This is a genomic window from Streptomyces javensis (assembly GCF_039525925.1).
Lineage (GTDB): Bacteria > Actinomycetota > Actinomycetes > Streptomycetales > Streptomycetaceae > Streptomyces > Streptomyces asiaticus.
In genome coordinates this window covers 1-114,413 of sequence record NZ_BAAAIF010000006.1, presented here as the reverse complement: position 1 = coordinate 114,413, position 114,413 = coordinate 1, and the positions used below count along the sequence as shown (strand labels likewise).

General features: G+C 71.7%; 97 protein-coding genes, 4 pseudogenes and 1 riboswitch (1 of these 102 running past the window's edge). Of the genes and pseudogenes, 66 read left to right on the top strand and 35 right to left on the bottom strand.

The window, feature by feature from the left end; all coding sequences use genetic code 11:
* The 8 genes from ABD329_RS08545 to ABD329_RS08510 form a co-directional block, all read left to right on the top strand.
* Positions 1–705, top strand: the 3' portion of a protein-coding gene (locus tag ABD329_RS08545) for an ATP-binding protein (protein ID WP_309142886.1). It extends 429 nt beyond the left edge of the window; the window shows 705 of its 1,134 coding nt (coding positions 430–1,134); its start codon lies beyond the left edge, outside the window; it ends in the stop codon at positions 703–705.
* Positions 702–3,284: a DUF5682 family protein gene (locus ABD329_RS08540; RefSeq protein ID WP_198280615.1), complete on the top strand. Its 2,583-nt coding sequence runs from the start codon at positions 702–704 to the stop codon at positions 3,282–3,284. The genes ABD329_RS08545 and ABD329_RS08540 overlap by 4 nt, the downstream gene beginning before the upstream one ends.
* Positions 3,281–4,588 (top strand): VWA domain-containing protein, encoded by a 1,308-nt coding sequence (locus ABD329_RS08535; RefSeq protein WP_344316165.1) that lies wholly within the window; start codon positions 3,281–3,283, stop codon positions 4,586–4,588. The genes ABD329_RS08540 and ABD329_RS08535 overlap by 4 nt, the downstream gene beginning before the upstream one ends.
* Before the next feature lie 168 nt (positions 4,589–4,756).
* Positions 4,757–5,629 (top strand): hypothetical protein, encoded by an 873-nt coding sequence (locus tag ABD329_RS08530; protein ID WP_344316164.1) that lies wholly within the window; start codon positions 4,757–4,759, stop codon positions 5,627–5,629.
* Between the two features lie 98 nt (positions 5,630–5,727).
* Positions 5,728–7,158, top strand: a complete 1,431-nt coding sequence (locus tag ABD329_RS08525) for a hypothetical protein (RefSeq protein ID WP_344316163.1) — start codon at positions 5,728–5,730, stop codon at positions 7,156–7,158.
* A gap of 347 nt (positions 7,159–7,505) precedes the next feature.
* Positions 7,506–8,678, top strand: coding sequence for an ADP-forming succinate--CoA ligase subunit beta (sucC, locus tag ABD329_RS08520; RefSeq protein WP_198281213.1), 1,173 nt, complete (start codon positions 7,506–7,508; stop codon positions 8,676–8,678).
* A gap of 21 nt (positions 8,679–8,699) precedes the next feature.
* Entirely contained in the window at positions 8,700–9,584 is an 885-nt protein-coding gene (sucD, locus tag ABD329_RS08515; RefSeq protein ID WP_037953384.1) for a succinate--CoA ligase subunit alpha, read from the top strand.
* Between the two features lie 208 nt (positions 9,585–9,792).
* Entirely contained in the window at positions 9,793–11,664 is a 1,872-nt protein-coding gene (locus tag ABD329_RS08510; RefSeq protein ID WP_344316162.1) for a cell division protein PerM, read from the top strand.
* 49 nt (positions 11,665–11,713) lie between these two features.
* Here the strand turns inward: ABD329_RS08510 and ABD329_RS08505 are convergent, their stop codons facing one another.
* Complete coding sequence (locus ABD329_RS08505) at positions 11,714–12,568, bottom strand: hypothetical protein (RefSeq protein WP_344316161.1); 855 nt, start codon at positions 12,566–12,568, stop codon at positions 11,714–11,716.
* 401 nt (positions 12,569–12,969) lie between these two features.
* On the opposite strand from ABD329_RS08505, the gene purN reads away from it, so the two are divergent.
* The 15 genes from purN to ABD329_RS08430 all read left to right on the top strand — a co-directional run bounded on the left by purN (position 12,970) and on the right by ABD329_RS08430 (position 31,470).
* Entirely contained in the window at positions 12,970–13,626 is a 657-nt protein-coding gene (purN, locus tag ABD329_RS08500) for a phosphoribosylglycinamide formyltransferase (protein ID WP_198277961.1), read from the top strand.
* A complete protein-coding gene (gene purH / locus ABD329_RS08495) occupies positions 13,623–15,188 on the top strand; it encodes a bifunctional phosphoribosylaminoimidazolecarboxamide formyltransferase/IMP cyclohydrolase (protein WP_198277962.1) in 1,566 nt (521 codons plus the stop codon). Before purN ends, purH begins: the two co-directional genes overlap by 4 nt.
* A gap of 176 nt (positions 15,189–15,364) precedes the next feature.
* Positions 15,365–16,252 (top strand): bifunctional methylenetetrahydrofolate dehydrogenase/methenyltetrahydrofolate cyclohydrolase, encoded by an 888-nt coding sequence (locus tag ABD329_RS08490; RefSeq protein ID WP_037953392.1) that lies wholly within the window; start codon positions 15,365–15,367, stop codon positions 16,250–16,252.
* Positions 16,242–16,712 carry a DUF3017 domain-containing protein gene (locus tag ABD329_RS08485; protein ID WP_198277963.1) on the top strand — a complete coding sequence of 157 codons (471 nt, stop codon included), beginning with the start codon at positions 16,242–16,244 and terminating at the stop codon, positions 16,710–16,712. Before ABD329_RS08490 ends, ABD329_RS08485 begins: the two co-directional genes overlap by 11 nt.
* Before the next feature lie 399 nt (positions 16,713–17,111).
* Complete coding sequence (locus ABD329_RS08480) at positions 17,112–18,179, top strand: helix-turn-helix domain-containing protein (RefSeq protein ID WP_198277964.1); 1,068 nt, start codon at positions 17,112–17,114, stop codon at positions 18,177–18,179.
* 324 nt (positions 18,180–18,503) lie between these two features.
* Positions 18,504–19,493: a malate dehydrogenase gene (locus ABD329_RS08475; protein WP_198277965.1), complete on the top strand. Its 990-nt coding sequence runs from the start codon at positions 18,504–18,506 to the stop codon at positions 19,491–19,493.
* 145 nt (positions 19,494–19,638) lie between these two features.
* Positions 19,639–21,582, top strand: a complete 1,944-nt coding sequence (locus tag ABD329_RS08470; RefSeq protein ID WP_425574300.1) for a hypothetical protein — start codon at positions 19,639–19,641, stop codon at positions 21,580–21,582.
* Positions 21,569–22,030 carry a hypothetical protein gene (locus tag ABD329_RS08465; protein WP_198277968.1) on the top strand — a complete coding sequence of 154 codons (462 nt, stop codon included), beginning with the start codon at positions 21,569–21,571 and terminating at the stop codon, positions 22,028–22,030. Before ABD329_RS08470 ends, ABD329_RS08465 begins: the two co-directional genes overlap by 14 nt.
* Position 22,031: 1 nt before the next feature.
* Entirely contained in the window at positions 22,032–22,823 is a 792-nt protein-coding gene (locus tag ABD329_RS08460) for a hypothetical protein (RefSeq protein WP_214665015.1), read from the top strand.
* 132 nt (positions 22,824–22,955) lie between these two features.
* Positions 22,956–23,774, top strand: a complete 819-nt coding sequence (locus ABD329_RS08455; protein ID WP_246618556.1) for a serine/arginine repetitive matrix protein 2 — start codon at positions 22,956–22,958, stop codon at positions 23,772–23,774.
* Positions 23,775–24,028: 254 nt separating this feature from the next.
* Positions 24,029–25,531, top strand: coding sequence for an aldehyde dehydrogenase family protein (locus ABD329_RS08450; RefSeq protein WP_037953407.1), 1,503 nt, complete (start codon positions 24,029–24,031; stop codon positions 25,529–25,531).
* A gap of 205 nt (positions 25,532–25,736) precedes the next feature.
* A complete protein-coding gene (locus tag ABD329_RS08445) occupies positions 25,737–27,323 on the top strand; it encodes a GMC family oxidoreductase (protein WP_198277966.1) in 1,587 nt (528 codons plus the stop codon).
* Positions 27,323–28,423, top strand: coding sequence for a quaternary amine ABC transporter ATP-binding protein (locus tag ABD329_RS08440; RefSeq protein WP_198277967.1), 1,101 nt, complete (start codon positions 27,323–27,325; stop codon positions 28,421–28,423). The genes ABD329_RS08445 and ABD329_RS08440 overlap by 1 nt, the downstream gene beginning before the upstream one ends.
* 46 nt (positions 28,424–28,469) lie before the next feature.
* A complete protein-coding gene (locus ABD329_RS08435; protein ID WP_425574299.1) occupies positions 28,470–30,491 on the top strand; it encodes an ABC transporter permease in 2,022 nt (673 codons plus the stop codon).
* Between the two features lies 1 nt (position 30,492).
* Positions 30,493–31,470, top strand: a complete 978-nt coding sequence (locus ABD329_RS08430) for an ABC transporter substrate-binding protein (protein ID WP_198281496.1) — start codon at positions 30,493–30,495, stop codon at positions 31,468–31,470.
* Between the two features lie 36 nt (positions 31,471–31,506).
* Here the strand turns inward: ABD329_RS08430 and ABD329_RS08425 are convergent, their stop codons facing one another.
* Both ABD329_RS08425 and ABD329_RS08420 read right to left on the bottom strand, forming a co-directional pair.
* Positions 31,507–32,079: a Uma2 family endonuclease gene (locus tag ABD329_RS08425; RefSeq protein WP_198281495.1), complete on the bottom strand. Its 573-nt coding sequence runs from the start codon at positions 32,077–32,079 to the stop codon at positions 31,507–31,509.
* 151 nt (positions 32,080–32,230) lie between these two features.
* The gene (locus ABD329_RS08420; protein WP_198281494.1) at positions 32,231–32,710 is read right to left on the bottom strand and encodes a carboxymuconolactone decarboxylase family protein; all 480 of its coding nucleotides are present in this window, start codon (positions 32,708–32,710) and stop codon (positions 32,231–32,233) included.
* Between the two features lie 46 nt (positions 32,711–32,756).
* Between ABD329_RS08420 and pdxR the strand changes: the two genes are divergently transcribed.
* The 3 genes from pdxR to ABD329_RS08405 all read left to right on the top strand — a co-directional run bounded on the left by pdxR (position 32,757) and on the right by ABD329_RS08405 (position 35,966).
* Positions 32,757–34,286: a MocR-like pyridoxine biosynthesis transcription factor PdxR gene (pdxR, locus tag ABD329_RS08415; protein ID WP_425574298.1), complete on the top strand. Its 1,530-nt coding sequence runs from the start codon at positions 32,757–32,759 to the stop codon at positions 34,284–34,286.
* 126 nt (positions 34,287–34,412) lie between these two features.
* Positions 34,413–34,763 (top strand): hypothetical protein, encoded by a 351-nt coding sequence (locus ABD329_RS08410; RefSeq protein ID WP_198281962.1) that lies wholly within the window; start codon positions 34,413–34,415, stop codon positions 34,761–34,763.
* A 15-nt stretch (positions 34,764–34,778) separates the two neighbouring features.
* On the top strand, positions 34,779–35,966 hold the full coding sequence (locus ABD329_RS08405; protein ID WP_198281961.1) for a glutathionylspermidine synthase family protein: 1,188 nt from the start codon (positions 34,779–34,781) through the stop codon (positions 35,964–35,966).
* A gap of 119 nt (positions 35,967–36,085) precedes the next feature.
* Here ABD329_RS08405 and rocD read toward each other — a convergent pair whose 3' ends face one another.
* The gene (gene rocD, locus ABD329_RS08400; protein ID WP_344316157.1) at positions 36,086–37,306 is read right to left on the bottom strand and encodes an ornithine--oxo-acid transaminase; all 1,221 of its coding nucleotides are present in this window, start codon (positions 37,304–37,306) and stop codon (positions 36,086–36,088) included.
* 32 nt (positions 37,307–37,338) lie between these two features.
* Positions 37,339–37,436: riboswitch (ZMP/ZTP riboswitch) on the top strand.
* Between the two features lie 39 nt (positions 37,437–37,475).
* Between rocD and ABD329_RS08395 the strand changes: the two genes are divergently transcribed.
* Positions 37,476–38,747, top strand: coding sequence for a serine hydroxymethyltransferase (locus tag ABD329_RS08395; RefSeq protein WP_198282093.1), 1,272 nt, complete (start codon positions 37,476–37,478; stop codon positions 38,745–38,747).
* A gap of 416 nt (positions 38,748–39,163) precedes the next feature.
* Here ABD329_RS08395 and ABD329_RS08390 read toward each other — a convergent pair.
* Positions 39,164–39,715 (bottom strand): annotated as a pseudogene (locus tag ABD329_RS08390) (RNA polymerase sigma factor); the annotation flags it as partial.
* 46 nt (positions 39,716–39,761) lie between these two features.
* Here ABD329_RS08390 and trpS point away from each other — a divergent pair.
* Positions 39,762–40,775: a tryptophan--tRNA ligase gene (gene trpS, locus ABD329_RS08385; RefSeq protein ID WP_086881034.1), complete on the top strand. Its 1,014-nt coding sequence runs from the start codon at positions 39,762–39,764 to the stop codon at positions 40,773–40,775.
* Between the two features lie 236 nt (positions 40,776–41,011).
* Positions 41,012–41,611 carry a 2'-5' RNA ligase family protein gene (locus ABD329_RS08380; RefSeq protein WP_198280121.1) on the top strand — a complete coding sequence of 200 codons (600 nt, stop codon included), beginning with the start codon at positions 41,012–41,014 and terminating at the stop codon, positions 41,609–41,611.
* A 127-nt stretch (positions 41,612–41,738) separates the two neighbouring features.
* On the opposite strand, the pseudogene dprE2 reads toward ABD329_RS08380, so the two are convergent.
* Positions 41,739–42,488: pseudogene (dprE2, locus tag ABD329_RS08375) on the bottom strand (decaprenylphospho-beta-D-erythro-pentofuranosid-2-ulose 2-reductase); the annotation flags it as partial.
* A 170-nt stretch (positions 42,489–42,658) separates the two neighbouring features.
* Here dprE2 and ABD329_RS08370 point away from each other — a divergent pair.
* Positions 42,659–43,729 carry a YihY/virulence factor BrkB family protein gene (locus ABD329_RS08370; RefSeq protein ID WP_198280122.1) on the top strand — a complete coding sequence of 357 codons (1,071 nt, stop codon included), beginning with the start codon at positions 42,659–42,661 and terminating at the stop codon, positions 43,727–43,729.
* A 51-nt stretch (positions 43,730–43,780) separates the two neighbouring features.
* Here ABD329_RS08370 and ABD329_RS08365 read toward each other — a convergent pair whose 3' ends face one another.
* Entirely contained in the window at positions 43,781–45,058 is a 1,278-nt protein-coding gene (locus tag ABD329_RS08365; RefSeq protein ID WP_486388697.1) for a D-alanyl-D-alanine carboxypeptidase family protein, read from the bottom strand.
* Between the two features lie 106 nt (positions 45,059–45,164).
* On the opposite strand from ABD329_RS08365, the gene ABD329_RS08360 reads away from it, so the two are divergent.
* Positions 45,165–45,416 (top strand): SCO4848 family membrane protein, encoded by a 252-nt coding sequence (locus tag ABD329_RS08360; RefSeq protein WP_037953585.1) that lies wholly within the window; start codon positions 45,165–45,167, stop codon positions 45,414–45,416.
* 57 nt (positions 45,417–45,473) lie between these two features.
* Complete coding sequence (locus tag ABD329_RS08355) at positions 45,474–47,285, top strand: metallophosphoesterase (RefSeq protein WP_198280123.1); 1,812 nt, start codon at positions 45,474–45,476, stop codon at positions 47,283–47,285.
* Between the two features lie 157 nt (positions 47,286–47,442).
* On the opposite strand, the gene ABD329_RS08350 is transcribed toward ABD329_RS08355, so the two are convergent.
* The 6 genes from ABD329_RS08350 to ABD329_RS08325 form a co-directional block, all read right to left on the bottom strand.
* A complete protein-coding gene (locus ABD329_RS08350; protein WP_344316155.1) occupies positions 47,443–48,864 on the bottom strand; it encodes a VanZ family protein in 1,422 nt (473 codons plus the stop codon).
* 119 nt (positions 48,865–48,983) lie between these two features.
* Positions 48,984–49,757, bottom strand: a complete 774-nt coding sequence (locus ABD329_RS08345; protein WP_198279330.1) for a succinate dehydrogenase iron-sulfur subunit — start codon at positions 49,755–49,757, stop codon at positions 48,984–48,986.
* On the bottom strand, positions 49,757–51,511 hold the full coding sequence (sdhA, locus tag ABD329_RS08340) for a succinate dehydrogenase flavoprotein subunit (protein WP_198279331.1): 1,755 nt from the start codon (positions 51,509–51,511) through the stop codon (positions 49,757–49,759). Before sdhA ends, ABD329_RS08345 begins: the two co-directional genes overlap by 1 nt.
* A 24-nt stretch (positions 51,512–51,535) precedes the next feature.
* Positions 51,536–52,006, bottom strand: a complete 471-nt coding sequence (locus ABD329_RS08335; protein WP_037953443.1) for a succinate dehydrogenase hydrophobic membrane anchor subunit — start codon at positions 52,004–52,006, stop codon at positions 51,536–51,538.
* A gap of 5 nt (positions 52,007–52,011) precedes the next feature.
* Complete coding sequence (gene sdhC, locus ABD329_RS08330) at positions 52,012–52,392, bottom strand: succinate dehydrogenase, cytochrome b556 subunit (RefSeq protein WP_037953444.1); 381 nt, start codon at positions 52,390–52,392, stop codon at positions 52,012–52,014.
* Positions 52,393–52,548: 156 nt separating this feature from the next.
* Positions 52,549–53,106: a 2-oxo-4-hydroxy-4-carboxy-5-ureidoimidazoline decarboxylase gene (locus ABD329_RS08325; protein ID WP_198279332.1), complete on the bottom strand. Its 558-nt coding sequence runs from the start codon at positions 53,104–53,106 to the stop codon at positions 52,549–52,551.
* Between the two features lie 249 nt (positions 53,107–53,355).
* On the opposite strand from ABD329_RS08325, the gene ABD329_RS08320 reads away from it, so the two are divergent.
* The 4 genes from ABD329_RS08320 to ABD329_RS08305 all read left to right on the top strand — a co-directional run bounded on the left by ABD329_RS08320 (position 53,356) and on the right by ABD329_RS08305 (position 58,355).
* Entirely contained in the window at positions 53,356–55,002 is a 1,647-nt protein-coding gene (locus ABD329_RS08320; RefSeq protein ID WP_198279333.1) for a beta-N-acetylhexosaminidase, read from the top strand.
* A gap of 350 nt (positions 55,003–55,352) precedes the next feature.
* Entirely contained in the window at positions 55,353–56,396 is a 1,044-nt protein-coding gene (locus tag ABD329_RS08315; RefSeq protein ID WP_198279334.1) for a DUF4328 domain-containing protein, read from the top strand.
* A gap of 61 nt (positions 56,397–56,457) precedes the next feature.
* Positions 56,458–57,138 (top strand): RNA polymerase sigma factor, encoded by a 681-nt coding sequence (locus ABD329_RS08310; protein WP_198279335.1) that lies wholly within the window; start codon positions 56,458–56,460, stop codon positions 57,136–57,138.
* Positions 57,138–58,355: a hypothetical protein gene (locus ABD329_RS08305; protein WP_344316153.1), complete on the top strand. Its 1,218-nt coding sequence runs from the start codon at positions 57,138–57,140 to the stop codon at positions 58,353–58,355. Before ABD329_RS08310 ends, ABD329_RS08305 begins: the two co-directional genes overlap by 1 nt.
* 165 nt (positions 58,356–58,520) lie before the next feature.
* Here ABD329_RS08305 and ABD329_RS08300 read toward each other — a convergent pair whose 3' ends face one another.
* Positions 58,521–59,417, bottom strand: coding sequence for a L,D-transpeptidase family protein (locus ABD329_RS08300; RefSeq protein ID WP_214665432.1), 897 nt, complete (start codon positions 59,415–59,417; stop codon positions 58,521–58,523).
* Positions 59,418–59,548: 131 nt separating this feature from the next.
* Here ABD329_RS08300 and ABD329_RS08295 point away from each other — a divergent pair, with 131 nt between their 5' ends.
* Both ABD329_RS08295 and ABD329_RS08290 read left to right on the top strand, forming a co-directional pair.
* Positions 59,549–61,138, top strand: coding sequence for an acyl-CoA mutase large subunit family protein (locus ABD329_RS08295; RefSeq protein ID WP_198280285.1), 1,590 nt, complete (start codon positions 59,549–59,551; stop codon positions 61,136–61,138).
* Between the two features lie 57 nt (positions 61,139–61,195).
* Positions 61,196–61,411 carry a hypothetical protein gene (locus tag ABD329_RS08290; protein ID WP_198280286.1) on the top strand — a complete coding sequence of 72 codons (216 nt, stop codon included), beginning with the start codon at positions 61,196–61,198 and terminating at the stop codon, positions 61,409–61,411.
* Here the strand turns inward: ABD329_RS08290 and ABD329_RS08285 are convergent.
* Entirely contained in the window at positions 61,408–62,121 is a 714-nt protein-coding gene (locus tag ABD329_RS08285; protein WP_198280287.1) for a B3/B4 domain-containing protein, read from the bottom strand. The genes ABD329_RS08290 and ABD329_RS08285 overlap by 4 nt on opposite strands.
* A gap of 55 nt (positions 62,122–62,176) precedes the next feature.
* Entirely contained in the window at positions 62,177–62,323 is a 147-nt protein-coding gene (locus tag ABD329_RS08280; RefSeq protein ID WP_198280288.1) for an SCO1431 family membrane protein, read from the bottom strand.
* Positions 62,324–62,472: 149 nt separating this feature from the next.
* Here ABD329_RS08280 and ABD329_RS08275 point away from each other — a divergent pair, with 149 nt between their 5' ends.
* From ABD329_RS08275 to ABD329_RS08260, 4 genes are all read left to right on the top strand, one after another.
* Positions 62,473–63,897 carry an amidase gene (locus tag ABD329_RS08275; protein WP_344316151.1) on the top strand — a complete coding sequence of 475 codons (1,425 nt, stop codon included), beginning with the start codon at positions 62,473–62,475 and terminating at the stop codon, positions 63,895–63,897.
* Between the two features lie 142 nt (positions 63,898–64,039).
* Positions 64,040–64,213, top strand: a complete 174-nt coding sequence (locus ABD329_RS08270; protein ID WP_198280290.1) for a hypothetical protein — start codon at positions 64,040–64,042, stop codon at positions 64,211–64,213.
* Positions 64,210–66,369 carry a bifunctional polysaccharide deacetylase/glycosyltransferase family 2 protein gene (locus ABD329_RS08265; RefSeq protein ID WP_198280291.1) on the top strand — a complete coding sequence of 720 codons (2,160 nt, stop codon included), beginning with the start codon at positions 64,210–64,212 and terminating at the stop codon, positions 66,367–66,369. The genes ABD329_RS08270 and ABD329_RS08265 overlap by 4 nt, the downstream gene beginning before the upstream one ends.
* A 23-nt stretch (positions 66,370–66,392) precedes the next feature.
* On the top strand, positions 66,393–67,448 hold the full coding sequence (locus ABD329_RS08260) for an LCP family protein (protein ID WP_344316150.1): 1,056 nt from the start codon (positions 66,393–66,395) through the stop codon (positions 67,446–67,448).
* A 71-nt stretch (positions 67,449–67,519) separates the two neighbouring features.
* On the opposite strand, the gene ABD329_RS08255 is transcribed toward ABD329_RS08260, so the two are convergent.
* Positions 67,520–68,236, bottom strand: coding sequence for an SDR family NAD(P)-dependent oxidoreductase (locus ABD329_RS08255; RefSeq protein ID WP_344316149.1), 717 nt, complete (start codon positions 68,234–68,236; stop codon positions 67,520–67,522).
* Between the two features lie 171 nt (positions 68,237–68,407).
* On the opposite strand from ABD329_RS08255, the gene ABD329_RS08250 reads away from it, so the two are divergent.
* Positions 68,408–69,460, top strand: coding sequence for an Lrp/AsnC family transcriptional regulator (locus ABD329_RS08250; protein WP_344316148.1), 1,053 nt, complete (start codon positions 68,408–68,410; stop codon positions 69,458–69,460).
* A gap of 92 nt (positions 69,461–69,552) precedes the next feature.
* Here the strand turns inward: ABD329_RS08250 and ABD329_RS08245 are convergent, their stop codons facing one another.
* On the bottom strand, positions 69,553–70,164 hold the full coding sequence (locus ABD329_RS08245; RefSeq protein ID WP_344316147.1) for a TetR/AcrR family transcriptional regulator: 612 nt from the start codon (positions 70,162–70,164) through the stop codon (positions 69,553–69,555).
* 96 nt (positions 70,165–70,260) lie between these two features.
* On the opposite strand from ABD329_RS08245, the gene ABD329_RS08240 reads away from it, so the two are divergent.
* Positions 70,261–71,010: an SDR family NAD(P)-dependent oxidoreductase gene (locus ABD329_RS08240; RefSeq protein ID WP_344316146.1), complete on the top strand. Its 750-nt coding sequence runs from the start codon at positions 70,261–70,263 to the stop codon at positions 71,008–71,010.
* Between the two features lie 164 nt (positions 71,011–71,174).
* On the opposite strand, the gene ABD329_RS08235 is transcribed toward ABD329_RS08240, so the two are convergent.
* Positions 71,175–71,906, bottom strand: a complete 732-nt coding sequence (locus ABD329_RS08235; RefSeq protein ID WP_210948990.1) for a FadR/GntR family transcriptional regulator — start codon at positions 71,904–71,906, stop codon at positions 71,175–71,177.
* A 132-nt stretch (positions 71,907–72,038) separates the two neighbouring features.
* On the opposite strand from ABD329_RS08235, the gene ABD329_RS08230 reads away from it, so the two are divergent.
* Genes ABD329_RS08230 through ABD329_RS08215 form a run of 4 tightly spaced genes read left to right on the top strand, consistent with a single transcriptional unit; the run spans position 72,039 to position 75,876 of the window.
* On the top strand, positions 72,039–72,551 hold the full coding sequence (locus tag ABD329_RS08230) for a gluconokinase (protein ID WP_037953470.1): 513 nt from the start codon (positions 72,039–72,041) through the stop codon (positions 72,549–72,551).
* A gap of 20 nt (positions 72,552–72,571) precedes the next feature.
* The gene (locus tag ABD329_RS08225) at positions 72,572–73,969 is read left to right on the top strand and encodes a GntT/GntP/DsdX family permease (protein ID WP_344316145.1); all 1,398 of its coding nucleotides are present in this window, start codon (positions 72,572–72,574) and stop codon (positions 73,967–73,969) included.
* A gap of 42 nt (positions 73,970–74,011) precedes the next feature.
* Positions 74,012–74,809 carry an SDR family oxidoreductase gene (locus ABD329_RS08220; RefSeq protein ID WP_344316144.1) on the top strand — a complete coding sequence of 266 codons (798 nt, stop codon included), beginning with the start codon at positions 74,012–74,014 and terminating at the stop codon, positions 74,807–74,809.
* 38 nt (positions 74,810–74,847) lie between these two features.
* The gene (locus ABD329_RS08215; protein WP_344316143.1) at positions 74,848–75,876 is read left to right on the top strand and encodes an L-idonate 5-dehydrogenase; all 1,029 of its coding nucleotides are present in this window, start codon (positions 74,848–74,850) and stop codon (positions 75,874–75,876) included.
* Between the two features lie 123 nt (positions 75,877–75,999).
* Here the strand turns inward: ABD329_RS08215 and ABD329_RS08210 are convergent, their stop codons facing one another.
* On the bottom strand, positions 76,000–77,598 hold the full coding sequence (locus ABD329_RS08210; RefSeq protein WP_344316142.1) for an FAD-dependent monooxygenase: 1,599 nt from the start codon (positions 77,596–77,598) through the stop codon (positions 76,000–76,002).
* Between the two features lie 68 nt (positions 77,599–77,666).
* On the opposite strand from ABD329_RS08210, the gene ABD329_RS08205 reads away from it, so the two are divergent.
* Entirely contained in the window at positions 77,667–78,341 is a 675-nt protein-coding gene (locus tag ABD329_RS08205; protein WP_344316141.1) for a TetR/AcrR family transcriptional regulator C-terminal domain-containing protein, read from the top strand.
* 37 nt (positions 78,342–78,378) lie between these two features.
* Here the strand turns inward: ABD329_RS08205 and ABD329_RS08200 are convergent.
* Positions 78,379–78,516, bottom strand: a pseudogene (locus tag ABD329_RS08200) (transcriptional regulator); the annotation flags it as partial.
* Between the two features lie 320 nt (positions 78,517–78,836).
* On the opposite strand from ABD329_RS08200, the gene ABD329_RS08195 reads away from it, so the two are divergent.
* A complete protein-coding gene (locus ABD329_RS08195) occupies positions 78,837–79,838 on the top strand; it encodes a hypothetical protein (protein ID WP_344316140.1) in 1,002 nt (333 codons plus the stop codon).
* Between the two features lie 109 nt (positions 79,839–79,947).
* Positions 79,948–81,363, top strand: coding sequence for a CoA transferase (locus ABD329_RS08190; protein ID WP_198282176.1), 1,416 nt, complete (start codon positions 79,948–79,950; stop codon positions 81,361–81,363).
* Between the two features lie 424 nt (positions 81,364–81,787).
* Here ABD329_RS08190 and ABD329_RS08185 read toward each other — a convergent pair whose 3' ends face one another.
* From ABD329_RS08185 to ABD329_RS08175, 3 genes are read right to left on the bottom strand one after another with little or no spacing between them, the layout of a single operon-like run.
* A complete protein-coding gene (locus ABD329_RS08185; protein ID WP_246618711.1) occupies positions 81,788–83,062 on the bottom strand; it encodes an acyltransferase family protein in 1,275 nt (424 codons plus the stop codon).
* Entirely contained in the window at positions 83,059–84,468 is a 1,410-nt protein-coding gene (locus tag ABD329_RS08180) for a polysialyltransferase family glycosyltransferase (protein WP_198279019.1), read from the bottom strand. The genes ABD329_RS08185 and ABD329_RS08180 overlap by 4 nt, the downstream gene beginning before the upstream one ends.
* Positions 84,468–85,445: a glycosyltransferase family 2 protein gene (locus ABD329_RS08175; protein WP_198279020.1), complete on the bottom strand. Its 978-nt coding sequence runs from the start codon at positions 85,443–85,445 to the stop codon at positions 84,468–84,470. Before ABD329_RS08175 ends, ABD329_RS08180 begins: the two co-directional genes overlap by 1 nt.
* A 223-nt stretch (positions 85,446–85,668) precedes the next feature.
* On the opposite strand from ABD329_RS08175, the gene ABD329_RS08170 reads away from it, so the two are divergent.
* The 11 genes from ABD329_RS08170 (at position 85,669) to ABD329_RS08120 (ending at position 99,246) form a co-directional block, all read left to right on the top strand.
* Complete coding sequence (locus tag ABD329_RS08170) at positions 85,669–86,994, top strand: DUF6716 putative glycosyltransferase (RefSeq protein ID WP_198279026.1); 1,326 nt, start codon at positions 85,669–85,671, stop codon at positions 86,992–86,994.
* Positions 86,995–87,068: 74 nt separating this feature from the next.
* Complete coding sequence (locus tag ABD329_RS08165; RefSeq protein WP_198279021.1) at positions 87,069–88,268, top strand: acylneuraminate cytidylyltransferase; 1,200 nt, start codon at positions 87,069–87,071, stop codon at positions 88,266–88,268.
* On the top strand, positions 88,269–89,201 hold the full coding sequence (locus tag ABD329_RS08160) for an N-acetylneuraminate synthase family protein (protein ID WP_198279022.1): 933 nt from the start codon (positions 88,269–88,271) through the stop codon (positions 89,199–89,201).
* A gap of 116 nt (positions 89,202–89,317) precedes the next feature.
* On the top strand, positions 89,318–90,547 hold the full coding sequence (locus ABD329_RS08155; RefSeq protein ID WP_198279023.1) for a hypothetical protein: 1,230 nt from the start codon (positions 89,318–89,320) through the stop codon (positions 90,545–90,547).
* A gap of 228 nt (positions 90,548–90,775) precedes the next feature.
* A complete protein-coding gene (locus ABD329_RS08150; protein ID WP_198279027.1) occupies positions 90,776–91,996 on the top strand; it encodes an amidohydrolase in 1,221 nt (406 codons plus the stop codon).
* Positions 91,997–92,249: 253 nt separating this feature from the next.
* Positions 92,250–93,284 (top strand): BMP family lipoprotein, encoded by a 1,035-nt coding sequence (locus ABD329_RS08145; RefSeq protein WP_198279024.1) that lies wholly within the window; start codon positions 92,250–92,252, stop codon positions 93,282–93,284.
* A 127-nt stretch (positions 93,285–93,411) separates the two neighbouring features.
* Positions 93,412–95,070, top strand: a complete 1,659-nt coding sequence (locus ABD329_RS08140) for an ATP-binding cassette domain-containing protein (RefSeq protein ID WP_198280981.1) — start codon at positions 93,412–93,414, stop codon at positions 95,068–95,070.
* Positions 95,067–96,194, top strand: coding sequence for an ABC transporter permease (locus ABD329_RS08135; protein WP_198280977.1), 1,128 nt, complete (start codon positions 95,067–95,069; stop codon positions 96,192–96,194). The genes ABD329_RS08140 and ABD329_RS08135 overlap by 4 nt, the downstream gene beginning before the upstream one ends.
* Positions 96,191–97,486, top strand: coding sequence for an ABC transporter permease (locus tag ABD329_RS08130; protein ID WP_198280978.1), 1,296 nt, complete (start codon positions 96,191–96,193; stop codon positions 97,484–97,486). Before ABD329_RS08135 ends, ABD329_RS08130 begins: the two co-directional genes overlap by 4 nt.
* Positions 97,483–97,905, top strand: coding sequence for a cytidine deaminase (locus ABD329_RS08125; protein WP_198280979.1), 423 nt, complete (start codon positions 97,483–97,485; stop codon positions 97,903–97,905). The genes ABD329_RS08130 and ABD329_RS08125 overlap by 4 nt, the downstream gene beginning before the upstream one ends.
* 63 nt (positions 97,906–97,968) lie before the next feature.
* Entirely contained in the window at positions 97,969–99,246 is a 1,278-nt protein-coding gene (locus tag ABD329_RS08120) for a thymidine phosphorylase (protein WP_198280980.1), read from the top strand.
* Positions 99,247–99,272: 26 nt separating this feature from the next.
* Here the strand turns inward: ABD329_RS08120 and ABD329_RS08115 are convergent, their stop codons facing one another.
* Positions 99,273–100,226 carry a LysR family transcriptional regulator gene (locus tag ABD329_RS08115; RefSeq protein WP_425574297.1) on the bottom strand — a complete coding sequence of 318 codons (954 nt, stop codon included), beginning with the start codon at positions 100,224–100,226 and terminating at the stop codon, positions 99,273–99,275.
* A gap of 92 nt (positions 100,227–100,318) precedes the next feature.
* On the opposite strand from ABD329_RS08115, the gene ABD329_RS08110 reads away from it, so the two are divergent.
* Positions 100,319–101,638, top strand: a complete 1,320-nt coding sequence (locus tag ABD329_RS08110; RefSeq protein WP_198282155.1) for an MFS transporter — start codon at positions 100,319–100,321, stop codon at positions 101,636–101,638.
* 521 nt (positions 101,639–102,159) lie between these two features.
* Here ABD329_RS08110 and ABD329_RS08105 read toward each other — a convergent pair.
* Entirely contained in the window at positions 102,160–102,924 is a 765-nt protein-coding gene (locus tag ABD329_RS08105; protein ID WP_198280624.1) for an alpha/beta hydrolase, read from the bottom strand.
* Between the two features lie 104 nt (positions 102,925–103,028).
* On the opposite strand from ABD329_RS08105, the gene ABD329_RS08100 reads away from it, so the two are divergent.
* Positions 103,029–104,195 carry an adenosine deaminase gene (locus ABD329_RS08100; RefSeq protein ID WP_198280625.1) on the top strand — a complete coding sequence of 389 codons (1,167 nt, stop codon included), beginning with the start codon at positions 103,029–103,031 and terminating at the stop codon, positions 104,193–104,195.
* A 125-nt stretch (positions 104,196–104,320) separates the two neighbouring features.
* On the top strand, positions 104,321–104,563 hold the full coding sequence (locus ABD329_RS08095) for an ATP-binding protein (protein WP_198280626.1): 243 nt from the start codon (positions 104,321–104,323) through the stop codon (positions 104,561–104,563).
* A gap of 132 nt (positions 104,564–104,695) precedes the next feature.
* Here the strand turns inward: ABD329_RS08095 and ABD329_RS08090 are convergent, their stop codons facing one another.
* The 5 genes from ABD329_RS08090 to afsQ1 form a co-directional block, all read right to left on the bottom strand.
* Positions 104,696–104,899: a PspC domain-containing protein gene (locus tag ABD329_RS08090; protein ID WP_037953531.1), complete on the bottom strand. Its 204-nt coding sequence runs from the start codon at positions 104,897–104,899 to the stop codon at positions 104,696–104,698.
* Between the two features lie 60 nt (positions 104,900–104,959).
* Positions 104,960–105,535 carry a VanZ family protein gene (locus ABD329_RS08085; RefSeq protein WP_198280627.1) on the bottom strand — a complete coding sequence of 192 codons (576 nt, stop codon included), beginning with the start codon at positions 105,533–105,535 and terminating at the stop codon, positions 104,960–104,962.
* A gap of 113 nt (positions 105,536–105,648) precedes the next feature.
* A complete protein-coding gene (locus tag ABD329_RS08080) occupies positions 105,649–106,263 on the bottom strand; it encodes a hypothetical protein (protein ID WP_198280628.1) in 615 nt (204 codons plus the stop codon).
* Positions 106,260–107,837: a sensor histidine kinase gene (locus ABD329_RS08075; RefSeq protein WP_246618962.1), complete on the bottom strand. Its 1,578-nt coding sequence runs from the start codon at positions 107,835–107,837 to the stop codon at positions 106,260–106,262. The genes ABD329_RS08080 and ABD329_RS08075 overlap by 4 nt, the downstream gene beginning before the upstream one ends.
* A 253-nt stretch (positions 107,838–108,090) precedes the next feature.
* Positions 108,091–108,768, bottom strand: coding sequence for a two-component system response regulator AfsQ1 (afsQ1, locus tag ABD329_RS08070; RefSeq protein ID WP_173963281.1), 678 nt, complete (start codon positions 108,766–108,768; stop codon positions 108,091–108,093).
* A 201-nt stretch (positions 108,769–108,969) separates the two neighbouring features.
* Here afsQ1 and ABD329_RS08065 point away from each other — a divergent pair, with 201 nt between their 5' ends.
* On the top strand, positions 108,970–109,752 hold the full coding sequence (locus ABD329_RS08065; protein WP_344316136.1) for a SigE family RNA polymerase sigma factor: 783 nt from the start codon (positions 108,970–108,972) through the stop codon (positions 109,750–109,752).
* A gap of 174 nt (positions 109,753–109,926) precedes the next feature.
* On the opposite strand, the gene ABD329_RS08060 is transcribed toward ABD329_RS08065, so the two are convergent.
* The 4 genes and pseudogenes from ABD329_RS08060 to ABD329_RS08045 all read right to left on the bottom strand — a co-directional run bounded on the left by ABD329_RS08060 (position 109,927) and on the right by ABD329_RS08045 (position 114,059).
* Positions 109,927–110,562, bottom strand: coding sequence for a nucleoside/nucleotide kinase family protein (locus ABD329_RS08060; RefSeq protein ID WP_198281990.1), 636 nt, complete (start codon positions 110,560–110,562; stop codon positions 109,927–109,929).
* Positions 110,563–110,604: 42 nt separating this feature from the next.
* On the bottom strand, positions 110,605–112,233 hold the full coding sequence (locus tag ABD329_RS08055; RefSeq protein ID WP_198281991.1) for a transposase: 1,629 nt from the start codon (positions 112,231–112,233) through the stop codon (positions 110,605–110,607).
* Positions 112,234–112,401: 168 nt separating this feature from the next.
* Positions 112,402–112,884 (bottom strand): annotated as a pseudogene (locus ABD329_RS08050) (amidohydrolase family protein); the annotation flags it as partial.
* Positions 112,885–113,033: 149 nt separating this feature from the next.
* The gene (locus ABD329_RS08045; protein ID WP_344316135.1) at positions 113,034–114,059 is read right to left on the bottom strand and encodes an amidohydrolase family protein; all 1,026 of its coding nucleotides are present in this window, start codon (positions 114,057–114,059) and stop codon (positions 113,034–113,036) included.
* Positions 114,060–114,413: the final 354 nt, after the last annotated feature.

The window sequence follows — 114,413 nt, the reverse complement described above, 5'->3', positions numbered from 1 at the left end:
CTCCTTGCCCACGGCCCGAGCCGGGACGCGCTCGTGCCCAGCCCGGTGATGCGCGCGATGACGGACGGCATGACCGCGCGCGTGGAAGAGCTGACGCGCGTCCCGGCCGATGTGCAGGACACGCTGATCACCATCCTCTCCGAGAAGACGCTGCCGATCCCGGAGCTGGGGGAGGAGGTCCAGGCGGTCCGCGGCTTCAATCTGATCGCGACCGCCAACGACCGCGACCGCGGGGTCAACGAGCTCTCCAGCGCCCTGCGCCGCCGCTTCAACACGGTCGTGCTGCCGCTGCCCGCGACCCCGGAGGACGAGGTCGACATCGTCTCCCGCCGCGTCGCCCAGATCGGCCGCTCGCTGGAGCTCCCGGAGCTCCCGGAGGGCGTCGAGGAGATCCGCCGGGTGGTCACGGTCTTCCGCGAGCTGCGCGACGGAGTGACCGGTGACGGCCGTACGAAGCTCAAGTCGCCCTCGGGCACGCTGTCCACGGCCGAGGCCATCTCCGTGGTCACCGGCGGCCTCGCCCTCGCCGCCCACTTCGGCGACGGCGTGCTCAGGTCGGGCGATGTGGCCGCGGGCATCCTGGGCGCGGTCGTCCGCGACCCGGCGGCCGACCGCGTCATCTGGCAGGAGTACCTGGAGACGGTGGTCCGTGAGCGCGACGGCTGGAAGGACTTCTACCGCGCGTGCCGAGAGGTGACCGCATGACGGGCGCCCCACGGGCGTGGCCCACGGGCCCGCTGCTGCTGGGCGTGCGGCACCACGGGCCCGGGTCGGCGCGGGCGGTGCGGGCCGCGCTGGACGCGTGCCCGCCGCGCGTGGTGCTGCTCGAGGGGCCGCCGGAGGCGGACGCGATCGTGGGGCTCGCCGCCGAGAAGGACATGCGTCCGCCGGTGGCGCTGCTCGCCCACGCCGCGGACGACCCGGGGCGCGCCGGGTTCTGGCCACTGGCCGGGTTCTCCCCGGAGTGGGCGGCCATCCAGTGGGCGCTGGCCCATGAGGTTCCGGTGCGGTTCATCGATCTCCCGGCGGCCAACTCGCTGGCCATGGCGGCGAAGAAGCCCCCGGTGGCCGAGGTCGCCCCGGCCGGTCCGCCCGTTTCGGTGGCCGAGCCGACCCCGGCCGGTCCGCCCGATCCGGCCGGTCCCTCGGCCCCGGTTGGCCCGCCTGGCCTCGAGGCTGAGGCGGCCGACGAGGACGACCAGGCCGCCCCGGCCGCCGCCTCCGCCGAGCGGATGCGCGTCGATCCGCTGGCCGTCCTCTCCGAGGCGGCCGGATACGACGACCCGGAGCGCTGGTGGGAGGACGTCATCGAGCACCGCGGCAGCGGCGGCGCCGAGGCGTTCACGGCCGTGGCGGAGGCCATGGCGGCGCTGCGCGCCGAGTACGGGCACGGCGGGCACGAGGACGACACCGTGCGCGAGGCCCATATGCGGCTGCGGCTGCGCGAGGCGCGGCGGGAGTTCGGGGACGAGGTCGCGGTCGTCTGCGGGGCCTGGCACGTACCGGCGCTGGGGGAGCGGACCACCGCGACCGCCGACCGGAAGCTCCTCAAGGGGCTGCCCAAGGTCAAGACCGAGATCAGCTGGGTGCCGTGGACGCACCGCCGGCTGGCCCGGCACAGCGGATACGGGGCGGGCATCACCTCGCCCGGCTGGTACGACCATCTCTTCCACGCCCCGGACCGGCCGGTCGAGCGCTGGCTCACCAAGGTCGCCGGGCTGCTGCGGGACGAGGACTTCGCGGTCTCCTCGGCCCATGTCATCGAGGCCGTAAGGCTGGCCGAAACCCTGGCCGCCATGCGGGGACGTCCGCTCGCCGGGCTCGCCGAGACCCTCGACGCCGTAAGGGCGGTGATGTGCGACGGCTCCGATGTGCCGATCGCGCTCGTACGGGACCGGCTCGTGGTCGGCGACATCCTGGGCGAAGTCCCCGAGTCCGCTCCGGCGGTGCCGCTCCAGCGCGATCTGACGCGCACCCAGCGCTCGCTGCGGCTCAAGCCCGAGGCGCAGGAGCGCGAGCTGGAGCTGGATCTGCGCAAGGAGACCGACGCGGGACGCAGCCGTCTGCTGCACCGGCTGCGGCTGCTCGGGGTCGACTGGGGCACTCCGGCCGTCTCGCGCGGCAGCACCGGCACCTTCAGGGAGACCTGGCGGCTGCGGTGGGAGCCGGAGCTGGCGGTGCGGGTCGCCGAGGCGGGGGTGTGGGGCACCACGGTGCTGTCGGCGGCCACCGCCAAGGCGGAGACCGAGGCCCGGAGCGCCAAGGGGCTCGCCGAGGTGACCGAGCTGGCCGAGCGCTGCCTCCTCGCCGGGCTCTCCGCGGCCCTCCCCGTCGTGATGCGCTCACTCGCCGACCGGGCCGCGCTCGACGCGGACGTCGGCCATCTCGCCCAGGCCCTGCCCGCCCTGGTGCGCTCGGTGCGCTACGGGGACGTACGGGGCACCGACACGGCCTCGCTCGGCGAGGTCGCGGTGGGGCTGGCCGAGCGGATCCTGGTCGGTCTGCCGCCCGCATGCGTCGGTCTCGACGCCGACGGCGCCGCCGAGATGCGCCGCCATATGGAGGCCGTGCACCGGGCGATCGCCCTGCTGTCGGAAACAGGGACGGCCGGAACGGAAGCCGGGGCGCGGTCACACCCGCAGCCACACTCACAGACCGATATGTCGACAACAGACATGTCGACAGCGGAGACGCGGGCAGCGGAGCACCGCGCCGCCGACGGCCTGCGGCCCCGCTGGGCGGCCATGTTGCGCAACCTCGCCGGGCGGGACGGCACCCCCGCCACCCCCGGCCTCATCCGGGGCCGCGCCGCGCGGCTGCTGCTGGACGACGGCCGGCTCGCCGAGGACGAGGCGGCCCGGCTGATGGGGCTCGCGCTCTCGCCCGGCACCCAGCCGCCCGAAGCGGCCTCCTGGATCGAGGGGTTCATCGGCGGCGGCACGGGCGGCGGCATGCTGCTCGTCCACGACGAGCGGCTGCTCGGCCTGGTCGACCGCTGGCTGATCTCCGTTCCCGTCGAGGCGTTCACCGACGTCCTGCCGCTGCTGCGGCGCACCTTCTCCGCGTACGACACCGGCGTGCGCCGCACCCTGGGCGAGCTGGTCCGCCGGGGCCCAGCGGCCGACGGGCCCACCGGCGCCGGCGGCCGAGGCGCCCCCGCCGCACCCGGCTTCGGCCCCGGGCTGGACCCGGACCGCGCGGCCGCCGTCGTACCGACGGTGCGGCTGCTGCTGGGCCTCGACCCCGCCCCGCACGCCAACGACACCATGGAGGCAGCCCGATGACGCACGGCGCCCCTCACGTCGCTGCCGACCCGCACGGCGGCGCGGCCCCTCACGGCGACCCCGCTCCCGGCCACGACAGTCCCTCGAGCGCCCACCCCCGGACCGACCAGGAGCGGCTGCGGCGCTGGCGGCTGCTGCTCGGCGGCCAGGGCGCCGACGGCACCGGCTGCTCGCTCAGCGGGACCGACGCCGCCATGGACCGCACGCTGGAGGCCCTCTACGGCTCCGGAGGCGCCGACGGCGCGGGCGGCAGCGCCACGGCGGCCGGGCGCAGCGGCGGCTCCCAGGGCGCCGGGAGCGGCGCGCGCTCCGGCGGGCTCGGCGGCTCCGCGCCCCAAGTGGCCCGCTGGCTGGGTGACATCCGTACCTACTTCCCCACCTCCGTCGTCCAGGTCATGCAGCGCGACGCCATCGACCGGCTGGGGCTGTCCGCCCTGCTGCTGGAGCCGGAGATGCTGGAGGCCGTGGAGGCGGACGTCCATCTCGTGGGCACGCTGCTTTCCCTCAACAAGGCGATGCCGGAGACCACCAAGAACACCGCTCGGGCCGTCGTCCGTAAGGTCGTCGAGGACCTGGAGAAGCGGCTGGCCACCCGCACCCGTGCCACCCTCACCGGAGCACTCGACCGCTCGGCCCGGATCAGCCGCCCGCGCCACCGGGACATCGACTGGGACCGCACCATCCGGGCCAACCTCAAGAATTACCTGCCCGACCACCGGACGGTCGTCCCCGAGCGGCTCATCGGATACGGCCGGGCGGCGCGCGGGGTGAAGAAGGACGTGGTGCTGTGCGTCGACCAGTCGGGGTCCATGGCCGCGTCCGTGGTCTACGCCTCGGTCTTCGGCGCCGTGCTCGCCTCGATGCGCTCCCTCGCCACCCGGCTGGTCGTCTTCGACACCTCCGTGGTCGACCTGACCGAGGAGCTCGACGATCCGGTGGATGTCCTCTTCGGCACCCAACTCGGCGGCGGCACCGACATCAACCGCGCGCTGGCCTACTGCCAGTCGCAGATCACCCGGCCCGCCGACACCGTGGTCGTCCTCATCAGCGACCTCTACGAGGGCGGCATACGCGAGGAGATGCTGGGCCGGGTCGCCGCGATGAAGGCGTCCGGTGTGCAGTTCGTGACGCTGCTCGCGCTGTCCGACGAGGGGGCGCCGAGCTATGACCGCGAACACGCGGCGGCCCTCGCCGCGCTGGGCGCGCCCGCCTTCGCCTGCACCCCCGACCTCTTCCCGGATGTGATGGCGGCGGCCATCGAACGACGCCAACTGCCTATACCGGACATGGTGATGCATCAGTGATCCGGGGCTTGCGCCGACCCCTGTGGGTCGTGCAAGGATCATCCTCGTCGCCCAGGACATGAATCCAGCCATCCGGTTGGCGATGTCGTCCTGTTCCGGCGGCCCACAAGCCATATCGCCACGCTTACGTGCCCGTTGTACGCCTCGTACTCAGGGAAGGCCCCGCTCGTGTCTGTTACGTCCGCCATGCCTGTCGCCGTGCGCCTGCCGCGCACGGTGGCCGCGCGGCGGGCGCTGCTGGCGGCGCTCTTCCTCGGTGGCTTCCTCGCCCTGGCGTTCCTCTTCGGCGGCAGCGCTCAGGCCGCCGAGCGGAGCGACCAGGGCGCGACAGGTGAACAGGCAGGCGCCTCCGGCGTCTCCCGGCTGCTCGACCCCTCGGGCGTCGAGCGGGCGCGGCAGCAGGTGGAGCGGCACGCACCGCCGGTGGTGGGCCGCACCACGCACAAGGCCCAGGACGTCGTGCGGGAAGCCGTGCGGCCCATCCAGGAGCCGGTCGAGCGGCAGGCGCAGAAGATCACCAAGCCGATAGACGACCTGGTCGGCGGCGCCACCAGCGGTGAGCTGCCGGTGCGCCTTCCCGAGGTCGGCATCGGTGACGCGATCGGCGTGGGTCCCCAGGACTCCGCGGCGCACCACGGCCCGGCCGCCGAGCACCACGCGGCCAAGGCCCAGCCGGCGACCGTGCACAAGGCGGCGCCCGCGGCGCGGGCGCCGATGGGGCCCGGGGCCCACGCCCAGGCCGTCCTCGCACACCACGACGCGGCCGTCTCCCACGACGGGCACGGGCCCGTCGTCCGGGCGGCGGTCTCCGGCACCGGTCCGGACGGTGGCGCCCCGGCGCCGCTGCCCCTACCGCGGTCCCCGCTCGGGGCCACCTCCCAGTGCACCGGCGACAGCGGCGCCTCCCGTGGTGGAAACACCCAGGCCGCTCTTCCGCCGTCCGGCGTGCCGTCCTTCGGGCTGAAGCCCGGTACGGTCCGCGCGCAGAGCTCGGCGCCGACGCGCGAGCGGTTCAACGAAGTCCTCGAATTCCCCGGCTAGGGCAGACCTCACCCCCGTCTGTTGAGACCTGCCGCGCGGGGGCGGGTCAGGTCTGCCCGTCCGAAACCCCTCTTGACTTTCGAAGGACTTCCTCCACCATGCGCAACAACCTTCGCCGCTCCATCCTCGTAGCCGCTGCCGCCACCGGTATCTGGGCCCTCGGCTCGGCCGCCGCCTCTGCCGCCGAGAACCCGGCCGTTCCCTCCACCGACGGTGTCACCAGCACCGTGGACGGCGTGACCAAGACGGTGAACAAGACCGTGTCGACCGACAAGGTGACCAAGACGGTCGACGGTGTGACCGGCGGCGTGGCCGACACCTCCAAGGTGACCGACACCGCGAAGAAGACCGTGGACGGCGCCGCCTCCACCGTTGACGGCGTCACCGCCCCGGTGCGGGACACCGTCCCCGGCGCCGAGAACCTGCCGCGGGTCTCGGATGTCACCAAGACCGTCGAGCACACCACCGACGGCCTGACCGGCGATGTCGCCGGCAAGCCGGACAAGGTCGTCAAGAAGGCCCACAAGGCCGTCAAGGGCGTCGAGAAGACCGTCAAGAAGACCACCGACCTCGACCTGCCCACCGGCGAGGTCCCCGGCGTCGTGCCCGGCCTGCCCGGCCTCGGCTCGCTGCCGACCCTGCCCGACGCCTCCACGCTGCCCACCGGCTCGCTGCCCAACGTCGACGGCGTCACGGGCCAGCTGCCCACCGAGCTCCCCGCCACCCCGAAGCTGCCCACCGCCCCGGGTTCGGCCAATGACCTGCTCGCCTCCCTCTCCGGCGCCGGCATCCGCCCGGAGGAGCTGACCGGCAAGGTGCAGGGTGCCGTCGGCACCACCAAGCCGGTCGTCGACGGTGTGGCCTCGGACGTGCTGCCGCCCGCCGTGCACCGCCTCGTGGTCAAGGTCGTCCCGGTCGCCGAGCGGACCGTGGGTGACACCGGTGCGCTGGCCGACGACGCCGTGGCGCGCACCACCCCGTACGTGGACGTCGTGACCGGCAGCGCCGAGGGCTTTGCGCTGGGCACCGCCTCCAACGTGGTTCCGGCCGCCCAGGACACAGTCGACCGCCTGGTGCCGGTCGTGGTGAGCGTGCCGTCCACCGCCGTTCCGTTCGCGCAGGACGTGGCGGGCACCACCGTGCCGTTCGCCCACGGGCTGGCCACCGGCGTGGTCGCGAACGCCCAGACCACCGTGGGTAACGCCAAGGACGGTGCGCTGAGCCTGCTCCCGGCGGTGCCCACCGACCTGACCGACGTCGCCAACATCCCGGCCCTCCCGGTGCTCCCGGCCGACCTGCCGCAGCTCCCGGCGGACCTGCCCACCGTCCCGGCCGACCTGCCGCAGCTGCCCACCGTCCCGGCGGACCTGCCGCAGCTCCCGGCGGACCTGCCGACCGTCCCGGCCGACCTGCCGCAGCTCCCGGCGGACCTGCCGACCGTCCCGGCCGACCTCCCGCAGGTCCCCGCGGACCTGCCCTCCGTCCCGGTCCAGCTGCCGACCGTTCCGGGCACGCTCCCGACCGTCTGATCGCTCCGGCGGGCGTCAGACAGTCAGGCCGTGAAGGCCATGCAGGCTGCGAAACCGTAAAACCGTAAGGCAAGCGTCATCGACCGGGCAGTCCTCGTTGGGGAGGGGGCTGCCCGGTTGTCGTACGGAGATAGATGGAAACGGTCGCGATCTGTGACCGTAATCACCGCTCCAGTGTGATCTGCGATTTAGGGCCGCACGGTCCACGGAGATAACCTGCGAGGCGGACATGCCGCGTACCCGGCGAACGTGTGCCGCCCTCGTTACAGATCGCGTCGTCACGCTGCCCCCGCGGCACGCCCGCGCTGATAACGACCGCGAAATCCATGGAAAAGGGACGGACGCGCGTGGACCTGTTCGAATACCAGGCGAAGGACCTCTTCGCCAAGCACGGTGTACCGGTGCTGGCCGGTGAAGTCATCGACACGCCTGGGGCGGCGCGCGAGGTGGCCGAGCGACTGGGCGGCCGCGCGGTCGTCAAGGCGCAGGTCAAGACGGGCGGCCGCGGTAAGGCGGGCGGCGTCAAGCTGGCCTCCGACCCGGATGACGCCGTCGAGAAGGCCGGCCAGATCCTGGGCATGGACATCAAGGGCCACACGGTCCACAAGGTGATGCTCGCCGAGACCGCGGACATCAAGGAGGAGTACTACGTCTCCTTCCTGCTGGACCGCACCAACCGCACCTTCCTCGCCATGGCCTCCGTCGAGGGCGGCGTGGAGATCGAGGTCGTCGCGGAGCAGAACCCCGAGGCGCTCGCCAAGATCCCGGTGGACGCCATCGAGGGCGTGACCGAGGAGAAGGCCGCCGAGATCGTCGCCGCCGCGAAGTTCCCGGCCGAGATCGCGGACCAGGTCGTCGCGGTCCTCCAGAAGCTGTGGACCGTCTTCATCAAGGAAGACGCCCTGCTCGTCGAGGTCAACCCGCTGGTCAAGACCGAAGACGGCAAGGTCATCGCGCTGGACGGCAAGGTCTCCCTGGACGAGAACGCCGCCTTCCGGCAGCCGGAGCACGAGGCGCTCGAGGACAAGGCCGCGGCCAACCCGCTCGAGGCGGCCGCCAAGGCCAAGGGCCTCAACTACGTCAAGCTCGACGGCGAGGTCGGCATCATCGGCAACGGCGCGGGTCTGGTCATGTCCACCCTCGACGTCGTCGCCTACGCGGGCGAGAACCACGGCAACGTCAAGCCCGCCAACTTCCTCGACATCGGTGGTGGCGCCTCCGCCGAGGTGATGGCCAACGGTCTCGAGATCATCCTCGGCGACCCGGACGTCAAGTCGGTCTTCGTCAATGTCTTCGGCGGCATCACCGCCTGTGACGCGGTCGCCAACGGCATCGTCCAGGCCCTGGAGCTGCTGAAGTCCAAGGGCGAGGACGTCAGCAAGCCGCTGGTCGTGCGCCTGGACGGCAACAACGCGGAGCTGGGTCGCAAGATCCTCACCGACGCCAACCACCCGCTCGTTCAGCAGGTGGACACCATGGACGGCGCGGCCGAGCGTGCCGCCGAGCTGGCTGCGAAGTAAGGGACGAGGTCACCAGAAACCATGGCTATCTTCCTCACCAAGGAAAGCAAGGTCATCGTCCAGGGGATGACCGGGTCCGAAGGGCAGAAGCACACCCGCCGGATGCTTGCCTCGGGCACCAACATCGTCGGTGGCGTGAACCCGCGCAAGGCCGGCACCACCGTGGACTTCGACGGCACCGAGATCCCGGTCTTCGGCTCCGTCAAGGAGGCCATCGACGCCACCGGCGCCGATGTCACGGTCATCTTCGTCCCGGAGAAGTTCACCAAGAGTGCGGTGATCGAGGCGATCGACGCCGAGATTCCGCTCGCCGTCGTGATCACCGAGGGCATCGCGGTCCACGACTCTGCCAACTTCTGGGCCTACGCGGGCAAGAAGGGCAACAAGACGCGCATCATCGGCCCGAACTGCCCGGGTCTGATCACGCCGGGTCAGTCGAACGCGGGCATCATCCCGGCCGACATCACCAAGCCCGGCCGGATCGGTCTGGTGTCGAAGTCCGGCACGCTGACCTACCAGATGATGTACGAGCTGCGGGACATCGGCTTCTCGTCCTGTGTGGGCATCGGCGGTGACCCGATCATCGGCACCACCCACATCGACGCCCTCGCCGCCTTCCAGGCCGACCCCGACACCGACCTGATCGTGATGATCGGCGAGATCGGCGGCGACGCCGAGGAGCGGGCCGCGGACTTCATCAAGGCCAACGTCACCAAGCCGGTCGTCGGCTATGTGGCGGGCTTCACCGCCCCCGAGGGCAAGACGATGGGCCACGCGGGCGCCATCGTCTCCGGCTCCTCCGGCACCGCCCAGGCGAAGAAGGAGGCCCTCGAGGCCGCGGGTGTGAAGGTCGGCAAGACCCCGTCCGAGACCGCGCGCCTGGCGCGCGCCGCGCTGGCCGGCTGACGCCGCCACGGCTCGATGCCGCGGGCCCGTACCACCCCATGGTGGTGCGGGCCCGCGGTATTTCCGGGCGACGGATACCCGGTCGGAACGCGGCAAGCCACCTATCCGTCCCACAACTCTATAAAAGACGCATAAGCGGACTAGCCGCGACACGGCGACCAAACCCTTGATGTGGGGATGAAACGGCTGTTATTGGCAGCATGGTCATGTGACGCAAACGACCGATCGCAGCCCGTCGGTGTCCGCACGCGACCGCTCGGCGCCCCGGCGCTCCTCCGCCATCAGGGAGGCGTTCCTCGGCGGTGTGGTCGCCGCCGGGCTCGGCCTCGGCGCGCTCGCCGTGGCCGTACTGCTGCTGTGGATCACTTCCTCGTCCCCCGAGAGCAGCCCCGACGGAGCCCTGCATGTCGCCGCCGACCTGTGGCTGCTCGGCCATGGCGCCGACCTCGTGCGCACCGAGACGCTCTCCGGCCACACCGCGCCGGTCGGGCTGACCCCGCTGCTGCTCAGCGTGGTGCCGTGCTGGCTGCTGTACCGGGCCGCCCAGCACGCCGTCTACCAGGCGGAGCCCGACGAGGGCGACGGGCAGTGGGTGCCCGAGGAGTCCGTCGTCGATCCGCGCACCGCCTTCGCCTGGGTGACCGGCGGCTATCTACTGGTGGGCACCGCTGCCGCGGTGTACGCCTCGACCGGGCCGCTGAGTGTCGATCCGCTGAGCGCGCTGCTGCATCTGCCGGTCGTCGCCGGGGCCATCGCCGCCGTCGGCGTGTGGACGGCCGACGGACGGTTCCCGCTCCGCCCGCCGGGACGGGTGAGCGAGAGACTGCGGCGGCTCCCCGGCGCCGAATGGACCGTAAGGACGGCATCGTTCCTGGCCGCGCGCAGCTGGTGCCGGCGCCGTCGGCTGACCGCCGCGCTACGGGCCGGGACCAGCGGTCTCGTCGTCCTGCTCGGCAGCGGTGCGCTCCTTACGGCGACGTCGATGCTGAGCCACGCGGGCGCCGTGCAGGTGACCTTCCTCAACCTCAGCGATGTGTGGTCGGGGCGGTTCGCGGTGCTCCTGGTGAGCCTGGCACTGCTGCCGAACGCGATCGTCTGGGGCGCCGCGTACGGGGTCGGGGCCGGGTTCACGGTCGGTGGCGGCAGTGTGGTCGCGCCGCTGGGCATCACCTCCTACCCCCAGCTGCCGCACTTCCCCCTGGTCGCCGCGCTGCCCACGGACGGCTCCGGCGGGCCGCTGGTCTGGCTCACGGGGATCGCCGCCGGGGCGTCGGTGGCCTGGTTCATCGGGATCGCGGCGGTGCGGCGGCCCGGCAAGGGCGAGCCCAGGCCGCCCTGGGGCTGGGCCGAGACGCTGGTGCTCGCCGCGCTGGCGGCGGTCGGCTGCGCGGCCGCGATGGCGCTGCTGGCCGGGGTCTCGGGCGGACCGCTGGGCATCGGCATCCTCGCCGACCTCGGCCCGAGCTGGTGGCGCACGGGCATGATCACGCTGGCCTGGACGGGAGTGATCGGGGTGCCCGGCGCGATGGTGCTGCGCTGGTACCGGCTGTGCGTCCCCACCAAGGCCTCCTGGCCCGAGTGGAAGGCGGCGCGGGCGGAGCGCCGGACGTCCCGCGCACAGGCCCGCAGGGCGGCCAGGCAGGCCCGTACGGAGGCCAAGGCCGCCCGTGCGGCGCGGGCCGCGGCCGAGGCGGAGGCGCGGGCGGCGGTGCTGCCCACGGTGTCGCCCATGGAGTCCGCCGAGGTGCGGGAGGCGATGGCCGAGCCGTGGTGGCAGTGGCTGCGCCCGGGCGCGTCGGGCGCCGACCGCAAGCGGAACCGTAAGGCGGCCCCCGGCGCAGGTGCGGAGGCGGGACGGGAGACCGGGCGGGAGACGGGACGCGAAACCGGTGTGGGCACGATGGCCGGGCTCGCGACGCCCGCGGGCACCCCGGGCGCCACCGGGGCGGCCCGCCCGCGCCGATGGGCGCTGAGCCGGAAGCGCGCCCCCGAGCCGCAGCCGCCCGCCGAGTCACAGCCCGCCCCGACCCCCCTCCACACGGAGCCCTCGCCGCCGGACGACGCCCGCCGCGAACCGTAAGGCGGTCGGCAGGCGGTCGCGAGCCTTCCGCCGTACGGGCCCGGCGCCGTCAGTCCTGCGTGCTCAGCAGGGGGCGGAGCTGCTCGGGGAGCAGGGTTTCGCAGTCGTGGCGCGAGGTCTGCGTAAGGGCGTCGTCCACGCAGGTGTAGTAGTCGCTGTAGACGACCTGGAAGCTGAACGTCGCCGCGACGATCGCGAGCGCGAGCCCGCCCGTCACCAGACCGCTGATCGCCGCCGTCGACTGCGACTTCGCCGGGCCACTGCCGGGAGCGGGCAGCGCCGCCCGGGCGGCGCCCGGAGGTGGGGGCGGGGCGTTCAGGGGCGCGGCCGCGGCCGGGGGCGGCGCCGTACGGCGCGGCTTGGCCCGCAGCGAGCTGACACCCCAGTACAGGGCCAGCACCCCCAGCAGCAGCGCGATCTGCGGCAGGCTGAAGAGCGCGAAGAAGAACGCCCACATGCCCGAGAGCAGCGCGTACCGGGCGCGCCGCTGGGCCGGGTCGTTGGGGTCCCAACCCGGGCCGCCGGGCCCGCCCGGGCCGTCGGGGCGGTTGGAGCCCGGGGCGCCGCCGAAGCCGCCGCTCTGGCGGCCGGGCTGGCGGCTGCTCCACTGGCTGCCCCAGGCCGGGGGCTGCTGCGGCTGCTCACCGTTCTGGTCGCCGTCCGGCCCGTCCTGGTCGCCCTGGGCCCCGGGGCGGCGCTCGCCGCCCTCGCCGCTCTCCCCGCCGGAGCCGTCCGGTCGGTGCCGGGGCCGCCAGGGCTGATCCGGCCTGCCCTCGGGCGGCGGGGCGAACGGATTGTCCTCGTGCTGGTCCCCGTTCGGTCCGCCGGGGGCGGACGAGGACGAGGAGGACGAGGAGGAGGACGACGACTGCTGCTCCCGGAGCAGCGGCGTCGTGCGCGACATGCGGGCGCGCCTCATCGCCGCCCCCGGGCCTGGGCGGGGGGCGGAGTGAGGCGATGAGCCGCGCGGCGGCGTCGGTCCGGCATGTGGAGTGTGTCTTCCCCTTGTGTCGTCGTCCTGCACGCCGGGGCGGGTACGGCCTGGTGCCGTACGGCGCGGGTACGGCTGGTGCCGTACGGCTCGGGGCGCGGGTGCGGCGGTCGTTCCCACGGCGTCAGTGGCGTCAGTTGCGTTCGCAGTCCAGACGCTACCTCCCGTGCCCGCCCCCGTCCCCTGGGGGCCGCTTCGTGTGCCGGTATCGTTGCTGACGGTCGGCGGCTTCGTAGAGTTCCCCGGAATTGATGAGTCCGCGACCTTGTACGACCACACAAACGGCAGCACCGCCCGCGAGAAAGAGCCCCGCCGTGGCCTCCCCGCCTTCCCCCGCCAGTCCTGCGCGCCCCGGGCGCCCGGTCCGCCTCGTCGTCCTCGTCTCCGGCTCCGGTACGAATCTCCAGGCGCTGCTCGACGCCATCGCCGCCGAGGGTGTGGCCCGATACGGCGCCGAGGTGGTGGCCGTGGGCGCCGACCGCGACGGCATCGAGGGCCTGACGCGCGCCGAGCGCGCCGGGATCCCCACGTTCGTGTGCCGGGTCAAGGACCACACCGGCCGCGCCGAGTGGGACGCGGCCCTGGCGGAGGCCACCGCCGCCCACGAGCCGGACCTGGTCGTCTCGGCCGGGTTCATGAAGATCCTGGGCCAGGAGTTCCTCGCCCGGTTCGGCGGCCGCTGTGTCAACACTCATCCCGCGCTGCTCCCCAGCTTTCCCGGCGCCCATGGCGTGCGCGACGCGCTCGCGCACGGTGTGAAGGTGACCGGATGCACCGTCCACTTCGTCGACGACGGCGTCGACACCGGCCCGATCATCGCCCAGGGCGTGGTCGAGGTCCGGGACGAGGACGACGAGTCCGCTCTCCATGAGCGGATCAAGGAAGTCGAGCGTTCGCTGCTCGTCGAGGTCGTGGGGCGTCTGGCCCGTCACGGCTACCGCATAGAGGGACGAAAGGTAAGGATCCCGTGACCGCCGAAGGTACCAAGCGGCCCATCCGCCGCGCGCTGGTCAGCGTCTACGACAAGACGGGTCTCGAGGAGTTGGCCCGAGGGCTGCACGCGGCGGGTGTCCAGCTCGTCTCGACCGGCTCGACGGCCGCGAAGATCGCCGCCGCCGGGGTCCCGGTCACCAAGGTCGAGGAGCTGACCGGCTTCCCCGAGTGTCTCGACGGCCGCGTCAAGACGCTGCACCCGCGCGTCCACGCGGGCATCCTCGCCGACCAGCGGCTCGACTCGCACCAAGAGCAGCTCCGGGAGCTGGGCGTGGAGCCCTTCGAGCTGGTCGTGGTCAACCTCTACCCGTTCCGCGAGACGGTCGCCTCGGGCGCCGCGCCGGACGAGTGCGTCGAGCAGATCGACATCGGCGGCCCCTCCATGGTCCGGGCCGCCGCCAAGAATCACCCGTCCGTGGCCGTGGTCGTCAACCCCGAGCGGTACGGCGACGTCCTCGAGGCCGCCGCGGAGGGCGGTTTCGACCTGGAGCGGCGCAAGCGGCTGGCGGCCGAGGCGTTCCAGCACACCGCCGCCTACGACGTGGCGGTGGCCAACTGGTTCGCGGCCGACTACGCGGCGGCGGACGACTCCTCCTTCCCGGACTTCCTGGGCGCCACCATCACCCGCAAGAACGTGCTGCGCTACGGCGAGAACCCGCATCAGCCCGCCGCCCTCTACACCGATGGCAGCGGTAAGGGGCTCGCGGAGGCCGAGCAGCTGCACGGCAAGGAGATGTCGTTCAACAACTACACGGACACCGAGGCCGCCCGCCGGGCCGCGTACGACCACTCCGAGCCCTGCGTCGCGATCATCAAGCACGCCAACCCGTGCGGGATCGCGGTCGGGGCGGACGTCGCCGAGGCGCACCGTAAGGCGCACGCCTGCGACCCGCTGTCGGCCTTCGGCGGGGTGATCGCCGTCAACCGCCCGGTGTCGGTCGCCATGGCCGAGCAGGTCGCCGAGATCTTCACCGAGGTGATCGTCGCCCCGGCGTACGAGGACGGCGCGGTCGAGGCGCTCGCCCGTAAGAAGAACATCCGGGTGCTGCGCTGTGCGGAGTCGCCGGTGGAGGCCACCGAGCAGCGCCCCATCGAGGGCGGCACGCTCGTCCAGGTCAAGGACCGCCTCCAGGCCGAGGGCGACGACCCGGCCAACTGGACCCTCGCCACGGGCGAGGCGCTGGATGCCGACGGCCTCGCCGAGCTGGCCTTCGCCTGGCGCTCCTGCCGCGCGGTGAAGTCCAACGCGATCCTGCTCGCCAAGGGCGGCGCCACGGTCGGCGTCGGCATGGGCCAGGTCAACCGGGTGGACTCGGCGAAGCTGGCCGTCGAGCGGGCCGGTGCCGAGCGGGCCACCGGTTCGTACGCCGCCTCCGACGCCTTCTTCCCGTTCCCGGACGGCTTCGAGGTGCTGGCCGAGGCGGGCGTGAAGGCCGTGGTGCAGCCGGGCGGCTCGGTCCGTGACGAGGCCGTGGTGGAGGCCGCCCAGAAGGCGGGTGTGACCATGTACTTCACGGGCACGCGCCACTTCTTCCACTGACCGAGTACCGAGTACCGAGTACCGAGTACCGAGTGCCGGCGAGCGAGCACCGGGCGATCGCTGAGTGAGCACAGGAGGCCGCACCCCGACCGAATCACGGGGTGCGGCCTTCGCCGGTCCGGCCCCGACCGGCCCCTGATTGGATCCGATGTCCCCGCATCCGGGAGGATGAAGCCATGACCGCGCAGATTCTCGATGGCAAGGCAACCGCAGCCGCGATCAAGTCCGATCTCGTCAGCCGCGTGGAGGCGCTGAAGGCCAAGGGCATCCATCCCGGCCTCGGGACCGTGCTGGTGGGCGAGGACCCCGGCAGCAAGTGGTACGTGGCGGGCAAGCACCGTGACTGTGCCGAGGTCGGCATCGCCTCCATCCGGCGCGACCTGCCCGAGACCGCCACCCAGGAGGAGATCGAGGCGGCGGTCCGGGAGCTCAACGAGGACCCGTCCTGCACGGGCTACATCGTCCAGCTGCCGCTCCCCAAGGGCATCGACGCCAACCGGGTGCTGGAGCTGATCGACCCGGTCAAGGACGCCGACGGGCTGCACCCGATGAACCTCGGCCGCCTCGTGCTCAACGAGAGCGGCCCGCTGCCGTGCACGCCCCAGGGCGTCATCCAGCTGCTGCGCCACCACGGTGTGGAGATCAACGGCGCGCATGTGGTGGTCGTCGGCCGCGGCATCACCGTCGGCCGGTCGATCGGGCTGCTGCTGACCCGCCGTTCGGAGAACGCGACGGTCACCCTCTGCCACACCGGCACCCGCGACCTGCCCGGGATCCTGCGCCAGGCCGACATCATCGTGGCGGCCGCCGGGGTGCGGCACCTGGTCAAGCCGGAGGACGTCAAGCCGGGCGCGGCGGTGCTCGACGTGGGCGTCAGCCGGGACGAGCACGGCAAGATCGCCGGCGATGTGCACCCCGGTGTGACCGAGGTCGCGGGCTGGGTCTCGCCGAACCCGGGCGGGGTCGGCCCGATGACCCGCGCCCAGCTGCTGGTCAACGTGGTGGAGGCCGCGGAGCGGGACGCGAAGGCGGCCGCCGACGCCGGTGCCGGCCATGACGGCTGAGGCGAGCGAGCCGACGGCCGGGGAGCAGCCGCAGGAGCCGTCCGCGCCGCCCACCGGGCCCGGCCGGTTCATCCGCAGGTCACGCCGCTTCCCACTGATCACCCGGGACACCGCGCGCCCGGAGGGCGGCGGCCGGGCCGCGCCCGGTGCCGCTCCGGCGCCCGCCCGGCAGTGGCCGCTGCTCACGGTGATGGGCGGGGTGGGTCTCGGGCTGCTGATCGTCGCCCTGGACGCGTTCCGTGCGGGCACGGTGCTGATCGGGCTTTCCCTGCTGGCGGGCGCCTTCTTCCGGTGGGCGCTGCCCGAGGTGGGGATGCTCGCGGTGCGGTCGCGCTTCACCGACATGCTGACCTACGGGCTGCTGGGCGCGGCGATCGTGCTGCTCTCCCTGATGGCCCAGCCGGATCCCTGGGTGTCGATCCCGTTCCTTGACGACGTGGTGCATTTCACGGTGCGCTAGCCGACGACGTGAAACGGCGGCCCGTCCTCTCCCCCGTGGAAGGACGGGCCCCCGTCGTTGTGGCCGGATCCAAACGGTCCGGCGGCGGTCCGCCCTCTCCCCCGAAGAAGGACGGACCGCCTGGTAACCAGGGTTGTGTGTGAGCTGTGCCGGATCAATGAGCGTGGGAACCCTGTGGCGCGGAAGTGACCGTTCCAGCACGAGGTCTCCGCTGTGCAACGACGAGCCGGGTGTGAGGGAGCGCGTACCGGTGCACGAAATGCTCCGATGCGCCCCCGCCCGAAGAGCTGACACTCTGGGGCAAGGCATCCCTTGGGGTAGTCAGTTCGGGGCTCGGGGACGCCAACGGCGGCCGCGGCACGGGCGATTGACAGATACGTGCGGGGGGAGGGGGAGGCAATGCCTCGTTGGAGGGACTTACCGGAGGAACTCGATCCGCGGGTCCGGGAGTTCATCGGCCGACTGCGCACGCTCGTCGAGCGCAGCGGGCTGAGCGTCGCCGCCGTCGCCGACCGCACCGGCTACAGCAAGAGTTCCTGGAAGCGCTACCTCAACGGACGGCTGCTGCCCCCGTGGGGCGCGGTGGCGGCCCTGGCCGAGGCCACCGGCGCCGACGTCCACCACCTCGGCACGCTGTGGGAGCTGGCGGAGCGGGCCTGGAGCCGCTCCGAGACGCGGCACGACGTCACGATGGAGGCCATTGGCGTCGCGCGGGCGCGGGCCGCCATCGAGCAGTTCGACCCGGCGGCGCGGGGGGTGGACGCCCGGAGGAACGGCCGCTCCCCGGGGAACGGCCGGCCGAGGGTCGAACCGCCCGATCCGGTGCAGCCGTTGGTCGCGACGGCTCCGGTGCTCCCGGCTCGCGCGGCGTCGGCCGGACGGGCGCCGGACTCCGACGGGCCGCCTTCTCTTCCGTCGTCGTCCGCACCGCCGTCGTCGCCGCCTCCGAAGGGCCGGAAGCGCGCCGCGCTGTTCGCCGGGGGGCTCGTGGGTGCGCTGCTGCTCGTCGCCGGGGCCGTCCTTCTGCTCGACACGGGCGGCGACGGCGAGAAGCGCGGGGAGCGGCCGACCACCGCACCGGCCACCAGCGCGCGTCAGCGGCTCCCGGAGGGTGTGAAGTGCGCCGGTCAGGACTGCACCGGTCAGGATCCGCAGGCCATGGGGTGCGGCGCTTCCGCGACGACGACGGCCGACGTCACCGTCGGCACCGCGTATGTCGAGGTCCGCTACAGCAAGACCTGCGAGGCCGCCTGGGCCCGGGTCGCCCGGGCCACCCCGGGCGATGTCATCCAGGTCAGGACGCCGGGTGCGAACGGCGGCGCGGCCCGCTCGCAGAGCGGCAGGGTCGGCGCCGACGGCGATGCGTACACCAAGATGATCCCGGTGGACTCCGCCGCGCGGGCCACCGCGTGTGCCACCCTCGGCGGCGGTACGCGTGCCTGCACGGCCCCCGGCGCCCGGGGCTGAGTGGGCGGGGGCGAGGCCCGTCCGGGAACTCGTCCGGAGCCCGTCCGGAGGAATTCGAAACCGGGGGGAATGAGCCGGGGGAATCGGGGCAGGCGCTGCCCGAGCCCCCCCACGGGTGCGGCACTGGGCGGCCGCCTGCACTCCCCCTCCTGGCAGGCGGCCGCCAAAGTGCCCGGTGGTCCCATCTGCGCGGTGGTCCGGAACGCACGGTGAGCGGTTACACAATGGCCCGAGAGAACGTGGGTCAGGTGCCGTCGGATAGCCTGGCGCAAGTATCTCGACACCAAGAGATCTTGGACTGACAACACAGCGCAGGAGACCGCCATGACCCGCACTCCCGTCACCGTCACCGTCACCGGCGCGGCCGGCCAGATCGGCTACGCGCTGCTCTTCCGCATCGCCTCCGGTCAGCTCCTCGGCGCGGACGTGCCGGTCAAACTGCGCCTCCTGGAGATCCCGCAGGGGCTGAAGGCCGCCGAGGGCACCGCGATGGAGCTCGACGACTGCGCCTTCCCGCTGCTCCAGGGCATCGACATCTCCGACGACCCGAACGTGGGCTTCGACGGTGCGAACGTCGCGCTGCTGGTCGGCGCCCGCCCGCGCACCAAGGGCATGGAGCGCGGCGACCTGCTGGAGGCCAACGGCGGCATCTTCAAGCCGCAGGGCAAGGCCATCAACGACCACGCCGCGGACGACATCAAGGTCCTGGTCGTGGGCAACCCGGCCAACACCAACGCGCTCATCGCCCAGGCCGCCGCGCCGGACGTACCGGCCGAGCGCTTCACCGCGATGACCCGGCTGGACCACAACCGCGCGCTGTCGCAGCTGGCGAAGAAGACCGGCGCCCCGGTTGGCGAGATCAAGAAGCTGACGATCTGGGGCAACCACTCCGCCACCCAGTACCCGGACGTCTTCCACGCCGAGGTCGCGGGCAAGAACGCCGCCGAGGTCGTCAGCGACGAGCAGTGGCTGGCCGACACCTTCATCCCGACCGTCGCCAAGCGCGGTGCCGCGATCATCGAGGCGCGCGGCGCCTCCTCGGCCGCCTCCGCCGCCAACGCCGCCATCGACCACGTCCACACCTGGGTCAACGGCACCGACGCCGACGACTGGACCTCCGCCGGTGTGGTCTCCGACGGTTCGTACGGGGTGCCGGAGGGCCTGATCTCCTCGTTCCCGGTCACCGCCAAGAACGGGAAGTTCGAGATCGTCCAGGGCCTGGACATCAACGAGTTCTCGCGGTCCCGCATCGACGCGTCGGTGAAGGAGCTCGAGGACGAGCGCGAGGCCGTGCGGAGCCTCGGCCTGATCTGACGCGCCCCGGCCCGCCCCGACGCGGCAATTTCCGAAGGGTCACATTCCGGTATTCACTCCGGAGTGTGACCCTTCGGCCATGCACTGTAATCGCGGGCCATCTTCCCCTACCGTGGAGGCAGTTGCTACGGCCTCGGGGGGAAACATGGCCAATACGCGTGGTGATCATTTTTCCGGCGGTGCTGATCCGTCCGGTAGTGCTGATTCTTCTGGCGGTGCGGGTCCGTCTGGCGTTGCGGGTCCTTCGGTAGGGGGTCACTCCGCTCGTCTGCCGCGGTCGCGGGCGGAGCCGCCACCGCCGGTCCCTTCTTCTCGTACCGCCGCGGACGCTTCTCCCCACGCCACCAGCGAGGCCACCCGGCTGTTATGCGCGGGCGCCTATCTGGACGACGACTTCCGGGACGCGGTCGTGGACGAGCTGTATGTCCACGAGGAGCGTGCCGTGGCGCCCTCGCTGGGCATCGACGCGGTCCGGGTGCTGGCGCACGCGCTGCGCGCGCGCCGTCTGGAGGCGTGCTGGACCGCGCTGCTGGTGTCCTTATGGGTGCTGGACTTCCTGCTGGCCCAGGGCTTCTTCTATCTCTTCCTGCTCTCCTGCGCGCTGCTACTGCTGGCGGCCTGGGCCAGGGGCGGCGCCATGGGCGCCTTCCGCGCCGACTATCCCGGGGCCGACGGGGTCACCCTCACCAGGCGGCGGGCGGCCGCGGTGCTGCGGGCGCTCGGCTGTCTGTGCCTGCTGTCCTATGTGTTCTCCGCCCTGACGCAGGCGCTCACGGACGGGCAGTCCGATCCGAGCGGGTTGCAGGACCTCGCACCGATCCTGGTCACCGGGTCGGACACCACCGCCGCCTGGTTCGCGCTGGTGATCCCGGCCGCGATGGCCGCAGCGGTCGCCCTGCACCGTGAGCATGTGGCCCGGGTGCTGGCCACCGATCTGGAGCCGGAGACCTTCGCCGACCCCGCCGCGGACCCCGCGGAGCGATTCGAGGGCGGGCGCTTCCAGCGGGTGCGGGCCCTGATCCGCCGTGAGCAGTACTCACCGGTGATCCTCTACCACGATCGGCACCCCTTCCTCGGCGCGGGCACCGCCCATGACACCTGGACCCTCGCCGTGGAGCTGCGGCCGCGCGAGGGCGGCGATCCGGTGCCGCTGGACAACCGCGTGATCCTGGAGCGGATCCGGCCGCTGGTCGAGAAGTTGCGCACCCCGGCCACCCAGGGTATCGCCTCCGTCCAGGGCACCACCCCCACGCAAGGCACCACCCCCACGCAAGGCACCACCCCCGCTCAAGGCACCGCCCCCGCGCAGGGCGCAACTCGCGCCGTCGCCGAGAGCCGCGACCGGCTGCGCGGCCTGGAGCTCGACGAATGCGTCTTCCTCAAGGTCACCGGATTACGGAGCCGCTCCTTCGTGCCGTACGGCGAGGCGGACTTCGCGCGGGAGCGGGCGGAGGCCGTCGAGGAGGGCGGCGAGATCCGTCGGCACTTTCTGCGCATCCGCGTCGGCGCATGGCGGGAAGAGGTCGTCATTACCGTCTTCGTGCGGGTGCATACGCAGGGCGGCATGCTGATGCTGGAGTTCGCCCCGCATGTGCTGCGCCCGATCCGCCCGGACTTCCGGGCGGTCGACCGGCTCTCCGACTCCCACCGCCGCGGCGGGCTGCCCGGCAAGGTGATCTGGGCGCTGGGGCGGACACCCACGGCGGCGGGCCGGGCGATCATCTACGCCTTCCGCTCGGCCGCCTTCCTCTGGCGGATGTACGCGGGGGGCTATGAGGCGGCCATCCCCGACGGGCCCTGGGTCTCGGTGCGGGAGTTGGGCAGCGACGCCGGCGCATCGCTCTTCCAGGAGATGGATGTCAGCCGCTATCTGAAGAGCGTCGAGGACCGGGTGGCCAATGGCGTGCGAAGGGCGCTCGACGAAGCCGGCTGGGAGACCGGTGAGTTCGAGCAGAAGGTCATCAATGTGAGCGGCGGCGGAGTCTTCATCGAGTCCGCGGAGCACAGCGCCTTCGGCTTCGGTGACCACAACACCATCAGCAACACCACCGGAAGCAATGGAGCGGGAGGCGGCCATGGCGATGGCTGACACGGAGGACGGTAGCGACATGAGCGGCGGCGCGGACCACGCGGCGGGCGCGAGCGGTGGCGGCACGACCCCGGCGGCGGGCGGCGGGAGCACGTTCGGAAACATCCGGTTCGGCAAGGTGCAGGACAGCGCCATCGGCTTCGGCGACCACAACCACATCGTGAACGGACGTCAGGCGGAAGCCCCTTGCGACCCCGCCTATCAGGAGTTGCTGGAGGCCGTTCGCCAGCTTGCCGAGGATCTGCGACGGGTGGTCCCGAGCCCGGAGGTCGGCGCGCTCTCCGACGAGCTGGACCGGACCGAGGACGAGATCGAGCGCACCGGGCGGGCGGGGGCCGGCCGACTGGCCCGGATCCGGGTGATGTTGCAGGACGCGAGCGCCAGTGTCGGCATGCTCGCCTCGGGCGTCGCCGTCGGACAGGCGGTCGGCGCGCTGTTGGGCGGGTGAGATGAGCACGCCGGGCGGCGAGGGGGGCCGTCGATGGGACGAGGAGGCCCAGCGCTGGGTGGGAGTGGGCGCGGAGCCGCCGGCTCCGGGCCGAAGACCACCCAATCCGCATCTGGGCACGGTGCTGCTGGCGGTGCTCGCCGTAGTGCTGGTCGGCGGGATCGGTTTCGGCGCCTGGAAGCTGGTGTCGGACGGCGGGGACGACAAGCCCCGGGCGGACGGCGGTTCGCCCTCGGCCTCATCCTGGTCGCCCTCGGCCGGACAGCCGTCGGCGTCGTCGGGGCCGTACACGGAGCCGACCTCGGCACCGCCATCGGTGTCCGAGGACAGCACCCAGGGGCCGCCGGCGGACTATGTGCGCACCACCGACCCGGAGGGGTTCCGGCTGGATGTGCCCACGGGCTGGCAGCGGGTCAAGCGCGACACCGGGGTGTTCTACGAGTCGTCCGACGGAGGCAGTCTGATCCAGGTCTTCGCGCTGACCGAGCCCGACATCACTCCGTACGAGGCGCTGAGCCAAGCCGAGACGGGGCTCAAGAAGAACCCCGGCTACAAGCGGTATGACCTCAAGCGGCTCGGGCCCGGCGATGACGCGGACGCGGAGCTGGAGTACGGCTACCGGAGCGCCAAGTACGGCCCGCGCCGGATACTCGACCGGGCCTTCACCGGCCCGGACCGGGTGCAGTACGCGGTGCTGGTCGCGGGCCCGGCCGACGACTGGCCGAAGCAGCGGGAGCGGCAGGGCATCGTGCTGGCGTCCTTCTGCCCCACGGCCTACTGCCCGGTCACCTGACCGGCGGCCGGGCGACGGATAAGTATCGGTGCGGTGACAGGGGGTGGGGCGGCCCCCGAACCGGGTACATCGATGTGGGCCGACACGGCTTGTCCGCATATGGGAGCAGAGATCCATCATCGGGGGGCATAGATGAGCATGCACAACGGGGGAGCGCCGGGGCAGGACGCCAGGCGGGTGCTACGGGCGCTGGCGGTGGCGATCTTCCTGGTCGCGGGGATCGCGTTCTCCGGATGGGTGGCCTTCGGGGGCGATGGCGGCTCCCGGAATCAGGCGGGTCCGCTGCCCTGGGACCGCGAGAGCCCCACGGCCACGCCGAGCGGGGAAGCCTCCCAGCCGAGCGATCTCTACCCCTCGCCCGGCCCCGAGGCCAGCGGGCCGACCGATCTCCCGACCGATCTCCCCACGGCCCCTCCGACCGGGGCGCCCTCCGGGTCCCCGTCCGCGACGCCGTTCGGCACCCCGTCCTCACCCTCCCTGAGGGGCGCCGCCCCGCCCGCGGGCTACAGCACCCAGGCCGACCCGGCCGGGTACCACCTCGCGGTTCCGGACGGATGGCGGCGGACGACCGAGGGCCCCAGCGTCTACTACACCTCGCCCGACGACAGCACCGTGATCCAGATCTTTGAGCTGCACGGCCCCGAGTCGACGCCGTACGAGTCCGCCCAGGAGGCCGAGCGGATCGCCTCCACCCACCGTGACTACGAGCAGATCGCCCTCACCCGGTTGGGCTCGGCGGCCATGGACCCGGTCCAGCTGGAGTACACATACGAGTCCAAGAGCGACGGCCACCGCCGGATGCTCGACCGCCGCTTCGCCGCACCCGGCGGCACCATGTACGCGGTGCTGGTGAACGGCCCGTCCGGGGCCGGGGACCGGGTGGAGGAGCGGGAGGTCCACCAGGCGGCGGTGGACACCTTCTGCCCGACCGCCTACTGCACCGCGTCGTGACCGCGCCCCGTTGCGGCCGCACTGCCTGCTGATCACACTCCCCGCCCCCGTTGTGACCCGAACCACTTCTTGACCGCACGGTCTCTTGACACACAGGCCGATCATGAGCCCAGGAGCCGGTTCCGCCTTCGGATCACGTGAGCCGGCCCACTTTCTCTTGCGAATCGCGCATAGGTTCCCGCCTTCCGGTTAGGGGTCCATGTTGCTGGCTTGGACCAGTGGCACAGCACGCGGAACCGGAAGGCAGAAATCACGTGGCGGCAGTCGAGACCATTCATGTGGACGGGGTGTGGCGGGCAGCCGCATCCGGGGCGCAGCGGGAGGTCCTCGACCCCGCGGACGCCAAGACCCTCGCCGTCGTCGCGGAGGGTGGTGCCGAGGACACCGACGCGGCGATCGCGGCCGCGCGCCGCGCCTTCGACCAGGGCCCCTGGCCCGGGACGCCGGTGGCCGAGCGGGCGGCGCTGCTGCGCCGCGTCGCCGACCTGCTCCAGCGCGACCGCGAGACGATCGCGCTCATCGAGAGCCGTGACACCGGCAAGACCCTGGAGGAGGGCCGGGTCGACGTCGACGACGTGACCAACGCCTTCCGCTACTTCGCCGATCTGGTCGCGGGTGAGTCGGCCGGGCGCGTGGTCGACGCGGGCACCCCCGATGTGCACAGCGTCGTGGTCCATGAGCCGGTCGGCGTCTGCGCGATGATCACCCCCTGGAACTATCCGCTGCTCCAGGCCAGCTGGAAGGTGGCCCCGGCGCTGGCCGCCGGGAACACCTTTGTGATCAAGCCCAGCGAAGTGACCCCGCTGTCCACCGTCCATCTGGTGAAGCTGCTGGCTGAGGCCGGGCTGCCGGCCGGGGTGGCCAACGTGGTCACCGGCGCGGGCGACCCCGTGGGCGCCCGGCTGTCCGAGCACCCCGATGTGGATCTGGTCTCCTTCACCGGTGGTCTGGTCAGTGGCACCAAGGTCGCGCAGGCCGCCGCGCCGACGGTCAAGAAGGTCGCGCTGGAGCTTGGCGGCAAGAACCCCAATGTGGTCTTCGCCGATGCCTGTGCCACCGCCGAGGGCTTTGACACCGCCGTCGACCAGGCCCTGAACGCCGCCTTCATCCACAGCGGCCAGGTCTGCTCGGCCGGTGCCCGGCTGATCATCGAGGAGTCGGTGCGCGAGCGGTTCGTAGCCGAACTCGCCCGCCGGGCGGAGAAGATCAAGCTGGGCCGCGGCACCGAGGACGGTGTCGAATGCGGTCCGCTGGTCTCGGCCCAGCAACTGGACAAGACCGAGGCGTATGTGGCGTCCGCCCTCGAGGAGGGGGCGTTGCTGCGTTGCGGTGGCAAGCAGCCGGAGCCCAGCGAGGTCCGCCCGGCCACCGGGTACTTCTACCTCCCGACCGTGCTCGACCAGTGCCACCGCGAGATGCGGGTGGTGCGGGAGGAAACCTTTGGGCCGATTCTGACGGTCGAGTCCTTCCAAACCGAGGACGAGGCAGTCACACTCGCCAATGACACGGAGTACGGACTGGCCGGCGCCGTCTGGTCCGCCGACACCGCCCGGGCGCGGCGCGTCGCCGCCCGGCTGCGGCACGGCACCGTGTGGATCAACGACTACCACCCCTACCTTCCGCAGGCCGAATGGGGCGGTTTCGGCAAGTCCGGGGTCGGGCGCGAGCTCGGTCCCGCGGGCCTTGACGAATACCGCGAGACCAAGCACGTCTACGAGAACCTGCGGCCGAGCCCGGTGCGCTGGTTCGCCGGCTGACCCCCGCCGCCGGCCCCGCCCGGGGCGCGGCCGGGCCCGGACTCGTCCCCCGGGGCCCGGACCCGGCCGCGCCCGATCGCGGCGACCGGCGGCGAGAAGCCGTAGGCACGTAAGGCACCGCAACACCCCCACCCCAGGGGCGGCAGCAGCCCCCGGCCCGCACCGGCGCGAGCCGTTTGGGTAAGACCGCGAGGAGTAACCCCACATGTCCGTACCTGTCGCATACGACTACGTCGTGATCGGCGGCGGCACCGCAGGATCGGTGATCGCTTCCCGGCTCACCGAGGACCCGGACATCCGTGTCGCCGTCATCGAGGGCGGACCGTCGGATGTCGACCGGCCTGACGTGCTCACCCTGCGCCGCTGGCTCGGCCTGCTCGGCGGCGACTTGGACTACGACTACCCCACCACCGAGCAGCCACGCGGAAATTCGCATATCCGGCACAGCCGGGCGCGGGTGCTCGGAGGGTGTTCCTCGCACAACACCCTGATCTCCTTCAAGCCGCTGCCCGGTGACTGGGACGAGTGGGCCGAGGCCGGCGCCGAGGGCTGGGACGCGGAGTCCATGGACCCGTACTTCCAGCGGCTGCGCAACAACATCGTCCCGGTGGACGAGAAGGACCGGAACGCGATCGCGCGGGACTTCGTCGACGCCGCCCAGGCCGCCGCCGATGTGCCGCGGGTGGAGGGGTTCAACAAGAAGCCGTTCCACGAGGGAGTCGGCTTCTTCGACCTCGCGTACCACCCGGAGAACAACAAGCGCTCCTCGGCGTCGGTCGCCTATCTGCACCCGTTCCTGGACCGGCCCAACCTCCATCTGATGCTGGAGACCTGGGCGTACAAGCTGGAGCTGGACGACACCGGCCGGGTCACCGGCGTGCACGTCCGCACCAAGGACGGCGAGGAGATCCTGGTCCGGGCCGAGACCGAGGTCCTGGTCTGCGCGGGCGCCGTGGACACCCCGCGGCTGCTGATGCACTCCGGTATCGGGCCCAAGGCCGATCTGGAGGCGCTGGGCATTCCCGCCGTCCACGATCTGCCGGGCGTCGGCGAGAACCTGCTCGACCACCCCGAGTCGGTCATCGTATGGGAGACGGACGGCCCGATTCCGGACAACTCCGCGATGGACTCCGACGCGGGGCTGTTCATCCGGCGCGACCCCGAATCCCGGGGCCCGGACCTGATGTTCCACTTCTACCAAATTCCGTTCACCGACAATCCGGAGCGGCTGGGCTATGAGAAGCCCGAGCACGGGGTGTCGATGACCCCCAACATCCCCAAGCCGCGCAGCCGCGGCCGGCTCTACCTCACCAGCGCCGATCCGTCCGTCAAGCCCGCCCTCGACTTCCGGTACTTCACGGACGAGGAGGACTACGACGGCCGCACGCTGGTCGACGGCATCCGTGTCGCGCGTGAGATCGCCAAGACCGAACCGCTGGCGAGCTGGCTCAAGCGCGAGGTGTGCCCGGGCCCGGAGATCACCTCGGACGAGGAGATCAGCGAGTACGCCCGCAAGGTCGCGCACACCGTGTACCACCCGGCGGGCACCTGTCGTATGGGTGCCACGTCGGACGAACTCGCCGTGGTCGGCCCCGATCTGCGGATCCGGGGCCTGAGCGGCGTCCGTATCGCCGACGCGTCCGTCTTCCCGACGATGCCGGCCGTGAACCCGATGATCGGAGTCCTGATGGTGGGCGAGAAGTGCGCTGAGCTGCTGTTCGAGGAGCGCGATCGGGAACGGCACCGGCCCGATGACCGAGCCGCGACGCTGGCGCCGGGAGGTGAGGCGTGATGGCTACGACCGTGGTCCCCGAGACGCCCGACACCCCCAAGAACCCCGAGAGCGGCGAGCGCACCCCGGTGTTCTCGGTCCGCGACCTGTGGAAGGTCTTCGGCCCCAAGGCCGACCGGATCCCCGGCTCCGCCGAGGCGAAGCTGTCCGCCGGTGAGCTGCGCGCCCGCACCGGCTGCACCGCCGCCGTCCGCGAGGTCTCGTTCGACGTCCAGCCGGGCGAGGTGTTCGTGGTGATGGGGCTGTCCGGCTCCGGCAAGTCCACCCTCGTCCGCTGTCTCACCCGGCTGATAGAGCCCACCTCCGGGACCCTGAAGATCGACGGCGAGGACATCCTGGCCATGGACAAGGCCCGGCTGCGCGATCTGCGCCGGCATCGCGCCGCCATGGTCTTCCAGCACTTCGGGCTGCTGCCGCACCGCTCCGTCCTGGACAACGTCGCCTACGGCCTGGAGATCCAGGGCGTGGGCAAGACCGAGCGCCGGGCCAAGGCCGCCGAGGTGGTGGAGAAGGTCGGTCTCACCGGCTTGGAGCGCCGCCGCCCCGGTCAGCTCTCCGGCGGCCAGCAGCAGCGGGTGGGCCTGGCCAGGGCGCTCGCCGTCGACCCCGAGGTGCTGCTCTTCGACGAGCCGTTCAGCGCGCTCGACCCGCTGATCCGCCGCGATATGCAGGAGGAGGTCATCCGGCTGCACCACGAGGAGGGCCGGACGATGGTCTTCATCACCCATGACCTGAGCGAGGCGCTGCGCCTCGGTGACCGCATCATGCTGATGCGCGACGGCGGGATCGTGCAGCTGGGCACCCCGGAGGAGATCGTCGGCTCCCCGGCGGACGACTACGTACGGGACTTCGTCCGCGATGTGCCGCGCGAGCAGGTGCTGACCGTGCGCCGCGCCATGCGCCCCGCGACCTCCGACGAGCAGGACGGCGGGCCCGCGCTGGCCCCGGGCACCACGGTCGCCGACGCGATCGAGGCCGTGGCCCGCACCGGCGGCCCCGCGCGCGTCGTGGACGGCGGCCGCTGCCTGGGCGTCGTCGACCACGCCTGTCTGCTGAGCGTCGTCGCGGGCCTGGACGGCAAGGAGGTGGCCGCGGCATGAGCCCCACCTCGACCCTCTCTCCGCCAGGCCGCACCGGGGGGCGCCCGTGAGCGCCACCGCCACCCGCCCCTCCACCGACCCCGCCACCGAACCGGCGGCCACCGGGACGGCGGCGGACGAGACGCGCCCGTCCCTGCTGAGCGCCGTCGTGCGCAGCCACGCCGCGCGCAAGCTGGCGGTGCTCGTCGTGATCGCCGCCGTGCTCATACCGCTCGCGCACGCCAAGTGGGCGAGCGGCAGCTGGCCGGACGCGTTGACCGTCGATGTCTCAGGACCGCTCGGCAAGGCCAGCGACTGGATCATCGACAACCGCGACAGCCACTGGATCTTCCTCTACTTCTTCGGCCACATCAGCAACGTCATCATCATCGGCGTCCGCGCCGTCTATGTCGCGCTGCTCGCCCTCGGCTGGGCCGGGGTCACCGCCGGGCTGACCCTGCTCGCCTGGCGGGTCGCCGGGGTGCGGATCGCGGTGACGACCCTGGTGTCCTTCGCCGTCTGCGGACTGCTGGGCATGTGGGTGCCGACGATGCAGACGCTCGCGCTGATGGTCATCGCCGTCACCGCTTCCGTCGTCATCGGCGGACTGCTGGGCCTGGCCGGCGGCCTCTCGGAATGGGCGTTCCGGGTGCTGCGGCCGGTGCTCGACACCATGCAGGTGCTGCCCGCGTTCGCGTATCTGCTGCCCGTCGTGATGATCTTCGGCAACGGTGTGCCCGGCGCGGTGCTGGCCACCGTGATCTACGCGGCTCCGCCCATGGCCCGGCTCACCGCCCTCGGCCTGCGCGGTGCGGACGCCGGGGTGCTGGAGGCCGTGACCTCGCTCGGCGCGACCTGGCGGCAGCGGCTGCTGTCCGCCCGGCTGCCGCTGGCCCGCAAGGAACTGCTGCTGGGCGTCAATCAGACAATCATGATGGCGCTGTCCATGGCCGTGATCGCGTCCGTGATCGGCGGCGGTGGTCTCGGTGACCGCGTCTACCAGGCGCTGTCCAGTGTCGACGTCGGTAAGGCGCTCGCCGCGGGACTCCCGATCGTGCTCCTCGCCGTGGTGATGGACCGCACCATCGGGGCGGCGGGCGAGCGGCTCGGTGAGCCCCCCGCCGAGGGCGGGCCCCGGCTGCTGCGCGGCTGGCGCGCCTGGGCGGGCGCCGCGGTGATCACCGCGGTGGTGACCCTCGTCGGACGGCTGACCGGGTCCCAGACCTGGCCGACCGGCTGGACCGTCGCCATCGAGGAGCCCGTCAACCAGTTCAAGGAGTGGATGGTCGACCACCTCTACACCGGAGTACCGGTTGTCGGCGGCACCGCCGAATGGGCCGCGGACTACGTCAAGTGGATCCTCGACCCGCTGCGCGAGGGGCTCCAGGGCATCCCGTGGTACGGAATCCTGCTGATCGTCGCGGCGCTGGCCTGGCTGATCGGCACCTGGGGCACCGCGCTGACCGCCACCGCCGCCATGGCCGTGATCGGTGTGCTCGGAGTGTGGGAGCCGTCCATGGACACCCTCTCCCAGGTGCTGGCGGCCGTCTTCGTCACGCTGGTGCTCGGCTTCGCGATCGGCATCTGGGCCGCGCGCAGCACCCGGCTGGAGCGGATGATGCGACCGGTGCTGGACATGTTCCAGACCATGCCGCAGTTCGTGTATCTGATCCCGGTGGTCGCGCTGTTCGGCGTCGGCCGTGCCCCGGCGGCGGCCGCGGCCATCGTCTACGCGCTGCCCGCCGTCATCCGCATCACCACCCAGGGACTGCGGAACGTCGATCCGGCGGCGCTGGAGTCGGCGCGTTCGCTCGGCGCCACCCAGGGGCAGCAGCTGCGCCAGGTCCAGCTTCCGCTGGCCCGCCCGGCGCTGCTGCTCGCCGTCAACCAAGGTGTGGTGCTGGTGCTGGCCGTGGTCGTCATCGGCGGTCTGGTCGGCTCGGGCGCGCTCGGCTACGACGTGCTGTTCGGCCTGGCGCAGGGCGATCTGGCGACCGGTCTGGTGGCGGGCACGGCGATCGTCTGCCTGGGGCTGATGCTCGACCGGGTGACCCAGCCGACCTCGCGCCGCGACAGGAAGGGGGCTTGAGATGGCTCGCACCCGCACTCAGCTGCTGATGGCCGCCGTCGGGGTCGCGGCCGTGTTCACCGCGACCGGCTGCGGCGCGGCGGACATGACCAAGCAGTCCTCGCCGTACGCCAATGTGGGCGGGGCGAAGAGCGTCACGCTCTCGGTCCAGTCCTGGGTCGGCGCCCAGTCCAATGTCGCGGTCGCCCAGTATCTGCTGGAGCATGAGCTGGGCTACCGCGTCGACACCGTCCAGGTGGACGAGATTCCGGCCTGGGACGCGCTCAGCCAGGGCCGGGTGGACGCGATCCTGGAGGACTGGGGCCACCCGGAGCAGGAACAGCGCTACGTCAAGGACAAGAAGCTGATCGTGTCGGGCGGCGGCCTCGGCGTCACCGGCCATATCGGCTGGTGGGTGCCGAAGTACTTCGCCGAGAAACACCCGGACGTCCTGAACTGGAAGAACCTCAACAAGTACGCCAAGACCTTCAAGACCGCGGAGAGCGGCGGCAAGGGCCAGCTGCTGGACGGCTCACCGTCCTATGTCACCAATGACAAGGCGCTGGTGAAGAACCTGAAGCTTAACTACCAGATCGTCTTCTCGGGTTCGGAGGCGGCGCAGATCACCCAGATCAAGCAGTTCGCCAAGGCCAAGAAGCCGTTCCTGTCGTACTGGTACGAGCCCCAGTGGCTGTTCAACCAGGTACCGATGGAGGAGGTCAAGCTGCCCAAGTACACGGACAAGTGTGCTGAGGAGGGCACCAAGGACCCGGAATCCGTCGACTGCGCCTACCCGACCACACCGCTTCAGAAGTACCTGAACGCGGACTTCGCGAAGGGGGGCGGCAAGGCGGCGGCGTTCCTGAAGAAGTTCCACTGGAGCAAGAAGGACCAGAACGAGGTGTCCGAGTTGATTGCCTCGAAGGGGATGTCGGCCCAGGAAGCCGCGAAGCAGTGGGTCGAGGAGCATCCGGACGTCTGGAAGAAGTGGCTGCCCTGAGCGCGATCCGGGCTCAGGACAGCCTGGGCGATCGGATTACTTGAGGAAGCCCGCGGTGTCGAGGGTGAGGCCGAGCGGTTCGGGGAGCGTCACCGGCTCCCCGAACGTCGCTCGGTGCTTATCCCGGTAGCGGCCCTTCCCGTCCGGTACGGAGTACACGGTCGTGGAGCCCTCGTCGTCGTGTGGGTCGATCAGCAGATAGATCGGCACGTTGGAGTGCGCGTAGCCCTTGACCTTGGCCTGGAGATCGCGCGCTCGGGTTGAGGGCGATGTGATCTCGGCGACGAGCAGGACGTCATCCGCTTGGACCTGCCACTCCTCCATGCTCTTCAGCGCTTCCGACTCGCAGATGAGCAGGTCCGGGATGAACCTCTCCTCCGTCGCGGGGAGGAAGACCGTAGCGGTGTTGGTGATGATCCAGTCTTCCGGTACCTCACGGTTGAGACGACGCTGGAGTCGCCCATAGATCCAGTTGTGGAAATTCGCAGGCGTCGGTGAGATGACGATCTCCCCCCCGATGAGTTCTGCCCGCATTCCATCCGGCAGCTCCAGCTGGGCATGGATGTCGAGCAGATTTACGAACTCTTGGTCGGGCAGTGGCGCCGTCATCACGAGACCTCCCATTGGTGGGTCCCCCTTCTGGCTGTGTTGCCTTCGTGCCGTACTGCCATGCGGGGGCCTGCCACCATCATGCGTTACGTGATGGCTCCGACGTCGGACAATGGCCCCCGCCGTCAATAACGACGACGGGGGCAGATGGTCACACGTTCGGCTTGTAGGCGCCGGGGGCCATGCGGGTGGTCACACCGATGCGGTTCCAGGCGTTGATGGTGAAGATCAGGGCGATGACCTGGGCCAGCTCGCGCTCCTCGAAGTGCTTGGCGGCCCGCTCATAGACCTCGTCCGGGACGAAGCCGTCGGTCAGCACGGTGACGGCCTCGGTCAGGGCGAGGGCGGCCTGCTCCTTCTCGGTGTAGAGGTCGCCGGCCTCCTCCCAGGCGTTGAGGAGGTACAGGCGGTCCTCGGACTCGCCCGCCGCGCGGGCGTCCTTGGTGTGCATGTCGAGGCAGAAGGCGCAGTGGTTGAGCTGTGAGGCACGGACCTTGACCAGCTCGGCCAGCGTCGGGTCGACACCCTTTCTGGCGGCCGCGTCCAGGGTGACCATGGCCTTGTAGACCTCGGGGGCGGCCTTGGCGAACTGCATCCGGGGGCCGTGTGCATGAGAAGTACCGGTCGTCATGGCTCCACGCTAGAGGCCGGGCGGCCCAGGAGTATGGTCCATTTCCATGGCGGATTCATGGGCCACTCCGAGGGGCGAACCCGGACAGCGGACAGACGGCCTTGGACAGCGGACGGACGGCCCCGTGCCGCGGGCGGGTGGTCCGGCCGGGCTGGGGACGGATCTCCACCTGGATCTGCCGCGGGGCGGCGGGACCGGGGTGCGGGACGCGCTCATCCGGGCCCTGCGCGACGCCGTACGCGGCGGACGGCTCGCCCCGGGCACCCGGCTGCCCTCCTCCCGTTCCCTCGCCGCCGACCTCGGCATCGCCCGGAACACCGTGGCCGACGCCTATGGGGAGCTGGTGGCCGAGGGCTGGCTGACGGCCCGGCAGGGCTCGGGCACCCGGGTCGCCCGGCGCGTCGTGCCGCCGGAGCCCGCCCCGCCGCGCACCCCGCCGCCCGCCGCCGTGGCCGCCACCCGTCCCACCTACGATCTGCGGGCCGGCCAGCCCGATGTCTCGGCCTTTCCCCGGTCCGCCTGGCTTTCCGCGGCCCGGCGCGCCCTGACCGCCGCGCCGAACGACGCGTTCGGCTACGGCGACCCCGCCGGACGGCCCGAGCTGCGGCGGGTCCTGGCCGACTATCTGGCGCGCGCCCGCGGGGTGCGGGCCGCGCCCGAACGGATCGTGATCTGCGCCGGGTTCGTCCAGGGGCTGGCCCTGCTCAGCAGGGTGCGGGCGAAGGCCGGACACCGTGCGGTGGGCGTGGAGTCCTACGGGCTCGACGTCCACTGGAACGTGATGCGCGGGGCCGGGCTGCGCACCGTGCCGCTGCCGGTCGATCAGCAGGGCGCGCGGACGGCGGAGCTGGACCGGTCGGCCGGGCTGCGGACGGTTCTGCTCACCCCGGCGCATCAGTTCCCCACCGGGGTTTCGCTGCACCCCGACCGGCGCGCCGCCGTGGTCGACTGGGCGTCGCGGGTGGGCGGGCTGATCCTGGAGGACGACTACGACGGGGAGTTCCGCTATGACCGTCACCCGGTCGGGGCGCTCCAGGGGCTCGACCCCGAGCATGTGGTCTATCTGGGCACCGCAAGCAAGAGCCTGGCCCCCGCGCTGCGGCTCGCGTGGATGGTGGTGCCGGACCATCTGCTGGACGACGTCCTGGCGGTCAAGGGAACCGGGGAGTGGCAGTCGGGCGCGCTGGATCAGCTGACGCTCGCGGAGTTCATCGACTCCGGGGCGTACGACCGCCATGTGCGCGGTATGCGGATGCGCTATCGCCGCCGCCGCGACCAGTTGGTGGCGGCGCTCGCCGAACGCGCCCCGCGGGTGCGGGTCACGGGCATCGCGGCGGGGCTGCACGCGGTGCTCCAACTGCCGCCCGGTACCGAGCGGTCCGTGGTGCAGGGCGCGGCCTGGCAGAGCCTCGCCCTGGAGGGGCTGTCCCGCTACCGCTACCGCGAGCAGCGACAGCCGGACGAGCCAGGACCCGGTGCGGCCGGGCAGCCGGACGCGCTGGTCTTCGCCTATGGCGCCCCGCCCGACCACGCCTTCACGGGCGCTCTGGACGCGTTGTGCCGGGTGCTGCCATGAAGGCCACGCCGCCGTTGTCCTAAGGTGGGCGGTCGCGGTCCCGGGGCCGGGGAGAGGACGGCCCCGGGCGGGACGACGGCCTCGGGGGAGATGACGGCCTCGGGGGAGAGCAACGGGGAGACGGGGATGGAACGGAAGACGACGCGGCGGCTGCGGTCGAGCACGGTGATACTGGGCGGTATGGGCGCGCTGGCGGCGGCGCTCACCTCCTGTGGTTCGGAACCGGACAAGCGCTGTGTGGACCGGAACAGCTATGACGCGGTGAACGGCTATCGGGTCGTCGACTCCAGCGCCTGCAAGGGCTCTTCGGCCACCACGGGCGGCAAGGGCAAGAAGAGCCGGGGCACATCGGGCGTCGACGGCGAGTGGTACTACGACTCCGACACCAGCGGCCGCTGGGCGGACCACGGCACCTTCGACAAGAGCAAGGCGGCCGACCGGGGCGGCTTCGGCTGCTCGGGCTCCAGCGGCGGCTGAGCGGGGCGGCCCACGATGAAGCGCCACACCATCGACCCCCGCCCCGACTGGCAGTCCACGGTGGAGGAACAGGGGGTCATCTATCCCCTGACCCGCTACCCGGACGGCTCGCTGCGCCCCTACTGGGACGAGAGCGCCTACTACGCCTTCTCGCTGCCCGAGGTCGAGGCGCTGGAGGAGGTCGTCGAGGAGCTGCACCGGATGTCGCTGGCGGCGGCCGCCCATATCGTCGAGACCGGCCGCTTCGCCGACCTCGGCATCGACGATCCACGGCTGGCCGGGCTGATCGCCGAGTCCTGGCACCGCAGGGCCGAACAGCCCAGCGTCTACGGCCGGTTCGATCTGCGCCACGACGGTGAGTCGGGCCCGGCGAAGCTGCTGGAGTACAACGCCGACACACCCACCTCGCTGGTGGAGGCGGCCAGCGCCCAGTGGTTCTGGATGGAGGACCGCTTCCCGGACGCCGACCAGTGGAACTCCCTCCATGAACGGCTGGTGGACGCCTGGCGCACCCAGGCGGCGCTGCTGCCGCCGGGGACGCCCCTGTACTTCGCCCATTCGGCCGGGGACGAGCTGGGCGAGGACCTGATGACGGTGGCCTACCTCAGGGAGACGGCCGAGCAGGCCGGGCTGAGCACCGAGGCGATCTCCATGGAGGACATCGGCTGGGAACGGCTGTCCGGCCGCTTCGTGGACAAGCGGTTCCGCTTCATCCGGAGCTGCTTCAAGCTCTACCCCTGGGAGTGGCTGGCCACCGACCGGTTCGGCCCGCATGTGCTGGACACGCTGGACAACGGGGGCGGCACCGGATCCACCCTGTGGATCGAACCGGCCTGGAAGATGCTGCTGTCCAACAAGGCGCTGCTGGCCGTGTTGTGGGAGCTCTTCCCGGACCACCCCCATCTGCTGCCCGCCTACCTCGACGGCCCCCGGGAACTGGCCCGCACCACCGGCTATGTGGCCAAACCGCTGCTGGGCCGCGAGGGCGCGGGAGTCACCGTGCATCCGCCGGGCGAGGAGCCCGTCGTGCGCGACGAGCCGTGCTGCTACCAGGAACTGGCGCCGCTGCCCGACTTCGACGGCAACCGCGTGGTGCTCGGCGCCTGGGTGGTCGAGGGCGAGTCGGCGGGGCTCGGCATCCGCGAGTCGGCGGGGCTGGTGACGGATGAGTACGCGCGCTTCATTCCCCATGTGATCCTCTGAGCCGCGCGGGATCACGGAGCTGTACGGGGCTCCCGAGCCGTATGGGGCTCCCGAGCGGTACGGGGCTCCCGAGCGGTACGGGGCCGCCGAGCCGTACGGGGCCACCGAGCCGTGCGCGCTCACTCGGCCAGCACCGCCCTCAGCTGATCCAGCCCCCACTCCAGATCCTCCTCGCTGATCACCAGGGGCGGGGCGATCCGGATCGTGGCGCCATGGGTGTCCTTCACCAGCACTCCGCGGTCCATCAGCCGCTCGGAGATCTGCCGCCCGGTGCCCCGCGACGGATCGAGGTCCACCCCCGCCCACAGCCCCCGGCCGCGCACCTCCTGGACCCCCCTTCCCCGCAGCAGCCCCAGCTCCCGGTGGAGCAGCTCGCCCAGCGTGGCCGAGTGCCGCTGGAACTCTCCGGTCCGCACCATGGCGATGACCTCCAGGGCGACCGCGCAGGCGAGCGGGGAGCCGCCGAACGTCGAGCCGTGCTCCCCGGGGCGGTGCACCCCGAGGACCTCGCGGGAGGACACCACCGCCGACACCGGCACCACCCCGCCGCCCAGCGCCTTGCCCAGCACATAGACATCGGGGACCACGCCCTCGTGCTCGCAGGCGAAAGTGGTGCCGGTCCGGCCGAGGCCCGACTGGATCTCATCGGCGATGAAGAGGACATTCCGCTCCCGGGTCAGCTCCCGGACCCCGGCCAGATAGCCGGGCGGCGGTACCACCACCCCCGCCTCGCCCTGGATCGGCTCCAGCAGCACGGCGACCGTCTCCTCGGGGGCGGCGTCGAGCGTCGCCTCCATCGCCGCCAGATCCCCGTACGGCACGATCGGGAACCCGGGGGTGAAGGGGCCGTGGTCGGCACGGGCCTCGGGATCGGTGGAGAAGCTGATGAGGGTGGTCGTCCGCCCGTGGAAGTTGTTCCCGGCCGCGATGATCCTGGCCCGGCCGTACGGGACGCCCTTGATCCGATAGCCCCATTTGCGGGCGGTCTTGACGGCCGTCTCCACCGCCTCCGCGCCCGTGTTCATGGGCAGCACCATCTCCATGCCGCACAGCTCGGCCAGCTCGGAGCAGAAGGCGCCGAAGCGGTCGTGGTGGAAGGCGCGCGAGGTGAGGGTGACCCGGTCCAGCTGGGCCTTGGCGGCCCCGATCAGCCGGCGGTTGCGATGCCCGAAGTTGAGCGCCGAGTATCCGGCGAGGAGATCGAGATAGCGGCGGCCCTCGACATCGGTCATCCAGGCGCCTTCGGCGGACGCGACGACGACCGGCAGCGGATGGTAGTTGTGCGCGCCATGGGCCTCGGCGGCGGCGATGGCCCGCTCCGCGGAGCGTCCCGGTCCCATCTTGTCCTCCTTGTCTCTCTAGCTAGAGTGGGGGTGCGCATCGTGACTGGCGAGCCGAGCGTGGAACCGACCACGAGGAAGCGATGCGCGGCCACAGCGCCACGAGGTGCCGCCCGCCTGGGCACCCCGGGACACGACCGGACCGTCACCGATCGCCCCGGAGGACTCGATGAGCCTGCCCTTGTCCCATCCCGCCCTTCTCGCCGCCGACCCCGAACTCGCCTCCCTCGTCGGCTCCGAGGAGCTGTTGCAGTCCGAGACCCTGCGCCTGATCCCGAGCGAGAACTATGTCTCCGCCGCCGTCCTGGAAGCCTCCGGGACGGTGCTACAGAACAAGTACAGCGAGGGCTACGCGGGCCGCCGCTACTACGAGGGCCAGCAGGTCATCGACCAGGTGGAGACCCTGGCGATCAACCGGGCCAAGGCCGTCTTCGGCGCCGAGCACGCCAATGTCCAGCCCTACTCCGGCTCGCCCGCCAACCTCGCGGTCTATCTGGCCTTCGCCCAGCCCGGTGACACCGTGATGGGCATGTCACTGCCCATGGGCGGTCATCTCACCCATGGCTGGGGCGTCTCCGCCACCGGCGCCTGGTTCCGCGGCGTCCAGTACGGGGTGCGGCAGGACACCGGTGCGATCGACTTCGACCAGGTGCGCGAGCTGGCCCGCAAGGAGCGGCCCAAGATGATCTTCTGCGGTGGCACGGCGGTGCCCCGCACGATCGACTTCGCCGCCTTCGCGGAGATCGCCCGCGAGGTGGACGCGGTGCTCGTGGCCGATATCGCGCATATCGCCGGTCTGATCGCGGGCGGCGCCCATCCCTCGCCCGTCCCGTACGCCGATGTCATCTCCACCACCACCCATAAGACGCTCCGGGGTCCGCGCGGCGCGATGCTGATGTCGCGCGAGACCCATGCCAAGGCCATCGACAAGGCCGTCTTCCCCGGGCTCCAGGGCGGTCCGCACAACCAGACCACCGCCGCCATCGCGGTGGCCCTGCACGAGGCCGCCCAGCCCGCCTTCCGTGACTACGCCCGGGCCGTGGTCGCCAACGCCAAGGCGCTCGCCGAGGAACTGCTCGCCCGCGGCTTCGATCTGGTCTCCGGCGGCACCGACAATCATCTGATCCTGATGGACCTGACGCCCAAGGAGGTGCCGGGCAAGGTCGCGGCCAAGGCCCTGGACCAGGCCGGGATCGTGGTGAACTACAACACCGTGCCGTACGACCCGCGCAAGCCCTTCGACCCCTCCGGCATCCGGATCGGCACCCCCTCCCTCACCTCGCGCGGTCTGTCCACCGAGCACATGCCCGCCGTGGCCGACTGGATCGACCGCGGGGTGACCGCCGCGGGGAGCGGTGACGAGGGCGCCCTCACCAAGATCAGGGCCGAGGTGTCCGAGCTGATGGCGGCCTACCCGGCGCCCGGTCTGCCGACCGGCTGACCCCCGGTGCGGGGCCCTGCCCGGCCTCCAGGCCGGGCAGCGGCCGCCACCACTGCTCCTCCCGGATCCGGTCGTCGTCGGCCACCGGCACCGGCAGGCCCACGATCCGGGCGAGCACCCGCTCGACCAGCGTCTCCCCGCCCCCCGGCGGGACGCCGCCCTCCAATGCCCCCGGGGGCGCGCCGTCCGCCGGCCCCACGCCGCCCGCCCGCGACACGCCGCGCCGCGACGGTCCGCCGGACGGCGGTATCCCCGCCCCCCGGCCGAGCGCCCGCAACTCTCCGGGCAGCCCTTCCTCGGTCATCTCCTTGGCCTCCCCGCTCCATCTCATCGGCCGTCTCCCTCTCGCTCTCCGACGTCTCGCTCTCCCACGTCTCGCTCTCCCACGTCTCGCTCTCCGACGACTCCGACGGCCCCAGCAGCCGCTCCAGCCGTCTCAGGGCGCGGCTCAGCCGCGATTTCACCGTGCCGCGCGGCCAGCCCAGCGCCTCCGCGGTCTCCCCCTCGTCCAGATCCAGCAGATAGCGGTGGACCACCACCCGCCGCTGTGGCTCGCTCAGCTCATCCAGCGCGGCCAGCAGCCGCTCCCGCCGCTCGCCCGCCAGCGCCACGGCCGCCGGATCGGCCGACTCCGGTATCACCGGCTCGGCTCCGGCCAGCAGCGCCCCCGCAAGGTCCGCCGCCGTCCGTCTCCGACGAGCCGAGCGCACCGCGTTACTCGTCTCATGGGCGACGATCCGCAGCAGCCAGGGGCGGAACGCCGCCTCGCTCTGGAACCGCCCGAGCGCGAGATACGCCTTCACAAAGGCGTCCTGCACCACATCCTCGGCATCCGCGCCCGCCCCGAGCAGCCGGGCGGTGCGGTGCGCGATCGGCGCATGGGCCCGCACCAGCTCGGCATACGCCTCGGCGTCGCCGGCCCGGACCCGCGCGATGATCTGTGCTTCACCAGTCCTCACACATCTCATACACCGGCGGACGGAGTCTGGTTCCACACCTGAGAGAATGGGTGCCATGGCCCTCGATCGTCCCCGTGCGCTCTCCGGTATCCAGCCCACCGCAGGTTCCTTCCACCTCGGCAACTACCTCGGCGCGATCCGGCAGTACGTCGCGTTGCAGGAGACCCACGACGCGTTCTACACCGTGGTCGACCTGCACGCGATCACCGTGCCGCAGGATCCGGCGGAGCTGCGCGCCAACAGCCGGCTCGCCGCAGCCCAGCTGCTCGCCTCCGGTCTGGACCCGGACCGCTGCACGCTCTTCATCCAGAGCCATGTGCCCGAGCACGCCCAGCTCGGCTGGGTGATGAACTGTCTCACCGGCTTCGGCGAGGCGTCCCGGATGACGCAGTTCAAGGACAAGTCGGCCAAGCACGGCGCCGACCGGGCGACCGTCGGCCTCTTCACCTACCCGATCCTCCAGGTCGCGGACATCCTGCTCTACCAGGCCAACCACGTCCCCGTCGGCGAGGACCAGCGCCAGCACATCGAGCTCACCCGCGATCTGGCCGACCGCTTCAACGGCCGCTTCGGCGAGATCTTCACCGTCCCCGAGCCGTACATCGTCAAGGAGACCGGGAAGATCTACGACCTCCAGGACCCGACGATCAAGATGAGCAAGTCGGCGTCCACGCCGAAGGGCATCGTCAGCCTCCTCGACGAGCCCAAGGTCTCGGCGAAGAAGATCAAGAGCGCGGTGACCGACCTCGAGACGGAGATCCGCTTCGACGAGGAGAAGAAGCCGGGCGTCAGCAATCTGCTGACCATCTACTCGACCCTGACCGGCACCGCCATCGCGGAGTTGGAGCGCCGTTACGAGGGCAAGGGCTACGGCGCGCTCAAGACCGACCTCTCCGAGGTACTGGTCGAGTGGGTCACCCCGTTCCGCGAGCGGACCCAGGAATACCTGGGCGACCCCGCGACGTTGGACGGAATCCTGGCCAAGGGCGCGGACAAGGCCCGAGCCGTCGCCGCCGAAACCCTGGCCGCCACCTACGACAAGGTGGGCTTCCTGCCCGCGGCGCGCTGAGCGGCACGCCGAGCGCCGTGCGCACCACCCGGTGAGCACGGCGCGCCCCGCGCACGTATTCATACGGACCCGCGCGGACAGCGGAACACACCGGTCCGGCCCCCTGACCAGGGGGCCTTTGGACGGGTGTGCCAAAGGACCGAGGAATCTAGCCGCGAGGGCGGCGCAGCCGCCACACTGACACGGGTGCAGCGGCCAGAACCCAGCAGCCCGGGAGGGCCAGGAGGGAGAACGCAGTGGGGACCGTAACGCTCGGCGTTTCGATCGCGGTCCCGGAGCCGTACGGCAGCTTCCTCCAGGAGCGGCGCGCGGGCTTCGGGGACCCGGCCGCCCATGGCATCCCCACGCATGTGACCCTCCTGCCGCCGACCGAGGTCGACGTCTCGGCGCTGCCCGCCGTGGAGGACCATCTGGCGCGGGTCGCGGCCGAGGGGCGGCCGTTCCCGATGCGGCTGGAGGGCACCGGCACCTTCCGGCCGCTCTCGCCGGTGGTCTTCGTCAAGATCGTCGAGGGCGCGGAGGAGTGCGCGGTGCTCCAGGAGCGCATCCGGGCGGAGTCCGGGCCGTGCGCTCGTGAGCTCCAGTTCCCGTACCACCCGCATGTCACGGTCGCGCACGGCATCGACGAGGAGGCGATGGACCGGGCGTTCGCGGAGCTCAAGGAGTACGAGGCCGCCTGGACGATCACCGGCTTCGCGCTGTACGAGCAGGGGGCGGACGGGGTCTGGCGGCTGGACCGCGAATATCCCTTCGGGGCGGATGAACAGCCGGGCGGCGCACCGCCCGTGGTGCCCCGTCAGGTGGATCTCTCGCGCCCCGCGGCCCCCTCCCATTGAGCGCTCGGCCGGAACGCTCCGCCTGGGTTCCGGTGCGTCAGTCATCCGCGGGCCCGTCGTGGCTGCTCGCGCCCACGCGGCGAAGCCGCACATCAACACGGCCCCGCGCCCCTGCGGGCCCGCTCTGCGGCAGTCGGCGCGAGACGGATCGGGGCAGCAGGCGGTGTGCCGCCGTCATCAGCCGCAGCGCGCCCGGCGCCCAGACGACCGGGGCGCGCCGCCGCAGCCCCTCCTCGATGGCCTTCGCGACCGCCTGGGGCGTGGTGGCCAGCGGTGCGGGCCGCAGCCCGGCCGTGAGCTTCGTACGGACGAAGCCGGGGCGTACGACCATCACATGGACGCCCGTGCCGCGCAGCGCGTCCCCCAGTCCCCGGGCGAACGCGTCGAGCCCGGCCTTGGCGGAGGCGTGGATGAAGTCGCTGCGGCGGACCCGTCCGGCGGCGGCCGAGGTGAGCACCACCAGTGAGCCATGGCCCTGGCGGCGCATGGCGTTGGCACAGATCAGGGCCGCGGAGACGGCGCCGGTGTAGTTGGTCCGGGCGATCCGGACCGCCGCCGGGGGATCGGTCTCGTCCCGTGCCTGGACGCCCAGGACGCCGAAGGCCAGCAGCACCAGGTCGATGTCGCCCTCGGCGAAGACCTTGCCCAGGGTCACCTCGTGGGCCTCGGGGGCGAGTGCGTCGAAGGGCACCGTAAGGGTGTCGGCACCGAGGTCCCGCAGCTGCCGCGCCGCCGACTCCAGGGCGGGCGAGGGACGGCCGGCCAGCCAGACCGTACGGGCGCGCCGGGTGATCAGGCGGCGGACGGTCGCCAGGGCGATCTCGGAGGTGCCGCCCAGGACGAGCAGCGACTGGGGGGAACCGACGACGTCCTTCATGGAGGGAACTTATCCCCCTGATCCGGGGCATATGGAGTGATCGTGCGTCCGTATGTCCACCCTCACCGAAAAGAGTGATGAGGGGAGCGCCGGTCCGGGGAACCCGGATATCCGTACCGCGCGTCCGGCGCGCCGAGGAGTGACAACGCGCAGAGGGGTAGTTGCTGATCATGGAATCGTTGACCCGGCTGCCTGTCGTCGGCCCCGCCCTGGCCTGGCTGACGCACACCCACGCCTGGCGCACGTACGAACGGCTCGACCGCGTCCACTGGACCCGGCTCGCCGCCGCGATCACGTTCACCAGCTTCATCGCCTTCTTCCCGCTCATCGCGGTCGGGGCGGCGATCGGCGCGGCGACGCTCAGCCAGTCGCAGATGGCGGAGCTCCAGAGGAAACTCGCCCAGCAGATCCCCGGTATCTCCGGCCAGCTCGACCTGAACGCACTCGTCCAGAACGCCGGCACGATCGGGGTCGTCGCGGGTGCCCTGCTGCTGTTCACCGGCATCAGCTGGGTGGGCTCGCTGCGCGAGTGCCTGCGCGCCGTATGGGAGCTGGAGGAGGACCCCGGCAATCCGCTGGTGCGCAAGGTCAAGGACGCGTTCGTGCTGGTCGGGCTGGGCGGGGTGGCGCTCGTCTCGTTCGCCGTGTCCACCCTGGCCGCCACCGCCGTGGGCCGGGTCGCCCGGCTCATCGGCATCCCCGAGAACGGGGTCGGCGGCTGGCTGCTGCGGGTCGCCGCGTTCGTCATCGCCGTCGGCGCCGACTTCCTGCTGCTGTGCTACGTGCTGACCTGGCTCCCCGGCGTGGAGCCGCCCCGCCGTACGGTCGTGGTCGCCGCGCTCATCGGGGCGATCGGCTTCGAACTGCTCAAGCTGCTGCTCAGCAGCTATCTGAAGGATGTCGCCGCCAAGAGCATGTACGGGGCGTTCGGGGTGCCCATCGCCCTGCTGCTGTGGATCAACTTCACCGCGAAACTCACGCTGTACTGCGCCGCCTGGACCGCCACCCCGCCCGCCGCACAGGCCGAGCACGAGGAGGAATGGGCGGCCGAGGCGGACAAGGCGCAGCCGTCCGAGCCGGCGGAGCCGCCGGAGCCGTCCGGGTCGTCGGACCCGTCCGGGCCGCCGGAGCTGTCCCGGCCGTCGGAGCCGTCCGGGCCGCCCGAGCCGTCCGGGCCGCCCGAGCCGGAGGTCGAAAAGCACCGCGCCGGCGGGCCGGAGGGCCCGCCGGCGGCGGCGTGACAACGGACGGTGGCGACCGTAAGGCGGCCACGGCGACCGTAAGGGCTTCGCTCAGTCGCGCGAGCGGCGGCGCACCAGCTCCGGGAGCGGCCAGCGGCGGTGCACCCCGAAGGCCACCGCGCCCAGCAGCGCCAGGGAGCCGCCCGTGATGCCCATCGCGGTCCACATACCGCCGGAGCCCCCGTCGTCCGTCGAGACGGACGCCTGGGCGTGCTCATGGCCGTCCTCGCCACCGGCCGAGGGGTGCTTCGCGCCCGCCGCGCCCGGCCGTACGAGGGTGCCGACCGGGTTCACCGAGCCCGCCGCCTTGAACCCCCAGTCGAAGAGCTTCGCGGTCTCCTTGTAGACCTCGTTCGGCTGCTGTTCCTGCGGATTCATGACGGTGACCAGCAGCACCCGGTCGCCGCGCTGGGCGACCCCGGTGAAGGTGGCGCCCGCGTTCGTGGTGTTGCCGTTCTTGACCCCGGCGATGCCCTTGTAGGGCTTGACGCCGAGGCCGGTCAGCAGCCGGTTGGTGTTCTGGATGCCGAAGCTGGAACGGGTCTTCTTGCCCTTCTTGTCCTTCTCGAACACTCCGGGGAACTGCGCGGTCGCGGTCGAGCAGTACTCCCGGAAATCCGCCTTCTGAAGCCCCGAGCGGGCGAAGAGGGTCAGGTCGTACGCGCTGCTGACCTGGCCCTTCTCGTCGTAGCCGTCCGGGGTGACCACATGGGTGTCCCGGGCGTTCAGGTGCTTCGCGTGCGCCTGCATCTCCTTCACGGTCGCCGGGACCCCGCCGTTCATGGCCGACAGCACATGCACCGCGTCGTTGCCCGAGCGCAGGAAGACGCCGAGCCACAGGTCGTGGACCGAGTAGGTGTAGTTCTCCTTGACCCCGACCAGACTGCTGCCCTCACCCATCCCCGCCAGGTCGGACAGCTGCACCTTGTGGGTCTTCGTCTTCGGCATCTTCGGCAGCAGCGTGTCCGCGAACAGCATCTTCAGCGTGGACGCGGGCGGCAGCTGCCAGTGGGCGTTGTGCGAGGCGAGCACATCGCCCGACTCGGCGTCGGCCACCAGCCACGACTTCCCGCTGAGCCCCTTGGGCAGCGCGGGCGCGCCCGGCTTCGGATCCACCTGGGTGTCGGGGCGGCCGAGCCGCTTCCCGCCCACCGTGGACATGTGCGCGGGCGGCTTGACCGCGTCGGTGGAGCCGCCCGGCTGGTCGGCGGCGTGCGCCGGGGCGGCGGCGAGCGGACCGCACAGCAGGAGGGCGGCGGCGGTGGCGGCCAGCATGCTCTTACGGGTGCTGGGTCGGACGTGAGTGCTGGTGAAGGAAGGTGTGGGCACGGAGGTGAACGTACCTGGCGTCGCTGGGGAGAGCGACAGCAGCGCCGACGTATTGACGGCAGCCCCCCGCGTGGAGGTATGGGAGGCCGTGCCCATACTGGAGACCATGAAGCTCAGCCGCCCCGTGTCCTGGTTCCTGCTCGCCTTCGGGGTCTGGAGCTGGGTCATCTGGTTCACCTTTGTCAAAAATTTGTGGAAGGACGCCAGCGGACTCGCCTTCGACGACTCCGGCGACCCCACCGCGTACTTTTGGGTGCATCTGCTGCTCGCGATCACCTCGTTTCTCTTGGGGACGGCGATCGGGGTGATCGGGTTGCGTGGTGTGCGCGCCCTGCGCCGGAACGACGCCTCCGAGTAGCCGTTCCAGGCAGCCGTTGGCAGGTGGTCGCGCAGTCGCTAGGGGAGGGGACCCGGGATGGTCGTGCTCTACGTCCTGATCGCACTGGTTGTCGTCGGTCTGCTGACCGGCGTCCACTGGTACGTGTGGCGGCGGCTCGTCCGCGATACGACGGCGCGCGGGGGGTGGGCGCGCCGTACGGGCACGACGGCGGCCTTCGCACTGCCGCTGATCAGCGTCGGCGCGCTGGTCGCGGGCCGCGCGGGCGCGCCCTTCCCCCTCCAGCGCGCCCTCGCCTGGCCGGGCTACCTCTGGCTGGCGCTGCTCCTGTACCTGACGCTGGCCCTGCTGGCGGGCGAGGCGGTACGCCCCCTGTTGCGCGCCTGGCTGAGCCGTAACGAGCCCGCTGGTGTGCGGTCGACCGAGGGCCCGGAGGCGCCAGGCAGCCCGCCGGGCGGGCTGCCGACGGCGTTCGCCGATGACAGCGGCGCCGCCGCTTCCGCTCCGGCGGCCGTCGGTACGAGCGGCCGCGAGGGCGCGGCGGCCGAAGGCGGCGCGGGCTCAGCGGCCGGGGACGGCCTGGGCGCGGCCGTGGTGAGTGAAGCCGAGTCCATCGCCGACCGGGCCATCGAGACCCCGACTGGGGCGGCGGGGCCGGCCGTGGCCGGAGCGGTCAAGGTCGCCGAGGGCCACGCCGCGAAGCCCACCGCAGAGGCGGCCGTGAAGCCCACCGCAGAGGCGACTGCCGAGCCCACCGCAGAGGCGGCCGTGAAGCCCACCGCAGAGGCGACTGCCGAGCTCACCGCTCAGGCGGCCGTGAAGCCCACCGCAGAGGCGACTGCCGAGCTCACCGCTCAGGCGGCCGTGAAGCCCACCGCAGAGGCGACTGCCGAGCTCACCGCAGAGGCGGCCGTGAAGCCCACCGCAGAGGCGACTGCCGAGCCCACCGCTCAGGCGGCCGTGAAGCCCACCGCAGAGGCGACTGCCGAGCCCACCGCTCAGGCGGCCGCCGAGCCCACCGCTCAGGCGGCCGCCAAGGGCGGTGCGGCGGACGCCGCCCCCGCGTCCTCTCGCCGTCTCTTCGTCGCGCGCGCCGTCGCCGTCGGAGCCACCGCCGTGGCGGCCGGGACGGTGGGGTACGGGACGTACACCGTGTTGCGCGGGCCGCGGGTCAAGCGGATCACCGTGCCGCTCGCCAAGTTGCCGCGCCGGGCGCACGGCTTCCGGATCGCCGTCGTCAGCGATATCCACCTCGGGCCGATCCTGGGCCGTGACCACACCCGGCGGGTGGTCGAGGCGGTCAACCGCGCCAACGCCGACCTCGTCGCCGTCGTCGGCGACCTCGTGGACGGCAGCGTGGCCGACCTCGGCCCGGCCGCCGAGCCGCTGCGCGGGCTGCGCGCCCGCCACGGCAGCTATTTCGTCACCGGCAACCACGAGTACTACTCGGGCGCCGCCGAATGGGTGGACCACGTCCGCGAGCTGGGCCTGCGGCCCCTGGAGAACGAGCGCGCCGAGCTGCCCGGCTTCGACCTCGCCGGGGTGAACGACATCGCGGGCGAGAGCGAGGGCCACGGTCCCGACTTCGGCAAGGCGCTCGGCGACCGTGATCGCTCACGCGCCGCCGTGCTGCTCGCCCATCAGCCGGTGGTGATCCACGACGCGGTGAAGGCGGGTGTGGACCTCCAGCTCTCCGGCCACACCCACGGCGGCCAGCTGTGGCCCGGCAACTATGTGGCCGAGCTCGCCAACCCCACCGCCGCCGGGCTCGACCGGTACGGCGACACCCAGCTCTATGTGACCCGCGGCGCGGGCGCCTGGGGGCCGCCGGTGCGGGTCGGGGTGCCCCCGGACGTCACCGTCGTGGAGCTCGCCTCGACCCGCGCCTGAGCGACCGCCGTCACGTCAGCCCGGCCCCGCGTCGGTCCGGCGCCGCGTCAGCCCGGCCCCGCGTCGGTCCGGCGCCGCGTCAGCCCGGCCCCGCGTCGGTCCGGCGTCACGTCAGCCCGGCCCCGCGTCAGCCCACCCCGCGTCAGCCCACCCCGCGTCAGCGGGAGTTGGCGGCGGGCGGCCGCGCCTCCGCCGGCCCCGGGCCGGCGGAGACCAGGCTGGCCACGGGACCGCCGGGTGCGTCCGCCGGTGCCTGGGCGTCTGCCGGTACCTGGGCGTCTGCCGGTACCTGGGCGTCCGCCGGTACCTGGGCGTCCGCCGGTGCCTCGGCGTCCGCCCACGCCACCGCGAGCGAGGCCCGGTCGGCGGCCTGTCCCGCACCCCGCGCCGCCGCCAGCACTGCCCGCCGGTGCGGCAGCGTCGCGTTGCGGATGCCCGAGACGCGGTCGTGCGGAGCCAGCCGGTCCGGGTGTCGCAGGGTCTTCCACGCGCAGGTGGCCGTCAGCGCGAGCCCGGCCATCACCGCCAGCAGTTCGACGCTGCTGAGCGCGTAGAGGACCATTTCCGCGCCCTGGGCGCCCGAGTCGTGGACGGTGGCGAGCTGGTCGTAGCGCCACGGTTCGTTCAGCAGGGTCAGCGTGGCCAGGAAGAATCCCGACAGGAACGGCACCACCGACGCCGCGAGCAGCAGCGCTCGCAGGATCAGTCGCCAGGGCACGAGCGGGCCGCCGTCCTCCGCCACCAGCCGCAGCAGCAACAGCCGCTTTCCGGGCGTCGCACCGGTCGCCAGCGGCAGCACGACGAACCACACCACGAAGATCGCGACCGGCAGCCATGCCGGGGCCCTTCCGCGTTGCTCGGTCATCACGACGGTCGCGAACACCGACGCGACGACACATCCGGCCAGGTCGACCGCGAGCGCCGTCAGCCGCCGTCCGAACGGCACCGGGCGCGCCGCCAGCGCCCGCCCGTCCAGCATCTCCAGCGTGGGCAGCATCCGCGCGACCGGCCCGGCCAGCAGCCAGCCGATCAGCGCCCCCGAGGTGTTGACGATCAGGTCGTCCACGTCGAAGAGGCGGTACGGGCAGCTGTAGAGGCCCCACACCCCGGTCCACTGTGTCAGCTCGAAGGACAGCGAGATCGCGAAGCCGATCCCGGCGGTGGCGGCCAGCGAGCGCCGGAAGTGATAGCGCAGGAAGACGCCGAGCGGCAGAAGCAGCAGCAGGTTGAAGAGGGTTCCGGCGACGGCGGGGTTCTGGAGGACCAGCGGGTTGAGCCCGATCTTGTGGTGCGCCTCCTTCCAGATGTCGCTGAAGGTGTTCCCGGGCATCCACTGCGGATGGGCCACGGGGGCGAACCGCTCGCACATGTCGGCGGTCTGCTTCGGCAGCGGCACGATCGTCATGCAGTAGGCGGTGAGCAGGTAGTAGAGGAAGCCGTAGAGCGACAGCGTCCGCCCCGGGGACATCACGCCGTGACGGCGGTAGAGGAGGACGGCCGTCGGCAGCAGTAACACGAGTGCCAGCAGCGGGAAGAGGGCGGCGGCCGTCTTGATCGGCAGAAGGTAGGCGGTGGCCATGCGCACGACTATACGTGATGTGTATACCCGCTGTGCATAGTCCTCCAGGACCCGGCGAAACGACGAGGGCCCCGCCCCCGGAAACCCGGGAAGCGGGGCCCTGGCCCGTGGCTTCTCTCCTAGAAGCGCCGCGTGATCAGCGCGCGCTTCACCTCCTGGATGGCCTTCGTGACCTCGATCCCTCGCGGGCACGCCTCCGTGCAGTTGAAGGTCGTACGGCAGCGCCAGACGCCGTCCTTGTCGTTCAGGATCTCCAGCCGCTGCTCACCGCCCTCGTCACGCGAGTCGAAGATGAAGCGGTGCGCGTTGACGATCGCCGCCGGGCCGAAGTACTGGCCGTCGTTCCAGAACACCGGGCACGACGAGGTGCACGCGGCGCACAGGATGCACTTGGTGGTGTCGTCGAACCGCTCGCGGTCCTCGGCGGACTGGAGCCGCTCACGCGTCGGCTCGTTGCCCGTCGTGATCAGGAAGGGCATCACATCGCGGTACGCCTGGAAGAACGGCTCCATGTCCACGATCAGGTCCTTGAGGACCGTGAGCCCCTTGATCGGCTCGACCGTGATGGGCTTCTCCGGGCTGATGTCCTTGATCAGCGTCTTGCAGGCCAGCCGGTTGCGGCCGTTGATCCGCATCGCGTCGGACCCGCAGATGCCGTGGGCGCAGGAGCGGCGGAAGGTCAGGGTGCCGTCCAGCTCCCACTTGATCTTGTGGAGGCCGTCGAGGACGCGCTCCTTCGGATCCATGTCGATCTGGAAGTCCTCCCAGACCGCCTGGTCCGAGACCTCCGGGTTGAAGCGCCGGATCCGGAAGGTGACGGTGATCAGGTGCGAGGCGGTGGCGTCGGCCGCCTCGGGGGCCTGGTCGGACTTCTCAAGCGTGGGGGTGCTCATCAGTACTTACGCTCCATCGGCTGGTAGCGGGTCTGCACGACCGGCTTGTAGTCGAGGCGGATGGACTCGGAGCCGTCCGCGCCCACCTCTCGGTACGCCATGGTGTGCCGCATGAAGTTGACGTCGTCGCGGTTCGGGTAGTCCTCGCGGTAGTGACCGCCGCGCGACTCCTTGCGGGCCAGGGCGGAGATGGCCATGACCTCGGCGAGGTCGAGCAGGTTGCCCAGCTCGATGGCCTCCAGCAGATCGGTGTTGAACCGCTTGCCCTTGTCCTGGACGCTCACGTTCTTGAAGCGCTCGCGCAGGTGGCCGATCTCCTCGACGGCCTCCTTGAGCGTCTGCTCGGTGCGGAAGACCATGACGTTCTTGTCCATGGTCTCCTGGAGCGCCTTGCGGACCTCGGTGACCCGCTCGGTGCCGGTCGCGTCGCGCAGGTTCTCGACCTGTGCCTGGACGAATCCGGCCGGGTCCTCCGGGAGCTCGACGAAGTCTGCCGTGGCGGCGTACTCCGCGGCGGCGATGCCCGCCCGGCGGCCGAAGACGTTGATGTCGAGCAGCGAGTTGGTGCCCAGGCGGTTGGCGCCGTGCACCGAGACGCAGGCGACCTCGCCGGCCGCGTACAGGCCGGGCACGACGGTGTCGTTGTCCGCCAGCACCTCGCCCTCGACGTTGGTCGGGATGCCGCCCATCGTGTAGTGCGCGGTGGGCTGGATCGGGATCGGGTCCGTGTACGGCTCGATGCCGAGGTAGGTCCGCGCGAACTCGGTGATGTCGGGCAGCTTGGCGTCCAGCTGCTCCGGCGGCAGGTGGGTGAGGTCCAGGTAGACGTGGTCGCCCTCGGGACCACAGCCGCGGCCCTCGCGGATCTCCGTGTAGATCGACCGCGAGACCACGTCGCGCGAGGCGAGGTCCTTCATGACCGGCGCGTACTTCTCCATGAAGCGCTCGCCGTCCTTGTTGCGGAGGATGCCGCCCTCACCGCGGGCGCCCTCCGTCAGCAGGATGCCCATCCGCCAGATGCCGGTCGGGTGGAACTGGAAGAACTCCATGTCCTCCAGCGGCAGCCCGCGCCGGTAGGCGACCGCCTGGCCGTCACCGGTGAGGGTGTGGGCGTTGGAGGTCACCTTGAAGAACTTGCCGCAGCCGCCGGAGGCGAAGACGACCGCCTTCGCCTGGAAGACGTGCAGCTCACCGGTGGCCAGCTCGTACGCCACCACACCGGCGGTGCGCTTGACCCCGTCGACCTCGGTCATCAGGAGGTCCAGGACGTAGAACTCGTTGAAGAACTCCACGCCCTCCTTGACGCAGTTCTGGTACAGCGTCTGGAGGATCATGTGACCGGTGCGGTCCGAGGCGTAGCAGGACCGGCGGACCGGGGCCTCGCCGTGGTTGCGGCTGTGGCCGCCGAAGCGGCGCTGGTCGATGGTGCCGTTCGGGGTCCGGTTGAACGGCAGGCCCATCTTCTCGAGGTCCAGGACCGAGTCGATGGCCTCCTTCGCCAGGATCTCGGCGGCGTCCTGGTCGACCAGGTAGTCACCGCCCTTGATCGTGTCGAAGGTGTGCCACTCCCAGTTGTCCTCCTCGACGTTGGCGAGGGCGGCGGCCATGCCGCCCTGCGCGGCGCCGGTGTGGGACCGGGTCGGATAGAGCTTGGTGAGCACCGCGGTGCGGCTGCGCTTGGTCGACTCGATGGCCGCGCGCATCCCGGCCCCGCCGGCGCCGACGATGACGGTGTCGTACTTGTGGATCTTCATGAGTGGATACCTCAGCCCCGGGGCCTAGCGGATGTTCGGGTCGAAGGTGAAGATCACCAGAGTGCCGAGCACGATGGTGAATCCCGCCGCCGTGTAGAGCAGCGCCTTCAGCCACAGGCGGGTGTTGTCCCGCTCCGCGTAGTCGTTGATGATCGTGCGCAGGCCGTTCGCGCCGTGCAGCGTGGCGAGCCAGAGCATGATCAGATCCCATGCCTGCCAGAACGGCGAGGCCCAGCGGCCGGCCACGAAGGCGAAGCCGATCTTGGTGACACCGCCGTCCAGCACCAGCTGGATCAGCAGATGGCCCAGGACCAGGACGACCAGCAGGACGCCGGACAGGCGCATGAAGAGCCAGCCGTACATCTCGAAGTTCGTCCGGGTCGCCCTGGGCGTCTTACGGGTACGGGCCCGCGGCGGCTCGATGACCGGGGCCGGGTGATCCACGTCGTACGCGCTGACCGCGTCGCTCGCGGGGGTGGTGGTCTCGGCGGACATGTGCGTCAGCTCCCGAACAGTTCGCGCAGCGTGTGCTGGAGGACCGGGTAGAAGGCGCCGGCCATCAGCACGACCCAGATACCGACGACGCCCCAGAGCATCTGACGCTGGTACCTCGCGCCCTTGGACCAGAAGTCGACGGCGATGACGCGAAGGCCGTTGAGGGCGTGAAACAGGATGGCGGCCACCAGGCCGTACTCCATCAGGTTCACGACGGGATTCTTGTACGTGGCGACCACGTCGTCGTACGCCTCGGGCGAGACGCGGACCAGCGAGGTGTCCAGCACATGTACGAACAGGAAGAAGAAGATGAGGACGCCGGTGACTCGGTGAGCCACCCAGGACCACATGCCTTCCCGGCCGCGATACAGCGTTCCAGCCGGCACGGAAAAACCCTCCGGAAGCGGGATTGGGGCCTGCCGGCTTCACGGTCGGTCGGGCCCGGCCGGGTACGGTCCACCGGCCCTGGCCATCGTACCGACGTGTTGTCGGAGGGTTCCTCCGGGGGGCTCAAGTGTGATCGATCAAGCACGGACGGGCGATCACGCGATCCGGAACCCGGGCACTTCCGGCGAACGGGACCGGTGTCCGGTCAGCCGGACCAGTCTGCCGCGGGCGATGCGCCGCAGCTCTTCGGCGGTGTTGTCGCGCTCCCGCTCCCGCTCGTTGCCCAGCCGGTCCCGGATCCCGGTCAGCAGCCGGTCCAGCCGCTCCTCGGGCCGCAGACCATCCAGACAGATGACGAAAACGTGACCGAATCGACGCTCGTACGCGTCGTGGGCGGCCTGGAGCGCGGTGTGCGCGGCCAGCGCCCCCAGGCTGTCCGCGGGCGGCAGCTCATGGCCGACGACCGACTCGTCCGCGAGCGCCTCGTCCAAATCGGCGGGGGTGAGGTCATAGCTGGCCTCGTCCCCGGCGGCCAGCAGCGCCTCCAGATCCGGGTACGGGCGGTGGGCCGCGATCAGCCGGGCCCAGCGGCGGCTGCCGCAACAGGCGAGAAGCGCGGCCTCGGCCGCGTCGGCGGGGGCGGTGTTGAGCCGGTCGAGGCGGGAGGCGGCGGCGCGGGACCTGGACCTGGACAGCGTGGACTCCTCGGACACGCATGAGGCGCGCATGGGATACGGACGCCCGGGAGAGACGGACCCGGGGGAGGCGTGGGACACATGGGCTGGGCGCGTGAGCAGTACACGCTAACGACGCGGGGAGGCGGGCGTGCCGGAGGGAACGCGATATCACCCGAACGGGGAGGTTTTACTGCATGCGGTGGACGGCATTCGGGGCGCAGGGCGTTTTTCGGCCATGCGCGGCCGAACGCCTGAAGCGGGGGCTCGAGGAGGAGGTGCACCGCCATGGGATTGCCGCTCAGAGCCACCAGGGCGTTCCGCGTCCGCGGTCTCGTCGCGGGGGTCGTCGGCACCCTCGTCCTGACCGCCCTCGGCTGTCAGCAGACGGACGGCGGGCAGCACCCGCCGGGCACCCGCTCGTCCGCGCGGCCCTCGGCGCACGCCACGACCGCCACCTCGGCGCGGTCCCCCTCGGCCGTCCCGCCGCACCGCACGGCCGCCGCCGCGCCGCCCCGCACCATCCCCTCCGTCCGCGACTTCACCCCGGCCTCCGGCCCCGGCTGGCGGCCCGGCGACGACAGCCGGGTGGTGGCCGACCTCAAGGGCCCGCTCGCCGACGAGGCCCGCGTCATCGCCGCGGAGCTGGGGCTGCGCACCACCTCCGGCCCCGCCCGCCGCGGTGACCTCTCCCTGGCCCTCGCCCCGAAGGAGAGCGGCGGCGGCGAGGCGTACACCCTGAAGGTCACGGGCGGCCGCGCCCGGATCACCGGCCCCGCCGAGGCGGGCGTCTTCTACGGCACCCGCACCGTGAAGCAGGCCCTGCGCTCCGGCGGCCGGCTCCCCGAGGGCGTGATCCACGACCGGCCCGGCCGCGCCCAGCGCGGCCTCAACCTGGACATCGCGCGCAAGTTCTACTCGGTCGGGTGGATCGAGACCCGGATGCGCGAGATGGCCGATCTCAAGCTCAACCAGCTGGCCCTGCACTTCTCGGACGATCAGGGCTTCCGCATCCAGAGCACCAGCCACCCCGAGATCGTCTCGTCCCAGCACCTCACCAAGGACCAGGTCCGGCAGATCGTCGCGCTCGGGCAGCGGCTGCACATCACCGTCATCCCCGAGATCGACTCGCCGGGCCACCTCGGCGCCGTCATCCGGGCTCATCCTCAGCTCCAGCTGCGCAACGCGAGCGGCACCACCTTCCAGGGCTCGGTGGACATCTCCAAACCGGCCGCGGCCCGCATCGTCGACGACCTGATGCGCGAGTACGCCCCGCTCTTCCCCGGCCGCTGGTGGCACCTGGGCGCCGATGAGTACCTCGCGCTGACCGTCAAGGACCCCCAGGCGTCGTTTCCCCAGTTGGTGGCCGCCGCCAAGCGGAAGTACGGCCCCAGCGCCCGGGTGCAGGATCTGGTCACCGGCTGGCTGAACGACCGGGCCCGGCTCGCGCGGCAGCTCGGCAAGCAGCCGAAGGCGTGGAACGACGGCTTCTTCGCGGGCGGTGTCGTCAAGCCCGCCAAGGACATCGAGGTCGAGTACTGGACGGGACGGCTGAAGGAGACGGCACGGCAGCCGGAGGAGTATCTGAAGGAGGGCCGCAAGGTGGTCAACCTGAACGACTCCTTCCTCTATTACGTGCTCGGCCAGCCCGGCGGCTTCACCTATCCGACCGGGGAACGCATTTACGAGGACTGGTCCCCGGCGGTACTGCGCGGCTCCACGCCCATCGCCGACAAGAACCTGACCGGACCCGACCGGATCCTCGGCGCCCGCTTCGCGGTCTGGGGCGACCGGCCCGACGCCCAGACCCCGGCCCAGGTGGCCCAGGGCATCCGGCTGCCGCTCGCGGCGCTGGCGCAGCGGCTGTGGGACCCCGGGAAGCCGCCGCTGAGCTGGTCCGACTTCACCCGGCTCGCGGCGCGGCTGGGGGTCTGAGCAGGGACATCCCTCGGCCTCGGAGAGCGCTCCGGGAGGGAGACGGGAGGGAGGCGGGAGGGAGAAAAGAAGGACGGTCGGGGCCGCCACCCCCCACAGGAGAGGCCCCGACCGTCGATCAGGAGAGCCTGGATCAGGCTCGTACCCCTTACAGCGTCGCACGCCTCGATTGCGTCACACCTCCCCTTGCGCGAAACCGGGGAGTTCACCCCGCTGTCCGGGGCCCGTTTCGCTCTGGACGGGACCGGTCGGATGCCCGTAACGTGCAGGTCCGCGCTCTGGGCGCGGTCAGAGGCTCATTTTCTCGCGTGGCCCGGAGCGGTCACGTTCCCAGGGGGACTCAAAAGACCATGTATCCGTGTGGGAACTGCCGCGCTGTCGCCGTCGGCCCCGACGGGCGCTGTGCCGCATGCGGGACCTACCAGCAGCAGCTCCAGCAGCCGACCGGCCCCCCGCAGCAGCCGTCCGTCCCACCGCAGGGCCCGCCGATGCCCGGTGGCTACGGCTACCCGGCCGCCGCTCCGCCGATGGGCATGCCGACCGGCGGGGTCGATCTGCGGCGCGGGCTCTCCACCACGCTCGTGGCGCTGTTCGGGCTGGCGCTGCCCGCGCTCATCTTCCTCCTGGTGGCGCGATCCGGCCAGTACAGCGTGATCGGGGACATGCTGGACGCGGTCGAGGGCAAGTCGGTCTCCATCACCGAGGACGACCTCAACGACGCCGACGACATGTTCACCACGGCCCAGGTCATCTACTCGCTGCTCACCGTCGCGATCGCCGTGGTCTGGGCGATCTGGTTCCGGCGGCTGCGGCTGAACGCCGAGGTCTTCGCGCCCGGCCAGCACCGCTTCAGCAGCGGCTGGGCGGCCGGCTCATGGTTCACCCCGGTGGTCAACCTCTGGTTCCCCAAGCAGATCGCCAACGACATCTGGCGCGCCAGCTCCCCGCAGGGGCCGCACGCCGTCAGCCGCGGTCTGCTGAACGGCTGGTGGGTCACCTGGATCGTGGCGCTGGTGACCAACGCCGTCGGCGGGATCCGGTACAACCTGCTGCGGGGCAAGGTGGAGGGCGACGACTACAACCCTTCTCCCTCGGAGGCGAAGAGCGACATCGAGAGCCTGCACTCCATCCTGGCCTTCGACATGTTCGCCATCGTGATCTTCATGGCCGCGGCGGTCCTGGCGCTGCTGCTGGTCCGGCAGATCACCGCGATGCAGGAGCAGCGGGCCTCGCTGCCCCCGCAGATGGCCGGTCCGGCCCCGTACGGAATGCCGTCGCCGAACCCGTACGGCTCCCCGGCCCCCGGCTCCGCGCCGTATGGTGCCCCTCAGATGCCGCCGACCCCGCCGCCCGGCCAGCCCGGTCAGCAGTACCCGCCCTACGGGCAGGGCTAGCCCGCGGGTTACGCCGGAATCGACTGGACCACGGATTCTCCGAGTGGGGCAGGAAGAGAGCGTGCAGGGGGACGACGCGGAACTGACCGCCGCGGTGCTCGCGGCGCAGGAAGGGGACGAGACCGCCTTCCGGACCGTCTACCGGTCCGTGCACCCTCGCCTCCTCGGCTACGTACGCACGCTTGTCGGCGATGGCGACGCGGAGGACATCACCTCGGAGGCATGGCTGCAAATAGCCCGTGATCTGCAACGATTCACCGGAGACGCGGACCGTTTCCGGGGCTGGGCGGCCCGGATAGCCCGCAATCGCGCGCTGGACCACATACGGATGCGCGGCCGCCGCCCGGCCATCGGCGGCGATGAGTCGGAGCTGGAGTTCCGCCCCTCCGACGCGGACACGGCCGGTGAGGCGATGGAGGCCATCGGCACCGGCAAGGCGCTCGGGCTGATCTCCCAGCTGCCGCAGGACCAGGCCGAGGCGGTGGTGCTCCGGGTGGTACTCGGCCTCGACGCCAAGAGCGCGGCCTCGGTGCTGGGCAAGCGGCCCGGGGCGGTGCGCACCGCGGCCCACCGGGGTCTGCGGCGGCTCGCCGATCTGATCGGCCCGGCAACCGGGGGCGATTCGGTGCTCGACGGGGTCCCGGGGCAACGCGAGTCACACGGCGGCGGCGCAACCAAGCCGGGTGTGGCGAAGTCTGCTGGTGTGACGGATTCACGCGCGCCAACGCAGAAGGACATGTGATGGCCGAAGACCACCGCTACAGCTGGCTGGATGACAAGGCCGCGGAGCGGTTGCTTCGCGGCGAACCGGTCGAGGGGCAGCCCGGAGCTCCTGACGGCCGGAGCGACCAGTCATATGCCGATGCGGAACGGTTGGCGGCCGTGCTCAGCGCCGCCGCCGGCGCGGGCCGTACGGCGGCCCCCTCCGACGCGTCCGCGCTGCCCGGTGAGGAGGCGGCCGTGGCCGCCTTCCGGGCGGCCCGGGTCGAGGTGGACGCCGAGGCCGGGGCGGGGTCCGTGGCCGGGGCGGGGTCCGTGGCCGAGGTGGCCGAAATGGACATGGCCCGGCGGCCGCTCCGGATCCGCCGGTTCAGAGAGAGACAGCCGCGGCTGCGGCGCCCGCTGCGCGCGGGCATGGTCGCGGTCGTGGCCGGATGCGCGCTCAGCGGATTCGCGGTGGCGGCAGCCGCGGGGGTACTGCCGACACCGTTCGGGCAGAGCGACCACACTCCGGGCCCCTCGGTGAGCATGTCGGACGGCGGTCCCGGCGGGGACTCCGCCCATCCGGAGATCTCCGAGGACGGCGGTACGACGACGCCTGGTCCCAGTGGTTCGGGCGACAACGATGCCAGCGATGTGGGCTCGAACGGCGCCCAGGGCGGAACGGCCCCCGCCGACCCGGAGGACGGCGGCAAGGGCAAGAACGGCAAGTCGAAGGGCTCCTCGAAGGGGGAGCCCGGCGTGCCGAAGTGGGCCCTGCGCGTCTGCCCGCGCTATCTGGACTCGGAGACGGGTGTGGGGGCGGACCTCGACAAGAAGTCGCTGAAGAAGCTGACGAAGGCGGCGGGCGGCGCGTCCGCCATCCACGGCTACTGCACGCAGATCCTGGCCGACGACGGTACGGGCGGCAGCCCGCGCAGCGACGAGAGCACGGGCAGCGGCGGCGACGGCGGCGGCACGGACAGCGGCAACGGCAACGGCGGGAGCTCCGACGGCTCCGGGTCCGGCTCGGGCTCGGGCTCCGGTGACAGTGCCGGTTCGGACAGCGGTGGCGATTCCGGTGGCGATCCGGGAAAAGGTGGCGGGGACGGCGACACAGCCCCGCCGCCCCCTCCGCCGGACACCACCGACACGCCGACCGGCGCCACCACCCCCACGACCGCCACTGACCCCCTGAAGTCCACGGAGTCGCCCGCTTCGGACGACCCCACGACCACCGCGGAAACGGGCGCCGACTGAGACTCCGGCACCCAGGTGTGACGTTTTTTTCAGCGGTGACGCTGAAAGAAACGGGCCGACTGGTCATCGGCCGCGCGGGAGCCGAGGTTCCCCCCGTACCGACGGCTCCGCGCATTCGGCGCGGGCAGAGCACGTTCCCCCGGCTCTGCCCGCGCCGCCCCAAGGTCACTTGTAGACAACGACCTTGTCGCCCGCCTTCACTCGCTCAAAGAGCGCGGCGATCTTCTTCTTGTCCCGGACGTTCACACAGCCGTGTGAGGCCCCGCTGTAGCCGCGGGCGGCGAAGTCCGAGGAGTAGTGCACCGCCTGGCCGCCGCTGAAGAACATCGCGTAGGGCATCGGCGTGTGATAGATCGTCGAGACGTGGTCCCGGCTCTTGAAGTTGACCTGGAACAGCCCCTCCCGGGTCGGGGTGTACTCCGAGCCGAAGCGCACGTCCATCGCCGACACCACCCGGCCGCCCACCATCCAGGCAAGGGTGCGGCTGGTCTTGCTGATGCACAGCACCCGGCCGGTCAGGCACCGCGGATCGGGCTTGGCCAGCGGAAGGGTGGTGGGCGGGTAGAGCTCGTCGCGCGTGGGCGGCTTGGTCGCCGAGCGCAGTGAGGTCCAGGTGCGCCGGCTCACCGAGCCGGTGACCGCCAGGCCGTGGCCCCGCTGGTACGCGCTGACCGACGCCTGCGTGATCGTGCCGAAGTACCCGGTCGGGTTCCGGTGGAAGAGGCCCAGCGCGCGCAGCCGGGCCTGGAGCTCGCGCACCCGGTCCCCACTGGTGCCGAAGGGGATCACCGGCGGGGCCACCCTCGGCGCGGTGCGCCGCGGCACCGGAGCGGCCGTGGTGCGCGGCGGGCGCACCGCCACCCGCTTGGGCTTGGCCTTGTGGGTGTACGTGCGCTGCGGCCGGGGCGGCGTCTCGCGCGCGGGCGCGCTCGTACTGGCCCGGGCCTGGGGCCGTTCCTGCCCCCGGCCGTTCACGGTCGCCTCACCCGGCCGGCACCCGGCGACCAGTGCCGCCGCCGTGGCCGTGGCCAGCGCGGTGCCGACCACCGCTGTCCGGTGCATCCGAACCCCTCCCCTGATCTTTTTGCTCTGAATGCTTCCCGGGGCTGCCGTGGGGCGAACATCGACGCATGCTGTGGACAGGGCCCCGTACCGGGAGAACGCCCGGTATCAGCCATCGGGAGGCGTGAGCCATGGCGCGCGAGTCGGAGTCGGGATTCCCCGTCGAGCCGGTGTACGGGCCCGGCGCGCTCAGTGGCTGGGACCCGGCCGGGCGGCTGGGCGAGCCGGGGGAGTACCCCTTCACCCGCGGGGTCTATCCGACGATGTACACCGGCCGCCCCTGGACGATGCGGCAGTACGCGGGGTTCGGCACCGCCGCCGAGTCCAACGCCCGCTACCGGCAGTTGATCGAGCACGGCACCACCGGGCTCTCGGTGGCCTTCGACCTGCCGACCCAGATGGGCTACGACTCCGACGCGCCCCTCGCGCACGGCGAGGTGGGCAGGGTGGGCGTGGCCATCGACTCGGTCGAGGACATGCGGGTGCTGCTGGGCGGCATTCCGCTGGACCGGGTCTCGACCTCCATGACCATCAACGCGCCGGCGGCCCTGCTGCTGCTCCTCTACCAACTCGTGGCCGAGGAGCAGGGCGTGTCCGGGGCCCGGCTGACCGGCACCATCCAGAACGACATCCTCAAGGAGTACATCGCCCGCGGCACCTACATCTTTCCGCCCGTCCCCTCGCTGCGGCTGGTCGCGGACATCTTCAAGTACTGCAAGGCCGAGCTGCCCAAGTGGAACACCATCTCGATCTCCGGCTACCACATGGCGGAGGCCGGGGCCTCGCCCGCGCAGGAGATCGCCTTCACCCTCGCCGACGGCATCGAGTACGTCCGTACGGCCGTCGCGGCGGGGATGGACATCGACGACTTCGCGCCCCGGCTCTCCTTCTTCTTCGTCTCCCGCACCACGCTGCTGGAGGAGGTCGCCAAGTTCCGGGCCGCGCGGCGGATCTGGGCGCGGGTGATGCGGGAGGAGTTCGGCGCCCGCGATCCGAAGTCCCAGATGCTGCGCTTCCACACCCAGACCGCGGGGGTCCAGCTCACCGCCCAGCAGCCCGAGGTGAACCTCGTACGGGTGGCCGTCCAGGGCCTGGCCGCCGTCTTCGGCGGCACCCAGTCGCTGCACACCAACGCCTTCGACGAGGCCATCGCCCTCCCGACCGACACCTCGGCCCGGCTGGCCCTGCGCACCCAGCAGGTGCTGGCGCACGAGACCGATGTGACGGCCACGGTGGACCCCTTCGCGGGCTCCTACGCCGTGGAGTCGCTGACCGACGCGGTCGAGGAGGCGGCCGTCGATCTGATGCGTCGGGTCGAGGACCTGGGCGGTGCGGTGGCCGCCATCGAGCGGAACTTCCAGAAGGAGGAGATCGAGCGGAACGCCTACCGGATCGCCCGGGAGACGGACGCGGGTGAACGGGTGGTGGTGGGCCTCAACCGCTTCCAGCTGGCGGAGGAGGCGCCGTACGAACCACTGCGGGTGGACCCCGAGATCGAGGCCCGGCAGCGCGACCGGCTCGCCCGGCTGCGCGCGGAACGCGACCGGTCGGCGGTGAGCGCGGCACTGTCCTCCCTGCGGAAGGCCGCGGAGAGCGAGCCGGGTACGGCCAATGTGCTGTACCCGATGAAGGACGCGCTGGCGGCGCGGGCCACGGTTGGCGAGGTCTGTGACGCGCTGCGGGAGGTGTGGGGGGCGTACAAGCCGGTGGACGCGTTCTGAGGACGGAGACGGTGGGCGTCGGCCCGGGTTGTCAGGGGGAGGGGTGACACTGGACCCATGTCGTCGTCACCCCGCCGCACCTGCCCGGTCTGCACCCGAGAGATCGCGGTCGTCGGCGGGCGCTTCGCCCGCCATGACCCGCCGGGGCGGCGCTCCGCGTACGAGCTGATCTCCTGCCCCGGCTCGCGGCGGCTCGCGCCGCTGCTCACCACTCCGCCGAACCTCTTCGGCGAGGAGGACCCCCCGACAACGGGCCAACAGGCCCTGTTCTAGCCCGCGCCCACCAGCCGCGAGGCGATCCTCACCCCCGGACTCGCCTCCGTCAGCGCCCGCATCAGCTCATCGCCGGCCGCCTTCAGGGCCGTGTCGTCCATCGGCCCCAGCGCGTCCAGGACGAACATCGCCCGGGTGGTGTCATGCGTGAGGCGGGTGCGGGTGCACTGGCGCCAGTTCCAGCGGCGGCAGGTCGCGCCCGCGTCGTCCCGCCACACCACCTCGCCGGGCGCCGGGTGCTCGATCACGGGCTCGCCCCCGGCCGTCGTCTCGAAGGTCTCGTCGCCCTCGGCGCGCACCAGACGGGCCGCGCCCACGTAGTGGTCGAGGTCCTCACCGCCGAGCGGGATCACATGGCCGACCGAGATCGCGTTGTAGATGTCGGTCAGCCGGTCCACCCGGGGCAGCCCGGCGGGCAACCGCCGCAGCAGGGCCTCCGCGCTGGGCCGGGTGCGCTGCGGCTTCGCGCCGAACGCGCGGAACGCCTCGCGCCAGGCGGCCAGGTGCGGATGCTCCTCCACCGGCCCGTCCCCGAACCGCTCCCGCGCCGCCGACTCGGCGTCGGCCAGGAGCCGTTCGCTGAGCTCGTCGCTGGGCCCGGGGCGCAGTCCCTCGGCGGTGATGAGCAGCGCCCGGTAGTCGGGGCGGAGGGCGAGTACGGCGGGGTCGATGGTGGCGGATTCCAGCCAGGCTGCGGCGTCGAACGTCATGCGGTCCACTATGGCATACGGCGCGGTGCAGTGTGCTGGACCGTGACGTATGACCTCAGAGCAGGCCCAGTTGGGTGGTGAGCAGTGCGAGGACGACGACCAGCGACCAGCCGAGCAGCTGCTCCAGCAGGTGGTCCTCGCCGCCGGAGGGGCCTCCGGTGCGGGTATGGAGGCCGGTGCGGCGCGCCGCGATGTCGGTCATGCGGGTGTCCTCTGTGCTCAGCGATGATCGTGATGAAAGTGATGGACGTGATGGACATGATGAAAAGGGTCATCACCGTTGCCCAGGGTGCGTCGAGCGGCCACCTGGGGTAAAGGGGGAGTGGCCGAACTCACCCGAGGAGGTCCACGGTGACCAGCGTCATTCCCAAGGGTCTGGGCGAGCAGATCCGCGCCCTGGCCGGGGGCGAGGTGACCTCCCGTGCGCTGGTGGAGCAGTCGCTCCAGCGCATCGCCGAGACCCAGCCCACGCTCAACGCGTTCCGCCGCGTCCGCGCCGAGGCCGCCCTGCGCGAGGCCGCCGAGGCGGACCGGCGGCTGGCGGCGGGGGAGCGGCTGCCGCTGCTCGGCGTTCCGCTCGCGGTCAAGGACGACACGGACGTGGCGGGCGAGCCCACCGCCTTCGGCTGCTGCGGCGACTTCCCCGCCAAGGCCGCGGACGGCGAGGCGGTACGGCGGCTGAGGGCGGCCGGGGCCGTGATCGTCGGCAAGACCAACACCCCCGAGCTGGGCCAGTGGCCGTTCACCGAGGGCCCCGCCTTCGGCGACACCCGCAACCCCTGGAGCCCGGAGCACACCCCCGGCGGCTCCTCCGGCGGCGGCGCGGCCTCCGTCGCCGCCGGTCTGGTGCCCGCCGCGCTCGGCTCGGACGGCGCCGGCTCGCTCCGCATCCCCGCCGCCTGGACGCACCTCATCGGCATCAAGCCCCAGCGCGGCCGGATCTCCACCTGGCCGGACGCCGAAGCCTTCAACGGCATCACCTGCAACGGCCCGCTGGCCCGTACGGTCGCCGACGCCGCCCTGCTGCTGCATGTCGCGACCGGCAACTGCGAGGGCGATCTGCACTGCCCCGAGCCGGTGGATGTGCTGTCCGCGGTGGGCCGCGACCCGGGGCGGCTGCGGATCGCCCTGTCGTTCAAGACGGCCTTCACCGGCACCCCGAAGCGGCTGGACCCGGTGGTGCGGGCCGCCGTCGTCCGGCTCGCCGAGCGGCTGGCGGCCCTCGGCCACGAGGTGGTGGAGGCCGAGCCGCGCTACGGGCTCGTGGGCTTCTCCTTCCTGCCGCGCGCCACCGCCGGGCTCACCGAATGGTCCGGCCGGGTCCCCGATCCGCTGCTGCTGGACATCCGCACCCGCGGCGCCGTCCGCAACGGCCGCCTGCTGGGCGGCGCCGCGCTGCGGTGGGCGCGGTCGTACGAGGAGCCGCTGCGGCGCCAGGTCGGGGCGATCTTCGACCGCTTCGACGTCGTCCTCTCCCCGACGACGGCCACGCCCCCGCTGCGGATCGGCGCCATGGCCGGTCTGTCCGGGTGGCGTACGGATCGGGCCATGATCGCGGCGTGCCCGTACGCCTGGCCGTGGAACGTGCTGGGCTGGCCCGCGATGAACGTGCCCGCCGGGTTCGCCGACCCCGAGGCCCGCACGCAGCCGCTCGGCGCCCAGTTCCTCGGCCCGGCCAACAGCGAGCCCGTACTCATCTCGCTGGCGGCCCAGCTGGAGGCCGACCAGCGGTGGTACGAGCAGTGGCCCCAGGTGTCCCGCCCCGGCCGAGGGTGAGCCTTCTCTCACACCTTTCGGCCAGCCGCTCGTAAGAGGAAAAGACCAGTTCAGAGGTGCTGCGCGGGATAAGAGGGGCGTCATTTCGCGAGGTCACACGCATGCGAACCCATCGCTACACTTCCGGCACATGGTGAAGAGGGTGACCGAAAAGCGACGGCGAAGAACACAAACGAGCCAGATATTCGTCAATGCCTCGGGTGGCCGGAGACAGCTGCTGGCACTCGCGGCAATGGGCGTCGCCTGCGTCTGCGTCGGTTATCTGCTGCTGATGGCGGCCGCCCTGTCCGGAGTGGTGTGGGGCGGCCCCTGGTGAGCCCCCGGCACGCACACCGCCCCGAGCCGCGCGGCCACTGGCTGCTGCTGCTCATCGTCGTCTCGGCCGTCGCCGCCGCGCTGGTCTTCGAGGGCTGGACCACCCATGAGGTCGCCTCCCAGCCCGCGCGCCGCCCCTGCACCAGCCCCATCCCCAAGGCCGCCGACACCGGGCAGCCGATAGTCCGCCTCGACGGTTCCGGGGTGCGGACGGCCGGGATGCCGGACCGCACCGTCGCCCTCACCTTCGACGGCGGACCCGACCCCGTCTGGACCCCGCGCCTGCTGGATCTGCTGCGCGCCCACCACGCGCACGCCACCTTCTTCCTCTCCGGCGTCCAGGCGGCCCGCCACCCCGAGCTGGTGCGCCGCATCCGCGACGCGGGGCATGAGATCGGCTCGCTCACCTACACCGGCTCCGACCTGGGCTCGGCGTCCGCCGTACGCACCCGTCTGGAGCTGTCCCTCACCCGGACCGCGCTCGCTGGGAGCGCGGGGGTCACCACCCGGCTGCTGCGGCTGCCGCTCACCACCCAGGCCGACACGATGTGCGGCGGCGAGTGGACGGCCGCCCGGCGCGCCGCCGCCGAGGGGTATCTGCTGGTCGCGGCCGACCGGCCGACGCGGAAGCCGGAGCGGGGCGTCGTCCGGCAGTACAGCCAGACGGACACCGCCGTCAGCGAGGTGCGGAAGCTCTTCCGGAACCGGAAGGTCGAGCGGTACACGACGGTTTCCGAGGGGCTCGGCCACGCCTCGGTCAACGCCCCGGCCAACGGCTCGGTCGAGGCCCCGGCCAACGCCTCGGGCGACGCCCCTGCCAACGTCCCCGCCTCCACCGTCGGCCAGTTGCAGGGCAAGGCGCTGCTCCAGGTCCAGTCCGTCGGGCACGCCTTCGTCCGGGCCATGACCTGGGTGCTCGGCATCGCGGGCGGCCTGGCCCTGCTGCGGCTGCTGCTGGTCGTCCTCTTCGCGCGGGCGCATGTCCGGCGCCGGCACCGCTACCGGCCCGGCTCGCCCTGGCTGCGCGAGATCGACGAGCCGGTGACCGTGCTCATCCCCGCCTACAACGAGGAGGCGGGCATCGGGACCACCGTGCGGTCCCTGCTGGCCTCCACCCAAACCGAGCTTCAGATCATCGTGATCGACGACGGCTCGACCGACCGTACGGCCGATATCGCCGCCCGGATCGACGACCCCCGGGTGCGGGTGGTCCGCCAGCCCAACGCGGGCAAGGCGGCCGCCCTCAACACCGGCCTCGCCCACGCCCACCACGACATCGTGGTCATGGCCGACGCCGACACCGTCTTCGAACCGGAGGCCATCCACCAGCTCATCCAGCCGCTCGCCCACCCGGCCATCGGCGCGGTCAGCGGCAACACCAAGGTCGGCAACCGCCGTCGGATGCTGGGCAGATGGCAGCACCTGGAGTACGTCTTCGGCTTCAACCTCGACCGCCGGATGTACGAGGTGCTGGAGTGCATGCCCACCGTGCCCGGCGCGATCGGTGCCTTCCGGCGGGACGCGCTGCTGGGCGTCGGCGGCGTCAGCCACGCTACCCTCGCCGAGGACACCGACCTCACGATGGCGCTGTGGCGGGCCGGTTGGCGGGTGGTCTACGAGGAGTCCGCGATCGCCTGGACCGAGGTGCCCACCTCGCTGCGCCAGCTGTGGCGGCAGCGCTACCGCTGGTGCTACGGCACGCTCCAGGCCATGTGGAAGCACCGCCGCGCCCTCCGCGAGGTCGGCCCCGCCGGACGCTTCGCCCGCCGCGCGCTGCCCTACCTCTTCCTCTTCCAGGTGGCGTTGCCGCTGCTCGCCCCCGTCGTGGACGTCTTCGCCCTCTACGGCGTGGCGTTCGCCGATCCCGTGGAGTCGATCGGGGTGTGGCTCGTCTTCCTCGTGGTGCAGCTGTTCGGCGCCGGATACGCGCTGCGGCTGGACGGGGAACGGCTGCGGGTGCTGTGGGCGATGCCGTTCCAGCTCTTCGTCTACCGGCAGTTGATGTATCTCGTGATCTTCCAGTCAGTGGTCAGTGCCCTGTTCGGCACGAGGCTGCGCTGGCACCGCATCCATCGGTCCGGCTCCGCCGGGGAGCAGCGGGTCGTCGAACCGGCGGCCGGGCGTCCGGGCCTGCCGTGGGCAGGGGGCGGGTCATGAACCACGAGTCAAGGGGGCGGGTCATGAACCACGAGGCAAGGGGGCGGGGCATCAACCACGAGGCCGTCTCTCCTCGCCGGTGGCCCCGGCGGCTGCGGCGCACGGTGGTCGTGCTGCTCGCGGCGGTCCTGGTCGGGGCCGCCTCCACCTACGGCTGGGCCTGGGCCAAGCTGAACGACGGCGTCGACCTGGCCAAGGTCGAGGACCGCCCCGCGCCGGGCAAGGGCACCAACTACCTGATCGTGGGCTCCGACAGCCGTGACGGTCTCTCCCAGCAGGACAAGAAGAACCTGCACACCGGCTCGGCCGAGGGCCGCCGCACCGACTCGATGATGATCCTGCACACCGGTGCCCACGGCGCCACGATGGTGAGCCTGCCGCGTGACTCCTGGGTGACCATCCCGCCGTACACCTACCCCATGACCGGGAAGCGCCCCGGGCCCGCCAAGAACAAGCTCAACGCGGCCTTCTCGCTGGGCGGTCCCGAGTTGCTGGTGCGGACGATCGAGCACAACACCGGGCTGCGGATCGACCATTACGCGGAGATCGGCTTCGCGGGCTTCGTCAACATCGTCGATTCGGTGGGCGGTGTGCCGATGTGCCTCGACAAGCCCATCAAGGACGAGAAGTCGGGCGCCGATCTGAAGGCGGGGTGCCAGACGCTGAACGGCCGCCAGGCCCTGGCCTTCGTCCGCCAACGCCACCACGAGGCCAACGGTGACCTCGGTCGCAGCCAGAACCAGCAGAAGTTCCTCGCGGCACTGGCGAAGCGGGTCGCGCGGCCGGACCAGATCTTCGTTCCCTGGAAGTCCCTGCCGACCGTCGGCGCGGGCCTCGACACGCTCATCGTGGACAAGGGGTCCGATCTGCGGACGCTGATGTCGTTGTTCCGGGCGATGAAGCGGGTCGCGGGCGGCGACGGCAGTGGCAACCGGCTGAACGTGCCTGTGGCTGGTCGTGGGATGGCCACGGCCAAGGGCAGCGCGCTGAAGTGGGACGAGGGGCGGGCGAAGGCGCTGTTCGCGCGGCTGCGGAACGATCGGCCGGTGGGTCTTTCCCCTACCCGCCCCTCCCCGTGACCGGGGCTCCGCCCCAGACCCCGGGACACGGCCGACTTGGGATCCTCCCGCGCTGGGGCGGGCCTCGGGGTTCACCAAGGGACGGTCTGGCCGAAGCGGTCCAGATACGCCAGGCCGGGCGTGCCCAGTCGGGAGAGCAGGACATCCACCAGCAAGGGGACGGTCTCCTCGATGGTGAACGGCGCGTCCGGACCACCCAGGGCGGTGCGTATCCAGCCCGGCGCCATGAGCACGAAGGCGCGCCGCGTATCGCCTTGTCGGGCCGCGAAGCTCCGCAGGAACATGTTCAGGGCTGCTTTGCTCCCTCGGTAGACCTCGCGGCCTCCGGTCGTGTTGTTCGTGATGCTGCCCTGCCCGGAGGACATCGCCCCGATGAGTCCCGTCGGGGACACCACATCTTCGAGGGACTCGATGACGCGCATGGGGCTGAGCGCGTTGGTGACCATCACGTCGATGAAGTCGGCTGTCGCAACCGCGCCGACGGGCGTCTGCTCATTGTTGGTGGTGCCCGCGTTGACGAAGAGCACGTCGAGTCGGCGATGCGCCAGACGTTCGTGCAGCGGGGGCAGTTGGCCGGGGTCGTTGATGTCGAGACGTTCGATGGTCATCCGCCCGTCGGCGTGGTCCGCGAGATCGTGCAGCGGCGTTCGGGCAGTGGTGTCGCGAACGGTGCCGACGACGTGCCAGCCCCTGTCGAGGAACTCCGCCGCCATCGCGTGGCCGAGGCCGCGCGAGGCCCCGACGATGAGGGCCGTCGACGGGTGTTGTTCGGTGCCGGTCGATGACATCCAGCGTCAACTCCGTTCTTCGTGAGTCGTATTCGTTCGGGCAGCGTCGAGGCCCCGTGATCGGCACAGGGCGGTGCCCGCTGTGGTGGCCCCTCAGCCCGTGCGCTTCAAGCGTTTCGTCCGCACCGCGTCGCAGGCGAGCCACGAGCGCTCGTTTGTACGATTGCCGATATGACAAGGGCGCTCATGACGGAATCCGCTTCGGTAGAGCCTGATGATGTACGAATCATTCGGGCGCTACAGATCGCTCCGCGGGCGTCGTTCGCCGCGATCGCGTCCGCCCTCGGCCTGACCGAGGGCGCCGTCAACCGCCGGTATCGCCGCCTGCGCGCCGACGGCGTCATCCGCGTGGCCGGTGTGGTCAACCCGGGCGCCCTGGGGCAGAGCAGGTGGCTGGTGAGACTGCGCTGCCGGCCTGGCAGTGTCGCGGCGATCGCCGAGGCGCTCGCCAAGCGTGCTGACGTCAACTGGGTGGCCCTGAGTGCGGCGGGCTGCGAGATCACCTGCGCGACGCAATCCCGGACGCGGGAACAACGCGAGGACCTCCTGGGGCAGCGGCTTCCCCGCACAGCGGCGGTGATCGACATCAACGCCTTCGCCATGCTCCGCCAATTCCTCGGAGGCCGCGGCCACTACTGGTCCGCCCTGGAGGGCACGCTGTCCGCGGAGGAGGAATCAGCGTTGGGGAGCGGCGGGCCCCCCTTCACCGAGTTTCCGGTTGTCACTCGCGAGCCCCTGCGCCTCACCCCCGAGGACGAGAGGATGCTCGATGCGCTCGCCGCGGATGGCCGCGCCAGTCTCGTCGATCTCGCCACGGCCGCCGACCTCACTCCGGGACGGGTCTCGCGACGCCTTGCCGTTCTGCTCCAGCACCGCGTCGTCCACATCGACGTCGAGATCGCGGCAGCAGCCTTGGGCTATCACGCTCGCGCGAACCTCTGGCTTCGCGTGCACCCGTCAGCGGTGAAGGGCGCGGGGCGCACACTCGCGCAGGAACCCGAGGTCGCCTTCGTCGCAGCCATCTCCGGGCCCTGGAACATTCACGCCGTCGCACACTGCCGGGACCTCGACGAACTCTTCGAGTTCACTTCGGATCGCATCGGGTCCCTGACCGGACTTCAGAGCATGGAGGTCTCACCCGTGCTGAGGCACATCAAGCAGGCCGGCACTCGGCTCTCCGACGATGGCCTCCTCCAGCCATCCGGCGCTCGCGCGCGACGCTGAGAGGCTGGGCGGCCGCGCGGCTTCGCTCCGACCTCGCGGAGCGCGACGTCTTCGCGATTCCCCGCTGAGATCGGAACCCCCCTCGGGCGGACTCAGGGCGTGGGCGGCCAGTTGTGCAGCGCCACGTCGGCCACTTTCTGCAACTCCTCCTGCGTGGCACCGCTGGTCGCTTGGACGGCCATGCCGTGCGCTACGGCCATGAGGTAGCGGGCGAGCACTTCGGGATCGGTGTCCGGTGGCAGATCGCCTTCGTCGACGGCCCGCCGGAATCGGTCGCGGAGGCGGGCCGTGCCCTCGTTGCGCCAGGCGATGAGGGCGTCGCGGGCGCTGCGTCCGGGGTCGCCGGCGGCGAGGGAGCCCTGGACGCCGAGGCACCCGGCGGGGCAGCCGGGGCGGGTGTTGGCCCGGACGGAGCCGTGCAGGAAGGCGGTGGCCACCTGCCGGGCGGTCGGTTCCCGCATGGCCCGGTCCGCGTAGGCGGCGGGGCCCTCGGAGTAGCGCTCCAGGGCCTTGCGGAACAGCTCCTCCTTGTTGCCGAAGGCCGCGTACATGCTGGTGCGGGTGATGCCCATGGCGCTGGTCAGGTCGGTGAGGCTGGCGCCTTCGTAGCCCTGCTCCCAGAAGACCCGCATGGCGCGCTCGAGGGCCTCGTCGGCGTCGAAACCCCTCGGTCGGCCGATCGGTGCCTGCTGCCGCGTCTTCATGCCGTCGAGCATACCTCTTCAGTACCGATCGGTTCAGAAGTGCGCTACGCTCGCCTTCAGTACCGATCGGTACCGAAGTTTGTGGAGGTCATTGTCATGGGACAGCTTGAGGGCAAGACCGCCGTCATCACCGGCGGCGGCACCGGGATCGGCCTGGCCACCGCCGTACGGCTGGCGGCCGAGGGCGCGCACGTGTTCATCACCGGGCGGCGCAAGGCCGAGCTGGACGCGGCCGTCGAGGCCATCGGCCCGGCGGGGGCCACCGCGGTGGCGGGTGACGTCACCGACCCGGCCGACCTGGACCGGCTCTACGACGCGGTCCGCGCCCGGGGCCGGGGCCTGGACGTGGTCTTCGCGAACGCGGCGACCGCCGCCTTCGCGACACTGGAGGAGGTCACCGGGGAGCACCTCGACCGGACCTTCGCCGTCAATGTGCACGGCACGGTGTTCACCGTGCAGAAGGCGCTGCCGCTGCTCAACGAGGGCGCCTCGGTGATCCTCAACGCCTCCACCGCCGCCGACAACGGCACGGAGGCGTTCGGCGCGTACGCGGCGTCCAAGGCCGCGATCCGGTCCTTCGCGCGGACCTGGGCCAATGAGCTCAAGGGGCGTGGCATCCGGGTCAACGCGATCTCGCCGGGCCCGGTCGACACTCCGGCGATCACGGCCCTCGCCGGCGAGGACAACGCGGCCGACTTCAAGGCCCACCTCGCCACGACCACCGCGATCGGCCGGATGGGCCGCCCCGAGGAGGTCGCCGGGCTGGTGGCGTTCCTCGCCTCCGAGCAGAGCAGCTTCATCCTCGGCGCCAACTTCTATGTCGACGGGGGTGAGAACCAGATCTGACATCGACGCCGGGCCGGACGGGGTCGGGCTACCCCCCTCGAAATCGCTTGATGCATTAGTTGCGCCATATCAAGCATTTTTCGAAGGGGTACCCGGGCCCCGCCGCTCAAAGGCGCCCAAGGCGCGAAGCGAAACCCGTGCTCAACGGACGGCCGGTGCGGACTTCACGGCGCCAGGATGTCCAGCTCCCGCAGCGCGCCCACGGTGATCTCCCGCGTGTAGCGCTCCGCCGCCTCCGCGTCGCCCGCGCGGACCGCTTCGGCCACGCGGACGTGGAGGGTGACCGCCTCCGGGTCGGGGTCGCTGAACATGACGCGGTGCTGGGTGCGGCCGGTGAGGACCTCGGCGACGACGTCGCCGAGGCGGGCGAACATCTCGTTGCCAGAGGCGCGCAGGATCACGCGGTGGAAGGCCACGTCGTGGATCAGATACGCGGGGAGCTGCTGGCCGCGCGAGGTGGCCACCATGTTGAGGGCGTGTTCGGTGAGTTCGGCGCACTGCTCCGGCGTGGCGTGCTCGGCGGCCAGCCCGGCGGCGGCGGGCTCGATGGCCGAGCGCAGCGCGGTGAGGGAGCGGAGCTGGCGGGGGCGGTCGGGGCCGGCCAGGCGCCAGCGGATGATCTGGGGGTCGAAGACGTCCCACTCCTCGGTGGGGCGCACGGTCACCCCGACCCGGCGGCGGGACTCCACCAGGTGCATGGACTCCAGGACCCGCACCGCTTCCCGGACGACCGTGCGGGAGACGTCGTAGCGCCGCTCCAGTTCATCCGTGCGGAGCACCGTGCCGGGCGGGTAGTCGCCCGCCGTGATCGCGGGGCCGAGAGATTCCAGGACGCGGTCGTGCAGCCCCCGGCCCCTGGGCCTCTGACCACGGCCCTCGGGCCCCTGTTCGTCCATGCGCTCAGCCTACGCGGCCACTCATCCATCAAATAAGTATGACTTTTAAGTCACGGACTCTTGAATACGTCGTATCTGTGGGGTTGAGTGTCCGGCGGCGCCGAGGTCGAGGAAGACAGCGAGGTTCACACAATGCACGCCCCCCAGGTTGTCGTGGTCATGGGAGTGTCCGGTACGGGCAAGACCACGGTCGGCCCCCTGCTGGCGGAGGAGCTCGGCGTCCCGTACGCCGAGGCCGATGACTTCCACCCGCCGGCCAACATCGCCAAGATGTCGGCCGGGACCCCGCTGGACGACGACGACCGACGCCCCTGGCTGGACGCCATCGGTGCCTGGGCCCACTCCCACGCCGAGGGCGGGGGAGTGGTGAGCTGCTCCGCGCTCAAGCGGATGTACCGCGACCGGCTGCGGTCCGCCGCCCCCGACATCGTCTTCCTCCATCTGACCGGCGACCGCGAGCTGATCGCCGAGCGGATGAAGGAGCGCAAGGGCCACTTCTTCTCCGGGGATCTGCTCGACTCGCAGCTCGCCACGCTCGAACCGCTCCAGCCGGACGAATACGGCGTCGCCGTGGACGTCTCCCCCGAACCCGAGGCCATCACCGAGCGGGCCGCCGCCGAACTGCGGCGGCTCGAACATCAGTAACGCACGTTAGGAAACCCGCCGTGACCAGACTCAGCGCCGAGATGCTGGCAGCGGACACCGTCGACCCGATCACGTCGGCCGGTCACGCACAGCTCGGCATAGCCGTCCTCGTCGGCATAGCCGTTCTCGTCCTGCTCATCACCCAGACCAAGCTGCACGCGTTTCTGTCGCTGACGATCGGCTCGCTGGCGCTCGGCGCCGTCGCGGGAGCCCCGCTCGACAAGGTCATCACCAGCTTCTCGGCCGGTCTCGGATCGACCGTCGCGGGCGTCGGCGTGCTGATCGCCCTCGGCGCGATCCTCGGCAAGCTGCTCGCCGACTCCGGCGGCGCGGACCAGATCGTCGACACGATCCTCGCCAGGGCGAACAACCGGACGATGCCCTGGGCCATGGTGCTGATCGCGGGGATCATCGGGCTGCCGCTCTTCTTCGAGGTCGGCATGGTGCTGATGATCCCGGTGGTGCTGCTGGTCGCCAAGCGCGGCAACTTCTCCCTGATGCGGATCGGCATCCCGGCGCTCGCGGGCCTCTCCGTGATGCACGGCCTGGTGCCGCCGCACCCCGGCCCGCTCGCCGCGATCGACGCGGTCCACGCCGACCTGGGGATCACCCTGGCGCTCGGTGTCCTCATCGCCATCCCCACCGCGATCATCGCGGGCCCGGTCTTCTCGCGCGTCGCCGCCCGCTGGGTCGACGTCACCCCGCCGGACCGGCTGATGCCCACGCGTCCGTCGGAGGAGCTGGAGCGGCGCCCCGGGTTCGGGGTCACCGTCTTCACCGTGCTGCTGCCGGTCGTACTGATGCTGATCAAGGCACTGGTCGACATCGTGGTGGACGACCCGGAGAAGGGCGTCCAGCGGGTCGCCGATGTCATCGGCAACCCCCTGATCGCGCTGCTGGCGGCCGTGCTCGTGGGCATGTTCACGTTGGGCCGGCCGGCGGGCTTCACCCGGGACCGACTCTCCTCCACCGTCGAGCACTCGCTCGCCCCGATCGCGGGCATGCTGCTGATCGTCGCCGCGGGCGGCGGCTTCAAGCAGACGCTGATCGACATCGGCGTCGGCAAGATGATCATGGACATCTCGGAGGACTGGAGCGTCTCCGCGCTGCTCCTCGCCTGGCTGATCGCGGTGGCCATCCGGCTGGCCACCGGCTCGGCGACGGTGGCCACGATCTCGGCCGCCGGGCTGATGGCCCCGCTCGCCGCCGATATGTCCAGCACGCATGTGGCGCTGCTGGTGCTGTCCATCGGCGCCGGGTCGCTCTTCTTCAGCCATGTCAACGACGCGGGATTCTGGCTGGTCAAGGAGTACTTCGGGATGAGCGTCGGGCAGACGGTGCGGACCTGGTCGGTGATGGAGACGATCATCTCCGTCATCGGGCTCGTCTTCGTCCTGCTGCTGTCACTGGTGATCTAGCGCTGAGCAGAGGCGCTGAGCAGAGGTAGGAGTACGTACGCCATGACGACACATCCGCTCTTCGACATCGCGGGCCGCACCGCGCTGGTCACCGGCTCCAGCCGGGGCATCGGCCACGCCTTCGCGCGGGGTCTGGTGGAGGCCGGCTGCACGGTGGTGCTCAACGGGCGCGATCCGCGGGCCCTGGAGAAGGCCGCCGCCGAACTCGGCGACGTGGGCGGCATCGGCGCGGGGGCCGCGGAGGGCGCGGAGGTGCACACCGCCGCGTTCGACGTCACCGACGGCCCGGCCGTCGCCGCCGGGATCGCCGATGTCGAGGAGCGGGTAGGCCCGCTCGACATCCTGGTCAACAACGCCGGGATGCAGAACCGGGCGCCGCTGCTGGAGTTCACCGACGACGCCTGGCGGCAGATCCTGGACACCAACCTGACCAGCGCCTTCCTGGTGGGCCGCGAGGCCGCCCGGCGGATGACCGCCCGCGGCCACGGCAAGATCGTCAACATCTGCTCCCTCCAGAGCGAGGTGGTCCGCCCCGGCATCGCGCCCTACGCGGCGACCAAGGGCGCGCTGAAGATGCTCACCAAGGGCATGTGCGCGGACTGGGGCCGGTACGGAATCCAGGTCAACGGACTCGGCCCCGGCTACATCGAGACCGAGCTGACCCGGCCGCTGGTCGAGGACGAGGAGTTCAGCGCCTGGGTGCGCGGGCGGACCCCGGCCGGGCGCTGGGGCCGCACCGAGGACCTGATCGGGGCGCTGCTGTATCTCGCGTCCCCGGCGGCGGACTTCGTGAGCGGACAGGTGCTGTACGTCGACGGCGGCATGACGAGCGTGTTGTGAACGCCGGGATACCAGGTGAGCTTGAGGAGGCTGGGCGAATGGTGCTGGGCTGTGTGATCCACGGGCAGGGTGATCTGCGGGTCGAGGAACTCCCGGAGCCGGAACCGGCACCCGGGCAGGCGCTCGTGGCGATCCGCTACGGCGGGATCTGCGGATCGGATCTCCACTACCACCGGCACGGTGGGGTGGGCGACTTCCGGCTCCAGGAGCCGATGGTGCTGGGGCACGAGGTCGTGGGCACGGTGGTGGCGTACGGCGAGGGCGCGACCGGGCCCGCGGTCGGCACGCCGGTCGCCGTGCATCCGGCCACGCCGTGCGAGGTGTGCCCGGAGTGCGCCGACGGCCGCGCCAACGTCTGCCGCGACACCCGCTACCTGGGCAGCGCCGCGCGCTTCCCCCACGTCCAGGGCGGCTTCGCCTCCCGTGTCACCGTCCCGGCGGCCCAGCTGCGTGCCCTGCCCGACGGACTGGACCCGCGCCGGGCGGCGCTCGCCGAACCGCTGTCCGTCGCGCTGCACGCGGTGCGGCGGGCAGGCCCGGTGAAGGACCGTCATGTGCTGGTCACCGGCGCCGGTCCGATCGGCTGCCTCACCATCGCGGCAGCCCGCGCGGCGGGCGCGGCGACCATCACGGCGACCGATCTGCTGCCCCGTGCCCTGGAGTTCGCGGCGGCGGCCGGAGCGACCGCGTGCGTACGGGCCGACGACCCGGACGACCCCAACTGGCCCTCGGCCGAGATCGACGTCGCCATCGAGGCGTCGGGTGTGGCCGCCGGACTCGACACCTGCCTGCGGAGGGTGCGGCGCGGCGGGGTGGTGGTGCAGCTCGGCATGCTGCCGCCCGGGCAGAGCCCGTTCGCTGGGAACGTGCTGGTCAGCCGGGAGATCGAACTGCGGGGCGCGTTGCGCTTCCACGCCGAGTTCGACGACGCGTTGCGGCTGCTGGCGGCCGAGCCGTCGTTCGACGCGCTGATCAGTGGGGTGCGGCCGGTGGGGGAGGCGGTGGAGGCATTCGCCCTGGCCGCGGACCGGGCTCAGTCGTGCAAGGTCCTGCTGGACTTCGCGTAGCCGTCCGGACCACATTGCCTGCGGGCGGGTAAGGGAAAGGTCGCCGGGCGGCCGGGCCGTGCCCGGCGGCAGCTACGGCGCCGGGGCCGGTGCGGGGCCAGCCGCGGCCGCGCCTGGACTTGCTCAATGCGTGAGTAGGGGGCCTACCCGGGCGCCGACCGACGCCCAGCAGACGTAGCCGTCCGGGCGGATGAGGAAGAGGGCCGGGGCGGAGCCGTAGGCGGTGGTGAGGTGACCTTCCGGGTCCAGGAGGTCGGGGGACGGGCCGCCTGCCCGGATAGGGCGTACGCATCCCGCCGTCCCCAGCGTCGGGGCCAGGCCCCCGAAGTCGGCGTCCGGCGCGGGCGGTGCCGCGTCGCCGAGGATCAGCAGGGTGAAGTGCGGGCCGCGCAGGGCGTCGAAGAGCCGGACGGGCGTTCCGTCGGGCAGGGCGCACGGTGCGTCCGGGGCGCGGTCACCGGCACCCAACTGGCTCCGCTCCTCCCCGTCGTTCCGCTCGTCCACCGCCAGTGGGCCCTCCCGGTAGGACAGGCCCAGCTGGTGGACCTCGCTCGTGCGGCGTCGCCCCTCCGCGTCGCCCGCCCGGTGGGCGCGGTGGATACGGGTGCTGATGCCTAGGACGCCCGCCGCGATCGGCAGGCGTTCGGCCTCGTAGCTGTCCAGCAGGGCCTGGTCCGCGCCGTGCCGCAGTACCTGCCCGAGCTTCCAGCCCAGGTTGTACGCGTCCTGGACGCTGGTGTTGAGGCCCTGGCCGCCCGCCGGGGAGTGGATGTGGGCGGCGTCGCCGATCAGGAAGATCCGGTCCGCGCGGAAGCGGTCGGCCATCGCCGCGCGTGGGGTGAACATCGAGGCCCACCGCACCTCACGTACGTCGGAGGCGGCCAGATGCGTGCGGTCGGCGATCAGCCGGCGGACCGCCTCGGGGGAGGTGTCGGGGACCGGGTCCGGGTCGTCGTACTGCGCGGCGACCTGGAACTGGTCGGTCCCGGGGAGCGGGCACAGCGCGATGGCGCCGCCCTTCGCGTCCTGCCATACGTGCCAGTGGCCGCGGCCCGGGCCACGCCCCGCGCCGTCGATCAACGCCGCGCCGTCGATCAGCGCGGCGCCATCGATCACCGCGTCCGCGATCAATGTCGGCGTCGGGTCGACCGTCTCGCCCGTCATGCCGATGCCGAGCCGCTTCCGGACGGTGCTGCGGCCGCCGTCCGCTGCCACGAGGTACGCGGCGCGCGCGGTTCCGGCCGAGCCGTCGGCGTAGGCGAGCTGCGCGGTGACGCCGTCCGCGTCCTGCTCCAGGCCGGTGAGCTCGGTGCCGAACTCGACGCCGCCGCCCAGCTCGCGGAGGCGGGCGTAAAGGATCTCCACCGTCCGCCACTGCGGCAGCATCCAGATCTCGTGGTACGGCCGGTCCGGCGCCGGATCGGTCCGCTCGATCATCTGGAACGTCCCGAGCGGCTGTCCGTCCCGCCAGCCCAGCATCGGCGGGTACGGACCGCCCGCCTCCCGTACGGCGTGGCTCACGCCGAGGTCGTCGAAGACCTCCTGGGTGCGGGGCTGGAGCCCCTTGCCGCGCGAGCCCGGGAACAGCGCCTCGCCGCGTTCGACGACCCGGGCCCGCACCCCGCGCCGGGCCAGGTCGATGGCGAGGGTGAGGCCGGACGGACCGGCTCCGACGATCAGCACATCCTGCTCCAGCACGTCCTTAACGTTGTTAAGTTCCATGCTGAAGAGCGTGTCCTTAACGGTGTTAAGTTGTCAAGGGGCCCCTCGTGAGCGGGGAGAATGACCGGATGGCGACGACGCGACTCGACCAGACCCTCGTGGTGGACACCGCCCTGCGGCTGCTGAACGACGTGGGTCTCGAAGGGCTGACCCTGCGCCGTATCGCCAAGGAACTGAACGTCCAGGCCCCCGCCCTGTACTGGCACTTCAAGAACAAGCAGGCGCTGCTCGACGCGATGAGCACCGCCATGTACCGCCGCATGTTCGAGGCGTACGGCGACCTCGGCGACGGCACCTGGCAGCAGCGGCTCGTCCACGTCCACCGCGCCCTGCGCCAAGCGCTGCTCGGCTACCGCGACGGTGCGAAGGTCTTCAGCGGCAGCCGGTTCACGGGCACCGACCACGCCGGGCCGCAGGAGGACCACCTGCGCGCCTTCGTCACGGCGGGCTTCACCCCGAGCGCGGCCGCCCGCGCCTCGTTCATCGCGTACAGCTTCACGCTCGGCTTTGTGATCGAGGAGCAGTCGGTCGAGCCCCGGCCGGGGGAGCGGACCCCCGGCTACGACGTCGAGGAGCGCGAGGAGCGCATGGCCGCCGAGGGGTATCCGCTGGCGGCGGCGGTGAGTTCGGATCTGTTCCAGGACTACGGGGCGCGCTTCGAGGAGGGGTTGCGCGCCATCGTGGCGGGCATCGAGGCGACCCTGGCCCCGGCGGCCTCGACGACCCCGGCCTCGCGCCCGTAGTCAGTACCGCGACGGTACTCGCTCTGGACGGCCCGTCTCACCGCACGGACGGGCCCGCCTCCCCCGCGGGGAACTCCTCGATGCCGAGCACCCGCAGCAGGTCCAGCCGCTCGCGGCTCTCGGCGTCCGCCGGGGTGAGCACCAGCAGCTGCTGGCCCAGGTCGGGGGTGACGAGGTACCCGGCCGCGTTCATGTCCGGGCTAGGCGTGGGGAACTGAGCCCGGCGCGCCGCTGGCGTTCCTGGCGCTACTGGCGTTCCTGGCCCTTCCGGCGTTCCTGGCCTTTCGGCGCTCCCGGCGGGGCCCGGACCGGCGGCGTCCACGCAAGCGCCGTCGCGGCATCAGGGTGCGTCGTACGCGCGCTAGGGGGATCCCTAATGGTGACGTCCGGACTCATGGCAGGTCTGGACCAGTCGTGGCACCCTACCGGCGACAAAGCGTCGGACAACGTTGTCCAACGCTCTCGGGCACCTCCAACGGACTTGGAGCCGACCGCATGAGACGTGTCGCCACCTTATTCGGCGCCCTCACCCTCGCCACCCTCAGCTGGACCGCCGGAACCACCGCCCACGCCGCCACCTCCGCCCCGTCCCACCCCGCTCCCTCCGCTCGGGGAACCTCCGTCGCCACCGAGGAGCAGCGCGCCGCCGTCCGCTTCTGGACGGCGGAACGGCTGCGCACCGCCAGGGACGTCACCACCCTGCCCGCCGCCCGCACCGCGAAGCTCGCCGACCCCGCGCCGACCACGGGGGAACAGGTGACCGTGCCCCCGCTCCCGGGCCCCACCGCTCCCGTCTCCGCGCTTTCGCCCCGGGCCACGTCCCCCACCGCCTGGACCGGCGGCGGACTGATCAGCACCACGGCGGGCAAGGTCTTCTTCCAGAACGCCTCGGGCGGCACCTTCGCCTGCTCCGCCACCGTGGCCAACAGCGACAACAAGTCTGTCGTGCTCACCGCAGGGCACTGCACCGTGGACGCCGCCACCGGCACCGGCTACCGCAACTGGGTCTTCATCCCGGGCTACAACAACGGAAACCGCCCCTACGGCACCTTCGCCGCCCGCCGCCTCTTCTGGGACGCGCAGTACGTCTCCACCAGGGGCAACGCGAACTGGGACTACGCCTTCGCCGTGATGAACACGCTGAACGGCCGCAGCCTGGCCGACACCGTGGGCGCGCAGGGCATCGCCTTCAACTCGCAGACCGGCCGCCATGTCCACTCCTTCGGCTACGGAGGCTCCGCCGCCGAGGGCAACGGCGAGCGGCTGAACCACTGCGAGGGCAATGAGTTCGCCGACGCGGGCCGCCCCGGCTCCACGATGTGGGGCATCGACTGCGTCCAGACCGGAGGGTCCAGCGGCGGCGGCTTCCTCGCCGACTTCTCGGGCGGCGCGGGCTATCTGATCGGCAACATCAGCGTCAGCGCGGGCACGAACGAATACCACCCGACGCTGGGCAACGAGGCCCTCGGCCTTTACCAGCAGGCGGGCGCCGCATAGGTCCGCCACCCACCCATCTCGCACGGCCCGCCCCCTCCGTCCCCGACCAGGAGGAGGGGGCGGGGCACTCGCCGTGAGGCGGTCAAGTGCCCCGGCGCACAATGAGCGCATGACGACGAGCGACACATCACCACGGGACACAGGGGACATACGGGACGCGCAGGACACGCGGGACGCGGCCACCGCCCACGCGTGGGCCGCCCTCGGTGGCGACCCCGCGCTGCTGGAGCGGGTGACGTACCGCCCGGTGAGCGGGGGACTGCCCGCCCGGCTGCCCGTGGCCGAGCTGGCCCGCGCCACCGTGGGCGTCTGTTCGCTGGCCGCCGCCGAACTGGGCGCGCGGCGCTCCGGCGGGGCGGTCCCGGCGGTGCGGGTCGACGAGGGCGCCGTCGCCACCGCGTTCATCAGCGAACGGCACCTGCGGATCGACGGCCGGAAGCCCACCAACTTCGCCCCGCTGTCCGGCTTCTGGCGCGCGGCCGACGGGTGGGTCCGTACGCACGCCAACTACCCGCACCACCGGGCCCGGCTGCTCACCGCCCTTGGCCTGCCCGACGACGGCGAACCGGACGAACTCGCGGCGGCGCTCGCGGCCCGCCCCGCCCGCGCGATCCAGGAGACCGTCTACGCGGCGGGCGGTTTGGCCGTGGCCGTGGCGGAGCCCGGCGAGAGCGAGATCCCGCTGGGCGCGCTGCCGTTGATCGAGTCCAGGCGGGTCGGGGACGCCTCCCCGCGCCGCCTCGGGGAGGCGCCCCTGCCCGCGAGTGGTGTGCGGGTGCTCGATCTGACCCGGGTCATCGCCGGGCCGGTGGCCACCCGCACCCTGGCCCTGCTCGGCGCCGATGTGCTGCGCATCGACTCACCCCGACTGCCCGAGGACCCGGACGCCCATGCCGACACCGGTTTCGGCAAGCGCTCGGCCGCACTCGACCTCGCCGCGCCCGAGGACCGCCGGACCTTCGAGGCGCTGCTCGCCGACGCCGATGTGGTGGTCACCGGCTACCGTCCCGGTGCGCTCGACCACTTCGGGCTCGCCCCGGACACCCTGCTGGAGCGTCACCCCGGGCTGGTCGTGGCCCAGCTGTGCGCGTGGGGCTGGTCCGGGCCCTGGGCCGGACGGCGTGGTTTCGACAGCCTGGTCCAGGCGGCCACCGGTATCGCGGCGATCGAGGCGAAGGGCGATGGAGACGGCCCCCCGGGGGCGCTGCCCGCCCAGGCGCTCGACCACGGAACCGGCTATCTGCTGGCGGCGGCGGTGCTGCGGGCGCTGACCGAGCGCCACGACGCGGGTGGCGGACGCCATCTGCGGCTCTCCCTCGCGGGCACGGCGTCCTGGCTGACCCACGGCGTCGCCTCCGCCCAGGTGGACGGCCCCGCCCATGACCCGGCGCCCTGGCTCACCGAAACCGCCTCCGACCTGGGCACGCTGCACCACGCCCGCGCGCCGATCGCCACCCCGGCCGGCCCGCTCGACTGGGCCCGTCCCTCCGGCCGCTTGGGCGCCGACACCCCGCGCTGGCTCTGAGCCCAGGCGGGGCCTGCGGGGTGTCCGGCGGATCTTTCCCCAACCCCGCCCCTTCCCGATACCAAGGGTCCCGCCCCTGGACCCCGGGTCCGGCGCCAGCCGGTGTCGCCGTGGGCGCCCGCACCGGCAGCGTGCTGGGCGTGGTCGGTACGCGGGCGCGGTGGATGACCGCGTACATCCCGGTCGCCCCGGCCGGGGGCCGGGGCGGAGCCCCGGGCGCGCCCCGCCCTCGAACTCCGGGGGTCGGCGAGTCGACCGTCGGCCGGCCCCTCGACGCGGCTCTCGTACGGCGGCTGCTCGCCGCGCAGTTCCCCCGGTGGGCGGGGCTGCCCAGCGAACGGTTCGCCTCACGCAGGGGGACGCGTAGGGCTCCCCTCGCCGCGCTTGGCGAGGGGAGCCCCGAGAGCGCGAGCCCGCGCGGTCCCTACAGCCGAGCCGTGCTCAGCGACCGCTTGATCATCGGCGTGAACCGCTGCTCGATGAAGCGGTAGAGCAACCAGGCCAGGCCCAGCATCACCAGCACGGTCAGGGCGAACGTCCCGTAGGAGGGGATGCCCAGCTTCTGGTGGAGGACCCAGACGACCACCCAGCCCAGATGCTCATGGACCAGGTAGAACGGGTAGGTCAGCGCGCCCGCCACCGTCAGCCAGGGCCAGTTGGCCCAGTTCAGCTTCCCCAGCGCGATCAGTGTCACCGCCACATAGCCGAAGGCGACCACGGCGATGATGCCGGTGGCCGACCGGTAGGAGAAGGCGTCGATGTTGGCCGGGTGCCACAGCTCGCGGATCGCGTAGTGCTGGCCGATCAGGAAGCTGATCCCGATGATGCCCCAGGCCAGGGCGTCATGGCCGAAGCGGTGGAGCAGATAGATGCCCATGCCGCCGATGAAGTACGAGGAGTACTCCGGCATCAGGACCACGTCCAGCAGCGGCAGGTCCGACGCCTCGGCGAACGCCGAGCCCAGCGTCCAGACGGCGCAGAAGAGCACCACACGGTGCCGGGTCGCGCCCGGGAGCACCACGAACAGCGCGAAGAGGGCGTAGAAGCGCAGCTCTGCCCACAGCGTCCAGCACACGCCCAGCACCCGGTCCACCCCGAGCGGCTGCTGGAGCATGGTGAGGTTGACCAGCGCGTCGCTGGGCGACACCGCCTTGTAGGCGACCCAGGGCAGCGCGAAGACGCCGGTCACCAGGATGATCGCGACCCAGTAGGCGGGGTAGAGCCGGGAGACGCGGGAGGCGAAGAACGAGCGCAGCGGCCGTCCCCATCCGCTCATGCAGATGACGAAGCCGCTGATGACGAAGAAGATCTGAACGCCGAGACAGCCGTAGGCGAAGTAGCTGGAGAGGGTGGGGAACTGGGCGCGGGGCGAGGAGCCCCACGCCTGGGTTATCTCACCGTCGCGGCCGCCGTAGTGGTACGCGGCCACCATGAGCGCGGCGAGCAGGCGCAGCCCGTCCAGCGCCCGCAGCCGCACCGGATGGCCGCCGCCGCGCGCCGCCGCCTTGGCGGTGCGCTCGGCGGATCGCTCCAGGGCCGCGTCGGGGGCGCGCGGCGGCGTCGGCGTGGGAGCCGTCGCCGCCGCGCTGGATATCGGCCCGCCGTCCGCGTCGGTTATCGGCCCGGCGTCCGAGGCGGTTATCGGCCCGGCGTCCGAGGCGGATATCGGCCCGGCGTCGGGGGTCGGCGGCGCGCTCATCCGGTGACCGTCCGCTTGAGGGCGGCCCGCTTCAGGGCCCGGGCCCGGCGCGCCACCTTGCGCACCGTCTCATTGCGCGGGATGAACGCCAGCTGCGAGGGCACCGCCCCGGGCAGGGCGAGCGCGGTCAGCCGGCGCTTCTTGAAGTAGCGCCAGGTGTTGTTGTCCAGGTGGGCGGCCAGATAGCGCTCGGTCGCGGGCCGCAGATCCGGGTAGATCTTGGCCTGCATGCAGAAGCCGACCGCGGTGACAAGACCGGTCAGCCGCTTGCCCGCCCGCTCGTCCACCGGCTGGGCGGCGGCCACCGCCTTGTGGTCCTCGAGGTCGGGCAGCAGCGCGTCCACGATCGTCACCGGCACGCGGTTGCTGTTCTGGTACGGGGTGAGCCGCTCCAGCAGCGTGTCGGTGCCGATCCGGGCCACCGGGAGCCCGTAGAAGACGTCGGCGGTGAGCAGCGCGGTGGAGAAGCAGCCGATGACCAGGGCCGGGCTCATCCGCTGGTACAGCACCTCGGCGAGGACCGGGGTGTCCATGACGGTCAGCTCAGCGCCCAGCTCCGCGGCCTTCTTCTCCAGCATCCGCGACCAGCGGGCCGGGGCGGTGGGGTGCGGCTTGAAGACGACGGTGCGGTGGCCCAGGGCCACGGCGCCGCGCAGCATCCGCAGATGCAGCTCTTCCTCCTCCTGCGGGGAGAGGATGTCCAGCGCGGACAGGTACTGGCCGAGCATCAGCGCCGGGCCGTTGCCGACCGCGATCCGCTCGCTGGCGGAGGCGACACCGCGCGGGGCGGCCTCGGCCACCTCGGTGAGCACCTTGGTGAACACCTCGGTCGGCAGGACCTCCGGCTCGACGCCGAACTCGGTCAGCAGCAGCGGCCGCAGCCCCGGCACCAGGTCGAGGTGGAGCAGCCGGCGGATCCGGGTGCCGATCAGCGGGTCCAGCTTGTTGCGGGTCGGGCCGTAGCTCATCAGCCCGTCCGCGTAGACGTCGATGGGCGCGCCCTGGAACACATTGGCGACCGCCATCGCCGGGTTGACCTGGATGGACTCCAGGATCAGCTCGATCTTGTCGTCGCCGAGGTTCCACAGCAGCCGCAGATGGCGCTCCCACAGCGGGGCGTCGTCGATGCGCGGGGCCCAGCCGCCGGGGTGGAACGGCGAGATCGTCTCGTTCCAGGAGAGCACCCGGTCGAAGCGGCCGCGCAGCCGCTCGAAACCGGGCATCTCGTCCACCGGCGGGGTGGTCTCCGGTGTCGCGGCGTTGTTGCTGACCAGCAGCAGCCTCCGGTCGGCCGGGCCGACGCTGCCCGCGTCGATCGCGGCCGCGAGGGTCGCCGCCCCGTAGAGGGTCGAGGCGAGGAAGATCTGGGTGCGCTTGCGCTCCGCCAGGGGCTTGTAGGCGGACATCAGGCCGCCACCTCCGCCCCCGCGGACCGGCGCTTGACTCGCCGCAGCCGCGCGGCGCGCTCGTAGTCCATGGAATCCAGTGCGTCCTTCAATACGTCCTGGGGCATGCGTTTCATCGCCGCCGCCGACATGGAACGGAGTTTGCGGGCCACTTGCGGTTCGAATCTCTCGATGTTGCCGAGGTGGTGGGAAATGATCGCGCAATAGGTGCGGACGGCCTTCGGCAGCAGGGCGTCGGCGTCGCGGTCCCGCGCGGTTTCCTCGATCACCTGGTCGAATGCGCGAATGAAGTCCAGTTGCCGCACATCGCCGATCTGGGTGAGCGAGGAGGAGACCCCGCGCCGGTAGAACACCCCGGCCAGGCCGAGGACGGCGAAGCTGCGGGCCTCGCGGTGCAGCCGCCAGATCCAGGGCCGGTCCTCCGCGGTGCGCAGCCCGTGGGTGAAGTGCAGCAGCCCCTCGTCGACCAGGCGGCGGTGGTACATGCCCGCCCAGGCGTAGGGGTAGTCGACGGAGGTGGAGCGGTCGGCCGGGAGGATCACGTCCCGGGGGTTCATCGCCTCATTGCGGCGGCCGTGCGGCACCCGGGTGATGGAGCGCGCCCGGGCGGTGCACTGGACGTGGTCGGTGCGGACGAAGTCGCACCCCAAGTCCTCGATCGCCGCGAGCAGTTGGGCGTAGTAGCCGGGAGCCAGCCAGTCGTCGCCGTCGAGGAAGGCGATGTACTCCCCCGTGGCGTTGTCCAGGCCGGTGTTCCGCGCGGTGGCCAGCCCACCGTTCTTCTCATGCCGTACGTAGACGGCCCCCGGAAGGTCGCGTTCTGCCCGCTCCAGGATCTCCGGCGTCCCGTCGGTGGCACAGTCGTCGACGAGGATGAATTCGAAGTCCTCACGCGCGTTCGCGCGCAGACTTCTGAGCGTGTCGGGGGCATAGGTCTGCACGTTGTAGAACGGCACGATGACGGAGAGCTTAACCACGCGGGTGACGCTAGGTCGCCGGTCGGCATTCGTCTTGACCTAGGGTGTACGTAAAGGTGAACGAAGGACGTCGGAACGGTTAACCCGCCGCTCCAGCCAGCCGATTCTCCAATCGTCGACGTTCTGTTAACCCTTTGTTGCTCTTGCGTTGGGCCGTGAATCGACAACGCTTCCTAGCGTCTCCGACGTGTCCTCACGTACCAAATCCCCTGTGCGAGTCGCCGTGCTCGCCGACTCCGACACCCGGTGGAAATGGGGCGCGCTCACCGCGCATCGCCTCGTACCGGATGGGTCGGGTTCTGCCTCGGAGCGCCGCCTCGACGGCTTCCTGCTGCGCGGCCGCGCCACGCCGACCGCCCGGCAGCTCACCGAGGTCGGGGTGCGCGCCGACGCGATGCGCGAGGTCACGGGCGTGGAATTCGTACGGGCGGTGGACCGTGAGCGCTATGACGTGATCGTCCTCTCCCTGGTCGGCGGCGCCGTCCAGGCCATGCTGCACGGACTGCGCCACGCCTGGGAGGGCGCCGAGCGCCGCCCGGTGGTCGTCACCGGCTATGTCGGGGTCGTCTACGAGAAGCTGGCCGACGGGCTGCTGCTGCGCCACGGCGCCGATGTGGTGCTGGCCAACTCGCGCCATGACGCCGAGCGCTTCCGCGACGTCTACCAGGGCGTCGGCGCCGACGCGGAGAGCGTCGTGGAGTGCGCGCTGCCCTTCCTCGGCGGCGACCGCTACGACGAGAAGGCGCGGCTGGGCCGGAAGTACCCCGGCGGCACCGTCGTCTTCGCCGTCCAGCCGTCCGTCCCGGACAACCGCGCCGACCGCACCTATCTGCTGCGCCGCGCGGTGGAGCACGCGCGCCGCCACCCGGACCGCGAGGTCGTGGTCAAGCTGCGCTCCAAGCCGGGCGAGCACACCACCCATATCGAGGAGCTTCCCTACCAGAAGCTGATCGCGAAGTTCGGCGACGATCTGCCCGCCAACTTCCGGCTCGCCTACGGCAACATGGGCGAGGTCCTGGACACCGCGGACCTGCTGGTCACGGTCAGCTCCACGGCCGCCCTGGAGTCGCTGCACCGCTCCATACCGACCGCCGTGCTCACCGACCTCGGGGTGCGCGAGACGCTCGGCAACCACCACTTCCTCGGCTCCGGCTGCCTGGCCTCCTGGGACCAGCTGGACGACGGGCACCTGCCCGAGCCGGACGCCGAGTGGCTCAGCCGCCAGGGCGTGGCCGCCGACGGGCCGTACGAGACCTGGTTCGACGCCGCGCGGGAGCGGGTGGCCGAGCTGGCCGCCGCGCAGACCCTGCCGCCGCTCGACCCCTTCTACACCCCCGTCACCGCACCCGGCTATCTGCCCGGCCGGCTCGCCCGGTACGGCTTCGAGCCGGACGGCTCACCCCGCGCCGGGGCCTCCGCCGAGGACGAGGCGCAGGTCTCCGCGTTGCGGCGGGTGGTGCGCAACACGATGCGGGAGGCGGCCCGCGGCGCCTACCGCCATGGCGTCCAGCGCGTGGCTCCCGTCATCCGGCGGATGGGGGAGCTGTGAGCAGCGACGTGCGCGCGAACCAAGAGGAGGCCGGGACGGCCTCGATCACCTCTGCAACCCCTGAAGGAGCCGCCATGACCGCATCGAGCCCGTGTGTGCTCGCCGTGATCCCCGCCCGTGGCGGGTCGAAGGGCGTCCCCGCGAAGAACCTCGCCGCCGTCGGTGGCGTGCCGCTGGTCGCCCGCGCGGTCATGGAGTGCCGGGCGAGCCGCCTGGTGACGGACGTGGTCGTCTCCACCGACGACACCGGCATCGCGGCCGCGGCGCGCGGAGCCGGCGCGGTGGTCATCCAGCGGCCCACCGACATCGCGGGGGACACCGCCACCAGCGAGGCCGCGGTGATCCACGCGATGGACGCCTACGAGGCGTCGCACGGCACCACCGTGGACGTGGTGCTCCTGGTGCAGTGCACCAGCCCCTTCATCATCAGCGAGGACATCGACGGCGTGGCCGCGGCGGTCGCCGAGAAGGGCGCCGACACCGCCCTGACCGTCGCCCCCTTCCACGGTTTCGTCTGGCGCGAGGGCGAGAACCCGCAAGAGGACGGCGGCGACGGGGTCAACCACGACAAGTCGTACCGCCCGCGCCGCCAGGACCGCCCCCAGGACTTCCTGGAGACCGGCGCCGCCTACGCGATGGACGCGCGCGGCTTCCGCAAGGCCGGGCACCGCTTCTTCGGCCGCACCGACCTGGTGCGCACCGACCCCGCCCGGGTGCTGGAGATCGACGATCCGCACGATCTGGCCCGCGCCCGCGCGCTCGCCCCGCTGTTCGACGCCGAGCGGCCGGGCGCCCTCCCCACCCGCGACGACATCGACGCGGTGGTACTCGACTTCGACGGCACCCAGACCGACGACAGGGTGCTCGTCGACTCCGATGGACGCGAACTCGTGGCCGTGCACCGCGGCGACGGGCTCGGGATCGCCGCCCTGCGCCGCGCTGAGCTGGCGCTGCTGATCCTGTCCACGGAAAAGAACCCGGTCGTCGCCGCACGGGCCCGCAAACTCCAGGTCCCCGTGCTCCACGGCATCGACCGAAAAGATCTCGCACTGAAGCAGTGGTGCGAGGAGCAGGGCATCGCGCCGGAGCGCGTGCTCTACGTCGGCAACGACGTCAACGACCTCCCGTGCTTCGGCCTCGTCGGCTGGCCCGTGGCGGTCGCAGGTGCGCACGACGTCGTGCGCGGCGCCGCACGTGCGGTCACCTCCACCCCCGGAGGGGACGGCGCGATCCGCGAGATCGCCTCGTGGATTCTCGGAAAGGAACTGTCTTAAGTGAGCTCCAACTCTCGCCTCCGCACCCTCGGCGCGAAGACCGCCGGACCCGGCCACCCGGTCTATGTCACCGGTGAGATCGGCATCAACCACAACGGCGACCTGGAGAACGCGTTCAAGCTGATCGACGTCGCCGCCGAGGCCGGCTGTGACGCGGTCAAGTTCCAGAAGCGAACCCCGGAGATCTGCACCCCCCGCGACCAGTGGGACATCGAGCGTGACACCCCCTGGGGCCGGATGACCTACATCGACTACCGCCACCGCGTGGAGTTCGGCGAGGACGAGTACCGCGCCATCTCCGAGCACTGCGCGAAGCGCGGCATCGACTGGTTCGCCTCCCCGTGGGACACCGAGGCCGTCGCCTTCCTGGAGAAGTTCGACGTCCCGGCGCACAAGGTGGCCTCGGCCTCGCTGACCGACGACGAGCTGCTGCGCGCCCTGCGGGCGACCGGCCGCACGATCATCCTGTCGACGGGCATGTCCACCCCCAAGCAGATCCGCCACGCGGTGGAGGTGCTCGGCAGCGACAACATCCTGCTGTGCCACGCCACCTCCACGTACCCGGCCAAGGCCGAGGAGCTCAACCTGCGCGTGATCAACACGCTCCAGGCCGAGTACCCCAACGTGCCGATCGGCTACTCCGGCCACGAGACCGGTCTCCAGACCACCCTGGCCGCCGTGGCGCTCGGTGCCGCGTTCGTCGAGCGTCACATCACCCTCGACCGCGCCATGTGGGGCTCGGACCAGGCCGCCTCGGTCGAGCCGCAGGGCCTGACGCGGCTGGTGCGGGACATCCGCATCATCGAGGAGTCCCTCGGTGACGGCGTCAAGAAGGTCTACGAGAGCGAGCTCGGCCCGATGAAGAAGCTCCGCCGTGTCGCGGGCGTCGTCGCCGAGTCCGAGTCCGCCGACCGCGAGCCCGCCGCGGTCTGAGGCACTCTGCCGTGAATCCACCGGCCGGTGAGCCCGGCCCTTGCCCGGAAGCGGCGGGCACCCCTGACATGTCGGGGGCTGCCCGCCGCTTCCGGGCCCTGCCTTTGGACGGTGCGATGGTCTCCGCTGCTCCCCCTGCCTCTCCGGCCACGCTCGCCTTCGTCGAGAGCCCGGTTCAGCTGCTGAACGTGCTGGAGTGGGCGTACGCCGACGCCCAGCGCGCCGCGGGCCCCGAGGCCACGGCGCCCCAGGACCTCACCGTGGTGGTGCTCTCCCCGCACGATCCGATGACCCGCGGTCAGCTGCGCCGGATGGCCGAGCTGGCGCGGGACGAGGGCTTCGCCGTGCGCTGGGAGGACGCCCGCGGCGGGGCCGGTGCGCCGATCAAGACCATCGGCGGACTGCGCGGACCGCTGCGCCGGGCCGGGCGGATCGTGATAGGCGATCCGTTCTCCCGCTATGTCCAGCTGCTGCTGACCCTCACCCGGGCCAAGGACCTGGTCGTGGTGGACGACGGCACGGCCACCATGGAGTTCATCTCCCAGCTGGCCAAGGGCGAGCCCCTGGTGCGCTGGCACCGGCGCGGCAGCAAGGGGCCGCGCGACATGGTGTTCGCGCCGGTCTCCGCCACCGCGCGCCGCCGGCTCACTCCCGGCACCAAGCGCCGGGTCGAGGTCTTCAGCTCGATGCCGGTGGAGCCGCCCGCCGGGGTCACCATCACCGCCAACGACTTCGCCTGGACCCGCGCCCGGTTCGGCCCGCCCCGGCTCACCGGGGGCACCGACCTGGTGGGCACGTCCCTGGTCGAGACGGGCGTGGTGGACCTGGAGCGCTATCTGGAAGCGGTCGGCTCGCTGGCCCGCGCCCATGGCGCCACCCGCTACTTCGCCCACCGCCGGGAGAGCGCCGAGAAGCTGCACCGGGTCTCGGCCGAGGTGAGTCTGGAGATCGTACGGCCCGATCTGCCGCTCGAGCTGATAGCCCGCCGCGGCCCCATCGGCCACACGATCGTGAGCTTCCCCTCGACCGTGGTGCACACCCTGCCGCTCGCGCTCGTGGGCACCGGCGTCCAGGTCGCGGTCTGCGATGTGGACCCCGCCTGGCTGACCAGCGACGCCTCCCCGCGCGCCCAGGGCTTCCTGTCCGGGGTCACCGGGACGGCGCGCGATGTGCGCCGACTGGGCTCGGGGCCGCAGGCGGAGTCGCCCCCGCCGAAAGACGCGGCCCCGCCCAGGGACTCGGTCCCGCAGCGGGAGTCGGCTCCGCGGCGGGACGCCGCCCCGCAACGGGAGGCGGCCCCGCCCGCGAACCCGGGATCGCCCGCGGCGCCGGTCGCGGCGTCCTGAGACCGGTCGCGGCGTCCTGAGGCGTCTCACGTTCTGAGCTCGTCGCCCGTACGGCCGTGTGGCACATCTCACCCGCGGCCGACCCGGGAAACCCGCTGTTATACCCCCTGACTAGGAGGATCATGCGGCGGGGCGGGTACTTTTGCGTACCCGAACAGATTGAATTTTTGTTGATCGACATTCGGCGGACCCACCTGGCGTTCTACGCTTCTTTAGGTGAAGCAATTGATGTCCCTCGATGCGACCGATGTCACACCCGCCGACGCGCCCGCGCTGCCCGGCACGCTCCCCGACGAGCTGCGGGCCGAACTCATCTCCTTCCGGCGCGACTTGCACATGCACCCCGAGCTGGGCAACTGCGAGTTCCGCACCACTGCCGCGATCAAGGCGCGGCTGGAGCAGGCGGGACTCGAGCCCCGGGTGCTGCCCTCCGGCACCGGTCTCATCTGTGACATCGGCCCGCGCGACGGCGTAGCGCCCCTGCTGGCGCTGCGCGCGGACATCGACGGGCTGCCCATCCCCGACACCAAGACGGTGGACTACCGCTCGACCGTCGCCGACCGCGCCCACGCCTGTGGCCACGATGTGCACACCACCGTGGTGCTCGGCGCCGGTCTGGTCCTGGCCGAGCTGGCCCGCGAGGGGCGGCTGGCGCGCCCGGTGCGGCTGCTGTTCCAGCCCGCCGAGGAGGTGCTGCCCGGCGGCGCGGCCGACGCGATCGAGGCGGGCGTGCTGGACGGCGTGGGCCGGATCCTGGCGCTGCACTGCGACCCGAAGGTCGAGGTCGGCCGGATCGGGCTGCGGGTCGGTCCGATCACCTCGGCCTGCGACCGGCTGGAGGTCTCGCTGGACGGGCCGGGCGGCCACACCGCGCGTCCCCATCTGACCACCGACCTGGTGACCGCCGTCGCCAAGGTGATCACCGAGGTGCCCGCGCTGCTGGCCCGCCGGGTGGACGCCCGCTCCGGTCTGGCCGTCACCTGGGGCCGGGTGGAGTCGGGCCACGCCTGCAATGTGATCCCGCAGCACGCCGAGCTGTCGGCCACGGTCCGCTGCCTGGACCTGCCCGCCTGGCGGGAGGCCCCGGACCTGGTCCATGCCGCGGTGGACGAGATCGCCACCCTGCACCGCGCCAAGTCGGAGATCAACTACATCCGCGGCGTCCCGCCGGTGGTCAACGAGGCGAGCTCCGCCGAGCTGCTGCGGGACGCGATGATCGCCCGCAGGGGCGCGGGCGCGGTCGAGGGCACCGAGCAGTCCCTGGGCGGCGAGGACTTCTCCTGGTACCTGGAGCGGGTGCCCGGCGCGATGGCCCGCCTCGGCGTCCGCAAGGTCGGCGACACCACCCGGCGCGACCTCCACGCGGGCGACTTCGACGTGGACGAGGGCGCGATCGCGGTGGGCGTGGAGCTGTTCACGGCCGCCGTGCTGCTGGACCGGAACGCGTAGCGCCGACGGGCCCGAACGCGGAGCGCCGACGGGCCCGGAGCGCGTAGACCCACACGGTCGTGGCGCCGCGCGCTTCCCTTGGCGCGCGGCGCGATCACCCCTTCGTCACCGCCGGTACCGCTCGCGGACACGAGAGGTTCGCGACGATCCGATAACGGCTTCCGAGGGGGCCTTTATCTGGCATCTACGCGCGTTACGATGCGGCGGAGCCAGCGCCGCAAGGGGCGCTTCGAGATCATCAGAGGGGACCCTCGTGCGCCGGGTATCCACGATAGCTGTCGCGGGCATTGCCACCGCGGCTCTCGCATTCTCCGTCACCGCGTGTGGCAGCAGTTCCGAAGAGGGAAGCAAGGACGCCGGCATCGGCCTGGCCTACGACGTGGGCGGCCGCGGCGACCACTCCTTCAACGACTCCGCCGCCAAGGGCTATGACAAGGCCCTGAAGGACTTCGACGTCAAGGGCAAGGAGCTGACGGCGAAGGACGGCGACACGGACGCCGACCGCTACGACAAGCTGGCGAGCCTCGCCGAGGCGGGCTACAACCCCGTCGTGGGCGTCGGCTACGCGTGGACCCCCTCGCTCACCAAGGCCGCCAAGAAGTACAAGGACACCGACTTCGCCATCGTCGACTCGGTCGTCGACGCCAAGAACGTGGCCAGCCTGGTCTCCGCCGAGCACGAGGGCTCCTACCTCGCCGGTGTGGCGGCGGGGCTGAAGACCAAGTCCAACAAGGTCGGCTTCATCGGCGGTACCGACAGCGCGCTGATCAAGAAGTTCGCGGGCGGCTTCCAGCAGGGCCTGAAGGACACCAACCCCAAGGCGTCCCTGGACGTCCAGTGGGTGCAGGTCGGTTCGCCCAAGGGCTTCGGCATGCCGGACCGCGGCAAGGACATCGCCGAGGGCATGCTCTCCAACAAGGTCGACGTGATCTACTCCGCGGCCGGCGGCTCCGGCGCGGGCGCCATCGAGGCGACCGCCGGCAAGAAGGGCACCTGGTCGATCGGCGTCGACGGCGACCAGTACTACGACAAGGGCCTGGCCCAGTACAAGAACGCGATCCTGACCTCCATGGTCAAGACCGTGGACGGTTCGGTCTACGACTTCATCAAGAGCGTCGTGAAGGACAAGAAGCCCGAGAGCGGCGTCCAGACCTACGACCTCAAGCGCGGCGGCGTCTCCCTCTCCTACTCCGGCGGCTTCATCAACGACATCAAGCCGAAGATCGAGGCGGCCAAGAAGAAGATCATCGACGGTCAGATCAAGGTCCAGGACACCTACAAGGACTGACCCCTTCGCGCCACGGACCCGCGACGAGACCCCGGGCATCCGCCCCGGGGCCGCCCGGGTCCGCGGCGTACCCCGGCCGGTCCGGCCCCCGGCCAGCCCCACCCCCTCCGCCCCTCAGGAGTGCGCCATCAAAGCCGCCAGCCCACCCAAGGGCGCTCCCGCCGGTGCCGTCACCGACGTCGCCGTAGAACTCCACGGAATCACCAAGCGGTTCCCCGGAGTCGTCGCCAACCACGACATCGACATCACCGTGCGCCGCGGCACCGTGCACGCCCTCGTGGGCGAGAACGGCGCGGGCAAGTCGACCCTGATGAAGATCCTCTACGGGATGCAGCGCCCGGACGAGGGCACCATCGCGATCGACGGCGAGACGGTGGAACTGCACTCCCCGGCGGACGCCATATCCCGCGGCGTGGGCATGGTGCACCAGCACTTCATGCTCGCCGACAACTTCACCGTGCTGGAGAACGTGGTCCTCGGCGCCGAGAAGCTGCACGGCATCGCGGGCAGGGCGCGCGCCCGGATCAAGGAGATCTCCGACGCCTACGGTCTTGGTGTCCGCCCCGATGTCCTGGTCGAGGACCTGGGCGTGGCGGACCGTCAGCGGGTGGAGATCCTCAAGGTCCTCTACCGGGGCGCCCGGACGCTGATCCTCGACGAGCCGACCGCCGTGCTCGTCCCGCAGGAGGTCGACGCGCTCTTCGACAACCTCCGCGAGCTCAAGTCCGAGGGCCTGACGGTGCTGTTCATCTCGCACAAGCTGGGGGAGGTGCTGTCCGTGGCCGATGACATCACCGTGATCCGGCGGGGCACCACGGTCGCCTCCGTCGTACCGTCCGAGACCAACCCCCGGCAGCTGGCCGAGCTGATGGTCGGCAGCGAGCTGCCCTCGCCCGAGACCCGCGAATCCACCGTCACCGACACCGACATGCTCGTCGTGGACGCGCTGCGGCTGACCGCCACCGATGTGGACGGGGTCGAGCGGGCCGTGCTCGACGACATCGACTTGCGCATCCGCAAGGGCGAAGTCCTCGGCATCGCCGGTGTGGAGGGCAACGGCCAGGCCGAACTGGTCGAGGCCATCATGGGCATGCGCGACCCCGACGCCGGCACCGTCACCCTGGACGGCGCCGACATCTCCCACGCGCCCACCCGCAAGCGGCGCGAGGACGGCATCGGCTACATCCCCGAGGACCGCCACCGGCACGGGCTGCTGCTGGAGGGGCCGCTGTGGGAGAACCGCATCCTCGGCCATGTCACCGAGGAGCCCAACAGCAGGGCCGGGCTGCTGAACCCGGCCGCCGCCCGGCGCGACACCGAACGGATCGTCGCCGAGTACGACGTGCGTACGCCGGGGATCGAGGTCACCGCGGCCTCGCTGTCCGGCGGCAACCAGCAGAAGCTGATCGTCGGCCGGGAGATGAGCCACCACCCCAAGCTGCTGATCGCCGCGCACCCCACCCGGGGCGTGGACGTGGGCGCCCAGGCGCAGATCTGGGACCAGATCCGCGCCGCGCGCCGGGACGGCCTGGCCGTGCTGCTGATCTCGGCCGACCTGGACGAGCTGATCGGCCTGTCCGACACCCTGCGGGTGATGTACCGCGGCCGGCTGGTCGCCGACGCCGACCCCGCCACGATCACCCCGGAGGAGCTGGGCTCGGCCATGACCGGCGCCGCCTCCGGCCATCTGGAGGGCCCGGCGGACGACGGGACCGGGGCCGCCTCCGGTGACGAGGCCGCGACCGAGGCCGGGGCCGGAACCGCGACCGGGGGAGAGGACCGATGAAGAAGCTGGACAAGGAGCGGGTGCTGCTCGCGGTCGCCGCCCCGGTGCTGGCGCTCGCCGCCGCGTTCGTGGTGACCGCGCTGGTGCTGCTGGCGACCGGCAAGGAGCCGTTCAACGCCTTCGGCATCATGTTCGACTACGGGGTGAAGGCCGACAGCCAGGTCTACATCCTCAACAAGGCGACCACGTACTACCTGGCGGGGCTCGCGGTGGCCATCGGCTTCCGGATGAACCTCTTCAACATCGGCGTCGACGGCCAGTACCGGCTCGCCGCCTTCTTCGCCGCCGTCGTCGGCGGGGCGCTGAAGCTGCCCGGGCTGGTGCAGATCCCGCTGATCCTGCTGGTCGCCATGCTCGTCGGCGCCATGTGGGCGTCCATCGCCGGTCTGCTGAAGGTCTACCGGGGCGTCAGCGAGGTGATCAGCACCATCATGCTGAACTCCCTCTCCGGCATCGTCATCAGCTATCTGCTGGTGGACGGGCGGCTGGCCGACCTCGACAAGCAGACCAACATCGTGGCCACCGACCCGCTGCCGTCCTCCAGCCACTTCTTCACCATCCCGGCGGGCGGCGACCTCGACCCCATCTGGGGCTTCATCGTCGTCGCGGCGCTCGCGGGCGTCGGCTTCTGGTTCCTGCTCGGCCGCACCCGGTTCGGCTTCGATCTGCGGGCGGTGGGCCGCTCCGAGTCCGCCGCCCAGGCCAGCGGCGTCAACGTCAAGCGCATGGTGCTCACCAGCATGCTGCTCTCGGGCGCGATGGCCGGTCTGATCGGCATGCCGACCCTGCTCAACGACACCCACCAGTTCACCTCCGACTTTCCCACCGGCATCGGCTTCACCGGTATCGCCATCGCGCTGCTCGGCCGCAACAACCCGGTCGGCATCGGCCTGGCCGCCGTGCTGTGGGGCTTCCTCGAGCGCGGCGCCAACCGCCTGGAGTTCGAGGGCTACGACAAGGAGATCGTCGGCGTGATGCAGGGCGTGATCGTCCTGTGCGTCGTCATCGCGTACGAACTGGTGCGCCGCTACGGGCTCAAGCGCCAGCAGCAGAGGGTGGGCGCGGAGCTCGCCGCCCAGGCCAAGGCCGACAAGGGTACGGACAAGCAGGAGGTGCCGGCATGAGTGCCACGGTGACCACCACCAAGAGCACGAGCACGCCGGGCAAGGGGAACGGTCCCGCCTCCCGGATGTCCCTGGGCAAGGTGCTGCTGATCGTCGCCGGGGCGCTGATCGCGCTGTCGGTGCTGCGGGCGCTCGTCGACGCCGCCCAGCAGGCGGACTTCGACCGCGTCACCTCCGCCGGACAGATCGGCGCCGCGCTCTCCATGGCCGTGCCCATCGGCCTCGCGGGCCTCGGCGGGCTGTGGTCCGAGCGGGCCGGTGTGGTCAACATCGGGCTCGAGGGCATGATGATCCTCGGCACCTTCTTCGGCGCCTGGGCCGGCTACCAGACCAACCCCTGGGTGGGGGTGCTCGCGGGCGTCCTCGGCGGCGCGCTCGGCGGGCTGATCCACGCGGTGGCCACCGTCACCTTCGGGGTGGACCACATCATCTCCGGTGTGGCGATGAACATCCTGGCCCTCGGCGCCACCACCTATCTGGCCAAGCGCTGGTTCGAGCCGCTGGCCGACATCGGCGGCTCCCCGAAGAACTCCCCGCAGGTCGACCCCATCCAGACGTTCACCGTCCCCGGACTGTCCGACTGGCTCGCCGACCTGGAGAACCACCACTGGTTCCTGGTCTCGGACGTCGCCGGCATCCTCGGCGGCCTGGTCACCGACATCTCGGCCCTGACCGTCGTCTCCGTCCTGCTGGTCGTGGGCAGCTTCTTCGCCCTGTGGCGCACCTCGTTCGGACTGCGGCTGCGGTCCTGCGGCGAGAACCCGACGGCGGCCGAGTCCCTCGGCGTCAACGTCTACCTCTACAAGTACGCGGCCGTGGTGATCTCCGGCGGCCTCGCCGGGCTCGGCGGCGTCTTCCTCGCCCTCGTCCGCTCGCACATCTACAACGAGGGCCAGACCGGCGGCCGCGGCTACATCGGCCTCGCCGCCATGCTCTTCGGCAACTGGCGGCCGGGCGGGCTCGCGATGGGCGCCGGTCTCTTCGGCTACTCCGACGCCCTCCAGCTGCGCAACGGCGGGGCGACCGTGCACGCCCTGCTGCTCCTGGTCGCGCTCGGCCTGGCCGCGCTGGCGGTATGGCGGATTGTCCGCAAGAGTTATGTCGCGGGCGCGGTGTCCGGCGCCGCGGCCGTTGCGCTGCTGCTGTGGTACGCCCTGACCGACACGGTCCCCAACGACCTGGTCAGCGCCACGCCGTACATCGTGACCCTGCTGGTCATGGGGCTCGCCTCACAGCGGCTGCGGATGCCCAAGGCGAACAACCGGCCCTACCGGAAGGGACAGGGCACATGACCACCTCCGCCGCCGCGGCCCCCGACTGGGAGGGCTTGCGCGTCCAGGCCCGGGACGCCATGTCCCGGGCCTACGCCCCCTACTCCGGCTTCCCGGTGGGCGCCGCCGCGCTCGTCGACGACGGCCGCACGGTCAGCGGCTGCAATGTGGAGAACGCCGCGTACGGGGTCGCGCTGTGCGCCGAATGCGGTCTGGTCTCCTCCCTCGTCGCCTCGGGCGGCGGCCGCCTCACCGCCTTCACCTGCTGCGACCGCGAGGGCGCCGTGCTGATGCCCTGCGGCCGCTGCCGTCAGCTGCTGTGGGAGCACGGCGGCCCCGAGCTCCAGATGGACACCGCCACGGGCATCCGCCCGCTCGCCGAACTCCTCCCGGACGCCTTCGGCCCCGCCGACCTCCGCCGCGCCGCGGCCCATGGCTGACCCCCCGCGCCGTCTCGGCCCACCGGTCGGCCCCCTGAACACGAAAGGCCCCGTACCGCCCCCATGGACGCCATCTCCGTCATCCGCGCCAAGCGCGACGGCACCCGCCTCACCGACGCCCAGATCGACTGGATCATCGACGCCTACACGCGTGGCGAGGTGGCGGACGAGCAGATGTCCGCCCTCGCGATGGCGATCTTCCTCAACGGCATGGACCGGGCCGAGATCGCCCGCTGGACCGCCGCGATGATCGCGTCCGGTGAGCGGATGGACTTCTCCTCCCTGCCGCGCCCGACCTCCGACAAGCACTCCACCGGCGGCGTCGGCGACAAGATCACCCTGCCGCTCGCCCCCCTCGTGGCCGCCTGCGGAGCCGCCGTACCGCAGCTCTCCGGCCGGGGCCTCGGCCACACCGGTGGCACCCTGGACAAGCTGGAGTCCATCCCCGGCTGGCGCGCACAGCTCTCCAACGAGGACATGCTGGCCGTCCTCCGCGACGTCGGCTCGGTGATCTGCGCGGCGGGCGAGGGTCTGGCCCGGGCCGACAAGAAGCTGTACGCGCTGCGCGATGTCACCGGCACGGTCGAGTCGATCCCGCTCATCGCCTCCTCGATCATGTCCAAGAAGATCGCCGAGGGCACCGGCTCCCTGGTCCTGGACGTCAAGGTGGGCTCCGGCGCCTTCATGAAGGACATCGACTCCGCGCGCGAGCTGGCCACCACGATGGTCGGCCTCGGCACCGACCACGGCGTCCGGACGACCGCCCTGCTCACCGACATGTCCACCCCGCTCGGCCGGACGGCGGGCAACGCCCTCGAGGTCCGCGAGTCCGTGGAGGTCCTGGCGGGCGGCGGCCCGGCCGACGTCGTCGAGCTCACCCTGGCCCTGGCCCGCGAGATGCTGGACGCGGCGGGCCTGAAGGACGCCGACCCCGCCAAGGCCCTGGCCGACGGCACCGCGATGGACCACTGGCGCCGCATGATCGCCGCCCAGGGCGGAGACCCGGACGCCCCGCTCCCGGTGGCCCGCGAACGCCACGTACTCCACGCCGAGTCCACCGGCGTCCTCACCCGTCTCGACGCCTACGCGGTGGGCCTCGCCGCCTGGCGCCTGGGCGCGGGCCGCGCCCGCAAGGAGGACCCGGTACAGGCGGGCGCGGGCGTAGAGCTCCACGCCAAACCAGGCGACCACATCACCACCGGCCAGCCCCTCCTCACCCTCCACACCGACACCCCGTCGGCCTTCCCCTACGCCCTGGAGGCCCTGACCGACGCGATCGCCTACGCCCCCGCGAACACGGAGTACACCGCCGCCCCGATCGTCCTGGACCGCATCGCCTGACCCGGGCGCACCGGCCACGGCGCCGATTACGGCAGCAGCTGACCCCGCCGCCCCAGCAGAAATCTCTTGAAGGCCGCCACCGGCGGCGTGTCCGGGTGCCCGTCCAGCCAGGCGACGCCGATCTCGCGGACGGCGCGCGGGGCGGTGACGGTCAGCTCGGCCACCCCGGGGCGGGGGACCGCCGGGGGTGGGAGGAGGGCCACGCCGAGGCCCGCGGCGACCAGGCCGCGGAGGGTCTCCGCCTCCTCGCCCTCGAAGGCGATCCTCGGGGTGAAGCCCGCCTCGGCGCACAGCGCGTCAGTGATGCGCCGCAGCCCGTACCCCGGCTCCAGGGTGACGAACAGCTCCGAGGCGGCCTCGGCGAGCCGGACCCGGCGGCGTCCGGCCAGCCGGTGGTCGTCGGGGACCACCAACCGCAGCCGCTGTTCGTCCAGGCGGCGGGCGACCAGGTCGGGGGCGTCCGGCACCGGGGAGGTCAGACACAGGTCGAGGCCGCCCGCGCGCATCCGCTCGATCATCGCCTCGCCGTAGTTCTGGACCAGTTGGAAGCGCACCCGCGGATGGTCCACCCGGAAGCTGCGGATCAGACCGGGCACGGTCTCGGTCCCCAGCGTGTGCAGGAAGCCGAACGAGACCCGGCCCCCCGCGGGGTCGGCGTCGGCCCGTACGGACTCGGCGGCCCGGTCGACCTCGGCGAGGGCCCGTTCGACCGAGCGCAGGAAGGTCCGTCCGGCCGGGGTGAGCGCCACCGTACGGCCCCGGCGGGCGAAGAGCGAGACGCCCAGGTCCTCCTCCAGCCGGACCATCGCCCGGCTGAGCGTGGACTGGGGCACCCCCAGCTCCTGCGCGGCGCGGGTCACATGCTCATGGCGGGCGACGGCGGCGAACTGGGCGAGGCGCGGGGTGAGCGCGGCGGCCCAGGACTCCGCCTCGACATCTGCTGTCACCGGAATGTCGTTTTCGTAACTGATGCGTGACACTGGCGGCCCTGACCTTTACTCATGCGGCAGTGGATTGATTATCGCCATTCCGTGCATTGGACGCATCAACCGTGGATACGTACGGTCGAACCATGCCTCCTGCTGATACCAGGGCGTTCACCGGGAACCACCGCGTGGACGCCTCCGCTGTGACGTCCACGAACCCCGACCCCTCCGAGCCCGAGCGGATGAGCCCGGGCCACCCCGGTTACCTCCGGATGCGGCTCGCCCTCTTCACCGCCGGACTCGCCACCTTCGCCCTCCTCTACTCGACCCAGGCGCTGCTGCCCGCGATCTCCGACGATCTGCGGGTCCAGGCGGACCAGGCCAGCTGGAGCGTCTCCGCGGCCACCTTCGGTCTCGCGCTCGCGGTGGTGCCGCTGAGCGCGCTGTCCGAGCGGTTCGGCAGGCGCGCCATGATGACCGGCTCGCTCACGGTCGCGGTCGCCCTCGCCCTGCTGGTGCCCTTCGCACCGGACCTCGGCTGGCTGATCGCGCTGCGCGCGGTCCAGGGCGCGGCGCTCGCCGGGATCCCGGCCTCCGCGATGGCGTACCTCTCGGAGGAGGTCCATCCGAAGGCGCTGATCGGCACGATCGGGCTGTTCGTGGCCGGTAACAGCGTCGGCGGGATGAGCGGCCGGATCGTCACCGGCTGGGTGGCGGATGCCTGGGGCTGGCGGGCCGCGCTCGCCGCGGTCGGCGTGATGGCGCTGCTGTGCGCGGCGTCCTTCCGGATGCTGCTGCCCAAGGCCCGGCACTTCACCCCGGCCGAGGTCAGCCCGCGGGCGCTGGCCCGCACCCTCGCCGGGCACCTCTCCGATCCGCTGCTGTGCCGGCTGTACGCGATCGGCGCGCTGTTCATGACGGTCTTCGGCGGCGTCTACACGGTCATCGGCTACCGCCTGGTGGCCGAGCCCTTCGGGCTCTCGCAGAGCCTGATCGGCTCGATCTTCCTGATCTACCTGGTCGGCACGGTCTCCTCGGCGGCCACCGGCAAGCTGGTCGGCCGCCTCGGGCGGCGCGGCGCGCTCTACGTGGCGGTGTCCACGACGGCCGCCGGGCTGCTGCTGTCCCTGCTGAACTCCATCCCGGCGGTGCTGGCCGGTCTGGTCCTGATCACCGCGGGCTTCTTCGCGGGCCACGCGGCGGCGTCCTCGGCGGTGAGCCGTACGGCCAAGACCGGACGCGCGCAGGCCGCGGCGCTCTACCAGGCGTCGTACTACATCGGCAGCAGCGTGGGCGGTGCGCTGGGCGCGCTCGCCTTCCACGCGGCCGGGTGGGCCGGCACGGTCGCCATGGGCCTGGTGGCGGTCGGCGGCGCGGCGGCGATCACGGTGTACGCGACGCGCAAGGCGCAGGCCGAACGGCGCGCGGAGGCCGCGCGCCGCGAGCTGGTCGGCGCACCGGCGTAACCCGGCCCCCGGGCGCTTGCCCAGCTCAGCCCTCCGAAGCCCGAAGGGGCCGTCCCGCCACTGTCCCGGCGCGGCGGCCCCTTCGCCTGTGCGGGCCTGCTCGGTTGGGTGCGGCTTTCGTCTCGCGCCTTCGGCGCATTTGAGCATGGTTCGGGGTGTGCCGGGCCGGGGCCGCGTCGCCAGGCGCCGGGCCGGTGGGGGCGGGGGCCGGTGGCGGCATCGGTAGGTCCGGGCCTGAGGCCGATACCGGGCAGCCGGGGTACCCCCTCTGGAAAACGCTTGACGAATTAGTTGCGTCAGATCAAGCGTTTTTGGAGGGGTAACCGGCGGGGCCCGAAGTCCGGCGGGACCTTGGCCATCGAACACGGAAGCCGCCCCGGCACCCACACCCACCGGCCCGGCGCCCGGCGGCGAGGCCCGCCCCCCCACGAGCTGCCCCGTTGCTCAAATGCGCCGAAGGCGCGAGACGGCGCCGCACTGGGCAGCGAACCCCGAGGTACCCCAGCCGTATAACCACGCGCTCAGCGCCGCAGATTCGCCCCGAAGCCCGCTGCCAGGGGCATCCGCAGGCCCAGTGGCGGCGGAGCCGCCAGCGCGTCGGCGACGGGGCGGGAGAAGCCGGAGTGGAAGAGGGAGCCGAGGAGGAAGTCCGCGGCCAGCGCCTGCACCTCGGAGCGGTGCTGATGCAGCCCGTGTCCGTCGGTGTGCACCTCGAAGCGGCACACATCGCGGTTGGCCTTCTTCGCCCGTTCCGCCAGCCGGTAGGACAGTTCGGGGTCGGTGCGCTCGTCGTTCGTGCCGTGGGCGATCAGCACGTGCCGTCCCACCAGCTGCTTCACCGGCTCCGGCTCGAGCACCTCGTCCGGCGCCGGGAGCCAGGGCGCCAGTGCCACCACCGAGGTGACGGCCTCGTGCCCGGCGGCGCGGAGGGCGGCGCGTCCGCCCATGCCGTGGCCCACCAGGCAGACCGGCACGTCGCCGTAGCGCCGCACCACCTCCTCCACGGCCCAGGTGGCATCGGACGCGGCATCGGCGGCCGCCCCGTTCCAGCCCCGGCACCGGTAGTGGACGACATGGGCGGCCAGCCCCTCCTCCCGGCCCGCCCGGACCAGCCGCCGGGCCAGCGGCAGCGTGGCGGCCACCGAGAGTCTGGACGGCCGTCTGGTCCCGCTGGGCTCCCCCTCGGGGAGCAGCAGCACCACACCATGTACGGTCGTTCGCGCGGCGGCCGCGCCCATCGGCCGCCCCAGCCGTGCGCCCCGCTCGGGCAACGCTTGCTGAGCCATGGCAGAAACGATCGCAGAAGGACTGGTGTACTCCACTACCCGTGCGGGTCACTGTTGCGTATCTATCCCTCACGTTCTACGCGCGTAGGGGCTACGCTGCCCAGATGACGAGCGAGCACACCCATGAGCCCACCCCCGAACAGATCCGCCGCGCCCCCAAGGTGCTGCTGCACGACCACCTCGACGGTGGGCTGCGCCCGGGCACCATCGTCGACCTCGCGAGGGAGACCGGGTACGACGCGCTTCCGGAGACCGAGCCCGACAAGCTGGGCATCTGGTTCCGCGAGGCGGCGGACTCCGGGTCGCTGGAGCGCTATCTGGAGACGTTCTCCCACACCGTCGGCGTGATGCAGACCCGCGACGCGCTCGTCAGGGTCGCCGCCGAATGCGCCGAGGACCTCGCCGAGGACGGCGTCGTCTACGCCGAGATCCGCTACGCCCCCGAGCAGCACCTGGAGGGCGGGCTGACCCTGGAGCAGGTCGTCGAGGCGGTCAACGAGGGTTTCCGCGAGGGTGAGCGCCGGGCCTGGGAGAACGGCCACCGCATCCGCGTCGGCGCGCTGCTGACCGCGATGCGCCACGCGGCCCGCGCCCTGGAGATCGCCGAACTCGCCAACCGCTACCGCGACCTGGGCGTGGTCGGCTTCGACATCGCGGGTGCCGAGGCCGGGTTCCCGCCCACCCGCCACCTGGACGCCTTCGAGTATCTGAAGCGGGAGAACAACCACTTCACGATCCACGCGGGCGAGGCGTTCGGACTGCCCTCCATCTGGCAGGCGCTCCAGTGGTGCGGCGCCGACCGGCTGGGCCACGGCGTCCGCATCATCGACGACATCGAGGTCGGGGACGACGGCTCCCTCACCCTCGGCCGCCTCGCCTCGTACGTCCGCGACAAGCGCGTCCCGCTGGAGCTGTGCCCGACCTCCAACCTCCAGACCGGCGCGGCCACCTCATACGCCGAGCACCCGATCGGGCTGCTCCGCCGGCTGCATTTCCGTGCCACCGTGAATACGGATAATCGTCTGATGAGCGGGACGAGCATGAGCGTGGAATTCCAGCATCTTGTATCAACGTTCCATTACACGCTCGACGACATGCAATGGTTCACGGTCAATGCGATGAAATCGGCCTTCATTCCTTTTGACGAACGTCTGGCGATGATCAATGACGTGATCAAGCCCGGATACGCCGAGTTGAAGTCCGAATGGCTGTTCCGCAATGTGGCCTCCGCGTCGGCTGTGACCAGGGATTCCGCGCCCAGGAGCACCTGAGCGGGCGCGCCCGGCACACGACCTGGGCGGGGGTGACGGGGGCCGTTTTCGGTGTTTGCGGGCAGCCGAAATCCATGGCTACGTTTCCGTATCGGTCAAGCCCCCGTCTCAAGGACAGATTTCTGATGAAGCAGGGAACCCTCAAGACTCTCGGTGTCATTGCCCTCGGTGCCGCCGCCGTCGTCGCCGGAGGCAGCGCCGCGTCCGCGGCGCCGGTGCCCGGTGGCTCCGCGGGCCGTGTCGCCGCCCCGGGGCAGCCAGCCGCGCCGGCCAAGCCCGCCGCCGCTCAGGCCAAGCCCGCCCAGGGCATGCTGGGGCAGCTCCCGCTGGGGAACCTGCCGACCGGCGGCCTCATCAAGCTGGGCTGAACCCCCTCTGGGCACACGGCCGGGCCGCACATCCCAAGGGGGTGTGCGGCCCGGCCATTTCCGTATGGGTCCGTATGCGGGGTCACGCCGTGGTCCGTATGCGGGGTCACGCCGCGCCGACGGCGCGCCGGATCACCACGCCTCGCGATAGGCGTCCTCCGCCGGAAGCAGGAACCACAGCGCTATGTAGAGCAGGAACTGCGGTCCCGGCAGCAGACACGAGACCACGAAGAGCACCCGCATCGTCGTCGGGGTGGTCCCGAAGCGCCGGGCGAGACCGGCGCAGACACCGGCGATCTTCTTGTCGTGGCGGGGGCGGACCAGCGGTGCGGCCATGATGGACACTCCTCGTTGTCGGGTGGGCTCGGGAAGAGCTGGTTCCCGATGTCCTCAACGCTATGTCCGCGAGCTGGAGGAGACGTCGCTCCACGGTGCGATCCCGACCCTGGGAATCGTCGGGGTCGGGGCCTGGGCGCCGTCGTTCCGGGGGAGGGGGGCCGCCCGGCCCCGGTCGGCCCGGCGGCGGAGCCGGGCCCGTACGGCGGGCACCACCAGCACATGCGCGAGGGCGACCCCGACCGTGTTCAGCAGCACCGCGTCCACGTTCATGATCTGCCCGGTCACCTCGCTGCGCAGCAGCGCGAACCCCATGGCCACCATTGCCCCGGTGAAGGCCGTACGGCTCAGCGAGGCCAGCGGATACGCCTCGACCCGGCCCCCGGCCAGCGGCAGCAGCACCCCGAGCGGCGCGAGCAGCAGCAGCCCGCCTCCGATGGAACGGGCGGCCGACCAGGGGCTGAGCGCCAGATCGGCGCGGATGGTGGCCAGTGGTTCGAGGGTCGCCGCGGACACCCAGGGGACGTTCACCGGTCGCAGGGTCAGCCAGCAGACGAACGCGAGGTGGGCCACGAGGAGCACGAAGCCCGCGACGCGGTAGCGGAAGGCGGCCCTGCGGCCGAAAGGACCCTGCACGAAAATCAGGACGCCGCACGCGGGGGTCGCGGTTCCGCACCCACCCCGCTGGTCAGCACCTTGTTACCGACAAGTCGCCGACCTGGGACGGGGCGGTACCGACAGGTAACGAATCAGGACACCAGGACCCCGGAATTGACCGCGATCATCGGATTGCGCCGCATCTCCTCGGTGCACTGGTACGACTTCAGCGGATCCCGCTGGCTGTCCGGGCCGCCGAGCACCACCTTGCCGTCGTCGCCGGCCACCGTGGTGTCCGCGAAGGTGCAGACGATCTGGGCGAGCGCCAGCGACTGAATCTCCTCCGGCGGCCGGTTCAGCCGCAGCGCGCTGTCCGGGTCGCCCTTGGCCGGGCCGGAGATCTCCACCCAGTCCTCGACCGCCGTGGAGAACCCGGCCGACACCTCGGCCCCCGTCGGCGGCAGCCGCAACTGCTCCAACAGCGCCCGGGCGACCCGCACCGGCTCCTGGGCCGTCTTCTCGTCGCCCTGCCGGGTGGTCCTGCTCACCGACAGGATCCGCGAGGAGCACAGCAGATAGATCCGTACGGAGACCCTGCCCATCCCCTCGGCCGCCCGCTCCGACTCCGGCGCCCGGCAGGACGCCCGCGAGGGCGCGGCCCCGGCGTCCACCGGCACCGAGGTGCCCCGTATCCCGCACCCGGCCGCCAGCAGCGTGACCGCGCCGGTCAGCAGGAGGACGGCCGACCGGGTCCAGCGCGCGCTCATGGCCTGCCCTCCTCGTCCCGGCCCTTGCCCTTGCCAGTGCCCTTGCCAGTGCCCTTGCCAGTGCCCTTGTCAGTGCCCTTGCCTTTGCCTTTGGACCCGCCGTCGTCGCGCTCGCTCCCGGCGGAGCCGTCGCGGTCGCGCTCGTCCCCGGCCTCGTCGGAGGCGATCCGGGAGGCGTCCATCGGCAGCCGCAGGGTAAAGACCGCCCCGCCCTCCGGCGAGTTCGCGGCGCTGATGTCGCCGCCGTGGATATGCGCGTTCTCCATCGCGATCGACAGCCCGAGCCCGCTGCCCTCCGAACGGGGGCGGGACGCGCTCGCCTTGTAGAAGCGGTCGAAGACATGCGGCAGCACATCCTCGGGGATCCCCGGACCGTGGTCCCGGACCTTGATCAGCAGCTCATCGCCGTCGGTGCGCACCGAGACCCGCACCGGCGAGCCGCCGTGCTTGAGCGCGTTCCCGATCAGATTCGCCAGGATCACATCCAGCCGCCGCGGATCCAGCCGGGCCACGATCCCGCGCGCCGCGTCCAGCTCCACCGCGTCCAGCCAGGCGCGGGCGTCGATGCACGCCGTCACCTGGTCGGCGACATCGACATCGTCGAGCACCAGCCGGGCGGTGCCCGCGTCGAAGCGGGTCACCTCCATCAGGTTCTCCACCAGGTCGTTCAGCCGCCGGGTCTCGCTCACCACCAGCTGCACCGCCGGAGCGATCATCGGGTCGAGCGAGTCGGCCTCCTCCTCCAGCACCTCCGTGACGGCCGTGATCGCGGTGAGCGGGGTCCGCAGCTCATGCGACATGTCCGCGACGAAGCGCCGACTGGACGCCTCCCGCGCGGACAGCTCCGCCACCCGCTTCTGGAGCCGCTCCGCGGCCCGGTTGAAGGTGTGGGAGAGATTGGCCAGCTCATCGGAGCCGGAGACCTGAAGCCGGGTGTCGAGATGCCCCTCGCCCAGCCGGTGCGCCGCCTCCCCGAGCCGCTGCACCGGCCGCAGCACCGTGGCCGCGGCGGCCTGCGCCAGCAGTGCGGCGCCGATCAGCGCGAGCCCGGTGGCGATCCCCAGCGACCAGGCCAGGGAGTTCAGATCCTGGCGCTCGGTGTCCAGGGACTTGAGCATGTAGCCGGTCGGCCCGCCGCCGTTCACCTTGGCCCCGCCGACCAGGTACGGGGTGCCGTCCAGCGTGATCCGCTGCCAGTAGAGGTGGTACGGGGAGGTGTTCCCCTTGCTCACCGGGCGCTTCTGGTCCACCGCGCGCCGCAGCGAGGTGGGCACCACATCGAGGGTGAACAGATCCTTGTCCGAGGCCGCCGGGCAGCTTCCGGCGTCCTTCGTCCGGGTGATCAGCAGCACCTCGTACTTCTGGGTGTTGTCCGCCATACGACCCGCCGCCTCCCGCAATTCGGAACAGGTGGGGACGGAGGGCAACGGGTCGGTGTCGTCCTTCAGGGCCTTGCGGAACTCGTCCAGCGCCGCGTCCTGGGTGCGGGTGAGCACCGCGTCCCGGTTCAGCCAGTACGCGATGGCGGACGCGGACACGGCGGCGGTCAGCGCCACCAGGCCGAAGACCAGCATCAGCCGCAGCCGGAGGCTGAACCACCGCAAGAGCCCCGCGGCCCAGCCCCGGGCCCGGCCGGGCTCGTCGCTCACTGCGCTCAATTCCGTACTTCTCCGCCCCCGTGCGCGACGCACACCGTATTACCAGTCGTCCGCGGTCCGGCGGCCGCACGTGCGTCGCTCACTGCGCTGATCCGTTCGCTTCTCCGCCCGTGCGGCGAAGGTGCGGGCATCGCAGTCGTCCGCGGTCCGGCGGCCGCACGTGCGTCGCTCACTGCGGAGCATCCAGCCGGTACCCGACGCCGCGCACCGTACGGATCAGTGTCGGCGACGACGGTACGTCCTCCACCTTCGCGCGCAGCCGCTGTACGCATGCGTCGACCAGCCGCGAGTCCCCGAGGTAGTCGTGCTCCCACACCAGCCGCAGCAGCTGCTGCCGGGACAGCGCCTGCCCCGGACGGCGGCTGAGCTCCAGCAGAAGCCGCAGCTCAGTGGGGGTGAGCTGGAGATCCTCGCCGTTCTTGGTGACCGTCATGGCCGCGCGGTCGATCAGCAGATTGCCGAAGGCCGCGGAGTCGTTGGCCTCCCGCTCCCCACGCCGCAGCACCGCGCGGATCCGGGCGTCCAGCACCCGCCCCTGGACGGGTTTGACCACATAGTCGTCGGCACCGGACTCCAGGCCGACCACGACGTCGATGTCATCGCTGCGCGCGGTCAACAGGATGATCGGCAACTGGTCGGTACGGCGGATCCGGCGGCACACCTCGAAGCCGTCGATCCCGGGCAGCATCACATCGAGCACGATCAGATCCGGCCGCTGCTCACGCAGTAGTTTCAGGCCGTCCTCGCCCGTCGCCGCGGTCGCCACACGGTGGCCCTGGCGAGACAGCGAGAGTTCGAGGGCCGTGCGGATGGCGTCGTCGTCCTCGATCAGCAACAGGAAAGGCACGTTGGTCATTCTGGCCTACAAGGGGCCTGTAGTTCGACCGTCAGGGGTTTATCGGTCCGATCGCCTGTGACGAGCCTGTGACAGTCGACAGACACCCCGATGAAACTGGCCCGGCAAAGTCTTCTGTGCACCGGGCGGAACGACACCGGCCGGGGCAGCCAGAAGCCAGACCGACCAGGCTCCATCGACGGGGGGCGCGAAATGAGCACACTGCACTTCTCCACCACCAGCGCAGTTCGCACGCGCCTCCACGACGCCGGGCGGGGCAATGAGAAGTCCGGTGCCGTGAGCGGGCGGGGGTGCGCTCGCGGCGCCGGGCGTCAGCGGCCTCCTTACATGGTGGCCATTGACGCGATCACGGGGGACAAGGAGGCCGGCACCGGCCTCGGGGGGGACAACGGGGGACCGGGGGGCCACGGGGGAGGCTCGTACGGGGAGGCAGAGGGGGAGCGGCGCACCACGTCGGAGGCGGAGTTCACCGCCTATGTCCAGGAGCGCCGCGCCTCCCTGTACGCAACCGCCTACCACCTGACCGGGGACCGCTTCGAGGCCGAGGACCTGCTACAGAGCGCGCTGTTCTCGACCTACCGGGCCTGGGACCGGATCAGTGACAAGGCGGCGGTCGGCGGCTATCTGCGCCGCACCATGACCAATCTGCACATCAGCGCCTGGCGTCGGCGCAAGCTCAACGAGTACCCGACGGAGGAGCTGCCGGAGACGGTGGGCGACCACGACGCGATGCGCGGCACCGAGCTGCGCACCGTGCTGTGGCAGGCCCTGGCCCGGCTCCCCGAGTTGCAGCGCACGATGCTGGTGCTGCGCTACTACGAGGGCCGGACGGATCCGGAGATCGCGGACATCCTGAACATCAGCGTCGGAACGGTCAAGAGCAGCATCTGGCGCTCGCTGCGCCGGCTGCGCGAGGACGAGATCCTCAGCTTCGGCCGTGACGAGGAGGAGTCCTTCGGCGAACTGGTCGCCTGACGGCGGCGGGGACGTTCGAAGGCGGGGGAAAATCGGGGGATACGGGGGAAAAGGGAGGGAGAAAACGGGGGAGCACGGGGGAAACAGGTGCGAGGCCGGACAGCCGAGGGGGGATGTCCGGCCTCGCACCTGTTCGGCCGCGCGGCCGCGTTTGGCCGCCGCTTGGCCACATGGCTATACGGACGCCTTCTCGCCGGGGGCGGGGATCCGCTCTCCCGCCGCCGCTATCCGGCCCAGCGCCACGTCCTTGCCGCACGCGTACGCGCCCAGCGCCGTCTGCCGGGCCACGATCCCGCGCTCCGCGCGCATCAGCCGCAAGCCGCGCCGCAGCAGGTAGAGCGCGGGCTTACGGCCCTCCCGCAGATCGCGCAGCAGTCTGCGCCGGAACGTGGTGGACGGGCGGCCGCGCAGACAGATCGCGTCCGCGAGCACCCCGAGGTCGGCACACCGCCCGACGATATCGGCGGCGAAGATCCCCTCGGCGATGAACAGCGGCGCCCGCCCGAGGTCCAGCGCCTCCTCGCCGACCCGGGCGCTGGTGGCGATGTCGTACAGCGGCACGGTGGTCCGTGACGTACGGCACAGCTCCTCGATGGCCGCGACCGCCGCGTCCGCGTCCCAGGACAGCGGCGAGTCCCAGTCGGCGCCCCCGCCGTCGGGGAGTTGGGGGAGCGTCGGGTCGCCGCCCTCCTTGTAGAAGTCGTCGAGGTTGAGGACGGGCAGCCCGGTGCGGGTCGCGAGGGAGGACTTGCCCGAACCCGAGGGGCCGGAGAGCAGGACGACACGGGCGGAAGGCGGTTGGCTGGTCACGGAACACCAGTGTGACGCATCCTTTCGCCCGCGTGACCGTTTCTAGGGACTGAGCGGGAGTGAGTCCTGGTGCCAGGACTCACGCTCAGCCGTGTGCCCCGAACGGTTGTGGGCACACTGGTCACCCGCTTTCGCTCCGCGTCCGGCGCCGACAGATCGTCTCTGTGGTCCGGGAATGCGGGGGCGGGTTTCCTCACGCCCCGGGATATCCGATGCGGCCTGGACGGTCCGATGCCCCACCACATCGCTCCGGTGCGGTGGGGGCGGTTGCGTCCGTCGCCGGATCGGGCACCCCAGGGCGCGCCGTCCGATTGCCACGGCGGCAGCGTCGTGGCGGGTGGTTTTACGGGTCCTTGTGGTCAGGGGCCGTTGCCAGTGCTGGGCGCCCCAGCGGCTGGTGTAGGCGGGATCGACGGCCACGATGGCGATGCCGAGTTCGGCGGCCATGGACACCAGCCTGCTGCGCAGCCTGCCCACAGGCATGCTGGAGACCAACTGGCGGAACCGCTTGCGCCGCCCGCGCTTCTCCCGGGTCTTCTCCGTCGTGAAGTCCAGGTCCTCGATCGCGATGGCCAGTCGATGGCGTTTGGCCCAGTGCAGGAGGCAGATGAGGGCATGTCGCACCTGCGCGTCCCGGTGCGGTGCGCTACCGCTGAGGTGGTAGTCGAACCTGCGGGGCTCGCCGACGGGGTTGCCGTGGGCGTCCAGGCGCCAGGCAGCCAGATGATCGGCGTTGGTATCCACACCGATCAGCCCGCCGGACCGGACCGCATCCAGAGGTATCGTCCTCACTGGCGGGATCTGCCAGGAGGCAGTCAGATACCAGCGGTCACGCCCCACGTCGAAGTGGATGCGGTACGCCACGGCACGGTTCGTCTGGACGCGGTCGGCCCACTGCTGGCCCCGGTGCCGGAAGCCGATCCGGCAGGCCAGCACGTACCGGCCATGGGGCGCGTTGGCCAGCCCGGCCAGGGGCGCCGGGAGCTTGATGCTCACCTCACCATCCGGGCTGACACGGATTGTCTCGTTTCCGTATCGCTTCCCCGATTCGCCGTCAGCCTGGAGGAACCACCGCTCAGCCTCCCACCGCATACGCCACTTTGCCTCGGTCAGCTGGGCGGTTTGGATGTTGTGCCGGTTGCGCAGCAGCTTCCTTCCACCGCGCACCACCCGCACGCGTCCGGCCTCACGGTCGGCCCGCTCCCGCTGGAGCCGGTCTTGGAGCAAGTGCAGGCGCCGGGACTTGGCGAACCACTCCTGGCGGGAGCGGTAACCACCCGGCGAGCCCTTGGAGCCCTTCACTCCGACCGGTAGCGACAGTCGGCGAGCGATCATGTCGATGTCTGCCTGGAGGTTCTGGATGTAGGCGAGTTGACCGCGTCGGGCCAGTGCCCACTGGTCGTGTGTGGCCTTGGTGATGCTCCCCGCCCAGCGTGATGACGACTGGCCGGTCAAAGCCCGCTTGCGCTGCGCCCACTGGTCCGTATCGTGATACAACCTGGTCGCACAGCGGGCCTTCAAGTCTCGGGAGGCCAGGGAGCCCAGCAAGCCACCGACCAGGCGAAGGACCCTCTGGTCCTGCCCGGTCAGGCACTTGAGGCTGTCGCGGATGGCCACCCCGGTCGGACCGGGCGCCACGAACGACGCCGCTATCTCGCGCAGCCTGTCCACCCCCTACGCGGCCCGAAGATCCCGTCTGTCACGGCGTCTAACGAATACGTCCCGCGGAGGTCACGTGTTCGACGCAGGAACTCCGGTTCTCCTCTCAGGCTCGTCGCATGTCGTCGACACTCAGTCGCCTACACCAGAAAGCCCCCAAGCACGGTCAGGCGGTAGCGGTTCCCAACCCCGGACGACATGCCAGCCGAGCGGGGCGATCCGCCGGGCGACGGCGGCCAGCGCGTCCTGGGGCGCGGCGTCGGCCAGCCGCCGGAGGAAGGTGAAGCGCACCCCGCGCACCCCCGCCGCGTCCAGCCGGCGCAGCTCGGCGTCGGTGACGTCCGGACGTACGGTCGCGATGCCACGCGCCCGGCCGCCGGACGCCTGAACGGCGTCGACCATGGCGCTGTTGTCCGCGCCGTGGCAGGTCGCCTGGACGATCACGTTGCGGGCGACCCCGAGGTGGTCGCGGAGGGCGAAGAGATCGTCCTTGCCGCCGTCGCAGGGGGTGTACTTCCGCTCGGGCGCGAAGGGGAACGCGGCCTGTGGGCCGAAGACATGGCAGTGGGTGTCGACGGTGCCCGGGGGCAGGGCGAAGGCGGGCCGGGACGGGGTGGGGTGCCAGTCCAGCCAGCCCGGGGTCTTGGCGGAGGGCGTGCTCATGAGGGCTCCTCTGGGCGGGTGGGCGGCGTTCCCGCGGTCGTCGGCGGGTGGCGTGCGGTCGTCGGCGGGTGGCATGCGGTCGTCGGCGGGTGGCATGCGGTCGTCGGCGGGTGGCGTGCTGTCGTCAGCGGCGGACGTGCCGGGCGTCATCAGCGGCCCTGTTTCGTCAGCAGGGCGTCCAGACGGGGGTAGACGGTGCGGGCGTTGCGTTCGAAGACGCCGGTCAGCTCCTCCGCGGGGAGCCCGGCGGCCTCGGCGTAGCGGCGGGTGTCGTCGAAGTGCCGACCGGTCCGGGGGTCGATGTCGCGGACGGCGCCGATCATCTCCGAGGCGAAGAGGATGTTCCGGGTCGGGATGACGTCGAAGAGCAGGTCGATACCAGGCTGGTGGTAGACGCAGGTGTCGAAGAAGACATTGCCCAGGACGTGCTCCTCCAGGGGCGGCCTGCCGAGCGCCATCGCCAGTCCGCGGAACCGGCCCCAGTGGTACGGAACGGCGCCGCCGCCATGCGGGATGATCAGCCGCAGGGTGGGGAAGTCGGCGAACAGATCGCCCTGCACGAGCTGCATGAACACCGTCGTATCGGCGTTCAGGTAGTGCGCCCCGGTGGTGTGGAAGGCGGGGTTCACGCTGGTGCTCACGTGCACCATCGCCGGAACGTCGTACTCCACCAGCTTTTCGTAGATCGGGTACCACGAGCGGTCGGTCAGCGGCGGGGCCGTCCAGTGGCCGCCCGAGGGGTCGGGGTTGAGGTTGACCGCGACGGCCCCGTACTCCTCCACGCAGCGGACGAGTTCGGGCACGCAGGTGACCGGATCGACGCCCGGCGACTGCGGGAGCATCGCGGCGGGGGCGAAGCGCTCCGGGTACAGCTCGCTGACGCGGAAACAGAGCTCGTTGCAGAGCGCCGCCCACTCGGAGGAGGTGTGGAGGTCACCGATGTGGTGGGCCATGAAGGAGGCCCGGGGCGAGAAGACCGTCAGGTCGATACCGCGCTCGTCCATCAGCCGGAGCTGATTGGGCTCGATGCTCCGGCGCAGCTCGTCGTCGCCGATGCGGAGGTCGGTGCGGGAGGGGGTGCGGGCGGGGTCGGTGAGTCCGTCGATCTGCTGGGTGCGCCATGCCTTCAGCGCCGGGGGCGCGGTGGTGTAGTGGCCATGGCAGTCGATGATCATTTGCTGTTCCTTCGTGGCGTGCGGTTCCTCGCAACCTAACTGTCGATGAAATTGTTGACAATATGTGCGACGAAAAAGGGTCCGCGATGTCCGGGGCGTGGATGTGGCGGGGGCGGGTGACGCCTGCGGCGGGCTGTTCCCCTCCCCGCCCCTTCCCGCAACTGGGGCTCCGCCCCAGCCCCCGGCCGCGTCGCAGGCGGCGCGGCGGCGCCCTGGCCGGCGAGTTGTTCGCGGCGACGGTCGGTTCCTCGCCCCCCGGGGGCTGGGGCGGAGTGCGATCGGGGGTTCTGGGCCTGGCCCCGGCTGGGCGGCCCGGATGTGGGTGGGGGGCCGCCCGGGGGGGGCGTTCGCCGT

What these genes read in the sequence shown, in the direction of transcription:
- ABD329_RS08410 (WP_198281962.1), top strand. Translation starts at nt 34,413, where the DNA reads ATGGAACGGAAGACGACGCGGCGGCTGCGGTCGAGCACGGTGATACTG.
- ABD329_RS08100 (WP_198280625.1), top strand. Translation starts at nt 103,029, where the DNA reads ATGACGAGCGAGCACACCCATGAGCCCACCCCCGAACAGATCCGCCGC.
- ABD329_RS08240 (WP_344316146.1), top strand. Translation starts at nt 70,261, where the DNA reads ATGGGACAGCTTGAGGGCAAGACCGCCGTCATCACCGGCGGCGGCACC.
- ABD329_RS08485 (WP_198277963.1), top strand. Translation starts at nt 16,242, where the DNA reads ATGACGGCTGAGGCGAGCGAGCCGACGGCCGGGGAGCAGCCGCAGGAG.
- ABD329_RS08315 (WP_198279334.1), top strand. Translation starts at nt 55,353, where the DNA reads ATGTATCCGTGTGGGAACTGCCGCGCTGTCGCCGTCGGCCCCGACGGG.
- ABD329_RS08260 (WP_344316150.1), top strand. Translation starts at nt 66,393, where the DNA reads ATGAACCACGAGGCAAGGGGGCGGGGCATCAACCACGAGGCCGTCTCT.
- ABD329_RS08105 (WP_198280624.1), bottom strand. Translation starts at nt 102,924, where the DNA reads ATGGCTCAGCAAGCGTTGCCCGAGCGGGGCGCACGGCTGGGGCGGCCG.
- ABD329_RS08425 (WP_198281495.1), bottom strand. Translation starts at nt 32,079, where the DNA reads ATGACGGCGCCACTGCCCGACCAAGAGTTCGTAAATCTGCTCGACATC.
- ABD329_RS08490 (WP_037953392.1), top strand. Translation starts at nt 15,365, where the DNA reads ATGACCGCGCAGATTCTCGATGGCAAGGCAACCGCAGCCGCGATCAAG.
- ABD329_RS08445 (WP_198277966.1), top strand. Translation starts at nt 25,737, where the DNA reads ATGTCCGTACCTGTCGCATACGACTACGTCGTGATCGGCGGCGGCACC.
- ABD329_RS08135 (WP_198280977.1), top strand. Translation starts at nt 95,067, where the DNA reads ATGAAGAAGCTGGACAAGGAGCGGGTGCTGCTCGCGGTCGCCGCCCCG.
- ABD329_RS08090 (WP_037953531.1), bottom strand. Translation starts at nt 104,899, where the DNA reads ATGGCCGCACCGCTGGTCCGCCCCCGCCACGACAAGAAGATCGCCGGT.
- ABD329_RS08180 (WP_198279019.1), bottom strand. Translation starts at nt 84,468, where the DNA reads ATGTCCGCCTACAAGCCCCTGGCGGAGCGCAAGCGCACCCAGATCTTC.
- trpS (WP_086881034.1), top strand. Translation starts at nt 39,762, where the DNA reads ATGGCCCTCGATCGTCCCCGTGCGCTCTCCGGTATCCAGCCCACCGCA.
- ABD329_RS08150 (WP_198279027.1), top strand. Translation starts at nt 90,776, where the DNA reads ATGTCCCTCGATGCGACCGATGTCACACCCGCCGACGCGCCCGCGCTG.
- ABD329_RS08305 (WP_344316153.1), top strand. Translation starts at nt 57,138, where the DNA reads ATGGCCGAAGACCACCGCTACAGCTGGCTGGATGACAAGGCCGCGGAG.
- ABD329_RS08540 (WP_198280615.1), top strand. Translation starts at nt 702, where the DNA reads ATGACGGGCGCCCCACGGGCGTGGCCCACGGGCCCGCTGCTGCTGGGC.
- ABD329_RS08320 (WP_198279333.1), top strand. Translation starts at nt 53,356, where the DNA reads ATGGGATTGCCGCTCAGAGCCACCAGGGCGTTCCGCGTCCGCGGTCTC.
- ABD329_RS08405 (WP_198281961.1), top strand. Translation starts at nt 34,779, where the DNA reads ATGAAGCGCCACACCATCGACCCCCGCCCCGACTGGCAGTCCACGGTG.
- ABD329_RS08110 (WP_198282155.1), top strand. Translation starts at nt 100,319, where the DNA reads ATGCCTCCTGCTGATACCAGGGCGTTCACCGGGAACCACCGCGTGGAC.
- ABD329_RS08165 (WP_198279021.1), top strand. Translation starts at nt 87,069, where the DNA reads ATGACCGCATCGAGCCCGTGTGTGCTCGCCGTGATCCCCGCCCGTGGC.
- ABD329_RS08285 (WP_198280287.1), bottom strand. Translation starts at nt 62,121, where the DNA reads ATGACGTTCGACGCCGCAGCCTGGCTGGAATCCGCCACCATCGACCCC.
- pdxR (WP_425574298.1), top strand. Translation starts at nt 32,757, where the DNA reads ATGGCGGATTCATGGGCCACTCCGAGGGGCGAACCCGGACAGCGGACA.
- ABD329_RS08245 (WP_344316147.1), bottom strand. Translation starts at nt 70,164, where the DNA reads ATGAAGACGCGGCAGCAGGCACCGATCGGCCGACCGAGGGGTTTCGAC.
- ABD329_RS08045 (WP_344316135.1), bottom strand. Translation starts at nt 114,059, where the DNA reads ATGATCATCGACTGCCATGGCCACTACACCACCGCGCCCCCGGCGCTG.
- ABD329_RS08185 (WP_246618711.1), bottom strand. Translation starts at nt 83,062, where the DNA reads ATGAGCGCGCCGCCGACCCCCGACGCCGGGCCGATATCCGCCTCGGAC.
- ABD329_RS08335 (WP_037953443.1), bottom strand. Translation starts at nt 52,006, where the DNA reads ATGTCCGCCGAGACCACCACCCCCGCGAGCGACGCGGTCAGCGCGTAC.
- ABD329_RS08255 (WP_344316149.1), bottom strand. Translation starts at nt 68,236, where the DNA reads ATGTCATCGACCGGCACCGAACAACACCCGTCGACGGCCCTCATCGTC.
- ABD329_RS08120 (WP_198280980.1), top strand. Translation starts at nt 97,969, where the DNA reads ATGGACGCCATCTCCGTCATCCGCGCCAAGCGCGACGGCACCCGCCTC.
- sdhA (WP_198279331.1), bottom strand. Translation starts at nt 51,511, where the DNA reads ATGAAGATCCACAAGTACGACACCGTCATCGTCGGCGCCGGCGGGGCC.
- ABD329_RS08525 (WP_344316163.1), top strand. Translation starts at nt 5,728, where the DNA reads ATGCGCAACAACCTTCGCCGCTCCATCCTCGTAGCCGCTGCCGCCACC.
- ABD329_RS08125 (WP_198280979.1), top strand. Translation starts at nt 97,483, where the DNA reads ATGACCACCTCCGCCGCCGCGGCCCCCGACTGGGAGGGCTTGCGCGTC.
- ABD329_RS08230 (WP_037953470.1), top strand. Translation starts at nt 72,039, where the DNA reads ATGCACGCCCCCCAGGTTGTCGTGGTCATGGGAGTGTCCGGTACGGGC.
- ABD329_RS08290 (WP_198280286.1), top strand. Translation starts at nt 61,196, where the DNA reads ATGTCGTCGTCACCCCGCCGCACCTGCCCGGTCTGCACCCGAGAGATC.
- ABD329_RS08360 (WP_037953585.1), top strand. Translation starts at nt 45,165, where the DNA reads ATGAAGCTCAGCCGCCCCGTGTCCTGGTTCCTGCTCGCCTTCGGGGTC.
- ABD329_RS08195 (WP_344316140.1), top strand. Translation starts at nt 78,837, where the DNA reads ATGAGACGTGTCGCCACCTTATTCGGCGCCCTCACCCTCGCCACCCTC.
- ABD329_RS08505 (WP_344316161.1), bottom strand. Translation starts at nt 12,568, where the DNA reads ATGTCGCGCACGACGCCGCTGCTCCGGGAGCAGCAGTCGTCGTCCTCC.
- ABD329_RS08300 (WP_214665432.1), bottom strand. Translation starts at nt 59,417, where the DNA reads ATGCACCGGACAGCGGTGGTCGGCACCGCGCTGGCCACGGCCACGGCG.
- ABD329_RS08535 (WP_344316165.1), top strand. Translation starts at nt 3,281, where the DNA reads ATGACGCACGGCGCCCCTCACGTCGCTGCCGACCCGCACGGCGGCGCG.
- rocD (WP_344316157.1), bottom strand. Translation starts at nt 37,306, where the DNA reads ATGGGACCGGGACGCTCCGCGGAGCGGGCCATCGCCGCCGCCGAGGCC.
- ABD329_RS08420 (WP_198281494.1), bottom strand. Translation starts at nt 32,710, where the DNA reads ATGACGACCGGTACTTCTCATGCACACGGCCCCCGGATGCAGTTCGCC.
- ABD329_RS08205 (WP_344316141.1), top strand. Translation starts at nt 77,667, where the DNA reads ATGGCGACGACGCGACTCGACCAGACCCTCGTGGTGGACACCGCCCTG.
- ABD329_RS08295 (WP_198280285.1), top strand. Translation starts at nt 59,549, where the DNA reads ATGGCGCGCGAGTCGGAGTCGGGATTCCCCGTCGAGCCGGTGTACGGG.
- ABD329_RS08370 (WP_198280122.1), top strand. Translation starts at nt 42,659, where the DNA reads ATGGAATCGTTGACCCGGCTGCCTGTCGTCGGCCCCGCCCTGGCCTGG.
- ABD329_RS08075 (WP_246618962.1), bottom strand. Translation starts at nt 107,837, where the DNA reads ATGCTGGTCTTCGGCCTGGTGGCGCTGACCGCCGCCGTGTCCGCGTCC.
- ABD329_RS08095 (WP_198280626.1), top strand. Translation starts at nt 104,321, where the DNA reads ATGAAGCAGGGAACCCTCAAGACTCTCGGTGTCATTGCCCTCGGTGCC.
- ABD329_RS08350 (WP_344316155.1), bottom strand. Translation starts at nt 48,864, where the DNA reads ATGGCCACCGCCTACCTTCTGCCGATCAAGACGGCCGCCGCCCTCTTC.
- ABD329_RS08395 (WP_198282093.1), top strand. Translation starts at nt 37,476, where the DNA reads ATGAGCCTGCCCTTGTCCCATCCCGCCCTTCTCGCCGCCGACCCCGAA.
- ABD329_RS08210 (WP_344316142.1), bottom strand. Translation starts at nt 77,598, where the DNA reads ATGGAACTTAACAACGTTAAGGACGTGCTGGAGCAGGATGTGCTGATC.
- ABD329_RS08355 (WP_198280123.1), top strand. Translation starts at nt 45,474, where the DNA reads ATGGTCGTGCTCTACGTCCTGATCGCACTGGTTGTCGTCGGTCTGCTG.
- ABD329_RS08430 (WP_198281496.1), top strand. Translation starts at nt 30,493, where the DNA reads ATGGCTCGCACCCGCACTCAGCTGCTGATGGCCGCCGTCGGGGTCGCG.
- ABD329_RS08440 (WP_198277967.1), top strand. Translation starts at nt 27,323, where the DNA reads ATGGCTACGACCGTGGTCCCCGAGACGCCCGACACCCCCAAGAACCCC.
- ABD329_RS08480 (WP_198277964.1), top strand. Translation starts at nt 17,112, where the DNA reads ATGCCTCGTTGGAGGGACTTACCGGAGGAACTCGATCCGCGGGTCCGG.
- ABD329_RS08080 (WP_198280628.1), bottom strand. Translation starts at nt 106,263, where the DNA reads ATGAGCGCGCGCTGGACCCGGTCGGCCGTCCTCCTGCTGACCGGCGCG.
- ABD329_RS08465 (WP_198277968.1), top strand. Translation starts at nt 21,569, where the DNA reads ATGGCGATGGCTGACACGGAGGACGGTAGCGACATGAGCGGCGGCGCG.
- ABD329_RS08220 (WP_344316144.1), top strand. Translation starts at nt 74,012, where the DNA reads ATGACGACACATCCGCTCTTCGACATCGCGGGCCGCACCGCGCTGGTC.
- ABD329_RS08235 (WP_210948990.1), bottom strand. Translation starts at nt 71,906, where the DNA reads ATGGACGAACAGGGGCCCGAGGGCCGTGGTCAGAGGCCCAGGGGCCGG.
- ABD329_RS08280 (WP_198280288.1), bottom strand. Translation starts at nt 62,323, where the DNA reads ATGACCGACATCGCGGCGCGCCGCACCGGCCTCCATACCCGCACCGGA.
- ABD329_RS08190 (WP_198282176.1), top strand. Translation starts at nt 79,948, where the DNA reads ATGACGACGAGCGACACATCACCACGGGACACAGGGGACATACGGGAC.
- sucD (WP_037953384.1), top strand. Translation starts at nt 8,700, where the DNA reads ATGGCTATCTTCCTCACCAAGGAAAGCAAGGTCATCGTCCAGGGGATG.
- ABD329_RS08460 (WP_214665015.1), top strand. Translation starts at nt 22,032, where the DNA reads ATGAGCACGCCGGGCGGCGAGGGGGGCCGTCGATGGGACGAGGAGGCC.
- ABD329_RS08475 (WP_198277965.1), top strand. Translation starts at nt 18,504, where the DNA reads ATGACCCGCACTCCCGTCACCGTCACCGTCACCGGCGCGGCCGGCCAG.
- ABD329_RS08155 (WP_198279023.1), top strand. Translation starts at nt 89,318, where the DNA reads ATGGTCTCCGCTGCTCCCCCTGCCTCTCCGGCCACGCTCGCCTTCGTC.
- ABD329_RS08470 (WP_425574300.1), top strand. Translation starts at nt 19,639, where the DNA reads ATGGCCAATACGCGTGGTGATCATTTTTCCGGCGGTGCTGATCCGTCC.
- ABD329_RS08345 (WP_198279330.1), bottom strand. Translation starts at nt 49,757, where the DNA reads ATGAGCACCCCCACGCTTGAGAAGTCCGACCAGGCCCCCGAGGCGGCC.
- ABD329_RS08215 (WP_344316143.1), top strand. Translation starts at nt 74,848, where the DNA reads ATGGTGCTGGGCTGTGTGATCCACGGGCAGGGTGATCTGCGGGTCGAG.
- ABD329_RS08250 (WP_344316148.1), top strand. Translation starts at nt 68,408, where the DNA reads ATGACAAGGGCGCTCATGACGGAATCCGCTTCGGTAGAGCCTGATGAT.
- ABD329_RS08065 (WP_344316136.1), top strand. Translation starts at nt 108,970, where the DNA reads ATGAGCACACTGCACTTCTCCACCACCAGCGCAGTTCGCACGCGCCTC.
- ABD329_RS08455 (WP_246618556.1), top strand. Translation starts at nt 22,956, where the DNA reads ATGAGCATGCACAACGGGGGAGCGCCGGGGCAGGACGCCAGGCGGGTG.
- ABD329_RS08130 (WP_198280978.1), top strand. Translation starts at nt 96,191, where the DNA reads ATGAGTGCCACGGTGACCACCACCAAGAGCACGAGCACGCCGGGCAAG.